A 115,343-nucleotide genomic window follows, 5' to 3' on the forward strand; every position below is an offset into this window, starting at 1 on the left:
GTTTTAAGCCTGCCGATTGTTGATGAGGGAAGCCTTTCTTATCAGCAGTTTTGGAACTCATCCGTTGGGCTCTATCTGGTGTTACTCTGGGGCGGAACTACCTGTGCGGTGATGTGGTTTGCCGGTGTGAAGAATAACTTTTGGGCAAGTCTGAGCCTTAGCTGTATGGCTTTTTTAGGGAGCACGATGCTGCTTAGCGGCAGCGAATATTTGACGTCTCTGGCATGGTATGGCGCTCATCTTTTTGAAGTGCTTGCCACGTTTGTTGTTATGCTGGCTTTCTTATTTGATATTTTTAAGCTTTATCAAAAAGCGCGTATTGATTATAAGATTTCCTATAATAATTCTATCCGTGATCCGATGACACGTTTATATAATCGCAGTTATTACTATGATTCTTTAGTTAATCGTATGAAGAGCACATCAAAAAATGCGCCGATTACACTGCTGGTGGCAGATATTGACCATTTCAAACGGATTAACGATATTTACGGACATATAACCGGTGACCGCGTCATTCAATACGTGGCAAAAACTTTGCAGGATTCAATACGTAAGACAGATATTGCGGCGCGGATTGGTGGCGAGGAGTTTTCGGTGATGCTCGATGGTGTTAGCCGAGATGATGCGTTAGAAATTGCAGAGAAAATACGTGTTAAAATTTGCCATCATCAGGACTCGCCGTTCGGACAGGATGTTCCCGAAAGAATCACTATCAGTATTGGTATTTATACCGTGATGGATAATGAACTTACCGCCGAGCAATGCGTTGCACGTGCTGACGAGGCAATGTATCAAGCCAAGCAAGAGGGGCGCGATCGTGTGGTTATCTATTCTGCGCGCACTACACAAATAATGAGACGTGAGAATTCAGTGCCATTAAGGGTAATATATACTTAGTTCATCGCATGAAGTAAAAACGGAGCCTCTGGGCTCCGTTTTTGATGACCAGAATTAGGCGAGAAGTTTTTGCTGCGCCCAACGTAGTCCACTGTGATATTCCGCCGATAGCTGAGGCGTAAGATCATTTAACGCAGCGGCGAGAAGTGAAGCGTTAACGTCATTCAAATTGAGATGGCCGACCTTGCGCCCTGGACGTACTTCTTTATCGTACCAATGAAGATGTACTAACGGTTGCGCCATCCACTCATAGTTCAAGTCGGTGCCAATCAAATTAACCATGACTGACGGTGTACTGACTACAGGTGTTGGGAGTGGCAAATCCAGAATAGCGCGTAGGTGCAATTCAAACTGGCTTATCGATGCACCATTCTGCGTCCAGTGGCCGCTGTTATGAACGCGCGGCGCAAGCTCGTTAATCAGTAAACCGTCATCCACCACGAAGCACTCCATCGCCATCACGCCGACGTAACCAAGTTCATTCATGATAGCGCTGAGCATCTGCTCTGCTTGCTGCTGGAGCTGGGTATTTGGTTGAGGAAGGGCGACACTAGTTCGCAGAATGCCATCTTCATGTAGGTTGTGTGCTAACGGATAGAATACACAACGGCCATCATAGGCTCGTGCGCCCACTAATGACACTTCGCCTGAAAAGTTGATGCCTTGTTCAACGATACATTCACCGTAAGCATCTGTCGGTAATTCAGACTCATCACCGGGGCGAATTCGCCATTGACCACGACCGTCGTAGCCGCCGGTACGGCGCTTCACTATCGCGAATTGGCCAATATTGGCAAATACTTCCGGCCATTCGCGTGCTGAGGCTAATAGCTGCCACGGTGCGGTGGCTAAGTTCAGCTCATCCAGCAGCTGCTTTTGCGTTAAACGATCGGCTAGACGTGGAAAAATATCGCGGTTAACAAAACCATTGTGGCGAGCTAATTCTCGGGTCAGCGGGGTTTCTGGCCAGCGTTCAATTTCGGCCGTTATAACACCCTGCTGCCAAGGAACGGCTTCAGGATCAACGTCGAGTCCGACAGGAAAAACGGTGATCCCCAGCGGTTCACCCGCCTGACGTAGCATGCGACCAAGTTGGCCATTTCCTAAAACACAAACGGGCTTCATGCTTCCTCCCGTGGATCGGGATGCGCCAGCACTTCATCTGTTTGCGCCTGACGCCATGCAGCCATGCGACGCGCGAGCATCGGATCATGTAGCGCTAAAATTTGTGCAGCCAATAATCCTGCGTTTGCAGCGCCGGCTTTGCCAATAGCCAATGTCCCAACAGGAATACCGCGGGGCATTTGCACGATGGAATAGAGGCTGTCTACGCCGCTAAGCGCTGCGCTTTGCACGGGTACGCCGAGTACAGGAACTAATGTCTTGGCCGCCAGCATGCCAGGCAGATGAGCTGCGCCACCGGCACCGGCGATAATAACGTCAAACCCCCGTTCGCTGGCCTGTTCGGCAAAGCTAAAGAGTTTGTCAGGAGTTCGATGAGCGGAAACCACTTCTACATGGAACTTAACATCAAGCTGGGTCAAAACTTCGGCGGCAAACTGCATGGTGGCCCAATCGCTTTTGGAACCCATCACGATGGCAATTTTTGCCTCGGATAGGTTAGCCGGAACAACATTGGCTGACATTGATGGCAAGCTCCTGTTTAACGAACTAACTTTGGTAACTCAGCACCGCTGAGCAAGTAAAGAGGCGCGAAGTATATCACGTGTTTATAGTGACGAAAACGGTTGCGTGGCGTCGTCGGCGGTGAGTTTTGGCATCGTTCATGGCATTAAGAGCATCAACATTAAGTACGTAATGCTGTCTTTTTTGTATTGATTATAATCCTGAGGTATATTGTTATAATGGCTTGATTGAGTTTTAGTGGATAATAATACGGAGATATTGAACAGATTGTTAATCTTGTTTTAATTGGCTAGCTAGCCAAACAACAGTGTTATTTATTAATTTTAAGATATATAAGAATTCGATCTATAATAATGATGCTATATGTTTCATTAATAATGTGGCTGTAATTTGTAACGATTAGTTTAATTCATTGAATGTCTGTTTGTATAATGATATATATATCAATAAGTAAATTAAATTAACATGACAAATATAACCTAAGCTTAATAGCGGTTAGAGAACAGGATGTTCGCTATGTTAGAAAGAGAGAAAATATCATTTCTGGGTAAGGGCCATTTTTTGAGCGTGGCTTCCTTTTTATTATTGTTTTGTTTATTCGCTTTTTTTATCCGTTTTGGCGCTCATCGGGTTGATGTTCTACGATCCTTTTTCCCCGTTTCTACTGCTATTGTCTTTGTTTTACATCTGTTTTTAACTATTATTATATTGATACGATTTCATTTTAAAAATACACATTTGCATCTACTTACGATAGCAAGCGCTTATGGATTATCGAGTTTATTTCTTGCTAATAGTCTTTTTATATATCCAGGTGTTTTAATATCAGAATCTAATATTAATGAAAGCGCAAATGCTTTAGCCGTTGATTTCGTTATTCGTAGTTTTTCAATGGCGGTATTGTTTTTACTCTCTGTGCTTTTCTATATAAAAGGGAGATGTAATTACGTTAATAAGAGTAATGTGATAACGAGCTGTGCTGCAGTTATATTGATAGCAATTGGCTTTGCTGTTGTTATTATAAACCATAACAACATCTTACAGTTGCCGATAATTGAAACAGATGAACTTAACTATCGCCGCCTGTGGAGTTCTCATATTGGTAGCGCCTTAATCATTATTTGGGTAATAACGACATTCACAGTAGTTTTCTTTACTAAATTAGTTAATGGGTTCTGGTTCAGCCTGAGTCTCAGTTGTTTGGCTTTCCTTGGTAGCATCTTGCTAATGTGGCGCAGCGAATACGTTACCTCATTGGCTTGGTATGGTTCTCATTTGTTTGAGGTACTGGCTACGCTGTTTGTTGTTCTGGCGTTCATTTATGACATCTACAAGCTTTATCAAAAAGGGTTGGAAGATTATCTTGAATCCTATGAGAATTCTATCCGTGACTCTCTTACTCATTTATATGATCGGCGTTATTTCGACAATAAATTAGCTAGCCGAATTAAAAGAGCGTCGAAAGAATCACCGATTTCACTGTTTTTTATTGATATTGACCACTTTAAAAGTATTAACGATGGCTATGGTCACCCCGTTGGCGATAAAGTAATTCGGCGTGTTGCTGATACGATGGTGGCATCGGTGCGTAAAACGGATGTGGTCGCGCGCTATGGTGGCGAGGAGTTTGCCATTATTCTCAAAGGGTTAAACTCAAAGTTAGCGTCAAAAATTGCTGAGAATATCCGCAATCGTGTGTCAAAAGAGGTCCACGTGCATGCGGGGCCGGAAAAAGTTACCGTTAGCGTTGGCGTGTACACCATAACCGATCATCACCTCAGCGTAGATGAGAGCATATCTCGAGCCGATTCAGCTATGTATCAAGCTAAAAAAAGCGGGCGAGATCGTGTGGTGGTTTACTCTCATCCTGCTTCTGAGTTTGAGCACACAACTGCTTAACCTCCCTGTTAAGCATCAGGTATTCCACGTTTTCTCATCCGCTGGTGGGTTCATTCCTTCTCTCGTTCGATATAAGACTGATTTATACTGTATGGACTGGTAATATATCGCCAGATTGCTCTGGGCTAAAAATGCCTAGGGTGCAGGGTATTTGGGCGGTATGCACCATTGTTAGCTTTATCAGTTCACACTTCATCAGAGTAAAAAGAAAACATGTCTGTCAAAATTTTGGCCTCCTCCATTACGAGCTTAGATTCATTTAGCCGCGATCCAGCGACGGCATTAAAATCCGGCGATCGCGGAGTAATGACTGTGCTCGATAACAACATGCCAATTTTTTACGCCGTGACGCCTGAGAGAATGGCTGAGCTGTTGGCCATTGAGGAAGCGGCTGGCCGCGCAAATTCAGATGTCACTCTTGAAGAATCTCTGTTTAATGATGATTTTAGCCATGACGTTGCCGCGCCTGTCGCACAGAATATTCCAACGCCGTTAGGCAAATTTGTGATGTACGCTGGATGGCAGCCCGACGCTGACTTTTTGCGCATGGCGGCAATGTGGGGGTGCATTTTGACCTCACCGGTGACTCCAACCGAATTGGCCTCCTTTGTTGCCTATTGGCAGGCGGAGGGGAAAGCCTTCCATCATGTGCAATGGCAGCAGAAACTCGCACGCAGCGTGCAGCAAAATCGCATGAGCAACGGTGGTCAGCCAAAACGCGATATCAATGACATAGGCGAACAAGATTATTCCATCCCTAAAGGTTTCAGAGGTTAATGATGAAAGACGCCGCTAGCATGAACCTGATGCAGAGATTGAAGAAAATGATGCCTGCTCACGTTGAGCCAAAGTTTACCAACGCTGAGGAATGGCGTGTTTGGCAGGAAGAAGAAGGGCGTAAACGCTCAGAAGCCATTTCGCGTGAGAATCAGGCAATGAAAATGCAGCGCGTTTTCAAGCGCTCTGGCATTCGCCCCCTGCATATGAACTGTTCTTTTGATAATTATCGTGTGGAGTGCGAAGGGCAGCGCATCGCGTTGGAGCGTGCTCGCCAATATGCTGCTGAATTTGACGGTAATATCGCAAGCTTTGTGTTTTCTGGTAAGCCCGGCACAGGAAAAAACCATCTGGCCGCGGCCATTGGCAACGATCTGATTTTACGCAATAAGTCAGTGCTAATTGTCACCGTGGCGGATTTGATGTCAAGCATGAAGGGGACGTTCAGTGGCAACAGTGATACCACCGAAGAACGCCTGTTAGAGGATCTTAGCGCGGTGGATTTGCTGGTTATTGATGAAATTGGCGTACAGACCGAATCTCGCTATGAAAAAGTGATCATCAATCAAATTGTCGACCGTCGCTCATCGTCTAAACGACCAACCGGTATGCTGTCTAACCTAAATGTGCAGAGCATGAATACGTTGCTCGGCGAACGCGTGATGGATCGCATGAGCTTAGGTAACAGTTTATGGGTTAATTTTGATTGGGAAAGCTATCGTAGCCGCGTCGTGGGCAACGAATACTAGCGTCAGTTTGAGGCGCTTTTAGAAAGGGAACTCAATCAGTTCAATACCTGCGGGCGTAACGCTTATCATCGATCCTTGATAGTGCCATGCGCCCAGTACGGCCCGTTTTGCAAGCTTACCGTCCGGCATGGAGATATCATGAATCGCTGGGCGGTGAGTATGCCCATGAATCAGCCACTCGGCCTGATTTCTCTCTAACGCTTCTATAACCGCATGTGGATTGACGTCCATGATGGCGTCAGATTTATCACCGTTGGTCATCTGGCTGCGATCGCGCATTTTGGCCGCGATATTTAAGCGTGTACGCAGAGGTAGCCATAAGAACAACGTTTGAATAAGCGGATTGTGCACTTTACGGCGGTAGCGCTGGTAGTCTTTATCGTCGATACACAGCGTATCACCGTGCATGATGAGAATGCGGTGTCCATAAAGTGTTAACAATGTTTCTTGAGGAAGTAACGTCATACCGCATTCCTGCGCGAAACGTTTACCTATCAAGAAATCACGGTTGCCGTGAATGAAATAGCACGGTACGCCAGAAGCCGTTAGATCGCGTAGTGCTTCGGCGATTTCACGGTGCAGCAGTTGTGGATCGTCGTCGCCAATCCAGTATTCAAAAAAGTCACCGAGAATATACAAAGCCTCAGCCTGATAGGCATCGCGCTGTAAAAAACGCAGAAAACCGGCGGTAATCGCCGGTTCCTGTTCGCTAAGATGCAAATCTGCAATAAATAGCGTACGCATCAAGAAAGCGATTATTCGCTTACGGTGACGCTTTTGATGATCACGTCTTCACGTGGAACATCTTGGTGCATGCCGCTACGGCCAGTAGAGACTGCTTTGATTTTGTCTACTACGTCTAAGCCTTCAACGACTTCGGCAAAGACGGCATAGCCCCAACCGTCTGGACGTTCTGAACGGAAGTTCAGGAAATCGTTATCAACCACGTTAATGAAGAACTGCGCAGTTGCTGAATGTGGGTCGTTGGTACGCGCCATTGCTAGCGTGCCACGGGTGTTTTTCAAACCGTTGTTCGCTTCGTTTTTGATCGGAGCTTTGGTTTCTTTTTGTTTCATGCCAGGTTCGAAGCCGCCGCCCTGAATCATGAAGCTGTTGATAACACGGTGGAAGATGGTGTTGTCGTAGAAACCTTCACGGCAATATTCCAGGAAGTTGGCAACGGTAGCCGGTGCTTTGTCGTCAAAAGTTTTGATGACGATGTCACCGTGGTTGGTGTGGAAAGTAACCATATCAATAATCCTGTTTTTTTGATGTAGAGGACGAAAGAATGCGATTGTAGCCGATGCGCAGGGCGCTGACACCCTTTTGTCGCAGTTAGCGTATCGCCTTTCTTAACGGTACATCACTACGATAACGGAAATACCCCTTGGGCTGCAAAACTCTGTGAAAATCGAAAACGTGAAAGAGCACAAAGAAGAACACAGGAAATCGGTACCCAAACGGGTGAAAATAGGGGTTATTCTTGCAAACGGCCTTTCTTCGCGGTTCAATACACCTAATATTATGTCAAACATCACGGATGCCCCGATGCTAAAGATTTTTAACACACTCAGTCGTCAAAAAGAGGAATTCAAACCTATTCACGCCGGTGAAGTCGGTATGTATGTGTGTGGGGTAACCATTTACGATCTGTGTCACATCGGTCATGGCCGTACATTCGTTTCTTTTGATGTGGTGGCGCGTTATCTACGCTATTTAGGCTACAACCTTAAATATGTGCGCAACGTGACGGACGTAGATGACAAAATCATCAAGCGTGCGGTGGAGAATGGCGAAACCTGCGAGCAGTTGACCGAGCGTATGCTGGCGGAAATGCACAAAGATTTCGACTCGCTGAATATCGCGCGTCCCGATCTTGAGCCACGTGCGACGCACCATATTCCTGAGATTATTGAAATCGTAGAATTGCTGATTGAGCGCGGCCACGCTTACGTTGCCAGCAACGGCGATGTGATGTTTGCTGTTGATACCGATCCGGACTATGGCTTGCTGTCTCGACAGGATCTGGATCAGCTGCAGGCAGGCGCTCGCGTTGAAATTGCCGACGTGAAACGCAATCCGATGGACTTCGTACTGTGGAAAATGTCGAAACCGGGTGAGCCAAACTGGGAGTCTCCTTGGGGCCCTGGTCGTCCTGGATGGCATATTGAATGTTCAGCCATGAACTGCAAACAGTTGGGTGCACATTTCGATATTCACGGTGGTGGTTCTGACCTGATGTTCCCGCACCACGAGAATGAAATTGCGCAATCAAGCTGTGCACACGACGGTCCCTATGTGAACTACTGGATGCACTCCGGTATGGTGATGATTGACCGCGAGAAGATGTCGAAATCGCTGGGCAACTTCTTCACTATTCGTGATGTGTTGCAGCACTATGATGCTGAAACCGTGCGTTACTTCCTGATGTCAGGGCACTATCGTAGCCAACTGAACTATAGCGAAGAGAACCTGAAGCAAGCACGTTCTGCTTTGGAACGTCTGTATACCGCGCTGCGTGGCACCGATCCTCACGCTGAGCCAGCCGGTGGCAAGGTCTTTGAAGCCCGTTTTCGTGAAGCGATGGATGACGATTTCAACACGCCAGAAGCGTATTCTGCGCTGTTTGATTTGGCGCGTGAAGTTAATCGCCTGAAATCAGAAGATATGGCGCTGGCTAATGCCATGGCGGCAGAGCTACGTAAGCTAGCGAAAATCCTTGGCCTGCTGGAGCAAGATCCTGAAGTATTCTTGCAAAGCGGTGCGCAAGGTGACGATGGTGATGTGGCCAAAATTGAAGCGTTGATCAAGCAGCGTAACGATGCTCGTGCGGCAAAAGATTGGGCGATGGCCGATTCGGCGCGCGATCAACTGAATGAGCTAGGCATTGTGCTCGAAGACGGCCCGCAGGGGACGACTTGGCGTCGTAAGTAAGGCGTTAGATTTACCCAATAAAAAAGCCGGCTTATCCGCCGGCTTTTTCATATCAAGCATAATAGAAGTTACGCTTTGACCTGCACGCTCTGACCGTTATAAGTCACCGTCTGGCCGTCAAGAATTTTGCAGCGTTTGCGGGTTTCGATCTTCCCATCAACTTTCACATAGCCGTCAGCAATGGCGTTTTTTGCCGCCGCGCCGCTGTCATTCCAGCCTTGTAGTTTCAGCAGATCGCACAGTTCAACGTGCGGATGGTTTTCCAGATGGAAGATTTCCATGGTGTTATCTCTTTATTCTTTGGGAGTGATTCGTTCGAGATGCCGTAGCCATCATACAGCCAATATATGACTATCAATATACGGCGGGCAATACGCTATTATGCCAGTTTGCGCGCGATGGCGCATAGCTAATCTACGAAGTGCGGGTGCGTTGCACACCCGCAGAGAACTAACCCCAAGAATAAGTTAAGCCACAACCACCAGTTTTTGGTTCGTGAACTCTTTAATCCCAAGATCGGCTAGCTCGTGACCATAGCCTGAACGTTTTACACCACCAAACGGCAGTTCTGGCGCAGTACCGCTCAAGGTATTGATAAATACCATGCCGGTCTCAATGCGTGAGGCCATTTTTTTGCCGCGTTCAATGTTGCCTGTGAAGATGGCACCACCCAGCCCGTAGTGTGAATCGTTCGCCAAGCTGATGGCTTCATCGTCACTCTTCACAACGAATACCATGGCGACTGGGCCAAAGAACTCTTCGAAATAGGCTGGGTTATCACGCTTAATATCGGTGAGGATTGTTGGTGGATAGAAATAGCCTTGTTTATCCACCGTCTTGCCGCCTAACGTGGCTTTTGCGCCGTTTTTGACTGCTTTATCAACCTGCTTAACCAAGTTCTGCAATGCGCTTTTAGACGACAACGGCCCCAATGTAGTGCTCGGATCGAGTGGATCGCCCATTTTTACAGATTCCAGCTCTTTGGTAAAACCAGCAAGAAACTTATCAGCAATCTTTTCATGAATAATAAAGCGTTTGGCAGCGGTACACACCTGACCCGCATTTTGCAGGCGAGCCTGAGCGCCTACTTTTATCGCCTTGTCGAGGTCGCAATCATCAAGAACCACAAATACGTCATTCCCACCAAGTTCCATGGTGGATTTTTTAAGGTTCTTGGCCGCCTGTGCAGCCACCACGCTACCCGCTTGTTCGGAACCGGTAAGCGCAACGCCGCTGACACGATCGTCATCGATAATGCTGGCAACTTGATCCTGAGAGATGAACAGATTGGTATAGGCACCTTTAGGGGCACCAGCCTGAGAGACCATCCGTTCGAAGGTTTCTGCGCAGTGGGGGACGATGCTAGCGTGTTTCACCATCACGCTGTTACCAACGGCCATATTCGGGGCTAATACACGCATAAGCTGGTAGAACGGGAAATTCCAAGGCTCAACGGCCATGATGATGCCAATGGGATGATGTTCAACCCATGCGTCACCGAGTGATGAAGGGTATTTGACCGGTTTGAGGAACGCTTTAGCGTTATCTGCATAATATTGGGCGATTGCGGCGCAAATCTTAACTTCCCCACGGCTCTGTTCAATCAGTTTACCCATTTCTTGGCTGATCGTTTTTGCCAGTTCTTCCTCGTGTTGGGTAAATAGCTCAGACAGCTTGCTAAGAACGTTAAGACGTTGAGATATATCGCCTTGTGCCCAGTCTGATTTATAGAGTTTGTGCGCGGTTGCTAAAGCGGATTCGACATATTTATCGTCGTGCTGCGGATATTCTTTGATGAGTTTGTCGGTATAAGGGTTGATTGTCTGGTATGGCATGATGGCTCCTTATCGGTATAGATCATGTTGACGAAGACGAGTTGGATATTCTCCGAGATAGGTGATTGAACGGCATGATGTTTATGAACGTTAATGGAACAACTGAGATTAACGAGTTCACGACTCAATCGCTGATGTGTAATAACTAACTATAGGCTGGAATCGTATATCTACAAGGAAATGAGGTGAGACTAAGAATTATCTTGCCGCGTGGTCAACCGCTATAAATGAATAAAGCCAGTCAATGACTGGCTTATATTGAGAGTGGTTTGCTGCTTAAATATCGTGAAACTCTTCGCAGGCTTGCAGGGTATTTTGAATCAGCGTTGCTACGGTCATTGGTCCAACGCCACCCGGTACCGGCGTGATCCAACCCGCGCGCTCAACGGCTACATCAAACTCAACGTCGCCAACGACTTTCCCACTGGCTAAACGATTGATCCCTACATCGATCACCACGGCGCCTGGTTTGATCCATGCACCGGGAATAAAGCCTGGTTTACCCACTGCAACCACGACCAAATCGGCATTTTCAACGTGCTTTTGCAAATCCTTGGTAAAGCGATGAGTAATGGTGGTGGTGCAACCGGCTAACAGCAGCTCAAGTCCCATAGGACGACCCACAATATTCGATGCACCAACGACCACTGCATTCAAGCCATAGGTGTTGATTTCGCAGCGTTCTAGCATAGTGATAATGCCGCGAGGAGTGCATGGGCGGAGCTTTGGTGAACGCTGGCATAAACGACCAACGTTATAAGGATGGAAGCCATCGACGTCTTTATCTGGGCTGATTCTTTCCAGCACTTTCACGTTGTCAATACCGGCAGGCAGCGGAAGCTGAACCAGAATACCGTCGATAGTGTTATCGGCGTTGAGGTCATCGATCAAACTTAATAGCTGCTCTTCGCTGGTGGAAATCGGCAGATCGTAAGATTTTGAGATGATACCGACTTCTTCACATGCGCGGCGTTTGCTGCCGACGTAAATCTGCGAGGCAGGGTTTTCGCCTACTAATATTACTGCCAGCCCAGGGGCGCGTTTCCCCTCAGCCAAACGTTGTTCTACGCGCACAGCCATCTCGCTTCTAACCTGCTGCGCAATCGTTTTACCATCAATAATCTTTGCTGCCATCAGTGACGAAATCCATCAATATTGTTCAAGCGGGGGAGGGCTTCTATTGTGTCAGATGCAAAGCGTGCTGTCAGGCAAAGAATAACCATAAAATAACCAAGTGGATGATCAAACGGACAAAAGACATTGACTCAAACCGTGCTGACCGTATAATCCAAATCCGCTGCACGACCCGACAGAGAGCAACAGCTCTACCGTCTCAGTGCGCCCTTAGCTCAGTTGGATAGAGCAACGGCCTTCTAAGCCGTAGGTCACAGGTTCGAATCCTGTAGGGCGTACCATTAAAATCAATAAGTTATAAGTAATCCTCGCATTTAATTCTCAATCACTAGTCAAACTGTAAGCTAAGTTAACAAAATTCCTATCGTCGTTTTTAGTCCTTTCATTTATCCATTCTGCATGGTGTGGCGGCGGGTGTCCCAAATTAGTGGTTTGTTCTAACGTTCACCTAAAAGCCCTAGCAAGTTTTTTCAAACCTGCGTAAGGCCAATGGGTTACTCGAATTCAGTTTAGGCCGTATCAGACTCTTTTCTCAATATGCTACTGATAAGCACGTGGCACGGCCTCGGTGTGCAGAAAATAGCTTAAGCAGGTAGCGGAGCGTTTTCGTTGCCAACAACCGATATATTTTCTTGTACTGGATGTTCAGTCGCCGTCAGATCTGCATGACCAAGCGTGTTGGGTAATGCCGCGGTGAGCGCAGCTAATGAACCACCCGAAAGGCCGACTTCTTTGAGCAAGGAGTCTACAATCGGCGCATGTGTACGGTAGGATAACGCGGCCGTCATGGCTTGTTCCGCGAGATTGCCGCTGCCGCCATTGCTGTTTGGTTCTGACGAACTACCGGCTGTAGCTGGACCATTACGGTTTAAACCGTCAACCTGGATTATTTTGATTCCGTCGATAGATTTCATTGGCTCAACGGATTTTTCAATGATGCTAGGCAAGGACTGTAATAGCGCCAGTTTGAATTTTAAGCTGGTCTGATTATCAGACAGTATATTAACCGCATCATTTAACGCCCTCTGAGCTTCAGCTTCAGCAAGTCCTTTTTTCAATGTTGCTTCAGCAAGTTTAATGATGGCGGATGCTTGCAGCTCTGCCGCTTCCTTCTCGGCTTGAGCTTTTAGCGTTAGCTGTACGGCTTCAGTTTCTGCTGATTGTTTAGCAACGATTAGCGCAACCTGCTTGGCACGATCTGCCTCGGCCGTTTCTCTAGTTGTCACCACATGCTCTTCGGCTCGTACTGCCTCGGCTAATGCATCGTTTGCTCTTGCCTGAGCTTGAGATTGCTGTTCTGATTTACTGGCAATAGCAATATCTTTGTCCTGTGCAGCAATTTCGGTAACTTGTTGTTGTTCAATTTCTTTTATTCTAATTTCACGTTCAGCTTCAACTTTGCGAGTGCGTACAGCCTGTTCTCGTGCGATTTCTGCTTCCTGAATCTGGCGTTCGGTACTAATACGGCTCTGCTCCGCTTCTCGACGACGTTCAGCCTCGAATACGGCAATATTAGCGCTTTGCTCAGCGCTACGGGTTTTAACCTGCTGCTCTTGGTCAAAGGTCATGAATGATTCTTGCTGCTCAATTTCTAGCTTACGTGACATGGCATCGCGGTTCTTTTCACGTACGGCAACTTCTATATCTTGTTCAACTTCATTACGTTCGCGGCGGCGGCGTTCGGTTTCCTGAGTGAGCTTGGTTAGGCCCTCAGCATCAAACGCATTGTTAGGATCGAAGAACTCCTTTGAGGTTTGGTTAAAGTTGGTTAATGAAACGCTTTCCAGCTCAAGGCCGTTCTTAGTTAAATCTTCAGCGACCGTATTTTGCACACCTTGAACGAAGTGTTCACGGGTGTCTTGGAGGTCATGCATGGTCATTTGTGATGCCGTTGCACGCAGCGCATCTACAAATTTGTCTTCAATAAGGATGCGCAGATCTTCCGGTGACAGCGTTCTTTGTCCTAACGTCTGTGCCGCGGTTGCGATGCCTTCAATGGTTGGTTTTACACGTACAAAGAATGCGACGACCACATCGACTCGCATACGATCTTTGGTGATCAGGCTGTCTTTCATAGAGCGACTGACTTCCAGCTTGAGGGTATTCATATTGATGTGAATAAGCTCATGAAATATAGGGAGTACGATAGCTCCTCCGCTCATGACAACTTTCAGCCCCCCTAAACCGGTTCTAACAAAAGATTGCTCTGCTGAAGCGCGCTCATAGAGCCGAGAAAAAATAATCCCGATAACCAACAATACGATTAATACACCAAATGAAACAAATCCCCAATAAGGGATGTTATCCATTTCAAACATAATATTTCCTTTTGATATCATTAAGTAATATAGGTTTACAGCAAATTAGGCCAAGGGTTTTTACTTGCTAAAAATCGCGCTGCCGATATTTGGGCAATAATGAGTACGCGTTCTCCTCGGGTAAAAATAACGTCTGAGTTTTCTGGTTCGATCAAAAAATAATGGGATTGTCCGTAGGCATCGATAAATTTGCATTCGGCTGACATCCCTGGCTGGCCTGCTGATTGAGTCACGAGAGCCATTGAACCAATAAAACTATCTTCTGACACAGCAAAGGATTCATCTTTTGGGAGATATGGGGCGAGCCATCGCCCTATGAAATGTAAAGTAGGCAACGATAGTACAAATGAAATCAGAGCCATTAACCCTGCTGATAGCGGTGTTTGAAGCAGGCTAATCATTAAATATTGCCCGCTGATGCCAATAATAGCAAAGCTACCCAGCAGTAAAACGAGCGTAACCAATAGCGGAAGTTTGCCAATGTGCAACCAGCTCAGCGCCTGCACTAACAGGTTATCCCCAGTGGCGAGATCAAGATGAGTTCCTATGGAGGAATCTATATGACTAAATGCGCTAGCGCCTATTAACAACGATAGAATTTCTAATACACCAAGTGAAATGATGAACGCGAGTGCAAAGAGAAAAGGGGCGTTATAGGCTGAGAGTAGTATCACTAGGGCATCCTTTCTGTGTATATCCGTAATATTTTCTATTCTAACGTTATTTTTTTATTTCGGATACGGAGGAGAAGAGATATAGGATAATGACGTGGAAAGATAAACTTTACGAATATTCTATGGTGAATCATCAAGGTTTAAAGTTGCTAGTGTCAACTTTCCAATCTTTGAGGTGCTAACCAATTATTATTTTAATGCAAACCAGACTGCCGAAATAAAATGGTGATAATAAACATCTTCGCGATATAATAATATTTAATTGGATGCTGTGGTAGTTGGGGAGCTTAGTTCTGGTTGTGAATAAATTACTCATATCCCCATTGTTATAAGAGTAATTCATTCTGCAAATGTTGGGAGCCTAAGTTGAAGGGGAAAGGAATTTTATCCATATAAAACATAACTATAATAAAAAACATATGAATTCCGAAGAAGCTATTTTTTGTTGCGAGACAGCAAATGCTCTAAATGATATTGCTTAATTTTATTGAGCACCGTGGTGTGTGATAGCCCCACTTGGCTTGCGACCTTCCTCGCAGAACCCAGCGAAACAAGATATTTCCTAATAATGTCGCGCTCTTGTTTTTCTATCATCGCCTTAATGCTGCCATTGTGTATATGTTCTTCTAGATGCTTATTTTCAGGCAGTGGGATATCAGTACCCGCGATTTCTTGTTTCTCTGCTAATAGCATGGTTCTAAGTAGGATATTCTTTAATTCACGTACGTTGCCTGGCCATGAGTACGCAGTTAGCGTGGCGAGAGCGCTGGGCAACAGCGTTAGTTTTTTATCCAGTTCTTGGCTGTATTTTTGGAAAAAATAACTGACGAGTGGAAGAATATCTTCTTTGCGATCTCTAAGTGGCGGGATGACGATAGGCAGAATATTGACACGATAATAGAGATCTTCGCGAAACAGCTTCTGTTCAATCAGGTGTTCTAGATTTTGGTTGGTGGCTACGATCACTCTCACATTCACATGCTGTGTCTTGAGTCCTCCCACGCGCTTAATCATTCCGTCTTGCAGCACTCGTAGTAGCTTGCTTTGAAGGGAAAGAGAAAGCTCACCAAATTCATCAAGAAAAACAGTGCCGTGATTGGCACTTTCAAACAAGCCCATCTTGCCGCCTTTAAGTGCACCGCTAAAAGCACCGTATTCGTAGCCGAACAGTTCGCTTTCAACTAAAGATTCAGGAATTGCTGCGCAGTTTATCGCTTCAAAAGCATTGTTCCGCCGTTCGCTGGAGTCGTGAATAGATCGTGCAATGAGCTCCTTGCCTGTACCTGTTTCGCCCCGAATCAGGACGGTGTATTTACTTTGCGCTATTTTGCGTGCTGCGGCTAAGCAGTCAGCCATGATAGGGCTTGCGTAGATGAGTTCATCGAAATCAGAGGATAGCTTTTTACTCTTGGGTGTATGTATTAGAGATGTATTCTTGGCCGTACCAAGAATAATATTGGCACCCGTAATTTTGTTATTGTGTAATACAGGGCGGATAGTGCAGCTAATTATCTCCCCGGTGATCTTGTTTTCTATTTCTTTAGTGCTGACTTTCCCACAGCGAAAATCTTTAACTTCTTCCCAATCAATCAGTGCAGATATATTTCTGCCAATCATTTCATGGCGTAATAAGCTGAACACTTTTTCTGCGCTAGAGTTAAAGTCATTAATAACGCCGTAGTTTGAAATAACAATGTGGGCAAAGTGCGAAGAGGGTGATGTAGCCGGTTCGCCATTAGCAGGATATATGCTTAAAATGTCATTATTTATCAGTAAATTACCTAGTAAGTATTGAAGTTTTTTTTCCGAGGGAATGCTAAAGCGAATGAAAATTTCACAAGATGATACGTGCATTGAATCAATATAAACATCCATGTTTCTGAATTCACTAATCACATCAGCAATCATAGCTGTGCGATCGATAGTTTTTATATTCCACCCAACGGTAAGCATGATAACCACCAGAGTCAAATGTATGGCGACTATGGTAACAATGTTTGGTCGTTGAGCAATTGCAGATTGTCCGGCGAGTGATTTGGTACCCGCCGGACATCACAATACTGAGATATTTTTGGAATGGACTAACCGCTATTCGAAAAATTTAAGGAAAGGTGATATGACCAGCAGTATGCCAAACGCTAACACACACCATGTTTGCACTCCTTTGAATTTATGTAGTTTTTTAACTTTATAGACAAGATAACACGGGATTAAACATGATACGATGCCGTAGAGTGGGCTGCCGATATGGAAGAAGATCACCACGGAGAAACCAAGAGAAACCCAAGCAAACAGTAGCAGAACAATAAAAATATAAACGCCTAGCCCAAGCGCTTTATGGTTGATTCTATCTTCTGGAATGAACCGTTGGATGATATTAACTAAAATACCTTTAACGGCTTCTTGAAAACCTAAATAGATACCCAAGAACGCTGTTAATACTGCGAAGATATTTAGCAGCGTTGTCATCACGTGGACAAGCGTTCCGGGGATAACCTTTGCTGCCATGGCGAGAGCAGAAATATTCAAGTTAAAGGCTTCTACGGCCTGCTCGTGGCTCATTGAGAAGGTAAAAGAGAATGAAAAGAATATTATTATACTAATAAGGATAATATAGGAAATGCGATGTACGCGGATGGCTTTATAAGTGGCAAGCTGCTTATCCTTCTCTCTTTTTCTATAGGCAATGTTCATTGGATTTAAGATTTGTACAAACACAGCAGAGAAGAAAGCAAAAGGAGCCGTTAACAACACGTCTCGACAAAAAACACCCATTTCAGGGAATGCGGTAATATTATTCAAATCCCAGTGAGGGATCATCACTAAGCCGAGTAGGATAATAATGCCCACTTTTATGACAACCATCGGCCCTGATATTTTAAATAACAAGCGTTCACCGCGAGAAGCAATAAACACTAGCACCATAAAAACGATGAGTTTATATACAGCAGAGTTAGACAGAATCTGATCCGTTACCCCAAACGTTTTTAAATATGAAGCACTATCGTAAATAACTGAAATAGAATAGATAAACATGCCGTGGACCAGCATGATGAAATAGATGATCCCCAGAGCTATGCCCCAGTTTTTGCCAAGGTACTGGGTGATAATGTTGGAGTAGTCTTCACAGATATCGCTCTCTGAGAGCGTTTTCATATAAAGATTCTGTAGCATGTAAGTAGCAGGGTAGGCGATTAAAAATGCGACAATAAATACCCAAATACCTTTCAAACCGATTTGTACTGGAACTAATACGGTTCCAGCCCCAATAGCCATGCCGATGCACAGTAATATCCAGCCAATGTCATAGGCCGTGAGAGGAACGCTTTTGTATTGCCGCTTTGTTTCACTTAGGGAAGCAATGGTCGACATGAGTTACTCCTGTCTGAATAATCGAGAGAGTCAAAATTGCAGCGGGTGCCTATCTGTTTTATATGTGCGCACTCGGCTGTTTCCCCTATGTGCAGCCACGGCATGATGAAAGTTTTCCCTATCGTGTGGGGCAGTGGCTGCTTAGAGGACAAATGAGTAAAGGTTAATAAATCGCCTTATTAAAGGCTTGTTCGAGGTCAGCGATGATATCTTCAGGATCTTCAAGTCCTACAGATATTCTTATTAGGCCATCGGTAATACCGGCTTTCATTCTTTCCTCTGGTAACATAGGTGAATGCGTCATAGAGGCTGGATGCTGAATCAAGGTTTCAGTATCGCCAAGGCTGACTGCAAGCAGGCATAGCTCAACGGAGTCCATCACTGTTTGCCCCGCTTCAACGCCCCCTTTGATTTCAAAGCTAATCACAGCGCCAAAATTCGACATCTGTTTTTTGCCCAATTCATAGTTTGGGTGTTCTGGCAGGCCGGGATAATAAACCTTTGTGACGGCAGAATGCGAGGATAAAAATTTTGCCACCTGCATGGCATTCTGACAATGGCGCTCCATGCGCACGGCCAATGTTTTTAATCCACGTAGCGTGAGCCACGCGTTGAAAGGACTGATGCAGCCACCTGTTATATCTTTAACGCCGACAAAGCGCGCCTGATTGATGAATTCTTGGTCGCCTACGATCACGCCACCAATTACATCGCCGTGCCCATTAATATATTTAGTCACGCTGTGAACTACGATATCTGCGCCAAATTTAAGTGGGTTTTGACAATAGGGTGACATAAACGTGTTATCGACGACTAATAATGCATCGTTTGCATGAGCGAGTTTGGCGCTTTGCTCGATATCGATAATGGATAAGGTAGGATTGGCAGGAGTTTCAATATAAATCACTTTGGTATTCGGTTTTATTGCTGCTTTGATGTTCTCTATATTGGCAGCATCGACAAAAGTAACTTCTATCCCGAATTTAGGCATGCTGTGCGATAACAACGCATGGGTACAACCATATATTGCCTCAGAAGCAACGATATGATCGCCTTGTCCGCATAGTGTTAGCAGCGTTGATGAAATAGCGGCCATCCCTGATGCGGTGGCAAGCGCAGCTTCGCCTCCCTCTAACATGGCAATTTTTTCCTCAAGAGCCGTTTGCGTTGGGTTTCCAAGGCGTGTGTAGATATATCCGGGTTCCTCAAGGGCAAACCTAGCGGCGCCTTGTTTAGCGTTTTCGAATACGAATGTAGAAGTCTGAAAAATAGGGGTGGCTAGCGCACCGGTTGTTGCATCGGGATGCTGTCCTGCATGGATGATTTTAGTGTTATAGCCTTTGTCGCGCAGTTCCATACTTCGTTGCCTCATTAGGTTAGGTAATGTCCTAATGGATATAGCAATGGCTGTGCCAGAATTTAATCTATTGAAGTATATGTATTTTATTATATATTAATTCTTTTATGTCAATTTTATCACCAGTGGTGGAAATGTTATTTACAGTATAGAAAATAGTTTTTAAAATTTAAAAATAACAATCAATCTATAAAATAAAATAGAATTTTAAATCAAGATTAATTAATGTGTTTTATGATTAGCGTGGTAGATGTTTAGATTAGAAGGAGGGGTTGGGGCTCCATTCATTATTAATACGCAGAAGCCCCAGATTATTTTTATTAAACTAATTTATTATAAACGTAGAATGCTTCGTCGCGGACATACCCGTTACTTTCGTAGAGTGCCTGTGCTTTTGTATTATCAGTGGCAGTACTAAGCATAATGAAAGCAGAGTTTGTTTCTTTTGCTAACTGATCAGCACGTTCAATGAGTTGTTTAGCAACACCGTGTTTTCTTGCCTCTGGCGCTACATACAAATCATAAAGTAACCAGATTCGTTTCATTTCTAGTGAGCAGAACAGCGGATAAAGCTGAGTAAAGCCTACGGCTTTTCCATTATCTTCTACATAGTAGATGACTGATTCACCGAGCGTAATACGGTTTGTCAGAAATTCTTCAGCAGCTTCTTTAGATTCGCTGACCTCATAAAATTTGCGGTATCCAAGATATAAAGGAAGGATTTTTTTAACATCTTCTGGCTGGGCTTTTAAAATTTTCATTGTGTATCCTTATCTTGATAAAGAAAATATTATAACACTCGCACAATGTTGTATTTAGTACGTATATTCAATACGAAATAAGTGTAGCGTAAAAAACTATCTGCTTGTGATAATTTTTATCTTTGTCACAGGATTGAATAAATACGTATCATCTAATACATCATTAAACCGATGAATTTATGATATTGCGTCGTACGCTTCTTTTATATTTATAAATAGAAAATGGATGTTTTTGGTGTAAATATCTAAAAAAATATATTTTATAGATTTTTATACTGATTAATCGATGAATATCACCTTTTTTTAGCTATTTTGAAGAAGGTAAGACCGTTAAGATTTATCAACGCACATAATAATAGGGCTGTACATATTGCCAATGCTATAAGTGTTACTGTTAGCGCGGCGCACAATATACACTAAATCAGCGTTCGGTTTCCCAGTGATGTTGTTTTCGATAAGCTGCGTTGGGGTGTTGTCACGTGCTGCTATATGTTGTGCGTTTAATTTTATTGAAAGTATATTGTTAGTGTCTTTAGGTTGGTATTGGAATCCAACTTCTCTAGCAACATAATAGGTAGTTCCATTGTATTCAGCATCGCCAGATAATCCGATATATCCAGTTGAATCTGGTTTAAAGCGAACTAAAACGGTGCCTGAAAAATGAAAGGGTACATTTTCATTATCTCGGTTGGTGCTAAGTTTAAGGGTAGATTCACAAAATATATCGAGTTTTTCCTTATGTGATGCGGTATGCGGTGCAAAATAAACCCACAATGCAAAAATAAGATTAATTGCCAAAACAACACCGAATATTTTTTTCATCGTATTCATCACTTAATTAGTATAGTTGCTATGGCAGCTGGAATACTTGTCATCATTTATCTGTTCACAGATAGTAACGAAGATCATTGCTTTTTTACCCTGAAGTGCAGAATCCCCAACTTTAAGATAAATATCGCTGCCTAAGCGACAGCTGAGATCTGAGTTTTTTAAGCTATCATTCGCTAGGGCGAGAAGCTTATCTCTATTCGTTCTATCGGTATGGTAAAAGCTGTAAACTGGACATGAATCTATTTTCCCGACCAGATAGCGGCTTTCGAAAGAAGGGGGCGGAGTGACTGAGAGAAAATAATAGATTCCGTTGGCGATAGTTAAGAAAACCAAGGCAATTATGATGAACTTCTGCCACTTATTTTTTACTACAGCCTTAGACTGTGGTGCTGCTGTGGATAGTGCTTCGCCTGTATCTGTAATAATCTCAGGCGCTGCTATTTCTGCTGTTGAAGGTTCAATGGGCAAAGAGCTCTCAATGGTGACATCGATATCCTTGCTGAACATAAAGCCAACCGTGGGAATCGTCACGATCACCACTTCTTCGATGCCAAGATCGGCAAAGTTGCGGCGAAGCATGCTGACATACTGGTTTAGGCTATTGTTAGACGCTTTTAAACCATGAGCGTCCCAAACCTGTTCAAGTAGCTCATCGCGTTGCAGGATGCTGCCATGATGTGCGATAAGTAGGCTAAGTAGGCGGTTAGCCGTTGGTGCTAGCGTGATCTCACCGGTTGAAAAATAGCTCGGATCGTCGCTGATGAGCTTTATGCTACCGTCATCTGGGGTATAGATAATAGAGTGACTGATTCGGTAGATCATAATCTCACCAGAACATTTATAGTTTAATAGAGTATAAGTGACAGATAACAATATTATCAAGATATGTATTGAGATCTTTTTTTTAATAAAAATCTGCAACGAGATAAACTTTCATACGTAATACACAGTAATTGAATGGTTATTCAATCATTATTTTCACTGTAAGAATAATCTACACAGGAAAAGTCTTATTAATGTAAATGGTGTTTATGTAGTGAGGTGTTAGCTGTTTTTATTTTGTTAAATATTGTATTTGCATTATAGGATATATCTTAATTGGATGTGGGTGTATATACATATAATTTTATTTTCATTATATGAGGTCGTGGTTATTATTTTTCTGATAATAAGATACAATGGCATTACGGTACTCTACACAGAGAAAAAATTAGTTATGAATAATGAATATAATCAGTTTAACCAACCAGTAGGACATAGCTTACCTCATTGGAATGGATGTGAGGTGCCAACCCAATCCGTGCTTAACGGGCAGTATTGCCGGTTAGAAAGGGTATCAGCTGTTCATGCTGACGATCTGTTCGAAGCTTATCAATTGCCCGGCTCAGAAAAGGATTGGACGTATCTTCCTGCTGGCCCATTTAAGGATCGACAGGCGTTTGATCTTCACTTCAACGCAATCTTAGCTTCGGTGGATCCACTGCACTATGCGGTTGTTGATTTAGCGACGGGTAAGGCGATTGGTACCGTTGCGCTTATGCGCATTGATGCGAAAAATGGCGTGATTGAAATGGGATGGGTGGTTTATTCCAGAGCATTAATGCGTACTCGTATGGCGACGGAAGCACAATTTCTGTTGATGTCATATGTTATGGATAATCTCCATTACCGTCGCTATGAATGGAAATGCGATTCCCTGAATGAAGGGTCGCGTAAAGCTGCGTTGCGATTAGGGTTCAAATTTGAAGGCCTATTCCGTAATGCCACGGTCTATAAAGGAAGAACCCGTGACACCGCATGGTTTTCGATTATCGATGAAGAATGGCCAGAAGTTCGAAATGCACTTGTCTCTTGGTTAAGCTCGGATAATTTTGATAATCAAGGCCAGCAACGCCACAGCCTAAATGATGTTAGAAATAACAGCGTGGCATGAGATTATTCTTTTCTGAATATAACTCTTATTTGCAATAAATCTATTGAGACGCTCTTGGGCGTCTTTATTTTCTTCAGAAGTATCCGGCGATAATTTGCTGAGACTTTATCTCGAACTACGACGCTCTGAAATCCAGTCCTGAATTTCGATAGCGAAAGTGTCTGGCGCTTTACGGAATGTACGTCGAGCCAAATCTAAAATCGTGTGACGAGCCAACTCTTCTTCCATGCGTTGCTGGGCGCCATCCATGACCGCACGAATGCTGCATGGACCTTCACATGCCCAAGCCGGAGGTGTTTCCTCAAAAACAGCGAGGCGTTGACGAATTTCTTTGCACTCAAACACCGTCTTGGTGCCATCAATGGCCTGTGCAACGTCAAGCGCGGTAATGAGCTCAGGCGCTCTCGCTAAGCGGAATCCTCCCCCTTTACCTTCGGTGCTGACCACTAGCCCAGCACGTGAAAGACGGGTAAAAATTTTGGCAAGGTAATCGAAGGGAACACCTTGTAGTTCAGCCATCTCACGTACATTCATTTCACGATCGTCGCCTTTGCTATCGACCATGCACAACAGGCTATGAAGGCCATATTCCACGCCTGAACTATAGAATGCCATATCAAACTCCGCTTAGTAAATTCTTAGTAAGAATACATGGAACCGCACGTTCTGCAAAGGCATGTGTGAGATATAGCCTTATTTGAAATTTTAATAACTTTAAAATCAGATAATTAGATAAAGTCGCTGACTAGGCGCCGCCGTTAACTCCGAAACATGTTGTCGGAGTTAACGGCGGCATGTATAGTCGTAGTTATTGAAATCGATGATCAAATAATCAAAAGGTAGCAAAGCATGAATAACCGTATTCTTATCGTTGGCGCTGGTTTTTCTGGCATGTGGGCCGCTATCAGCGCTGCGCGTTTAGCACATCTGAATAATCGTCGTGATATCGAAATAACCGTCTTAGCGCCGCAGCCAGAACTGCGCGTTCGTCCGCGATTTTATGAAGACAAAGTAGCCACGTTAGTTTCTCCTTTGCTGCCACTGTTTGGTGAGATTGGCGTTAACTTCCTGCAGGGAAGTGCAGAACAGATTGATTATAAAAATAAAACAGTTTCATACCGTGACGGTGCAGGAAATGCCGCTTCGGTATCGTATGACCGGTTAGTGCTAGCCAGTGGTAGTCGTGTGAAGAAGTCGTTGGTTGAAGGTGCGCAGAAATATGCCTTCGATATTGATCAGTTAGAATCAGCCCAGAAGTTTGAAAATCATCTGCAAAATTTATCGAATCAAGAGCCGAGTGAAGCGCGTAATACCGTTGTCGTATGCGGCGGCGGATTTACCGGTATTGAATTGGCAACGGAGCTTCCTTCACGTCTTAAAGCGTTATTCGGCGAGGATACAAAGACTAAAGTCATCGTAGTTGAACGAGGTGCCGAAATCGGCAGTCGGTTCAGCGCTGAATTACGCGATGTTATAGCTCAAGCTTCTGAAGAGTTAGGTATTGAGTGGAAGCTGAATGCGGAAGTTGAAGTCATTGATGCCAATGGCGTGACGCTGAAGGATGGAACACGCATTGATACTTCTACCGTGGTGTGGACCGTTGGCGTAGAGGCCAGCGCACTCACACAGCAGTTGAAGGCTGAACGTGATAGTCAAGGTCGCTTGCTGGTTGATGAAAACTTGCAGGTTCGTGGATTGCCGGGCGTTTATGCCACTGGAGATGTTGCCCATGCCGCAACCGATAATTTAGGGCATAAAGCGCTGATGACCTGTCAGCATGCGATTCAACTGGGGAAATTTGCCGGTAATAACGTTGCCGCCGATCTTATTGGTGTTTCTGGCGTTGCTTACCGCCAGGAAAACTATGTGACCTGCCTCGATTTAGGCGCGTGGGGCGCGGTGTTCACGCAGGGGTGGGAACAAAAAGTTGAGTCGATTCGCGATGAAGCAAAAAAGATCAAAATCTCAATCACTAATGAGCTGATCTACCCACCAAAAGCAGAGCGCGATGTTGCTTTTGCTGCGGCAGATCCGTTGGCGGCGTTTGTATAACCCCGTCGACGAGGGGCAGGCTTTGAGCTTGCCCTAGCTTTTCTGAGTCATGCGATGTTGTGTTGTCGAATGTTAGCGTGGCTCAAAGATTGTTTTTTATTAATAATAAAAACGTATACCAATAAGTAATTATTGTTTTCTACGTTATAACCCTGCCAGCGAAATTATTATCCCCCTCACGCTAATTCTCTCTTTTTACAATACCTTAGTTTAAGTAAGTTTTTTGCCATTCCTTTTTGTTATGTCATAAATCACCTTTGTCCCGTTTTAGCGACAACAGTAGGATACAAAAAATACTTTGCAGAATAAGTATCTATAAATCATTATTTGAAACGTGGTTTCACTCCAATTTTGTAGGCTAATCTTGAACTTACATGCAGTACTGCGTCAGCGCGTAGCCAATACGCGTTGGTATGCGAAAAGAAAAAGTTATCGGGTTCTATTCTGGCGAGAAATAACGCCGCTTGCTGTTCCTATCTTGGTCGAAAATGCCTGTGTGTTACTGATGGGCGTCCTCAGTACTTTTCTCGTTAGCTGGATTGGCAAAGAAGCGATGGCAGGCGTTGGGCTTGCCGATAGCTTTAATATGGTGATTATTTCTTTCATTGCCGCCGTTGACCTAGGGACGACCGTGGTGGTCGCCTTTAGTTTAGGAACACGCGATCGCCGTCGAGCGCGAGCCGCCGCAAGGCAATCACTGGTATTGATGACGGTTGTTGCTTTGCTGCTGGCTGCGGGTATTCATTTGGCGGGTGAACACATTATTGATGTTATCGCCGGTGATGCGACGCCAGAAGTCAAAACGTTAGCGCTGTCTTATCTGCAAACCACGGTGTGGAGTTATCCCGCGGCGGCCATTGCGCTCATCGGTAGCGGGGCGCTGCGCGGTGCCGGTAATACAAAAATTCCCCTGCTGGTTAACGGTGGGATGAATATCCTGAACATCATGATCAGTAGCGTACTAATTTACGGCATCTTTGGCTGGGGTGGGCTTGGTTTTATCGGTGCAGGGCTTGGACTAACGCTCTCTCGTTATATCGGCGCGGCCTGCATTATTTACGTGCTGTTAAAGGGCTTTAACCCTGCGCTGCGTATTTCGCTGAAAAGTTATTTTAAACCGCTGAAGCTGAATATTCTGTGGGAGGTTTTGGGCATTGGTATTCCTGCCAGTATTGAATCGGTGCTGTTTACCGGCGGTAAACTGCTCACCCAGATGTTTGTGGCGGGTATGGGCACCAACGTTATTGCAGGTAATTTTATTGCCTTTTCTGTAGCGGCATTAATCAACCTACCCGGCAATGCGTTGGGCTCCGCTTCAACGATTATCGTTGGACGACGCTTGGGCAAAGGGCAAATAGGCCAAGCTGAACGTCAGCTGCGTTATGTGTTCTGGTTATCAACTATTGTCTTAACCATTATTGCTTGGGGAACCGCACCTTTTGCCGGCTTGTTTGCGTCTTTCTATACGCAAGAGTCAGACGTTATCGACGTGGTTAAAATACTGCTGTGGCTCAATGCCGCATTTATGCCGATCTGGGCTGCATCGTGGGTGCTTCCGGCAGGGCTTAAGGGCGCACGTGATGTTCGCTTTGCCATGTGGATTTCGATGCTCGGGATGTGGGGTTGCCGCGTCGTGGCAGGCTATACGTTAGGCGTTGTGCTTGGCATGGGGGTCGTTGGCGTTTGGCTGGGGATGTTCTTTGACTGGGCGGTGCGCGGCGTATGCTTCTATTGGCGGATGGTCAGCGGTCGTTGGCTATGGAAATATCCTCGTATTCAGCCTGAAATCGTGGAAATTGATACCAATAAAACAGAATAAGTCAGTCGTTGACGATATTCCTCCCCCCGTAACCGGGGGGAGATTGACGAATCAATTAGCTCAATCCTTCCTGCACCAAAGAGTCGCGGCTAATTTCAGCGATCGATTTTGCTCCTGTGAGCGTCATCGCAACGCGCATCTCTTTTTCGATTAAGCTCAGCAGATTTTCTACACCCGCCTGTCCGGCGGTGGCTAGTGCATACAAATAGGCGCGGCCTAATAATACGGAATCGGCACCGAGTGCGATCATTCTCACTACGTCTAAACCGCTGCGAATACCGCTATCGGCAAGAATTTTAATCTCGCCTTTAACCGCATCAGCAATCGCGGGCAGGGCACGGGCAGACGACAATACGCCGTCTAATTGGCGACCGCCATGATTCGACACCACGATGCCATCTGCGCCAAAACGAACCGCATCGCGCGCATCTTCGGCATCCAAAATGCCTTTAATCACCATTGGGCCGTCCCAAAAATCGCGGATCCACTCTAAATCGCTCCAAGAGATCGATGGATCGAAGTTCGTCGCCAGCCAGCCGATGTAGTCTTCAAGTCCCGTCGGCTTGCCCAGATAGGCTGAAATATTGCCTAAATCGTGTGGTCGGCCATTAAGGCCAACGTCCCACGCCCAGGCTGGATGCGTCATCGATTGCAGATAGCGACGCATGGCGGCATTAGGGCCACTCATTCCTGAATGGGCGTCACGATAACGCGCGCCCGGCGTCGGCATATCGACAGTAAACACCAGCGTTGAACAGCCTGCGGCTTTGGCGCGCTCTAAAGCATTACGCATAAATCCGCGATCTTTCAGCACATACAGCTGAAACCACATGGGGCGATTAATCGCCGGTGTGACTTCTTCGATAGGGCAAACGGAAACCGTGGAAAGCGTAAACGGAATGCCTTTATTATCAGCGGCGCGAGCGGCTTGAACCTCACCGCGACGTGCGTACATCCCGCATAATCCAACGGGACCAAGCGCAACAGGCATGGCGAGTTTTTCATTGAATAATTGAGTCTCAAGGCTCAGCGCCGACATATTTTTCAGTACGCGCTGCCGTAACGCTACCTGCGACAGATCTTCTACGTTGCGTCGTAGGGTGTGTTCGGCGTAAGCGCCGCCGTCAATGTAGTGAAACAAAAACGGAGGCAGTTTGCGTTGCGCCGCGGCGCGGTAGTCGGTTGCAGCTGAAATAATCATGGATTTCCTTCCCTTGTTACATTTGTTTCTTCGTCGGGCAGGCGAGTGATACGGGCCTGTCGCGCTTCGTCTTCATGCAGATTTTTAATGGTGGAGTGAACGAAACCGAGGTGTGACTTTGCCGCTTTGCTGGCACGCTCGGGATCGCCGGCCAGAATGGCCTCAAGCAACTCGCCATGTTGCTCGGTGAGTTGAGAGAAAATGGTGGGTACGGTGTACATGCGCTGTCGGCTATGCATCACTGACGACTGCATTAAATCGAAAAAGCCGCGCATGGTTTGCAGTAACACCACGTTGTGTGAGGCTTCGGCGATGGCCAGATGGAAACGTACATCGGCCTGTGCCGCGAGATCGGGATTGTCGCTTTCTTTCAGTTTCAGCGTGGCATCAAAACAGTATTGGAGTTTTTCTTTGTCGGCGTCGGTGGCCCGCATTGCGGCATGCCATGCGGTGCTGGCTTCAATCGCGTGTCGGGCTTCGAGGATGTCGTAACGATAGTTGGGATCCTCGGCAACCAGCGTGCGCAGAGGTTCGACGATACGTTGTTCCGACCAAGGCTGTAGTTCAAAGCGCACGTAGGTGCCGCCGCCGCGGCGGCTGATCAGAATATTTTCACTGATCAGCTTCTGAATGGCTTCGCGCAGCGATGAGCGAGATACGCCAAGTTCGGCGGCAAGCTGCCTTTCGGCGGGCAAACGCATGCCCGCCTCCAGATTACGTTCGTTAATAATCGCCTTAACGCGCTCGACTAAATGGTCGGCAAGGCGAGGTTGTGGCAATGATGTCATGGAATCATCCAAGTCAGCAGATATGCCTGTAGCGTGGTAATTACGCCCACCATGCAGGTGAAAATCAGGCTATGTTTCACCGTGAAGCGGAACAGATCCGATTCTTTACCAACCAGCCCAACGGCGGCGCAGGCGATGGCGATAGACTGCGGTGAAATCATTTTCCCCGTTACGCCGCCGGTTGTGTTTGCTGCAACGAGCAGAACATCTGAAACACCGATTTGCTGCGCGGTTGTCGCCTGAAGGGCCGCGAACAGCGCGTTTGATGAGGTATCCGAACCGGTAAGGAATACGCCTAGCCAGCCAAGGAACGGTGAGAAGAAGGTGAAGGCATCGCCGGTGTGTGCCAAAGCCAGCGCCAGCGTGGCAGATAAACCTGAATAGTTAGAGATGAAAGCAAAAGCCAAAACCATCCCGATGGAGTAAATCGGCAGCGCCAGCTCTTTCATCGTGGAGAAGAATGTCGCTACTGCGGCCTGTGGTTTCATGCGCAGATAGATAACCGAGATAACCGCCGCCGCCATAATGGCCGTGCCGGTTGCCGAGAGCCAATCAAGTTTATACACCGCGGCATAAGGCATGCTTTCTGCTACCACCGGCGGCATTTTTGCTACCAGTTTATCCAGCAGAGGAACGGAGAAGTTAAACACCCAATCCTGTAATGCGCCACCTTTGGCAAACAATGCCTTGAACGGCGGAATGCTCCAAATAGTGACCGTGGCGGTCAGGAAAATGAAGGGCATCCACGCACGTACAACCTGTTTGGCCGTGTAGTTTTGGCGAGCGAGTGTTTGATCGGTGACGGATGCACCCACATCGTTAAATCGGAAAATACGCTTTGGCTGCCATACGCGCAGAAACATCGTGAGGCAAACGAGTGACACTAACGATGAAATGATATCTGGCAGCTCTGGCCCGATAAAATTAGAGCTCAGGTACTGGGCGACGGCAAACGAACCACCGGCAACCACAACCGCAGGCCAAGTCTCTTTGATACCGCGCCAGCCATCCATGATAGCCATAATCCAAAACAGTACGATGATGGTCAAGAAAGGCAGTTGGCGTCCGACCATCTGGCCAATCTCAAAGCTGTCTAGGCCAGTAACTTGTCCAGCCACAATAATGGGGATGCCCATTGCACCGAAGGCAACCGGCGCAGTGTTTACAATAAGGCAAAGGCCAGCAGCATAAAGCGGATTAAAGCCTAAACCCACCAGCAGCGCGGCGGTGATCGCTACGGGAGCACCAAAGCCTGCGGCACCTTCCAAAAATGCACCGAAGCAGAAACCAACAATCAGCATTTGCAGACGTTGATCCGGCGTGATGGAAAGAATGGAAGAACGGATGATGTCAAACTGCCCGGTTTTTACCGATATTTTGTATACAAATACGGCGGCGATGATGATCCAAGCGATAGGCCACAGACCATAAAAAAAGCCATAAATAACGGAAGCAAAGGCGCGGTCTGCGGGCATTTGGTAGAAAAACAGTGCCACCAAAAGTGCAATGCCGACCGTAATCGTGGCGGCAATATAGCCTTTGAGTTTGAGTTTTATCAACGCAAAGAAGAAGAACAAAATCGGTAACGACGCGATGAGGCTGGATAGCCAGATATTCCCGATGGGGTCGTAAACTTGTTGCCAAACTTGCATGCAGGTATCTCCAGAGAACAGACACTTTATTGTTCCGCTCCATTGGTCTGACCAAATTGGGCGGGTCACTGTTATAGTGTTCAATGGTTAATCTTTTGTTAATTTCTTGCAACGATAGCGTTTACTTTTTTTATTTTTCTGCCGCCAATGCTCACGTTTTTAGTTGGATTGGTACGACCAAAGAGAGGCTGAAGGGAAACTGCGGAGAATCGCCAGCGGACTTTGCCGCTGGCCAAATGTTAAATGTTAAGACTGGTAGCGCAGGGCATCGACGAATAAGGAAAATGCCGTAGTGTGCTGTTTGCGGCTTGGATAATAAAGATAGTAACCGGGGAATGTGTTGCACCATGCGTCAAGTACTTGAACTAACCGCCCATCGGCGAGCTCGTTTTGCACTGAATCCTCAGGCACATAGGCTAAGCCAAAGCCAACCACAGCCGCATCAATACGCTGGCGTAGGCTGTTAAACGTCAGTTGCCCATCGACACGAACCCTCAGCTCTTGCCCATCTTTCTCAAACTCCCATGCATACAGTCCACCTCGCGTGGGTAAGCGCATGTTGATACAGCGATGGTTTTGCAGTTCCTGTGGTGTCGAAGGGCTGTTGTGTTGCTGGAGATACTGAGGCGACCCCACCACGACCATTCGCATATCGGGGCCAATCCGCACGGCAACCATGTCTTTAGCCACTTGCTCGCCAAGGCGAACACCAGCATCAAAGCGCCCATTAACGATATCGGTCAGGGAATTATCCGCCACGATTTCAACGTTGATATCGGGATAGTTGGTGAGAAACGATTTCAAAAATGGCCACAGAACAGAATCTACGGCGTGCTCTCCGGCGGTAATGCGAATATTTCCCGCTGGGGTGTCGCGCATATCACGGAGGGCATCTAGCTCGCTTTCAATCTCACGAAACCGTGGTTCAAGACTGTTGGCGAGTTTCTCACCAGCTTCCGTTGGCGCTACGCTGCGCGTAGTGCGGGTCAGTAAACGAATATCAAGACGCTCTTCAAGCCCGCGAATGGAATGGCTGAGCGCCGACTGCGATACGCCTAATTTCGCTGCGGCTTTGGTAAAGCTGCGTTCTCTGGCGACGACGAGAAATGAGATCAGATCGTTAAAGTTTTCTTTAAGCATTTTGCAGGCCTTTTGGCTCAAGATAGCGCAAGTATATGCCTATTTATGAATTTTACTCATAGCTCCTTGCGCATTTAGCTACCTAGTTCCGTTGTTTGAATCGGGGTAACGTTTAGGCCAGATAGAGTACTAACGGCTTCAGCGCTTGATTGGCTTGGCTGTATAAGATCAAAGAAGAGGAAAATATGAAAATTATCCATAACGGTTCGCAGGCTTCACTGGTTGGTTCAGATGATTATTTTACCGGTCGTGTGCGTATCGATGGCCTATTTCAGGCTGAAGATCCTGCGCGCGTAGGCGGCGCTACAGTGACCTTTGAACCCGGTGCGCGCACCGCATGGCATACACATCCATTAGGGCAAACGCTGATCGTTACCCAAGGTCGCGGATGGGTACAGGAATTAGGTAAAGAGATTCAGGAAATTAACTCAGGCGATATGGTTTGGATCCCTGCTGGCGTTAAACACTGGCATGGCGCTACATCAGAAACCGCCATGACACACATTGCGATTGCCGAGTCATTGAATGGCAGCGTGGTGGAATGGATGGAGAAAGTGACGGACGAGCAGTATCGCAAATAGCGCTACATACGGCAGAACTGCGGTTTCATGCTGTTATCAGTCCATTGTTAAACTTTTTGTGATAAAGGCAGATCGCGTTTTTCGCGTGCTAGATTCAATGTTCAAGACAAAACAAAAAGGATTAACGGATGAAATTGTTGAAAATCGCGCTTCTGACCTCGCTTATCTCTTTGTCTACCACGGTATTTGCGGAACAGGCTAAAAATCCACTTAGCGTGCATATATTAAATCAGCAGACTGGGCTGCCTTCTGCTGGTCTTGCCGTCACGCTAGAACATAAAGAGGGCGATCGCTGGGTGAGTTTATCAAGTGGAGTTACTGACAATGATGGGCGTATTCCAGCATTGTACCCACAGGGGCAAAATATGGCGTTGGGGGATTATAAAGTGACGTTCAAAACGGGTGAGTATTTCTCAAAACTTAAACAAGAAACATTCTTCCCAGAAATCCCTGTTGTGTTTCACGTCATTAAAACTAACCAACATTTACATGTGCCTTTGCTGCTGAGTCAATATGGCTACTCAACATATCGTGGTAGCTAATATATTTTATATTTAACATTCACGTTTTAATTAGGTCGCATTTTCTGCGGCCTTTTTATTTTATTGCAGTTTTAGAAGGGTGATTAAATTATTCACTAACCCTGATGCGTTGCTGTCCAGATCGTAGTTTTCTGAAGACAATAGCCAATTCTCTATCAGTCCGCTCATATATGCGCGAATGATAATTATTGATTGAGGAATGTTTAATGTTGATGGCAATTGGTTTAATGTAACACAACGTTTTAGCGTGTTGGTTAAACGCGCCTCCTCAAAATAGACCATGCGACGTATTTCATGTCTGGGTGTCATTTCTTTAGTGAATTCACATTTATGGAACATTATTTCCATTAATGATTTCTGTTGGGGATCGCTCACCACTGCGCGTAAAAGATAGGTGAGTGTTTCTTGTAAGGCCTTTAAAGGATTGTCTTTGTTTTCACTATGTATTTTTTCTGATACGTGTAATGAGTAATGCGCAGATTGCTGCCATATCTCATTGAATAACTCTTCTTTGTTTTTAAAGTGCCAGTAAATTGCACCTCGAGTCACCCCCGCAGAGCAGGCGATATCACCTAATGTTGTGGATGAAAAGCCACGCGTTGAAAATTCACTGATTGCTACATTTATTATTCTTTGGCGAGTAATAAATGCATCCTCTTTAGTTTTACGTGCCATAGTGATACCAAACATCCAAGACGGTGATTTACAGGGAAGGATAGGATTTTGTAGGATGGGCATCATTCTATTCGCTACACATTCAGTTTGTCATTCTGATTTTATTATTTGGCTGTCTATTAATACTTGTGATTAAACTAGCCAACGTGTCTATTCAGAATCATATTAGTCATGAAAGTCTGGGTAATTAATGATAAATAATTTATATGTTTAAGGTGTGAAGTATTTATATGGGGATTGTTTGAATTCAAACGTCAAGATGAACGTAAAGATAAAGTGGCTTTGATAATTAAACTTACACAATTAGCTGGGTGTTCTTGTTTTTTATCTGGATGTTAATCTCTTTTTCCTAAAAAATAGCGGGCTGCAACTCTGTTTTTCGTATCGCTGGATAAGTTTTATTTTTATTTTTTTTGATGTTAATCATTTATGTGATTTATCAGTAGTGCGGCACCCACTATTTTCTATCAGAACACGTTGTTTATAACCATCAGAAGAACGATGTATGAATTATACCCGTACAACTTATTACCATTTATATGTACGCCTGGCGTCGTATCGAACTATTTAAGGAATAGTAATGAAGAAATACAGTGAGTTTATTCTCCTGCCATCAGTAATTCTCCTTTCCGCCTGCTTCGTGTTGTCTGGGTGTGATGATAAAGAGGTCAAAGCGCCTCTGCCGCAGCCCCATGTGGGGGTGGTGACGTTGAAAGCCGAACCTTTGCAAGTGACGACGGAATTACCAGGGCGTACAGATGCTTACCGTGTTGCTGAGGTTCGTCCGCAGGTAGGAGGAATTATCCTCAAACGTAATTTCGCTGAGGGGAGTGATATTCGTGGTGGCGAATCGTTGTATCAAATCGATCCTGCCCCCTACAAAGCCGCTTATGACAGCGCGCAAGGCGAGCTCGCCAAAGCTGTTGCCGCAGCAAAACTGGCTCATTTAACCGTCCAGCGAGATAAGCCGTTGGTTGGCGATCACTATGTTAGCCAACAAGAATTCGATACGGCGGTGGCCAATGCGCAGCAAGCCGATGCTGATGTCCAAGCGGCAAGAGCCAATGTTGAAACCGCTCGCATCAATTTGGCCTACACCAAGGTGACTTCTCCTATCGATGGGCGAATCGGACAGTCCAACGTCACCGAAGGTGCGCTTGTGACTACTGAACAAGCTAATGCACTGGCGACGGTGCAGCAGCTTGATCCTATTTATGTTGATGTCACCCAATCAAGCAACGACTTCATCCGTCTTAAACAGGCCGTCATCCAAGGAAGCCTAGAAAAAAGCGCGCTGCAAACTCAGGTCACGCTGGTGATGGAAAATGGCCAGCCTTACCCGCTCAAGGGCCAGTTGCAATTTTCAGATGTGAGCGTTGATGAAAGCACCGGTTCGATCACGATTCGCGCCTTGTTCCCAAATCCTCAACACGATCTCTTACCGGGGATGTTTGTGCGTGCGCGTATTGATGAAGGGATGCAAAAAGATGCGTTGCTAGTTCCGCAGCAAGGAGTAGCACGCAACCCGCGCGGAGAGGCTACGGTGATGCTGGTTAACGCTAAGAGTCAGGTTGAAGTGCGCAATGTGACCGCGGCGCAGGCAATCGGTGATAAATGGCTGGTGACGGATGGATTACACAGCGGTGACCGCGTGATCGTCAGTGGGCTACAGAAAATACGCCCTGAAATGACGGTAAAAGCCGAAGAGCAGAATCTGCAGGCGAATGCGTCTCAGGGTCAGTAATCGCTACGGCGATAATTCATACAAGGTAAAACGAGCGTATGTCTAAGTTTTTTATTGAGCGCCCGATCTTTGCTTGGGTACTTGCCATTATCCTCATGTTGGCAGGGGGATTGGCAATTTTGCAACTGCCGATTGCCCAGTATCCAACGATTGCACCTCCTGCGGTGGCGATAACGGCAACTTATCCAGGCGCTGATGCGCAGACCGTACAGGATACGGTGACGCAGATTATCGAACAGAACATGAACGGCATCGATAATCTTATGTACATGTCGTCCACCAGTGACTCTGCGGGAGGGGTAACGATTACTCTAACCTTCAACTCGGGGACTGACCCCGATATAGCACAGGTTCAGGTTCAGAATAAGCTCCAGTTGGCAACGCCGTTGCTGCCGCAGGAAGTGCAGCAGCAGGGGATTAGCGTTGAAAAGTCCAGCAGCAGTTTCTTGCTGGTAGCAGGGTTTATTTCAGACAACAAAAGTCTCACTCAGGATGATATTTCTGACTACGTTGCTTCAAACATCAAAGATCCGATCAGCCGTAGTAGCGGTGTGGGTGACGTGCAGCTCTTTGGTGCGCAGTATGCCATGCGTATTTGGCTGAATGCCGATCAACTGAACAAGTATCAACTGACCACGGTCGATGTTGTTAATCAGCTAAAAATCCAGAATGACCAAATTGCGGCAGGGCAGTTAGGTGGCACGCCTGCTGTGGGTAATCAGCAGCTTAACGCGTCCATCATTGCGCAGACGCGTTTAAAAGATCCTGAAGAATTTAGCAAGATCTTGCTGAAGGTGAATCAGGATGGCTCGCAGGTTCGTCTGAAAGATGTGGCTCACATTGAGCTTGGCGGTGAAAACTACAACATCGTGGCGAAAATTAACGGACAACCCGCGGCTGGCTTAGGGATTAAGTTAGCAACAGGTGCTAATGCGTTGGATACGGCCGCAGCGATCAAAACGAAGCTAGCAGAGCTACAGCCCTATTTCCCTCAGGGGATGAAGGTTGTCTATCCGTATGACACCACGCCGTTCGTTAAAATCTCGATTCACGAAGTGGTCAAAACCCTGTTTGAAGCCATTATCTTGGTCTTCTTGGTCATGTATCTGTTCTTGCAAAATATCCGCGCAACGCTGATCCCAACCATCGCAGTGCCCGTTGTTCTGTTGGGGACTTTTGCTGTGCTGTCCGCGTTTGGCTATTCGATAAACACCCTAACCATGTTTGGGATGGTGTTGGCGATAGGTTTGCTGGTTGACGATGCCATCGTCGTGGTAGAAAACGTTGAGCGTGTGATGGCGGAGGAGCATCTACCGCCAAAAGAAGCCACGATAAAATCGATGGATCAGATACAGGGCGCATTGGTTGGGATTGCCATGGTGCTGTCGGCGGTGTTTATTCCGATGGCATTTTTTGGCGGCTCAACCGGGGCGATCTATCGGCAGTTCTCCATCACCATTGTTTCCGCCATGGCGTTGTCTGTGCTGGTGGCGCTTATCTTGACGCCAGCGCTGTGCGCTACGTTGCTTAAACCCGTTTCAACTGAAGGTCATGGGGAGAAGCAAGGTTTCTTTGGATGGTTCAACCGCAAGTTTGAACAGAGTACACATCATTATACGGATAGCGTGGGTGGGATCCTGCGAAATACGGGACGTTACCTCGTTATCTACGTATTGATAGTTGTCGGTATGTGCGTGCTGTTCTTACGTCTGCCTACGTCATTTTTGCCCGAGGAAGATCAGGGCGTCTTTATGACGATGGTGCAGTTGCCTGCTGGAGCGACTCAAGCGCGCACCCAAAAGGTTTTAGATCAGGTGACGAATTATTACCTGACTAAAGAGCATGCCAACGTTGAGTCTGTCTTTACGGTGAACGGTTTTAGCTTTAGCGGATCGGGACAAAACTCCGGTTTAGCATTCATTAGTTTGAAACCATGGGACGAGCGTTCGGGGAAAGAAAATAACGTGACGTCTATCATCGGTCGTGCGATGAAATCTTTCACGCAGATCAAGGATGGTCTGGTGTTCCCATTCAACTTACCGGCCATTATTGAACTTGGTACCGCGACCGGTTTTGACTTCGAACTGATCGATCAGGCAAACCTGGGCCACCAACAGCTCACTCAGGCGCGTAATCAGCTGTTAGGTATGGTCGCTGAGCATCCAGAAGTGATGGTGCGTGTACGTCCTAACGGGCTGGAGGATACGTCTCAGTACAAACTGAATGTGGATCAGGAAAAGGCGCAGGCGTTGGGCGTGTCGCTCTCGGACATTAACCAAACCATTTCAACTGCCTTAGGGGGAACCTACGTTAACGACTTTATCGATCGCGGGCGTGTGAAGAAAGTTTATGCTCAGGCCGATGCGCGTTTCCGTATGCTGCCAGACGACATCAATAATTGGTATGTACGTGGTAACAGCGGAAAAATGGTGCCTTTCTCCGCGTTCTCGACCGCCAGTTGGATTAAGGGTTCACCGCGTTTAGAGCGCTATAACGGCTTGCCGTCGATGGAAATTCTCGGCGAAGCGGCACCGGGTAAAAGTACCGGTGATGCCATGCAAATGATGGAACAACTTGTGACTAAGTTACCTTCAGGCATTGGCTATGACTGGACGGGCATGTCCTATCAGGAACGCTTGTCGGGAAATCAGGCACCAGCCCTGTATGCCATCTCGCTGGTGGTTGTATTTCTATGCTTAGCGGCGCTGTATGAAAGCTGGTCTATACCGTTCTCGGTAATGCTAGTTGTTCCGCTTGGCGTGGTCGGTGCCTTATTGGCCGCGGCATTACGCGGTATGAACAACGACGTTTATTTCCAAGTTGGGCTATTAACCACCATCGGCCTCTCCGCTAAAAACGCCATTTTAATCGTCGAATTTGCTAAAGATCTGATGGATAAAGAAGGCAAAGGTCTGATCGATGCCACCTTAGAAGCGGTGCGAATGCGTTTGCGCCCAATCTTGATGACTTCGCTGGCGTTTATTCTGGGGGTTATGCCGCTGGTTATCAGTTCTGGTGCAGGTTCAGGTGCGCAAAACGCCGTGGGTACAGGGGTGATGGGAGGAATGCTGACGGCAACGCTGCTGGCGATTTTCTTTGTTCCGGTATTCTTTGTGGTTGTGCGCCGTCGCTTTAGCAAAGCACAAGACTAAAAATAAAGGCTGTTAAATCAAAAGATAAAGGCCTGTGATGATGAGTCACAGGCCTTTACATCAAAGTTTTCCATACCCCTTTGCATATATCTTCTGTGTACCGAGATCTATCTCGCAAAACTTACAAAAGCCATGTTACCCAGCGTCTCAGATTCCGTGACGTAAAAAGTGCATATAAGGCCTGAATAAGTGTAATCGCTTTCATTGTTGTGAATGCAACTCCCCGCTCTCATTAGATTTCTCTATCTCTACCGTGGTGTGATGAAGTTAAACCGTCCATAACCTCAAGAAAAAGTTAGATAAAGCTAAGATGTATTCACTTTGTTAATTTTTTAATACTGTGATGTAACCCAAATCTCACTTCAACGCATTGACTATAGTGATCCCTGTTTGGTTGCTTTTTATCCAATCATTGCTCAATGAGGATCTCAGTATGTGGAAGCGTTTACTTTTGGTTACTGCCGTCTCTGCTGCACTCTCTTCAGCTGCGTTTGCTCAGTCGATGACCGTTGGTTTTTCTCAGGTCGGTTCTGAATCAGGCTGGCGCGCCGCTGAAACCAGCGTGGCAAAAAGCGAAGCACAAAAGCGCGGTATTACGTTGAAAATTGCGGATGGTCAGCAAAAGCAGGAAAACCAAATCAAAGCCGTTCGTTCCTTTATTGCCCAAGGCGTTGATGCCATTTTTATTGCTCCGGTGGTTCAGACTGGATGGGAACCCGTCCTGCAGGAAGCCAAAGAGGCGAATATCCCCGTTTTCTTACTTGATCGCGCCATCACCGTGAAAGACAAATCGCTGTATATGACCGTTGTTACCGCAGACAACGTGCTGGAAGGAAAATTAATCGGCGACTGGTTGGTGAAACAGGTCGCAGGAAAGCCGTGTAACGTGGTGGAACTACAGGGAACGGTCGGTGCAAGCGTAGCGATCGATCGTAAAAAAGGCTTTGCTGAAGCGATTGCCAATTCGCCAAACATCAAAATTGTCCGTTCTCAGTCTGGAGATTTTACCCGCAGCAAGGGTAAAGAGGTCATGGAGAGCTTTATTAAAGCCGAAAACAACGGCAAAGATATCTGCATGGTTTACGCACACAACGATGATATGGCGATAGGTGCCATTCAGGCGATCAAAGAAGCGGGGCTTAAACCGGGTAAAGATATCCTGACTGGCTCTATCGACGGCGTACCTGATATCTATAAAGCTATGTTGGCAGGAGAAGCCAATGCCAACGTTGAACTCACGCCAAACATGGCGGGGCCTGCGTTTGATGCGTTAGAGAAGTATAAAAAAGATGGCACCTTGCCACCGAAAATTACCAAAACTGAATCCAAATTGTTCCTACCTGACAGCGCGCAAGCTGAGTTAGATAAGAAAAAAGATATGGGATATTAATTTCATCTTATCTCTCGTTTTCAATCCTATTAGTGACTTCACCGGCAGAGGCTTCCGCCTCTGCCCATGATTTTCAGCGAAGCTAGGAGCGATGGTATGCGCGGCGATGGCGATAATGAGGTGTTACTCCGCACTGAAGGTTTGAGTAAATATTTTCCCGGCGTTAAGGCACTCAATAACGTTTCTTTCAGCCTACGTCGCGGCGAAATTATGGCGCTGCTTGGCGAGAATGGTGCGGGAAAATCGACGCTGATTAAGGCGCTAACCGGCGTTTACCAACGGGATAGCGGTACTGTTTGGCTAGACGGTGCCGAGGTCTTTCCAAAAAATACGGCTCATGCGCAAATCTTGGGTATTGGTACCGTATATCAAGAAGTGAACCTGCTGCCTAATATGTCGGTGGCAGACAACCTGTTTATTGGCCGAGAGCCGCGTCGTTTTGGTTTTATTCATCGTGGTGAAATGATCCGCCGTGCCACTGAGCTGATGCAACGTTACGGTTTTTCGCTGGATGTCACGGAGCCGCTTGGGCGGTTTTCTGTCGCTATGCAGCAAATCGTGGCGATCTGTCGCGCTATCGATCTTTCTGCCAAGGTGCTCATCCTTGATGAACCTACTGCCAGCCTCGATACCAGTGAAGTAGAAATGCTCTTTACCCTGATGCGTCATTTACGCGATCAAGGTATAAGCCTGATTTTTGTGACCCACTTTCTCGAACAGGTCTATGCCGTCACCGACCGCATCACGGTGCTGCGCAACGGCGAGTTTGTGGGAACTCGAAACACCAAAGAGTTGCCTTATATTGAATTAGTCAAAATGATGCTGGGTCGTGAGTTGGACAACAATGCTTTGCAGCGTGCGGGCCGTACTTTACTAAGTGAAAATCCAACGGTCGAATTTGAAAGCTATGGCAAAAAGGGCGTGATCGCCCCCTTTAATCTCAAGGTTCGTCCCGGTGAAATTGTGGGGTTAGCTGGGTTACTTGGCTCTGGTCGTACGGAAATGGCTGAGGTCATTTTTGGTATTAAACCAGCGGACAGCGGCATCGCACAGGTCAAAGGCAAACCAAGATCGTTACGTTCACCGCATCAATCATCGCGCTACGGATTGGGATTCTGCCCTGAAGATCGCAAAACCGATGGCATCATCGCGGCGGCGTCCGTGCGTGAGAATATTATTCTGGCGCTTCAGGCACAGCGTGGATGGCTGCGCCCGATTGCACGCAAAGAGCAACAGCACATCGCGGAACGCTTCATTCGCCAACTGGGGATTCGTACCCCAAGCACTGAACAGCCCATTGAGTTTCTTTCCGGCGGCAACCAGCAAAAAGTTTTACTTTCGCGCTGGCTGCTCACCAAACCCCAGTTTCTTATTTTAGACGAGCCGACACGCGGGATTGACGTGGGCGCTCACGCCGAGATTATTCGCCTGATAGAAACCTTGTGCGCCGATGGTTTAGCGCTGCTGGTGATCTCATCGGAGCTTGAAGAGCTGGTGGGGTATGCCGATCGGGTGGTGATCCTGCGCGATCGCCAGCAAATCGCCGAAATCCCACTTGAGCAGCTTTCGGTTGCCGCCATTATGAATGCCATTGCGGCATAAGGAGATGAACGCCATGTCTGGTTCTTTGCCCGATGCCAATCCCTCCAAAACCTCACGGCTACGATGGCCAACGGGTATGCCGCAAATTGTGGCGTTGGTTGTGGTGTTACTGGTTGATAGCGTTGTCGCCAATAATTTCTTTTCTATTCATATTCAAGATGGGCGCTTGTTTGGCAGCTTAATCGATATCCTCAACCGCTGTGCGCCAGTGGCGCTTTTGGCGATAGGTATGACGCTGGTGATTGCGACTGGCGGTATCGATCTTTCCGTGGGCGCGGTGATGGCAATCTCAGGGGCGACCGCCGCTTCGTTAACGGTTCAGGGTTATGGTTTGCCAATCGTGATTTTATCCGCGCTTGGCGTCGGCCTTTTATCTGGGCTGTGGAATGGCATTTTAGTGGCACTCCTAAAAATTCAGCCGTTTGTCGCCACGCTGATTCTGATGGTTGCAGGACGAGGCGTAGCCCAATTGATTACGGCAGGGCAGATTGTCACTTTCAACTCCCCCTCACTATCGTGGCTGGGCAGCGGTTCACTCTTTTTGCTCCCCACGCCGGTGATTATCACGTTACTGACCTTGTTATCCTTCTGGCTACTGACGCGTAAAACCGCGCTCGGGCTTTTTATTGAAGCGGTAGGGATTAACATCCGAGCGGCGAAAAATGCAGGGGTGAATACGCGGCTGATCGTCATGGGAACCTACATGCTGAGCGGCCTATGCGCTGCGATTGCAGGGATTATTGTGACGGCGGATATACGCGGCGCCGACGCGAATAATGCTGGGTTATGGCTAGAGTTGGATGCCATTTTGGCCGTGGTTATCGGCGGTGCATCGCTGATGGGAGGCCGATTTAATCTCCTGCTATCGATACTTGGGGCGTTAATTATCCAAGGAATGAACACCGGCATTTTGCTTTCAGGATTCCAACCGGAATTGAATCAGGTGGTTAAAGCCGTGGTGGTATTGGTTGTTTTAGTGTTCCAGTCACCGCGTTTTCTCGCCGCAATCAGCAGGAAGCCGCGCCATGCTTAAACGTAATTTGCCGTTGATGATTACGCTGGCGGTTTTTGTACTGGGATATCTGTTTTGTTTGAGCCAGTTTCCCGGTTTTGCTACCACGCGTGTGATTTGTAATATCCTCACAGACAATGCTTTTCTCGGTATTGTCGCCGTTGGGATGACGTTTGTGATCTTGTCGGGTGGTATCGATCTTTCTGTTGGTTCGGTGATCGCTTTTACCGGCGTATTTCTGGCGCGCATGATAGGTGATTATCATATGTCGCCGCTGGTGGCTTTTCCGTTGGTGCTCGTGATGGGATGCGGCTTCGGGGCCTTCATGGGATGGTTGATTGATGCGCTAAAAATTCCGGCGTTTATCATCACGCTAGCAGGCATGTTTTTTCTGCGCGGTGCCAGCTATTTGGTTTCAGAAGAGTCGTTGCCTATCGATCATCCGATATACACCACGCTCTCCTCACTGGCTTGGAAAATTCCAGGAGGAGGGCGCTTGAGCGCCATGGCGCTATTGATGTTGGCAGTGGTCGTGCTGGGGATCTTTTTGGCCAATCGTACACGCTTTGGTAATCAGGTTTATGCGATTGGCGGTAATGCCACATCGGCCAATCTGATGGGGATTTCAACCCGCAGCACCACCATCCGTATTTATATGCTTTCAACTGGATTGGCGACGTTAGCGGGCATCGTATTTTCCATTTATACCTCTGCGGGCTATGCGCTAGCAGGAATGGGTGTTGAGCTGGATGCCATCGCCTCCGTGGTGATTGGTGGCACGTTGCTGAGCGGCGGAGTGGGAACCGTTTTGGGCACGCTGTTTGGGGTTGCGATTCAGGGATTGATTCAAACCTATATCAACTTTGACGGCACGCTTAGCTCATGGTGGACCAAAATCGCAATAGGGATTTTGTTGTTCGCATTTATCGGGCTGCAACGCTTACTCACGGTGATGTGGGAGAACCGGCAAACGGCAGAGGTGAAGAGGATTGATGTTATTAAAGCCGATCGTGCTGTATGACCCCACCCTAACCCTCCCCTTGGCAGGGGAGAGAACCGATTCGGCGTTGGATGCGAGAACTCGATCAGTCCCTCCCCCCTGCCAAGGGGGAGGTTGGGAGGGGGGATTACTCCAACTCTTATAAACTATTGTAAACCTGCTCGACCTTCGCCATATAACGCGGAGCCTGTGCCGCAGGATGATATTGCCGCACGTGCCAGTGGAACGCTTCCGGTGAAAGCTGATTAATCATCTGAATCGCGGTTTTGCGATTGCTCGAAAAAGTACGCAGCAGCGCGCCTGCGCCGTTAGCGTAAGCCACCTCGGTTGCATAGCGACGAGTTACAGGATCGTCAATCCAATTCAGCTGTTGATGCTGGATCGCGCTGATGTAAGCGGCACCTAAATCGATATTGGTTTCGGGATCGAGTAAATCATCGTCGTCAGGGCAGCCGCGTTTACCTTTATAACGATAGGCATCACACCCGCCGGTTGAGGCTTTGAGCTGCATGAGACCGATGGCGTTCGAAGGGCTGACGGCTTCTGGGTTGAAGCTGGATTCTACCTGAATAATCGCGGCGATAAGTTTGGGATCGACCTTATAGTCATCGGCAGCATCTTCGATAACATCGTCGTAGGCATGGGTGTCGTACTTTTTATAATGATGTTTGCTTGAACAGCCAGCCAAGAAAAGCAATAGCAGCATAATGCCAAATCGCGAAGGATGTTTGAGTATTGAAATCATTGGTGAGCACGCCAGCCATATCCATTAAAATAGAATAGGACTCATTAGTGAGACGACCATGTCGAAGGGAATGCCTGATTTAAATAGACGGATCCCTACGCCCGAAACAGACGCAGGGATCATATAGTCATCCAGCAAGTAGGTCACCTGCTGTTTTGCGCATTTTTAGTAAAAAAATAAGATCCTTCAGCGAAGATAAAACACCTCGTTAAGCTCATCGGTAACTGGGCTGTTGTCCGCGTTGCTCGGCATTACATCGGCCATATGTTTCCACCAGCGCTGGCAGGTTTCGGTCTGTGCAATCGCATTCCAACGCGCTTCGGATTCAATTTCAACGAAGCCAAACAGCAGATGGCGTTTCTCATCCAAAAAGATCGAATAATTGTGTGCGCCATGCGCTTTTAATTCGGCTTCCAGCTCTGGCCAAATCGGCGAGTGGCGGCGCTGATACTCTGCGTGAGCATCTGGATTAACCTGCATGACAAAGGCTTTACGGATCATATTTCCTCCTTACATCGCCTGAAGGTAGAGCGCCCGAACCTGCTCACGATCTGCGCTACGCGGATTACACGGCGCACAGGGATCGGCCAGCGCTTTATCTAACCAGCCGTCGATATCGCTTTCTTTGATACCCAGCGCGTGGAATCCAGATGGAATATCAACGCGTGCCGAGAGCTCACGAATGGCCGCGATAGCGCTGTGGCTGGCCTGCTCTTCATCCATTTCCTGAGTATTAACTCCCATTGCCTGCGCGATTCGAGCGAAGCGGGAAACCGCATTAGGGCGATTAAAGGCTTCAACCACCGGCAACAAAATGGCGTTACATACGCCGTGTGGCAGATTATGAGTCGCCCCCGGCTGATGCGCTAATGCATGAACTAAACCCAGTCCGGCGCTGTTAAAAGCCATCCCTGCCAGATATTGCCCATAGGCCATCATTTCACGTGCCTGAAGGTTCTGCCCATTGTCCACCGCCAGCGGTAACCATTCGGCGATCATGCGAATAGACTCCAGCGCCGAGTGATCGGTCAGTGGATGCGCGCCTACGGAAACATAGGCTTCAATTGCATGGGTTAGCGCGTCCATACCGGTTGCGGCGGTTACCGAAGCGGGAATATTTAGCATCACCGCCGGATCGTCCACGGCAATATCAGGAATAATATTGCTGTCGATAATCACCTCTTTCACCTGACGTCGGCTATCAATGATCACCGCGTTGCTGGTGAGCTCAGCGGCAGTTCCCGCCGTGGTATTAATGGCGACCAGCGGCACACCGGCATTTTTCACCTTGTCCACGCCAGAATAGGCGGTGGAAGGGCCGGGATTGGCGGTCAGAATTTTAATGGCTTTGGTGGTATCAATTGGGCTACCACCGCCGAAGGCAATCAGGTAATCACACTGGTTTTGCTGATAGGCTTGAAAACCTGCCTGAACTAATTCTTCGGTTGGATTTGGAAACACATCTTTAAACAGTGCGTATGGCAGGTTTTGCTGCTGCATCGCACTAAACAGGCTGTCTAACAACCCCATTTCCACTAACTGACCATCGGTAACAATCAGCGCTTTTCCCCACTTTTTGTCGCCAAGCAGTTTTACCATATCGACGATAGCGCCGTTGCCGTGCAGGCTGATTTTCGGTAATGCCAGCATGAAACTCATGATATTGCTCCTGAAAATGAAAAACCGTTGTAATGCGCTTCCTAAGGAGAAGCGCATGCGATCGGTCTTTCTCAGCGATTAATCTTCAAGTGCCGCAGCCATTGGCGTAACACCAAAGCGTGCGGCGAGCGCAATCAGCTCCTGCGTGGAGATCGTCTGTTTTTTCCCTCCCATCGACAGCACTTTCACCATAATCTCCGCGGATTTTTCAGCGGTATCGATCAGGCCAAAAGCATCGTCTAGCGTTGGGCCACTGCCGAAAATTCCGTGGAAAGGCCATAGTACTAAACCGTGCTGGCGCATTTGCTCTGCGGTTTGCGTGCCGATGCCGTCGGTGCCCGGTACCATCCAAGGTACGATGCCAATGCCGTCAGGAAACACGACTAAACACTCGGTGCTACCTTCCCATAACAGACGGGTAAATTTGGCATTGTCCAAATCATGCACGTAGCTAAGCGCAATCAAATTGGTGGCGTGACAATGCATGATGACGCGGTTATCGCCGCCGGTAACCTGCATACGTACGATATGCGATTGGAAATGCGCGGCCAGTTCAGAGGTTGGCAGGCCGCCTTTGGTTAATCCCCAATGGATGTGGTAGGCCATGCCATCGGCGCTAACCTGTAGCAGCACCAGATTTTCCTGCGGCGCAATTTGTACGTTGCGGAAAAATTTGCCTGAGCCGGTCACTAAGAACCAGCTATTGGCGAGTTCGGTGGCAGGCTGTGTCAGCTCAACGCAGCGCGGCTGTGAGTTAAAATCGGCGCGAAACGGTGCGACTTCTTCCTCTAATAAACGCAGGCTAACGTTGCCTCCGTTACGTTCATCCCAGCCTTTGAGCCACATATCGCTGGTGGCTTTAATCATGCCCTGAACGAACCAGGAATCGATGATAGATTGCATAGTTTTTATTCCTTTTATTTATCACTTAACGCTGAGACAAAATGTGTTCTTCATATTCGCGCACTGCTTTTAGCCAACTGGCATCAACGGGAACGTCGTTGCGCTGGCAGTACATTTCCCATACCGCCTGCCAAGGCAGCGATTTTTGTTCTTCCAGCAGAGCCAGACGTGCCGTGTAGTCACCGCTTTCTTCCAAATTACGCAGATGGTTAGTCGGTTCTAGCAGTGCGCGCAGCAGGGCTTTTTTCATATTGCGCGTACCAATTACCCAGGCCGCAATGCGATTGATGGAAGCATCGAAGAAGTCCAAGCCGATATGCACGCGGTTAAACAGGTTGTGGCGGACGATTTCGCTGGCAATGGCCTGAGTTTCATCGTCGAGCAAGACCACGTGGTCGCTGTCCCAGCGTACTGGGCGGCTAACGTGCAGCAGCAAACGAGGCACATAAAGCATGGCGCTGGAAATTTTGTCGGAGATTACTTCTGTTGGATGGAAGTGACCGGCATCCAGACACAGAGCAGTCTGGCGACTGGCAGCGTAGCCGAGGTAAAACTCGTTTGAGCCCACGGTATAGCTCTCAGCGCCGATGCCGAAAAGTTTGCTTTCAACCGCGTCGATGTGATGTGCCGGGTTTAGTTTTTCAGCGATAACCTCATCCAGCGCCGAAGCCAAGCGTTGACGCGGAGCCAAGCGGTCAATCGGCGTGTCTTTCATGCCGTCTGGGATCCAGATATTCATGACGGACGGCGTACCCAACTGTTCGCCAAAATAGGCTGAAATACGGCGGCTGGCTTGGCAATGTTCAATCCAGAACTGGCGTGTTTCGGGGTTGGCGGATGAGAGAGTAAAACCATCGGCGCTCAGCGGGTGAGAGAAACAGGAAGGGTTAAAATCTAAGCCTAAATGGTGTTTTTTAGCCCATTCAACCCAGTTAGCAAAATGGCACGGCTCGATTTTATTACGTGCGACCGGCGTATCAGATTCTAAATAAATCGCGTGCAGATTCAGGCGTTTTGGCCCTGGGATCAGCGTTAATGCCATTTCTAAATCGGCACGCAGCTCTGCGGCGTTGCGCGCTTTGCCCGGATAGTTACCGGTGGCCTGAATACCGCCGGTCAGTGAACCTTCAGGATTTTCAAAACCGGCAACGTCATCGCCCTGCCAGCAGTGCATCGAAACTGGCAGTTTCTCCATGGTTTTCAGCGCATTTTCGACGTCTACGCCAACAGCGTTAAAACGTTGTTTAGCCAGTTCCCAAGCCTGATCGATTGAAGTGGTCATACACATGTTCCTTTGAATTGGGCAGAGGTTTGCGCACCGCCGTTGCTGAGCGATGCGGATAAAGAGTGGTGAGATGGGTTGGGTAAAAAATGTTCCAGCGGGAAGTTATTTGCCACCACGCGGCGGAAAGCATGCACATCGGCGATATCGCCCAGCGCGATTAACTGGCAGCCGATATTGCCTAAGGTTGAAGCTTCAACGGGGCCCGCGCTGACTTCGATGTTGCAGAGATCGGCGCACAGCTGATTGAGGAAACGGTTTTGGCTGCCCCCGCCGACGATATGTAAATGGCTGATCGGCTTACCGCGCAGTTCAGCAAGCTCTTCGGCCACCTGCTGATAGAGTTTCGCCAAGCTGTCAAAAATACAGCGCGCCAGTTCTGCCGGTGTTTCGGGCACCGGAACGCCACGCTCGCGGCAGTCGTTTTGAATTTCCAAACACATATTGGCTGGGTTGATGAAGCGCTCGTCGTTCGGGTTAATCAGAAAATGGTGTGCAGACTGCTGAGCGGCCTCTGCAATCAGATCGGGCAGATACTGAACGCCCAGCTCTTGGGTTGCGCGCTGTAGCAACCATAAGCCCATAATATTTTTCAGTACCCGATAGCGGCCTTCTGCCCCCCCTTCATTGGTGATATTGGCCTGCAACGCATGGCTATCGGTGAACGGCGTACGGCTTTCAATGCCCATTAATGACCATGTACCTGAGCTGAGATAGGCCGAATCGCTATCCTGCATTGGGGTGGCAATCACCGCGCTGGCAGTGTCATGGGTGGCAACGGCAACGACTGGAACCTGTTGTCCTTTCGGGCTTTGCCAGCAACCGATACGCTGACCCGGCTGGGTCGGTTTGCCAAACCAACGAGCCGGAACACCGGCATAGTTCAGCAAATCGGTATCCCAATCGCCGCTGTGGATATTCAACAGCTGTGTTGTACTGGCGTTGGTGTATTCCCAGTTCATTTGCCCTGTTAAACGGTAATGAAGGTAATCGGGAATAAGCAGCAAATGCTCAACCCGATCCAGCAACTCAGGCTGCTGTTCGCTGAGCGCACGCAGCTGATAAAGGGTATTGAAGGGCAAAAACTGAATGCCGGTACGTTGATAGATAAACGGTTTACCTAAGTGCTCTTGCGCCTGTGCCATCAGGCCGTGGGTACGATCGTCTCGATAAGCGACGGGATGGCCGACTCGTTCGCCGCTGGCATCCAACAACACAAAATCTACGCCCCAGGTATCAATGCCAATGCTGTCTAATGGGATATTTTCAGCATCAATTTGCTCAAGCCCGGTACGAATTTCCTGCTCAAGGGCATCAAGATCCCAAGTATCAAAACCGTCACGAGGTACCAGCCGATTGGTAAAGCGGCGGATCTCTTTTAGCGTAAGGTGTTGCGTGCCGACGTGGTAACTCGCCAGCATCACTCGCCCGCTGGAGGCACCAAGATCGATTGCGGCAATATGGCGTGTCGTCATGTTGAACCGTCCGTCGTTGAACATTCTTATTTATCAATGACGGTCAGTGTAGAAACTTGCTTGGTGGGGCACCTTCTCATGAATGCCAGTGAAATTATGGCGATGGCAATACGGCAAAGGTGAAAGTGAAGTAAGTCACAGTTCTTAGATGCGCTGGCCTGTGATGTTCGCCGCATTTCTTAATATTGGTCGTGCATTCTTAAATTAACGAACGCGAAAAGCCGTTTTGACGTCAAAAGTTTAAGGTTCATTTTTCAGCCTTCTTCTACTATCGAGCCATAGCATACCGCTGGAGAAATCACCCGCGTTGATACCCCGATAAGATAAGGAGTCTGACGATGACGGTTTTGCACAGTATTGATTTTTTCTCTTCTGGCTATGCGCCTGTCGCCATTGAACCTCGCGCTCCGCAGCCGGAATTTCCTGAACATCACCATGATTTCTATGAAATTGTGATTGTAGAACAGGGCGCTGGCGTGCACGTTTTCAACGGCAATCCCTATACGCTCAACAGCGGCTGTGTATGTTTCGTTCGCGATCACGATCGTCATTTGTTTGAGCATACAGACGGCCTTTTTCTCACCAATGTGCTCTTCCGTGCACCGGATGCGTTTAAGTTTTTATCGGGCGTTGAGCAATTTTTACCGCGAGAATCCGAAGGGGTTTATCCCTCACATTGGCGTATCAGCCAGCAGGTGTTAGCGCAGGTAAAAATGCTGATGGCGAAACTCGAACAAACACCGGCCAGCGAGCGAGCCGAGGATATTGCGTTACATGAAAGCGTCTTTATGCAGCTTATTGTGCAGCTTTGGCAGGGGTGTTCTGCTCAGGTCGGGGACGATCAGGAAGGGCGTTTGCGTCAGCTATTAGATTGGTTACAGCATCACTACGCCGAATCTGTGGAGTGGACGGAATTAGCGGATCGCTTCTCGTTGCCGCTTCGCACCTTACACCGTCAGCTTAAGAACCACACGGGCATGACGCCGCAGCGCTATCTGACTCGCCTGCGACTTTTGCAAGCTCGTCACCAACTTTGCCACAGCGATAGCAGCGTGACGGATATTGCCTATCAGTGCGGTTTTGGCGACAGCAATCATTTTTCTACGCTTTTTAAACGCGAATTTGACCAATCTCCTCGAGCCTTGCGTTATCAGGGATAGTGGCTCAGTCACGCTAAGCCAAGTGACATTTTGTTACTTAACGGCGGAATGCAATGTGCGGAATCGAGAAAGCCGTCAACGTAAAACCATGATGATTCTGTGATACTTTCTGGCTAAATAAGCGTGGGAGGCGGGGAATGCGAAAGCCGTTAGTGCTGGAGAATCGGGATTATTTTCCTTCAGAACAGATGCCGGTCGCGGTTGCGGATCGTTATCCACAGCAGGTTTTTGCCGAACATTCCCACCAGTTTTGCGAGATCGTGATCGTTTGGCGTGGCAACGGTTTGCACGTTCTCAACGATCGACCGTATCGGATAACCTGCGGCGATATTTTCTATATCAACGCCGAGGACTGTCATAGCTACGAATCGGTTAACGATCTGGTTCTGGACAATATCATCTATTGTCCCGAGCGTTTACGTTTAAACGCCCAATGGAATCTATTATTGCCACCGTTTGATGAGTCGACTCGACAGAATCATTGGCGTTTAAGCACCGGTGGTTTAGCGCAGGCGAGGCCGATTATTGCTCAGCTGGCGCAAGAGAGCCGTAAAACCGACGCACTTTCGATTCAGTTGACTGAAGCTCTGCTACTGCAGTTAGCGATTGTGCTAAAACGTTATCGTTACACGGCGGAGAGTGTCTATTTGCTACCGGCTGGCGAACAGCTTGATTTGCTGATGGCATCACTGCAAGGTGGACTCGACAGCCATTTCGATTTATCGGCTTTTTGCGCAGAGCATCAGTTGGTCGAGCGCTCGCTGAAACAGCTATTTCGCCAGCAAACAGGGATGTCGATCAGCCATTATCTGCGTCAGCTACGTCTGTGTCAGGCTAAGCGATTATTGAGACGCAGCGACTATCGTATCAGTGAAATTGCGACGCGCTGCGGTTTTGAAGACAGCAACTATTTTTCCGTGGTGTTTACCCGTGATGCCGGGCTAACTCCACGAGAGTATCGCCAGCGCTTTGTGACTGAACCAGAGCGAGCGATTTAACCCCTTTATACTTGAAGCCAGTCCAATTATTAGGGGGATAAGCTAGAGTATGACATGGCATTTTTTGCGGCGATTTTCGTCATCATCAATAGCGGTGGCCGTGATTCGGCACCGCTAACCAGATAGGGCAGTTTGATGAAACAAATTAAATTAGGTGGTTCTACCCTGCATGTTCCGGCCATTGTGGTGGGCTGCATGCGTATGGATGAGTTGAAAGCCGCAGAGGCCGAAACTTTTGTGCAAACCGCGCTGGATTTGGGCGCAAACTTCTTCGACCACGCAGATATCTATGGCGGCGGCGAATGTGAGCGTATTTTTGCTCGCGCAGCCAAGCTCAATGATGACCGTCGTGAGAAGGTCTTCCTACAGTCTAAATGCGGGATTCGTAAAGGCCTGTTCGATTTCTCTAAAGAGCACATTTTAAAATCAGTAGACGGCATCTTAGAGCGTTTAGATACCGACTATCTCGATATGCTGCTGGTGCATCGCCCTGATGCGCTAATGGAACCGGAAGAAGTGGCCGAGGCGTTTGATCACTTACTGAATACCGGCAAAGTGCGCCGTTTTGGTGTTTCAAACCAAAGCCCAATGCAGATGGCTTTACTGCAAAAGTTTATGAGCCAAAAGATCTTGGCGAATCAGCTTCAATTGAGTATTACCAATAGCGGTATGATCCGCAGTGGTATTAACGTCAATATGGAAAATGCGTCGAGTGTTGATCACGACGGTGAAGTATTGAACTATTGCCGTTTAAATGACGTGACGATTCAGGCATGGTCCCCGTTCCAATACGGTATGTTTGAAGGCGTATTCCTCGGCAATCCTAAGTTCCCAGAACTGAATCAGAAAATTGATGAGATTGCGGCGCGTTATGGCGTATCAAATACCACTATTACGACGGCGTGGATTTTACGTCATCCAGCCAATATGCAGATGATTTCAGGCACGATGAGCACTTCGCGCCTCAAGCAAATATGTCAGGCCTGCGATATCACGTTAACGCGTGAAGAATGGTATGAAATTTATCGCGCAGCCGGTAACGAGCTGCCATAAGCCCTGATGCTATTATAGTTCTAGAACAGCCAGTTTTCTGGCTGTTCTCTAGAGACAACAAACTTCCTCCTATTTTATTGCCACGTCTTATTGCCACTCCTTAATGTAACTTCGTTTAACGTTTCTCACTCTCTATTAATTATTAATACACGTATGTGGTGTGCTGGCGTGTATTAACTGTATAGGAAAAACTATATCTAAGTATTTTCCGATATTAAAAAATGGCGCGACTAAGATGATTCCAAATACTTCGCGAGATTAAAATAGCGTATATAGCATTGTTGCGAGTTTTAAATACGTACTTAAACCTCTTTGGCTGTAAGGCTTTTAACGATTAATGGGATTTGATAGCATTTTGTTCGTCCGATGGAGCAGGATAATAATTATGATAAACACATGGCGTCTTTAATTATTTAAAAGGATTTATACCAATAACACAGAGAGCTTCTATTGTCGCTTGGATTGCGTCCTGTGGCTTAAATGCTCTTTATCTTTTTTTAGGATATTTATATTACGCAGGAAATTTTTATGAAATTGAATAAAGTTGCTTTAGCCGTAGCATTTACCGCTGCTGTAAGTTCTATGTCTGTTCTGGCTGATACGACCAATGGCCAAATCCAATTCCAAGGTGAATTGGTGAATACTGCCTGCGGTTTATCACCTAATTCTAGCCCAGTATCTGTCGATTTTGGTCAGATCCCTGTTTCAGCGCTGGCTAACGGTGCTCATGCAGGTAACGTGCAGAAAAACATCGAATTGCAGGATTGCGATACTACCGTTGCGACCAGCGCCGTTGTTTCTTACACCCCAACTAGTGTAAGCCCAGCTGATGCAACTCTGGCAGCGTTCACTTCAGGTACCGCGTCTAATGCGGGTATCGGTCTGAAAGATAGCGCCAGCCAGGATGTGGTTTGGGGTCAGGGCACCACGGCTGTACAGCTGGTTAACGGTACTAACACCATTCCATTTGTTGCCTATGTGAAAGCAGACAGCGCGGATCAGACTGCAAACCCTGTAACCGCAGGTTCTTTCCAGTCAACCATCAACTTCCAGATCGCTTACCAGTAATCTCCTAGAAGTGGTGCACACGGGGGGCGTATATCCCCCGTTTTCTACCTGTGAAATATTCAGTAGGGATAGCGAGCATGATGTCAGGAATAAAGAAAAAAATATCAGTGATGCTTTTTTTATATGCGCTGTTTTTTTCCGCTGACACGCTGGCATCCAGTATTACACCAGGGAAAGTCGAAATGTCTGGTGAGCTGATTGAAACTGCCTGTGGCATTGATCCTCTTTCACGTGAGATCTGGGTTGATTTTGGCGATGTATCTGCTCGTGATATTAATATGGATAGCGAAAGTCACCTAACGAAAGATTTTAATGTTCATCTTACCGGGTGCAGAGTTATTAAAAATAAAACGGCTGCTGATGACAGCTTTCCTTATGCCACGATCACTTTTATTGGAAATTCATCTCCTCATGATCCGTCAGCGTTATTAGTTACCGGAGAAGGAGAGGGATTTGGTATTCATTTACGTAATCAGCATGGAAGTATGCTGACAATAGGGCAACCTTCTCCCGGATATGATTTAAGTAACGGGAGTAATATTCTGAGATTTACCGCCTCGCTGGTTCCGGTTAATAAACATATTAAAGCCGGTGAGTTTTATGCTATTGCTCGTTTTTTTATTGATTATAACTAAAAAATTAACCAATGCCATTTGGGGTATTCGGCGTATTCCGTCGATTAATTCGGGATAAATTGTCATGTCGGTAACACTAAAAACAAAATTAAAAATAGTGGCCTTAAAGGTGATTATTTTCTGCTATGCCAATACGGTATATGCAGACGATCTCGTTGAATTTAATACCGACGTATTGGATGCGTCCGATCGCACCCATGTTGATTTATCCCGTTTTGCTTCAGACAACTATGTTGCCGCAGGTGATTACCTGTTGGATATCAAAATTAACGGCCAGCCGATAGGCCAAGACAAGGTGCATTACGCGCTATTACCCGATGGTAAAAGCACGCAAGCCTGCATCAGTCAGGCCGTGCTGGATAAGCTGGCATTGAAGGAAGAAGCCAGACTCAAAGTTGAGCAGGTTTCAGAAAACTGTTTTGTTTTGCAGAGCCTGCCAGGGGCTAAGCTCAGCAACTATGCCGGAACGCTGGATATTACGGTGCCGCAGGCGTGGATGAAATATAACGATCCCAATTGGACGCCACCGGAGCGCTGGGATAACGGTATTGCTGGCGTCATTTTTGACTACAGTCTGACGGGCCAACTCACTCATCAACTCGATCACAGTGAAGATTACAATTCTTTGTCAGGCTATGGTCAGGCAGGGTTCAATGTGGCTGGCTGGCGTTTTCGCAGTGAATATCAGACCAGCTACTACAACTCAACTCGCCAATTTGATTTTGATTGGAACCAGATTTATGCCTATCGTCCGCTGCCCATGATGGCGGCCAAACTGACGCTGGGCGAAATCTATCTTAACTCGCAGGTCTTCGATACGTTGCGTTTCACCGGCGTCAATCTGTCGAGTGACGAGCGTATGCTGCCGCCAAATCTACAAGGCTATGCGCCCGAAGTACACGGCGTAGCGCGCACCAGCGCTAAAGTGACGGTGAGCCAGAGCGGCCGAATAATCTATCAAACTACTGTGCCAGCTGGTCCATTCAATATTCAGGATCTAAGCAGTTCGGTGCGTGGAACGCTGGACGTCAAAGTTGAAGAGCAGGATGGTTCGGTGTCTACCTTTCAGGTGAATACCGCCAATATTCCGTATCTCACGCGCCCGGGCTACGTACGTTACAACATCGCCGCGGGGCAGCCTTCGCGCTATACCCACCAAACTCAAGGGCCGGGCTTTGTCTCGGGGGATTTCTCGTGGGGGATTTCCAACGCGTGGTCTCTGTACGGTGGTTTGCAAACGGCGGGTGAAGAGTACAACGCCATGTCGATGGGGATTGGGCGCGATCTCAGCATGTTTGGGGCTATTTCCGTGGATGCTACCGAATCATGGAGCCAAAACCGTGATGGCGAGCGCCTGAAAGGAACGTCATACAAGCTCAGCTACGCCAAAACCTTTGACGAATACAATAGCTCTATCACGTTTGCGGGCTATCGATTCTCGCAACAAGACTTCCGCTCGATGGCGCAATACATGGATGAACGCTATCAGGATTACGACCATGTTGGGCGTGAGAAAGAGCTATACACCATCACCGGTAACAAAACGTTCTGGGCTGATGAGCCGAGCAAAACGTTGACCACATTCTTGACCTATACCCACCAAAACTATTGGGATCGAAATAGCCAAGATCGTTATGGCGTGTCACTGGGACGCACTTTCCGCGTCGGTGAAATTAACGGTATTACGGCCAATCTCTCTGCGTATCGCACCGACTATAAAGATCGGCGTGATGATTCGATTGCAATTTCAATCTCTGTGCCGGTTGGCGATAGCCGCTGGGCCGGTTTGGATATGCAAACCAATAACGGCAAAAGCAGCCCGATGATGTCGTACACCGACAATAGCGACAATAACAACCTATGGCGAGTGCGCGCAGGGGCCAGCCAAAGCGGCAACGCCAATATGGATGGTTATTACCAGCACCGTTCGCAGATGGCAGAAATCAACAGCAACCTCAGCTATCAGCAAAGCCATTATGTGGCGCTGAGTAGCACGCTGCGCGGTGGTTTCACGGCGACACGACACGGCGCCGCGCTGCATAACAGCGGAGCTACGCTCAACACGGCTCGCATGATGGTCGACACCAACGGTATTGCAGGCGTTCCGCTAAACGGAAGCAAATCGCGAACCAACCGATTTGGCATCGCGGTGGTGCCCGATGTTGTCAGCTACAACAGTTTTGATACTCGCGTTGATGTGGATGCGATGGACAGTGATATCGAGCCGTCAAAAGCCATTAGCACGACCACGCTAACCGAAGGCGCTATCGGCTACCAGTCCTTTGGGATGGCAAAAGGGATGAAGATGATGGCAAACATTCGCCGCTCTGATAGCAGCACACCGCCTTTCGGCGCTGAAGTCTTTAATGGCGACGGTGTCAGCGTGGCGATGGTGCTTGATGACGGTCAGGCGTGGCTTGCCGGTGTTAATCCTGATGAGACGCTCAAGGTGGTCTGGAACGGAAAAACACAGTGCAAGATCACTATTCCGGCAAAAGCGTCGAATTATTCGAATTCTGTTTTGCTGCCTTGCCATTAAGCGATGCGGCTAAACCGAAGCAACAAATCTATGACGAAGCAACAAATCCATTACTGTCATAAAAGGCTAAAAATGAGCATGAAGAAAAATAGCGGATGCGGCTGGATAGCGGCGATGGCTCTGACGGTTCTGACCGGCTACGCGCAGGCGGGCGTTTCACTGGATCGCACGCGGATCATTATTACCGAAAAAGAGAGCTCATCGAGCGCCAACCTGTCCAACACGAGTCCAGATATTCCTTTTTTGGCTCAGTCATGGGTAGAGGACGCGGAAGGTCACAAGATCACCTCGCCGTTAATGGTCTTGCCGCCGCTACAGCGAATCAACGGTGGGCAGAAAGGGATTGCCCGTGTGACCAAAACCGGTGCGATAAACACGCTGCCGCAGGATCGCGAAAGCCTATTTTATCTCAACGTGCGTGAAATCCCGCCTAAGCCGAATAAGCCCAACATGCTGCAACTCGCTATGCAGTCACGTATCAAGCTTTTCTATCGTCCGGCGGCAATTATCCCCACCAGCAAAAATGAGATCTGGCAAAACCAAGTGGTGTTCCAGAAAAACGGCAGCACGATGACGGCGCAAAACCCAACGCCGTATTACGTCACGATTATTGGTTTAACGAATAGCGCGGGCAGCAAAATTACTCGCTTCCCAGGAATTATGGTCGCCCCGAAATCGAGCCTTGATTTTGCGGTTACTGATGGGGCGGTGAGCGCGTTCTCCATGATGTATGTCAATGACTATGGCGGCCACCCAGAACTGAAGTTCAGCTGTTCAGGCAGCACCTGTAAAGCGTTGCCTAGCGCGCAGCAGGAATAACCATAAGGACCCGACAATGCAAAATCGATTCGCGTTATGCGCATTTCTGGCACTGGGCGTTGTGTTTCAGGCTCAGTCTACGGTGCCGCAGTTGCCACAACATCAAGATCGGGATCATGCCGGTGAAGATGGCGGCATTGTTCGGTTCCATGGTTCTGTGTATGCCTCTCCGTGCGTAATGGCGGGGGAGAGCCGGATGCAAGATATCGATATGGGCGAAATGACGGCGCGTAGCTTTCATCGTGCTGGCGATCACAGCCAGCCGGTGCTGATCAAAATCTATCTACGCGATTGCCTAAAAGGGGCATCAATAGCGCGCAGTAGCTTGGCTTCGAAGACGACGGGAAGCGATTGGCGCGCCTATACCACCGGTGAGCAAGCGGTGCAGATGACCTTTATCGGTGAGTCCGATGTAGCCGACCCTGCGCTATTACACACTACCGGTATGGTGCAAGGAGCAGGTATTCGTTTGATGGATATGTCAGGCAATAAGCTGGCAATTAATCAGACCCAGACGCCTTCCTTAGTGAAATACGGCGATAGCGTATTGACCTTTATGGCCGCATTGGAATCGACGGGAGACTCGGTCACCGCCGGTGAATTCCAAGGATTGCTGCGTGTGAAAATGGAGTATTTGTAATGAAACTGTCTGGCCTATTCTCACGCCAAACGTGCGTTATGTGTGCACTCGCTCTATCGCTACTTCCCGCTGGCGTGCAGGCCTATATCGATGGCGAAATTATCCCGGTCGGTGGTCCGCATCAATACAACATCGATGTGGGAAATCAGGATATTACCTCTAACGTAGCGGGCTCTCTGATTAGCTCTGAGTTTGCATTAGGTGGGCTTTATGCCGGGACAGCCTACTGCAATACGCCGATGACGAATCAGCCAGTATTTTTCACCTCGCGTGCGACGCTGGCTGAATCAGGCAATAACCCCGGCTATCTGCGTTTGAACGACTATATGGATGTCAAAATTGAAATCTACATCCGTGGTAACCGTCTCGAATACCTGCCGGTTCCGTTCAACAATGAAAGCAACCGCGCGTATCAGAACACCTGTGCGCCGCCATCGGTGCAGTACACCGATTTTGAATCTGGGTCGAAGGGGCGTGTCACTTTTATGATCACGAAACCCATTATCAACGGTGTCAATCTGGTCGGGACGCAAATTGCTGAGTTATATGGCCGCATTGGTTCAACGGCCTCCGGTATCGGCTCAGTGCCGATGTCGGTGATTTATATCAACTCGGGTGTGCTTACCGTGCCCGATAAATGCGTGGTGAATCAGGGAACGCCTATCGTGGTGGATTTCGGCACCATCCCTGGTACGGGCAGCAAGCTCAATGGCAATAACTACAGCCATAACGTGCCAATTCACGTGAAGTGTGAAGGCGGAAGTTTTACCACGGGCAGCCTGAATATCAAACTGGCTATTCAGCAGGCCAGCCCAGCCAGTTTTAACAGTGATTATCTGGGAACCACCGGCTCCGGCGATCGTTCAAATTTGGGCATCAAGCTGACAGATCAAAGCGGTTCGACCATCACGCCGAATAGATTTTATAACGTCCCTGGTTTTAACAATAACGAGGGGGATTGGAATCTCATCGCAGCGCCGATTGCAAACGCCGGAACCAACATTGAGGAAGGTGATTTTCAGGCTTCTGCAACCGTTGTTGCAGAGTTCCAGTAAGGAGAGGGTATGCGTCTGATGGAACTGGCTGTGCTAGCGACGCTGATGTTCAGTAATGCGGTTGAAGCGGCGGGAGAGTTGGTGGGTGGTGCAATGACGTTTAAAGGCGTGGTTGTCGCTCTGCCTTGCAGCATTGCTCCGGGATCGGAAAAAGTGCCGGTAGACTTTGGTGAGATTTCAACCAAGTCACTTTATGCGACGGGGAAAACCACACCCATTGCGTTTTCGATTGTGTTGGAAGACTGCAACCCCAGCGTATTTGACTCGGTAACGGTCACCTTTGATGGCGACCGGAACTCGAACATGAGCGATCGTTTGGCCATTAAGTCCGTGGCGCCAAGCGGCGCGAGCGGCGTAGGTATTGGCTTAGAAGAAAGCGATGGTTCACCGATTCGACTCAATATGCCAACCAACGCAACGGCTATTACCGATACCGTGATGCAGTTGAACTTCCAAGCCTTCGTGGAGGGAGAGCCGCAGGCGTTAGCGAACGGAACGTTAACGACCGGTGCTTTCACTGCAACAGCTAACTACACGTTAAATTATCAGTGATTTGCTGAGAAGGTATTTATAAATGAATTATCAGTGCTTTTTCTTTGATAAAAATATCTTTTTCTCTCAAGGCTTGAAGTCCGTTATTCAGGATGCTTGTGATGACTCAATGCGAGTCCAATTTAGCAGCTCTAATAATATACATCAGCTCGTTGAGGTGCTTAAACAGCAAAGGAACGAACGAGAACAGCGCTGGGTGATTTGTGATTTTGAAAGTTTTCCTCAGGGGCGGTTTAATGTACTCAATATGATCAAGATGTACTACCGTCATCATCGACAGAAACTCGTTATCTTATTGAGTGAAAATAATATCCCGCTTTTTTTTGCGCTGCACTCGCTATTACCTGGTGCACATTGGCTATTAAAAAGTGAATCTAAACAGAATGTGAATCTATTTTTTAATGAGCTGAAGTGTAGCGAAATAGGACAAACAGTTTTTAGTCCCTCATTGGTGAGTTACACCCGAATGAAATGGTTAACCGCCGATGCGGGGTGTTATATCTCAAGCGATGAGTGGTGGCTTATGGAAGAGATATTTAAGGGTAAATCACTTTCCCAGATTGCGAACGAAGTCAATATTAACGTTCGAAGGTTAAGTTATTACAAACGACGTTTAATGAAGCGGCTTAATGTCACCAGCAATGTCGCTTTGTTTAATGTTTTTAAATGTATTGTGGCAACGCCTCGTAACGACTGAGTTATCAACGATTTTTAAAGATTACTGGTGCCATGTTCATCGGTAGGTACATGCAATTCATTGCATATTTTTAATAAACTAAGGTAAGGATTATATATGAAACACATTAATGCAGCGGAAGCCTCACAGATCGTTGGTGGCAACTGCAAAACGTGTAGCAGCTCTTATGAAACCGTGGTAATTGGCGGCGTAGCATCTTGTAAGTTAGTGACAGTTTGCACTGACAAACATGGTTCAACGACCACCATGAAAGATGCCGATATGAACCTGTGCCGCGTGCCAAATCGTTAATCTCTCTAGTTTGCTAAATAAATAGTCACCAATACATGGAGAGTTGCTCTCCATGTATTTATTCGACGATCAATTTTGGGGCATTAAAGTTATGCAGTTTAAACGCACAACGGTTATTAGTTATTCATTGCTGCTTGTCATTGTCTCATCGTTGATGACCGTGTTGTTTTACCATGTGTTTGTGTTCAAGTCGTTTTCAAGTGAAAGCGATAATCAAACCTCGCCGCAGAAAGAATTAACTATTGCGCAGGCAGAGAAAAGCCCAATAAGAGAAAATAACAGTATTATCGAAGTGATGTCCTATGGCTGCCATTACTGCGCCGCGAATGAGGATAATGTGAGGGAGTTTGTTAAAAAACTGCCCGCAGGCGTAGTATTTGAATCAATACATATCAATACAGAAAAGAGTGGTTTATCTGCCTTTGCCCCTATCTTTGCCACGCTACAAGAAATGGGCGTAGAACCTGCCGTGCGTGATAGTGCGTATAACGCTATTATTGCTCGAGGTATTAATCTGACGGATGCGGCAGAGTTAAATAAATGGCTGCTTAAAAATAGCATTGATGTTGCTGAATATAAAAAAACGCGAGCCAGTGAAGCCGTTAAAAATCGATTAGATGAAATGTCAGCTATTACAGATTTTTATGATATTACGGCAACGCCGATTTTTATTATTAATAAGCGTTTTGTGGTTGCACAAGATAGTTCTTTCCCTGAATTCTCAAAACGTATGCTGAAATTGCTCGGAAAGGATAAGTAATGGCGATTACCCGGTTTCTGCTGGTGTGGATCGTTTTCAGCACCAAAAATATTGGCGGATATTTGCATCAAGTGGTTCATCGCTTATTTTCCGCGCTGAAAACATTTTTATGCTGGGTGCTACGTTTTTGTAACGTGCGTCTTGTGCTGGCTATCGCTCGCGGGCTCCGTTTTTTGGGCGTGCTTGGGCGAGAGTTTCGCCATCAGAATCCGGTTGCGACTCAGAATTTTCACTGCTTAACAGGGCAAAAAGGGCGCATCGATGCGTCATGGATTGCGGTACGGCGCAAAATTCTTGAGGCCAGCGCAACGTGGGCACAAAACCCAAAAGTGCTACAGCAGCTTGCCGCCTGTACTCAACAGCTCGATGAGGCCGTAGCGCCACTTCGCCTGCGGAAAAATGCGGTCATATTGGCGCCGCTGCACAGTATTTCTGATGTGCTCGCTGCGATGGTAGCCGCTGGCGTAACACCGGGGCGCGCTAGCGTTATCGTTTCTTCAAGCGCTGAACAGTACAACGCCCGCGCGCGTGCCTTAGGGGGCGTGAATCTTTCCTACTGCTCTATTCATCAAGATAGCAAACAGCTGGCTTCCAGCCTGACTTCGTTGTTAAGCGATGTCGCGATGGGACAGCAGAACCTCATCATTTTTCCCGATATTACGCCGGACTATACCGTGCAAACCGAGGAAGCCGCATCGGGAAAACTACGCTGCCGGCTGTTTGGACGCGTCGCGGGGCTGCATAGCGGTATTGTGCGTTTGGCGCGGGCCGTTTCTGCACAGGTGGTTTTCTACCATCTCTACTACCAAGACGGGCTGCGTATCCATATTCATGCGCCGGTAAAAGCGCGCGATGTGGCGGAGAAACTGCCAGAAATCATCGAGCAGGCGCTACAGGAATATCCACATGATTGGCTGCTTTGGCATAGCCACTCTCTGTATTTTATCAATCAATAACCGATGATGATGAAACCAATAATACCCGATCTGATTTTTCAGGAAGAGACCAACGAATGCGGGCTAGCGTGCATTGCCATGCTGGCGCAAACGCAGGGACGAAAAACCGATCTGGACACGCTGAGAGCGCGTTTCCCCGCGTCGGATCATGGAACTTCACTGAACGATTTATCCTCCATTCTGGCGAGCCTTGGCATAGCTTCGGCTCCCGTACTTTTCGAACACCATGAGCTCAGTGAATTGCCCCTACCGGCCATTTTGCACTATGGCGCAAGCCACTATGTGGTGTTGGCCTATCGCAAAGGCCAGCAGGTGTGTGTAATGAATCCCGCGATTGGCCAACAATGGTTGCCCTTTGCCTCGCTGAAAACTGAAATCAGTGGCTATGCGCTCATTCTCGATCCACAAACGCGGGTTACCGCTGAACAGAGCGCCGAAACTGGCACGACGAAAAGCACGTTGCCTCATGCGATGAGTTTGAAAGAAACGGCAGCGGTGCCCGGTATGTATGGGCTGATGTTGATAACGTTTTTGGTTTCTCTCACGTTATTTCTCATGCCTTCGATGGTCAGTAACGCCATCAATCAGGCGTTTGCTGAGGTGGGTAACAGCCGCTTCCCTTACGGTTGGTTTATTGCCGCGTTTATTGCCTCAACGCTGCTGGCGCTGGGTGTGCGCGTGATCAGCGAGCGCTTTATCAAACGTTTTGTCCTGCTCAACAGCAGCGTGGGTTTTTCGCGACTGCTCGCCAATCCGCTGCGGTTTTTTGAAAAACGCGCACCGGGCGACATCTTTAGCCGATTTATCGCTTGGCAAGGCGGGCTGTTGCAGAAAATCGAGCTGGATAACGGTTTGCGAAGTGACTGGGTTATCTGCCTTATCGCGTTGGGCATTATGTTTTGGATTGCTCCCGTGCTGGCGCTGATTTCAGGCGTTGGGGTGATAGCCATGGGGATGATCAGTATCTGGGCGGTTCTGCGCGATCGTTGGTATACCCAGCAGCTGCAGCTCAAAAGCGCAGTGCTCAATGACTTTTTCATGGAAACGTTGCAAGGCGTTTTAACCATCAAAACGGCCGGACTTGAGAGCCAGCGCAAGGCACAGTTTGCATGGTTCAGCCGCGATTTGTTTGGCTGCTTGCAGCGGCAGAAGGTCTATCAGCAGGTCAAAGAGGGGCTGTATCAACTGGTGGGCAGCCTTGAGATGGTGGTTTTCATGCTGGTGGTTCTGCCCATGGTGAATAACAAGCAGATCTCTCTGGGCGATTTTTTTGCCTATAGCTTCCTACGCCAGATTTTTAGCTCTTATGTGACGCGCATTTTCTTTTCGATTATTCAAAAATCACAGTTGCATGTGATTGATACCCGCGCCCACAGCCTGTTTTTGGCCGATGAAGATCAACATGCGATACCGCAAAGCACCGAGCTAAGTACCGTTGCGCCGCATGTGCGCTTCGAGCGGGTACGTTTCTATTACGATCCAGCGAAAACGATTTTCGCGGGTATTTCTCTCGATCTGCCTGCGGGATCGCAAATCGCGATTGTCGGCGAGTCAGGGGCAGGGAAGAGTACTTTATTGCGGCTGATTGCTGGGCTGTTCTCACCTCAAGAGGGCGGCGTGCTGGTTGATGGAAACGCCGTTCTCGCTCAGCAACTGGCATCGTTAGTGTGTCTGCAAAGCCAAGAAGACATTCTGTTTAATGCGTCCGTTTTGGAAAATATCACCCTATTCGATCCTCATTATCGAGACAGCGATCGCGGGCGTATTGAGGAGTTACTCACCTCACTGGCGCTGTATCCGGTGATCCATCAGCTGCCCGGCGGTATCAATGCGCTAATCCGTGAAAGCCATGCCGCGCTTTCGCTTGGCCAGCGTCAGCGCTTGCTGCTGGCGCGTTCGCTGTATAGCTCGCGTCCCATTTTGCTGTTGGATGAACCCACGGCCAATTTGGATAACGAAACGGCACGTACCGTGATGGCAGCGGTTCAACAACATTGCCGTAAAACCGGCAAAACCTTGATTGTGGTCACTCACAGCCAGCACATTCTGCCGCAGTTTTCGCAGGTTTATCATCTACTTGACGGCGAGCTTAGGCCTGTCACTCCGGCTGAGGCCAAACCGATGGTTAACGTGGAGCTTTTGGCATGAAGCAATGGCGCTCTTTTGTCACCTCGCGCTGGCTGCTCGCGCTGCTTGCCGGAGCGATTATATTGCTGGCGGCGATCGGTCTTTCGCGGGGTTTTTCTGCGCCAGAACCGGTGATCACCGAGCAGGTTGATCGAGGTGACATTGAAAAAGTGGTTTTGGCGACCGGTACGCTTAAGCCATCGATGCAGGTCAACGTCGGGGCGCAGGTTAATGGGCAGCTACGAAAGCTGTATGTCCGTCAGGGTGACAAAGTGGAGAAAGGGCAGTTGCTGGCGGAGATCGACCCCACGCTGCAAGAGTCCGATCTGAGCAATGCAACGGCGCAGCTAGCCAGCGCCAAAGCGCAAAAACTGGCCTCGCAGGCCATGCTGGTGCGCTATCGCCAAGAACTGAACCGCCAACAAGCCATGATGCGTGATGGTTCGGGTGTGCGAAGCGATGTGGAGCAAGCACAGGCGCAATATGACGCTCAGCGCCAGCAGGTCGAGATGAATGATGCGCAAATTGTGCAGGCCGAAATGGTTGTCAAAACCGCCAACGCGAACCTGAGCTATACCCGCATTATTGCGCCAATCAGCGGCGAAGTGCTGGGCATTGTGACCAATGAAGGGCAAACCATCGTGTCATCACAAACGGCTCCCACCATTCTGGTATTAGCCGTCCTCGACAAAATGCTGGTTCAAACGCGGATCTCAGAGGCAGATATTCAGAAAATACAGCCCGGTCAACCGCTGTGGTTTTATGTGATTGCCAACCCTGAGAAAAGATACACCAGCCGGATGGGCTTTGTTCAGCCGGCTCCTCAAGAAGCTTTGGAAGAGCAGGCAAACGGGAATAGTGCGGCAAGCCAGCAGGCCAACGCGGTGTATTACAACGGCACGTTTGCTGTTGATAACGCACAGCGAGAACTGAAAACCTCCATGACGGCTCAGGTCTTTGTGCGCGTCGCCGAGGCGAAGAATGTGTTGCGTGTGCCGGTTTCGACGCTGGGACGGGCACTGAGCACCGACAGCTACCTGATCACCGTGCTTGAAAACGGCAAGCCACAGCAGCGCAAGATCCGTATTGGTATCAACGATCGTCAGTTTGCTCAGGTACTAGAGGGATTACAGCTGGGCGACCGCGTAGTGATGCCAGCGGATGGGGCTCAGGGATGAGTGCGATAGCGAAGATGAATCCCATTATTGAGCTGCGTCACGTGTACCGCGAGTTTGTTGCCGGTAACCAAACTCACGTGGTGCTCAATGATATTACGCTGACGATTGCGCAAGGCGAGATGGTTGCCATTATTGGTGCCTCGGGCTCAGGAAAATCGACGTTGATGAACATCATTGGCTGTCTGGATAAATCCACGCGGGGCGAGGTTCTGATCAACGGGATTAGCGTTAACGAAACGGATAGCGATCGGCTTGCTGAGCTACGCAGCTGCTATCTCGGGTTTATATTCCAGCGCTATCACCTAATGCCCTATCTGACCGCAGAAGAAAACATCGCTATCCCCGCGTTGTATACCGCCATGCCCGAAAGTGAACGCAAAGCGCGTATTGAAATGCTGGGGCAAAAATTGGGTCTGAAAAGTCGCTTAGGCTATCGCCCAGCGCAGCTTTCTGGCGGGCAGCAGCAGCGCGTAAGCATTTGCCGCGCGTTAATCAATGGCGCGCAGGTGATCCTCGCGGATGAGCCTACCGGCGCTTTGGATAGCGTTAGCGGTAAGGCTTTAATGGGGGTTCTTCACCAGCTGCATGCGGATGGGCATACGGTCATTATTGTCACGCACGATCACGGCGTCGCTAAACAGGCGCAGCGCATCGTTGAAATCAGCGACGGTCGCATTATCGCGGATGAAATCAATCAGTCCTGCCCCGAAGATCGTTTAGCGCAGCACATTCCCGTGGTTCGAGATAACGGGCGAGCTTCGCTGTGGCGCAGCATTCATGAATCGATGCGGATGGCTTGGCGTTCTCTATTGGGGCATCGCATGCGCACTTTTTTATCCATGCTCGGCATCATCATTGGCATTTCATCGGTGGTGTCTTCAATGGCCGTGGGGGAAGGGGCGCGCCAGACCATCATGAATGAAATTGGCAAGTTAGGTAACACCACGCTAGAAATTCGACCGGGTACTGGCTGGGGCAGCAAGCGGCCTGATATGGAACGCGCGCTGTCGCTTAATGACGTGGCGAGTCTGCAAAAGCAGCCGTGGGCAGAGGGGGTATCCCCACAGGTGAGCAGCATGGCTACCGCAGTGCGCAAAGGCTACGACTCGTCGATGATGTTATCCGGCGTATCACAGGATTTCTTTGCGCTACAGGGCATTCGTTTTATTCAAGGCAATGGGTTTACCGCTCGTGATGTCGCCGAAGGGGAGCCGGTTCTGGTGCTGGATGAAACCAGCCGCGACACCCTGTTTCAAGATGGCGAAGATCCTCTCGGCCAAATTGTGCAGATTGCTGGCGCATCATGGCGCGTGGTGGGGGTGGCGGTGAAACCTGGGCCAAAGGTAGTGGGCGGGTTTATGGCGGGATGGCTGCCTTATACTTCGCTGCAACAGCGTATTTCCGGTGATAAACCTTTAGAAGCCATCGTTCTACGCTTTCAAGAGTCCTTAACGCCTCAGGATGCGATGCAGACCGTTGAGCATCTGCTGACACGTGAGCACGGGAAGAAAGACTTTTTCTCTCAAACCGACGACCAGCTCACCAAGGCGATGCAGAAAACCTCCGATTCAATGTCGCTGCTGATCACCGCGATTGCCGCTATTTCACTGCTGGTGGGCGGCGTTGGGGTGATGAATATCATGTTGGTTTCGGTAACGGAAAGAACCCATGAAATCGGGATCCGGCTTTCGGTGGGCGCGCGTCCCTCCGACATCATGCACCAGTTTTTAATCGAAGCCGTGATGATTTGCACCTTGGGCGGCCTTGTTGGGGTTGGGGGCTCGTGGATTGCGGCTCAGATTTTTGCTCTGATCACCGATGAATTTTCGATGGCGTTCACGTGGCTTCCCGTGGCGATCGCGTGCGCGTTCTCTGCGCTTATCGGTTTGACCTTCGGTTATTTTCCAGCGCGCAGTGCGGCGAAACTCAATCCGACTGAGGCACTGGCACGCGAATGAAACTTCATTACGTTATCTCCATCATTTTGCTGTTATCGGGCTGTGGCAACCTGACGCGCAGTGACTATCAGCGCCCACAGATCTCTTATCCGACGCAGTGGCAGAAACAAATGGCGCAAGATCCCAATGTGTTGGCATCGGAGTCTGAAAACTGGTGGCAAGGGTTTAACGATCCGCGTTTGACGCGGGTGGTTAATCAAGTTCTTGCGAGCAATAACGATTTAGCCGCCGCGGCGATTACGCTTCAGCAGGCACGGATTGCCGCTGGACTCACCAATACCAATTTAACCCCAGACGTTTCGCTCGGGGGATCGGCCAGTAATAGTCAATCGGTGCGTCACCATTCGGCGGCGCAGGAGAGCTACGCGGCGTCTTTGTCGATCAATTATGAGCTGGATTTGTGGGGGAAATTAGCTCGGGTGCGTGAGCAAGGCGAGTGGCAGGCCACCGCGAGCGAGCAAGATTATCGGGCGACGGTGCTATCAACCATTGGCACAACCGCGCAAATTTACTGGACCATCGCGTTGCTCAATCAGCAGATCGGCAATTTGCGCGATAGTTTGGATATTGCTGAACAAACGCTGGCGCAGATTGAGTCTTGGCATTCGGTGGGTAAAGTCGGTTTGCTCGACGTATTGCAGGCGCGCCAAACGCGCCTAAGTCGCCAGAATTCATTGCGGGCGCTGTTGCAGCAGCGCGAAGCCTCTCGTAATGCGTTGGCACTGCTTCTTAACCGTCCCGCAGAGCAGCATACCGATGAACTCGCCACGCTTAATACCGATCAGCGGGTAGCCATAGCCGCGGTCACGCCGCTGGCGGTCATTAGCCAGCGTCCTGATATTCAGGCGGCCGAGTCTCGGCTGCGTGCGGCGCTGGCGGGCTACGACGCTGCGCGTCTGAGCTTTTATCCTTCGCTCTCGTTGAACGCGACCATGAACGCCGGAAGTCAGGTTTTCAGGCAGTGGTTTAACAACCCGACCCGCACCGTGGGTAGCGCTGTCGCCTTGCCGTTTATTCAGTGGAACACCGTGCAGCTCACCATCGAACAGTCGAATTTGCAGATCAAGCAGGCGGCGGTGAAGTTTCGCCAGACGGCTTATACCGCGCTTTCTGAAGTGGATAACGCCATGGAGCAGCGGCTGAGTGCGGATGAACAACGTGGCCGTTTACAGCAATCGATCGCGCTAGGCAAACAGCGTTTAGCGTTGACTGAAAGCCGTTATCGAGCAGGTGCAGTGGACTACCAAACGTTGCTCGATGCGCAGGATGTACAGCTCACATTGGAAAACAGCCTGACGCAGGCGCAGTACGACTACCTCTATGCCACGCTACAGCTATGGCTGGCACAGGGCGGTGGAAATTCGCAACCAAGGACAATCAAAAATGCAGCGTAATAATGAGATGAGACGCGTTGTGGTGACCGGTTATGGCGCAATCACGCCTTTGGGCTCAAATGCACAGGCCAGCTGGCAGGCCATCATGGATTATCAGTTGGGCTATGGCTACGTGGATAAAACCGAGCTGGGTATCAAGGCGCATTTTCTGGGGCTTATCGCGGAAGAGCCGAGTTTAAAAGGCGTACCGGCCGCGATCCGTCGGCGCTTACCGCGTTTTGCTCGGCTGACGCTAGGCGCCGCGCGTGAGGCGATGAGAATGGCGTTTGGTGAAAGCTCGCCGCTCGATTTTTACTCTCCCTTGATGTGTGGCGCCATTATGGGAACCGGCTGGGGTGGACTCGACGAAAGCTATTACGCTGCCAGAGAGTTTGCTTTACAGGGCGTTTCCTCTCCGTTCAACTGCTTTTACACCATGCCGAACGTGACGTCGGCTGCGTGCAGTCAATATTGGAATTTGCGCGGCTACCAAAATACCGTTGTGGCCGCGTGCGCAACGGGAACGGTCGCTATTGGCGATGCTGTTGAGGTTATCCGTAGCGGCCGCGCCAATATGATGTTGGCCGGTGCCGGTGAATCTCTAACAGGCGACGGTGCCGTGTGGAACATCGACGTGCTCGGCGCGCTGTGTCACGAGCCGAGCGATCCTCTGCGTGCAAGCTGTCCTTTTAGCGCCCAGCGTAACGGTTTTGTACTTTCAGAAGGTGCCAGCGTGCTGTGCTTGGAAGAACGGGAAAGCGCGTTAGCGCGAGGAGCCACCATTTTAGGCGAAGTCACCGGATACGGTAATTTCTCCGATGCCTTTGATTTTACCTCCCCGGCGGAAGACTGCGTTGCCCGTGTGGCCACGATCAAGCATGCGCTAAAGCAAGCGGGGCTGGCACCGGAAGATCTGGACTATATCAATGCCCATGGCACTTCTACGCCGCTTAACGATCTCAATGAAACCCAAGCGCTGAAGCTGGCTTTAGGCCAAACGGCGTATGCGATCCCAACGTCGAGCACTAAATCATATTCAGGCCACCTGATTGCTGCCGCAGGCGCTTTTGAGGCGATTATCTGTTTACAGGCGATGCAACACCAGATTATGCCCGCAACCGCGCATCTGACGGAGCCTGATCCTTTGTGCGATCTCGATTATATCGCTGAAGGGCATCGCGCTGGGCGAGTGACGCGTGCGCTGAACCTGAGTTTTGGCTTCGGCGGCGCGAATGCAGCATTGATTCTGGAGCAGCATCCGTGAATTCCGTTCAATACACTTTGGCTGATGCCAACCGCTGGGCTGAATTCTCCGGTGACTATAACCCGATTCATTTTGATCTTGAGCAGGCACGACTGCGTGGTGAAGGTCTTAGGGTTCATGGGATGCGCGCACTGCTGGATATCAAACAGGAGATTGCACGTGCGGCGTTGGGCTTGGATGAGTCGGCGGCTTATCTGCGCTGCGTCGCGCGATTACGCCAGCCGGTGTGGTGCGATACGCCCTATCAACTGATCCGTGCGGGACGAAAGGCCTCCATTGTTCACTCAGATTCAGGGATAGCGAGCATGTCATGTCAGGTGAGCGCCGTGCAGTCTTTGGTCGATGGTGATAAGGGGGAAAGCGGAACGCTTGAGGCTGTGGATATCATCCGTCATGGGCAGACGTTTTCTGCCTTACAGCCGCATACCCAACAGTGGCAATTTTTGGACGCGCTGCTGTTTCGCTACCTGATCCATGATAGCGGGCTGCTGCGCCAGCAGGTACTTTGCCACTATTTCCCCGAGAATGCGCAGGCATCATTTGAGGCGATTTTTACCCAGTTTCCTGTGGTTCAGACCCATCAGGAACTGGTGTTCGATCGTCGCTTGCTTGCTTCATGGGAACCCTCGATTTCACCTGAGGCGCTGGTTATCCACATTGAGCCAGCGCTACTCATCAACGATGCACCGGGCAGCGCGCTGGTGCGAATTGCCGCACATACACACTATCAGCATGCATTTATCAGCAATGCGATTACGTTAAAAATTGGCTAATTAGCCGCTGAATAATAAGGGAAAAAACATGAGCCAGTATGATGTTATCTATGAAAAAGTGAGTGAGATGATTGCCGATGCCAAAGATTTAGAGTGTGAAGATATTCAGGCCGATGCGCCTCTAGCGCTCCTTTCGCTGGATAGTTTGGACTACGTGGAGTTGATCATCTTAGCCAAGCGAGAATTTGGTGTGACCTTAACCGCCGAACTCTTTATTCAGCATCCGAATATTACGCTGCGCGAAGTGTGTGAGTTTATCGATAAGGAGTCAGTGGCCTAACATGACGCAGAAATGGGTATTGATCACCGGCGGAAGTCGCGGAATCGGGCAGACGCTGGTCATTGAATTATTGCCGCGGTGGAATGTGGTGTTTACGGGGCGCAGCGCTGAAAGTCTAGTGGGGACGCAGAGACGAGCCGAAAATCTTCAAACGGACACCTGGGTACAAGGCTATGCCTGCGATGGGAAAAATGAGCAACAGGTTGCGCAGTTGGCTCAACGATTAATCGATAAATTTGGCGCGCCGAGCGCCGTTATTCACAATGCTGGGGTGACGCGAGACGCACTGCATATACATCAAGACGCTGAAATTTGGCGAGATGTGCTGGAGACGAATCTGGTGGCAATTATCAATTGGAACCGCGTGTTGCTTCCGGCGATGATGCTGCAAGGGCAGGGGGCGATAGTATTGATGTCCTCGGTGAGTGCGATTAAGGGAAACCGTGGGCAGACGGCCTATGCGGCGAGTAAAGCGGCGATGATGGGACTGGCGCGTTCGCTGGCGTGCGAAGTGGGGCGTTTTGGCATTCGAGTCAACTGCTTGGCACCGGGCCTTATCGATAGCGGTATGACCCAAGCAATTCCTGAATCTAAGCTAAAAGCAATGCGTCAGGAGATCCCGCTGCGCCGCTTGGGGCACCCGCACGAAGTCGCTAAAGCGGCAGAGTTTTTAATCGGTGAAAATAGCCATTATTTAACGGGACAAACGCTTATTCTCGATGGCGGGCTGTCCGCTTAATGGCCTGAGTATTCGATCGATTAAGTCTGTTTTTATTCATGCTTTTCGCGATTTAACGCGTGATTGAGTTTATCGATATGTTGCACCAATGCGCGTCTTTCACGCGTCGTTACCTGATAGATTTGTACCAACATAGCGGCGTGATCGCTGGTTAGACGAAAAAGGGTTGGCGAAATTTCATTCTGCCGTACGGCCAGTTTTAAATCAGCGATAAGCCCATGAGTGGACAGTTTTTTTTCTAGCACCAAAGCGGTTCGATGACTGACGTAGAGAATCTCTTGCTCGACAGGGCCGCTCGCTCTTTCTTCTTTAGAGGATGACTGCATCATGCACCATTCAGCGATATCACTCATTCCTTCAATGGGCTGAAGTATTTCCCAAATATGCTGAGGGGAGTGCGGTGAAGTTCGATCGAGACTGCCAATGTTGTGCAAAAATCCAGCGATTTCTGTTTTTAGGCACTGTGTAGGGGGAATGCCCGCTTCTTTCGCCAGATAGCCGGCGAGGCGTCCTACAACCAGTGAATGGCAATCATCATCTTCGCTGAACTGATCGATGATAAATGCCAGTAAATTCATGATATCGCGAAAGTTATGCAGCGAGATTGTATTGTTATGAATCCGAGGGATTTCTCTAATGTAATCAAGATAGTTAGAGGATTGAATGACAGACCAAAAAACATCACGCGCAGCGATTTTTGTAAAGGCCTGAATAAATTCAGGTTTATACAATACATTGATACCTTCCTGAATTTTCTTTGTCAGCACATCCCGCAGAGCAAACAGATCTTGGTGGCGATATTGTGCCAGAAGCACATCAATACGATCGGCCAAGTAGATAATATGGCTTTCTTCGGGAACCTGCTCGCCGTCAATAATGCTGCCGGTACCGTAATCCCAGCAGGTGTGATGATAGCGGACAAAATCGCTAAGCGGTTTGAATAGCGGAATATGGGCTAATAACAGACCACCAATAAGTGCATGATTGTTATGATCATTATCATAATAGCTGAGCGGCGCTAGCCTAGATTGCTCATTCAGGCCGCCGATATCATGTAATAGCGCAGCCAGCAGCGTTTGACGACAGCTTGCGGGTGAGAACGAAGCTTCTTTGGCTAAATGCCATGCGATGAATGCCGTTCGAACATGATGCATGTTCAGTTTTGGGTTTATCATATCAATGGTTTTAGATATGCAGGCTAATGTTTGTATTAGGTTTATATCCATGATTATTTTTATTTGAGGTGAGTGATTTTTAAAATATTACATTAAATAATAGTAACTTATCTTACATGGCAACCATACTGCGGAAAAATTGAGTTACCGAATAGCATGACGCCATCATAAGATTTGTTAATGTATATGATGCGGTTTTTGTCACTGTTACTAAAAAAAAGGTCAGAGGCGGTATTATCATCAAGGTTATCGGAGTCGTACCGAGAGGTGTTTATTGCAGTAACTTTATAGAGGTGAAAGGCTTTATTGTAGGCTTTGTAGGTGATCTGGATGCTTCGCGAAATAATGTATCGATCATTATTGCGGGTTAATAAACCATCAATATTGATAAAGAGATAGTTTTGTGATGCCTCTATCGAGAGCATACCCGTTGAGACGGTATGCACATCGTTAATGTTTTGCTCAATAGAGAAGTCCGCATCGCAGATAAAACTATCGGGTGCATGATATTTTAATACGGCCCATAAAGTCACCACTGTAGAGCAGAGAAATATGATAGATATATAAATTTTCTTATGCATTTTTCTTTTCTCTATAATAGTGGCTTGTACACCTTTTCTTTTCTTCATCACATTCTGTAATGAAAATCTGGATGTTGGTTCCTAGAACACTATTTCGCTGTTTTTTATAAATGTAGAGCTTTTTCTTGCTAGAACAGTCAAGTTTATCTAAGGACAAATGTCCCAACCGCTCATTATTCATCACATCATTAAACGGAAGGTTTGAAGGTATAAATATAATACAGCTTTCTTTGGTGAACTTTTTAATTTCTACCTCTTTATTGTTATCAGCGACTTTAATAATAACCGTGAGTAACAAAAAAAGAAGGGTGATTATTGTTGCTGATATTGGTATAGGGCGCAACCAAGAATTCGTTTTTTCAGTTTTTTCTTGCTTTATCGGTGTAGGTGTAAAAAAAGAATTGTATTCTTGATCGCACGTAATGATCGCATCTTCAGCAATTTTAAAACCAATTCTTGGTACGGTAATGATGATGTTTTTTTGAATGCCGAGATGGCTCATATTTTTTCTTAACGTAGAGATATACTGGTTGAGATTGCTGTTAGATGCTCTTGCACCATATTTATCAAATACGGACTGAAATATTTCCCCACGAGAGAGAATATCACTACGGTGATGCAGTAACTCAGTAAGTAGACGATTAGAGGTTTGTGATAGTTCGATACAATCTCCGGTAATAATATTGACCAGTGACGCATCTTCAGTATCAAAGGTGACAAATCCCTCTATATCGAACCTCATGTTAATCTCCATACTAAATCAAGTTTTTTTAGCTTGGTTAGGTTTTTTATATAAAAAACACATAAATAGTGGATAAAAATATCGTTATTATTGATTTTTTTGACTAATCTTGCTGCCTGTGCGGGCGAGAAGCATACTGGGGTTCATTTGATAACAAGGAGCTCGGCAAATGAAACTTGAATCTTATTCTTCTCATCCTTCTTTATTGTTCCAAGGACAACGTGTTCCACAGGATAATCTTAGAGTGTTGGCGGCAGCAATGAATTTAAGTAACCACATGATGGTTAGCGTGCCGGAACAGGGATTGATTCTCCGTTTATTAGAAAGAGATAGAACAGGGGGGCTATCTACAAGGCAATTAGCCGAACTATGTGAAGTCTCGATTTATAGAGTCAGGCATTTGCTTCTTCCTTTGGAAAAAGAGGGGAGAATTGCTAGGGATAAAATGCAAAAACACCATCGGTGGTTTTTATCTGAAGAGTCTGTAGAAATTGCAAACGATTCTAACAAGGCGGTTTTTTGTTTGCAACAATGAAGGTTAACTCGGAATCATCACCTTAATATAAAAAAATTAAATAATGAAGATCTCGCAGATTTACAAGAATGTTCTTATTTTATGATTTTTGCCATGTGGCGCAATGTCGCTAGCGTTTTTTAATCATGTTTAATATTGTCATTATGTGTTTTTTCTGAAATGTAAATATTAAAAGATGCCATTTTTATTTTTTCATCAGTCGAGATGAGAATGAAAACTAGAATTTCCAATCTGCATTGATGGTTTACAGATTTCATTTGATGATTTTGATAAAAAGCTAATATAGCTTTAATGTTAAAATTGCCAATTGAGAGTTCGTTTAACTTTTATAACATTGGGCTAGTGAGAGGGATACTTTTCTAACAAAAGATGAAATGTGCCCTTTTTTTTGGGCAGCGTGTGCCGTGAATATGACTACCGCGCACGTTGTTATGAATTTGCTCACGCCGAGTGGTTAATGTGCTGCCATAAGTTTGAGGGCAGAATTGTGTATGCACCCGTCACTGACTAACCTTCTAGGCTGTTTTGTATTTCACTTTCAAGCAATGCGGCGTAGTATCTCCACCTTGATTGTTTTCTAACCACCATTTTATATGATCCAAATATTGCCGCTGTCTGAAGTTCCAGAACACTGTGAGTTGATAACTAATTGGTTATTCACGTCTTTTGGCAGTAAAAATAGCCGAGATTTTTTTGCCAGCATTGTGCGTAGCAGCCTGCGCGCTGAAGGTTTGCCGATAACCTTTGTGGCTTTGCAAGACGAGAAGCCAGTGGGCACCGTGGGATTGTGGCGCTGTGATTTGATTAGCCGCCAAGACCTATTTCCATGGCTGGCCGCACTTTACATTGATGAAGGTCAGCGTGGTCAAGGATTAAGCGTTCAGCTACAGCGTTATGTGGAGGACTTTAGCCGCCAAGCCGGATTTAAAGAACTTTATCTCTACGCGGCCTTTGCAGATTATTACGAACGTTTTGGTTGGCAGTATATTGGCGACGGACTGGACTATCCTGACCAGCCCGTGCGTTTGTATCGGAAGGAGATCTAACTCAAACGGTTTCCTGATCGTTTTTCTAAGCCGCCATGCCAAGGCCGACAATATTGGCTGCTAATATGATGATTAGGCAGCCAATACACAGCACGCTGACTGGCTTTTTGCTCTGGCACTTCCACTCTTTTAGCAATAATCCTACAATGCCGCCGCACAATACGTAGAAGCTCATGTGCAGCATCCAGCTCATATAGTCGTATTGGGCCGGAATTTTGGCGTGTCCCCACGCATAGAAGAAGAATTGCAGATACCACATGGTACCGCCCAGCACGGAAAACAACACGTTAACCACGATAAGCCTTTTCGCCAAAGAGAAGTCTGCTTTAATTGAGATGTTTTTCATGGTGGCTAAACGAATAAAGCAGTAACCGAGGTTGATGACGGCCCCGCCCCCCATAATGATCACATAGCTCGGCAATGCGACATAAAGAGAATCGATGCCTAATGCAGCTGCGGCTTCATGCATTGGCTTCGCGGCATCCATGGCAAACGACATTCCCGCAGAAAAAATCCCGCACATGACGGCGAGAATCAGGCCCTTTTTCAGGTTGAACTCTTCGGCACGGATCCCTAGGGCGCGTTCCTTGAGTAAGCCAGCATAGCTGACCGTTGCCACCCCAATCAGCGCGACTAACACACCCAGCAACGTCATGCGTCCGCCGGGCGTTCCGAATAGCACGTCGACACGGCCTTGAATAATCGGGGTCATCAAGGTGCCAATGATGAGCGTAATACCGATGGCAATGCCGATCCCCATCGACATGCCGAGGTAGCGCATCGTTAGGCCGTAGTTGATGTTGCCGATGCCCCACATGGCGCCAAATAAAAAGACGGGAAGCAGCACCGAGAAACTAAATGAGCCGTAATAAGCCCAAAAGTTAGGCAGCAGGATGTAGCTCACTAACCAAGGCAAGACCAGCCACGAGACAAATCCGCCGATAGACCACATGGTTTCCCATGACCAATGTTTTACCTGTTTAAATGGCGCATAAAAGCATGCAGCACTGGCCGCGCCAACCAGATGCCAGATGATTCCCAAAACAATAGAGTCGTTCATTCGTCCTATCCTTTTTGTTATAGGTGAGAAGCGGCAATGGAATGCATCAATGTGTAGGGCGCCACTTCTCTGACGATAGGAGTCTAAATAGTGTGCAGATTTCACACCTTCGGATAGCTGCCGCGCAAGGCTTAGGGATGGCAGAATTTAGCAGGTTGGACCGATGGCGATCACAAAAGCATTTAAAAGCAGAGGGTTATTACGGTGCGCGTGGCAGCCAATGGGAATCGATGCACATTGAAGGAATGCTATGAAATATAAGAACTTTCTTATGAATATAAATTTCTTTAACCAAAATTAGCTTTTAGGGAATAAGCTATTTATGATTGCCAACGTATACCTGCCGTACTTCAAACTGCATTTTTGTTGGCTGTGTTCACACTCTCGAACCGCTGATGTGCCGCTTCAATGCAATTCGAATTATGTTGGGTACAATCTATTTTTTGGTGCGTCGGAGGCCATTAGGTATACTCTATGGCTAACCTGTCGAGGGATGAGAAACGCGATGTCTGATTTGGAAGTGCAACTGCGTAATTCGCTAGCGGCTTTAGATGATCTTAAAGAAAGCTTTGAGCAACAGCGTCTCGTATGGCAACAAGAATGCGAAGGAATACGCATGCAGCTCGAACAGGCGCGTCAGCGCGAAGCTGCTCTCCTGCTTAAGAATGAACAGCTGACACGCAAGCTGGTTGAAATGGGCTCTTTGCCAGAAAATAATCCGTTGTTAAAGCAGTTCAAGATGGTTGGAGCGCATATTGAGGCTTTAGCTCAGGAGGCGACTGCATTTAATAATTATATTTCTTCGGTGTCGGCGCCAGAAACCCACTAAGGGAAATCTTGACTGACGTGATACCCAAGCCGCTCATTATGAGCGGCTTTTTAGTATTAGCAGCCGCACTGTGCGGTTTTTGACTTTTGTCCGGCAAACGAGAAGCCTTCATCCTGCCATCCCATTACTCCTCCGATCATCTCCTTCACGGGATAACCTAATTGGCTGAGTTTTAATGCGGCCTTTTGTGCACCGTTACAGTGTGGCCCCGCGCAATACACCACAAATAGAGTCTCGCGAGCGAAGCGCTGATATAGGCGCTGATCCATCTCTTTATGAGGAATATTGATGGCTTGCGGAAGGTGGGATTGCTGGTACAACGCTGGCGAGCGCACGTCGAGTAATACAAAATCCACCTGTGGCTGCTGTAAACACGCATGAACATCAGAACAGTCGGTCTCAAACTGAAAGCGGCGCGCAAAATAGCGTTCGGCTTCAATAGAATCTGCGGCCGGAATACGGCTAACTAAGCTGGTCATCGTTGAAACTCCCTCATTTGAATGAATTTCTACTGTATTGTGCATTTCATCTTGCCTACAGTGGCAGATGTGCCATCTTTCCTAGTAAATCTGCCAATGAATGCATTGTATGAATGAATATCCCGGACTAGTGGCAACGTTAGCCTACGATGGTCTATGTAGCTTTGAGTTTGGTATTGCGCTTGAAGTTTTTGCCTTGCCCCGCTCAGAATTCGACTTCCCGTGGTATCGACACGTCGTGGTGGGCGTTGATCAGGGCCCGATGCGTGCGGCCAACGGCGTTACCCTACTGGCCGAATATGGTCTAGAGCAGTTGGCGCAGGCCGATACGATTATTATCCCCGGCTGGCGTGGCAATGATGTCATGCCGCCACAGCCGCTTATCGATGCATTGCGTAGCGCTTATGCCAGAGGCGCACGATTTATTACCATTTGCTCAGGGGTTTTCGTTTTGGCTGCTGCGGGAATCCTCGCTGGAACGCGTGTCACAACCCACTGGCGTTACTGTGAACAACTCGCCAAGCGCTATCCTGATATTCAGGTGGATGCCGATGTGTTGTATGTCGACAGTGGACAGGTGATCACCTCAGCGGGCAGCGCAGCAGGTATTGATGCCTGTTTACATTTAGTTAGCCGTGATTATGGTGTGCAGGTGGCGAATCGTGTGGCGCGGCGTTTGGTGATGGCTCCACAGCGTAGTGGGGGGCAAAAGCAGTTTATTCCGCAAACACCGGTGAAAAAGACAACCGATGCCCTTCAGCGTTTGATGACGCAGATACTGACCAATCTGCATTTAACCTGGAGTGTGCGCATTATGGCTCAAGAAGTGAATATGAGTGAGCGTACTTTGGTTAGGCGCTTTGTGGCGGTTCTCGGTGTACCGCCAGCGACTTGGCTGCAGCAGGCAAGAATGTCCTTAGCCTGTGAGCTATTAGAGCTGGGGGAGATTCAGATTGAGCGCGTAGCTGAGCGCTGTGGTTTTAATACCAGTGAAGGTTTTCGTCAGGCATTTCGTCAACAGTTTGGCGTAACGCCGTCGATCTATCGCCGCCGTTTTTCAGAGTCAAATCCACAAAGAAGCGTCTAACTCTGTTACATATTCACATTGCTAATAGGGGCAAATTGGATATTAATAGACACATTATTACGAACGTTTTTTAGTCAGTCGGTCCTGCCGTCTGATGTATTCATTAAGAAGGTGTTTATGGAAGGTATCAGTATTACCAAATTGTTGGTGATTGCGGTTCTGGTTATTCTGCTGTTCGGTACAAACAAACTGCGCACTCTGGGCGGTGACCTCGGTGCTGCCCTGAAAGGCTTTAAGAAAGCCATGAATGACGACACAGCTAAACCAAGTGCGGATGCCGATAGCGCCGCACCTCGCGTTGACCATAAAGACTAATTCGGTTTTTCAGCCCTCGCTGAGTGACCAATAAAAAAACCGTAGAGAGTGAGCCCTCTACGGTTTTTTCTGTTCTGTTTGCCAAGTATTGAGGTTGCAGTGAGTTTCACCGAGACCTCATGATTTTGGCTGTCAGTCTGTTCTCTTGTAAAAAAATATTTCTACGGAAACAGACTTATCTTTACTTAACTTCCACGCCCTTGGCCTGCAAATCAGCATGGTAAGAAGAGCGCACGAACGGACCACAGGCGGCATGGGTAAAGCCCATCGCCATCGCTTCAGCTTTCATCTCTTCAAATTCGTCAGGGCTGACATAACGCTGTACCGGAAGATGATGGCGGCTAGGCTGTAAATACTGTCCCAGCGTTAACATCGTTACGCCGTGCGCACGCAGGTCGCGCATCACTTCAATGATTTCGGCATTGGTTTCACCTAAACCAACCATTAGACCCGATTTGGTTGGGATCTCTGGATGCGCAGCCTTAAAGTTTTCCAGCAGTTTCAGCGACCAGTTATAGTCGGCACCCGGACGTACTTGGCGATAGATACGCGGTACGTTTTCAAGGTTATGGTTGAATACGTCCGGCGGTGTTTCCGTCAGAATATCTAATGCGCGTTCCATACGACCACGGAAATCAGGCACCAGCGTTTCAATGCGGATGGTTGGGTTTTTGGCGCGAATGGCACGAATACAATCGGCAAAATGCTGCGCACCGCCGTCGCGCAGATCGTCGCGGTCAACGGAGGTAATCACCACGTAACGCAGGCCCATATCGGCGATGGTTTGTGCCAGCTTTTCGGGCTCGTTGGCGTCTGGCGCTACTGGGCGTCCATGTGCCACGTCGCAGAATGGGCAACGACGGGTACAAATTGCACCGAGGATCATAAAGGTTGCCGTACCGTGGTTAAAACATTCCGCCAAGTTAGGACAGGAGGCTTCTTCACAGACCGAGTGCAGGCCATTTTTACGCATGGCCGCTTTAATGCCTTGAATACGACTGGAATCCGCAGGGAGCTTGATTTTCATCCACTCAGGTTTGCGCAGCAGCTGTTCTCTTTCGACGGCCACGGTTTTTACCGGGATCAGGGCCATTTTGTCTGCGTCACGGTATTTGACGCCGCGTTCCATCAGAATTGGTTTACTCATAATCTTGCGGGTTCCAGTTGCTTGACTCGACTGATTGATAGCCAAGTATTTGAATAAATTGCTCGACCAGTACCGGCTGTACATCTTCAAGCGTAACGCCGGGGTTGAGTGCGCTGATCTGTGTCATTTGCATGCCAGCATAACCACAGGGGTTAATTCGGCTAAACGGGTCGAGATCCATGGTGGTGTTCAGTGCAAGCCCGTGGAACGAACAGCCTTTACGGATGCGTAGTCCCAGCGAGCAAATTTTTTGTTCTCCAACGTAAACGCCGGGGGCGTCAGCTCTGGCATGAGCATCAATATCGAATTTGCCCAAGGTGTTAACCACGGTTTGTTCAATGGCCGTTACCAGTTGGCGTACGCCGAATTTATTACGTTTTAAATCGACAAGGACATACATCACCTGCTGACCGGGGCCGTGATAGGTCACCTGTCCTCCGCGATCGCTTTGGATCACGGGAATATCACCAGCGGCTAATACGTGTTCGGCTTTGCCAGCCTGACCTTGGGTAAACACCGGATGATGCTGAACCAACCAAAGCTCGTCGGGCGTGCTCTCCGTACGCTGGTCGGTGAAGGTGTGCATAGCTTGTGATACGGGAACATAGGGTTGCAACCCCAGTTGACGCAGTATGATCTTGTCTTGTTGCAAACGAGTCATCATCCGGTTACAGAATTGGTAAAGCCATTATACCGAGATGAACCCCCAGCGACCAGTGCTGATCATCCAAAAAAGAGCGGCCCGATAGGGCATTTGTGCCATATCGGGCCGTTTCTCCTTCATACTTGAAAGGAGGTAATCGTTAAAGAACTGTAATTACAATACCATACGGACGATTTCGATTTTGCCCAGTTCTTCGTACAGCGTTTCTACCTGCTCAATATGGGTCGCATTGATGGTGATGGCGACAGAGTGGTAGTTGCCTTTGCTGCTTGGTTTAACCTGCGGCTGATAGTCGCCGGGTGCATGGCGCTGCACCACTTCGACCACCTGATCGACCAGCTCAGGCTGCGCTAAACCCATGACTCTATAGGTAAAAGAGCATGGAAAATCGAGCAGTTCATTCAGTTTAGTTTTCATGTTGCGCTCCAGCGTGTTACTTCAATCTATAAATTATAACTCCCGCCGAAGCGGGAGTTATTGTTATTCATTATATGGGGATGGATTTTCCCCATTTCAAGAGGCCGGATTAGCCGAACCAGCGATGGAACATCAGTTTGATGTGATCGACCATACGGCTGAAGAAACCACCCTCTTGAACTTCATTCAGAACCACTAATGGGCGTTGCTCGATGGTTTTACCATCAAGTTGGAAGTTAATGGTGCCTACTACCTGATTTTTAGCTAAAGGCGCATCAAGTTCGGTTGAGTTCAGCGTGTAGCTGGCTTTTAGATCTTTCATGCGACCACGAGGGATAGTCAGATAAACATCTTTATCAACGCCCAACTGCGCACGATCGGTATCGCCGAACCATACTGGCTCAGAGGCGAACTCGCGGCCTGCTTTCAGCGGAGAAACTGTTTCAAAGAAACGGAAGCCCCAGGTCAGCAGTTTTTTGCTTTCGCTTTCACGGCCTTTGCTGGTGTGTCCACCTAATACCGCCGAGATCAGACGCATCTGACCTTCGGTGGCGGAAGCCACTAAGTTAAAGCCCGCAGATTCAGTGTGACCGGTTTTGATGCCGTCAACGTTCATGCTGGTATCCCACAGCAGGCCGTTACGGTTCATCTGGCGAATGTTGTTAAAGGTGAATTCTTTCTCTTTGTAGATAGAGTATTCATTTGGTACATCGCGGATCAGCGCCTGACCAATCAGTGCCATATCGCGCGCGGAGCTGTACTGGCCATCGGCATCCAAACCGTGAACGGTCTGGAAGTGGGTGTTCTGAAGACCTAACGCTTTCACGTAGTTGTTCATCAGGCCCACAAAGGCGTCTTGACTACCGGCAACATAATCGGCCATCGCCACACAGGCGTCGTTACCCGATTGCAGGTTGATACCACGGATCAGCAAGGAAACCGGTACGCGATCGCCGGGTTTCAAGAACATCAGCGATGAACCTTTGAAAACAGGGTTACCGGTTGCCCACGCATCTTGGCCTACGGTTACAACGTCCTGCTCGGTAAATTTACCGGCTTTCATTGCCTGACCGATAACATAGCTGGTCATCATTTTTGTCAGGCTGGCAGGGTTACGGCGTGCATCGGCGTTAGATTCAGCCAGAACTTTGCCTGAGTTGTAGTCAATCAGAATATAGGCTTCCGCATCGATCTGCGGCACGCCTGGGATCATAGTCTTAAGGTTGACGTCATCAGCATGGGCAACATTGATCATACCAATGGCGAGAAGGCTGCTGAGCGCAATGCGTTTCATCGAACGGGAAGTGAGAGTGTATTTCATGATAAGGACTACAACATCCGTGAATTAAGTGAAAAAAACGAGCCACACTATAACAGAAGCCGATTTATGGTTCATGCCTGAACGGGCACCAATCGGGCCTCTTTACATAAGCAATGTGTGACTAATTATTGCATAGCCCGCCGTTTTGGCGGGCATTTGAGCTTACTGAGCGCTAGCAATGAATGATTGTTGCTGTGCTTCGCTGGCTAAACGTTGCTGAAGTGCCGCAGCTTCTTGGCGGCTTGCGAACGGCCCCAATTGCACACGGAACATTGCGCCGTTGGGTGATACTTTACCCGGCACACCAAATTGCTGGCTTAATTTCTGCTGCCATTGCTGGGCACGAGCACCGTCGCTTACCGCACCGACCTGCACCACAAATTTTCCATTAGCGGATGCCGCAGGCACCGAAGATGCGACGGGGGCAGCAACGGCCGCAGGGGCTGAAACAGGTGCCGGTGCAGCTACGGGTTCGCTACCTTCTAATACGCCGGTACGCAATGGCTGTGGAGCACCAAGGAAGCCGCTGGCGTTGCTGGTTGGCGCAGAAACCGGCATATCACCGTCTGACTCCAGCGCTGCTGGCGTTGGGTTCGCCACAGGACGCACCGCAACCGGTGTATCCGAAGGTGATGGGCTCATCGATACCTGGGTGGTTTCCTGTCCGATAGTTGGACGAGAAGGCAGCGCATAGCTCTGTTTGGCAATCGTGGTACCAATCGTACCCGGGCCAGACATCGTACCGTCTGGCGCAACGTTGATGAAATCGATGCGAACTTTGGTGTTATTTGAGATGTTTAAGCGATCGGCGGCGGCGCGTGAAAGGTCAATCACCTTGCCGGAAGTATAAGGGCCACGGTCGTTCAAACGCACCACGAGGCGACGTCCGTTAGCGAGGTTGGTGACGCGGACATAGCTTGGCAGAGGCAGCGTGGCGTGGGCCGCGGTCATCGCGTTAGGATCAAACTGTTCGCCGATAGCGGTCATATTACCGCCGTTTTCTTCACCGTAGGACGTTGCATAGCCCACCTGTGAAAAGTTTGATGGATCCTGAACCACTTTGTATTTTGTGCCGTTAACGCTGTAATCCTGACTGGTTGCAGGATTAAAGGGTTCATAGCGGGGCTCTGCACCGCTAATTTCTTCTACCGGGCCGTTATACGCAGGCTGCTGAGGAGCCGGGGTCTCGGTGGTTGTGGTGTTGGTACAGCCCGCCAAAAACAGACTGAGTAAACCAGCACTAAGCCATGATTTATGCGCCATTCGCATCGCGACCTCTATAGGTTCTTAGATAACATTTTTCTGTGAGTGTGGATCGACATAACGATACCAAACCCGGCCATGAGAACGATCAGGGCGGAACCGCCGTAGCTGACCAGTGGCAAAGGTACGCCAACCACGGGCAAAATTCCACTGACCATACCGATATTCACAAAAACATAAACGAATAAAATCAACATTAAACCGCCAACCATCACGCGGCCAAAGGTGGTCTGCGCTTTGGCTGCAATCATCAGCCCGCGCATGATGGTGAGCAGATACAGCCCCAACAGCACCAACACCCCCACTAAGCCCAGCTCTTCCGCCAGTACGGCAAATATAAAGTCGGTGTGGCGCTCAGGCAGGAATTCGAGCTGTGACTGGGTGCCGTGCAGCCAGCCTTTACCGCCAAAACCGCCGGAGCCAATCGCAATCTTAGACTGAATAATATGGTATCCCGCACCCAGCGGATCGCTCTCAGGATCCAGCAGCATCATAACGCGAGCCTGCTGATAATCGTGCATCAGGAAGAACCACAGGATAGGGATAAATGCGGCAACCAGCACGACGGCGACCAAAATTAACCGCCAGCTTAGCCCTGCAAGGAACAGAATAAACAGCCCCGAAGCGGCAACCAGAATTGAGGTACCGAGGTCAGGCTGCGCGGCGACCAGCAGCGTTGGCATGAAGATTAAGATTAAGGCGATGCCAGTATTCTTTAGCGACGGTGGACAGACGTCACGGTTGATAAAGCGTGCCACCATCAACGGCACCGCAATTTTGGCAATCTCAGAAGGCTGAAAACGAACAAATCCCAAGTCTAACCAGCGCTGCGCGCCTTTACTGATCTGACCGAAGGCATCAACCAGAATCAGCAAGATGACACAGAACACGTAAAGGTAAGGCGCCCAGCTTTCATAGACGCGCGGGGGAATCTGGGCCATAACCAGCATGACGCACAGCCCCATGAAGATCTGACCGATTTTACGTTCCATCATGCCAACGTCTTGGCCGCTGGCGCTCCACATAACGAAGGCGCTATAGGCTAAGATTGAAAGAATGCAGAGCAAAAAGGGCAGGTCGATATGCATCTTTGCCCAGATAGAACGTTTCTGTTGGTTGTCTGTCATGATTAACCTGTATGCCTCATCAGTCGCCTTCAACGCCCGGAGGCGGTGCGTTTTCACTTGGGAGCGTCGTATTGTTATCGCCTAACATGATGTGGTCGAGGATCTGACGCACGATAGTCCCGACGGCCGGTCCTGCGCCACCATTCTCAAGAATGATGGCAACTGAAACCTGCGGGTTGTCGTACGGCGCAAACGCCGTCATCAGTTTATGGTCGCGCAAGTGCTCGGCTAAGGTGTGGGCGTTATAGGTCTCATATCCAAAGACCTGCGCGGTACCTGATTTAGCGGCTATCTTGTACGGTGCATTGGCGAAATACTTATGTGCCGTTCCGTTGGCGCGATTAGCGACGCCATACATTCCATCTTTGGCTATTTCCCAATAACCGGAATGTATATCGCCAATCTGTACTGCATCCTGCTGCTTGTACGGTACCAACTGTCCGTTGATACGCGTGCTGTTCAGCAGGTGAGGAACTTTCATATTCCCGTCGTTGATCAGCGTGTTTAACGCCTTGGACATTTGGATTGGCGTTGCCGTCCAATAGCCCTGACCGATTCCGACTGGAATGGTATCACCCTGATACCACGGTTTTTTATAACGTTTTTGTTTCCATTCGCGCGTCGGCATCAGGCCGGAACGCTCTTCTGACAGATCGATACCCGTGTATTGTCCATAGCCGAATTTACTCAGCCACTCAGACAGACGGTCGATGCCCATATCGTAGGCGACCTGATAGAAGAAGGTATCCGCAGATTCCTCTAGCGCTTTGGTGACATTCAGACGGCCATGGCCCCATTTTTTCCAGTCACGGAAGCGTTTCTCTGAGCCAGGTAACTGCCACCAGCCGGGGTCGAACAGGCTGTAGCTTTTGGTAATGACGCCCGCGCTAAGCGCCGAAACGGCGATATACGGTTTAACGGTAGAGGCTGGCGGGTAGAGGCCTTGCGTGGCACGGTTTATCAGCGGGCGATTTGGGTCATTCAGTAAACGCTGATATTCCTTACTAGAAATTCCGTCCACGAACAGGTTTGGGTCATAGCTTGGGTTTGACACCATCGCTAAAATCCCACCGGTACGCGGGTCGCTCACCACCACGGCGGCACGGCTTCCCACGAGGAGTTGCTCAAGATAACGCTGGAGATTCAGATCCAGCGTTAGATAAATATCTTTACCCGCCTGCGGTGGCTGCTCATGCAATTGGCGGATCACGCGCCCACGGTTGTTCACTTCAACTTCTTCATAGCCCGTTTTGCCGTGCAGAACGTCTTCATAATAGCGTTCAATGCCCAGCTTTCCGATGTCATGGGTCGCAGCGTAGTTGGCTAGCTTGCCGTCTTTATCTAAGCGGTCAGCGTCTTTTTCATTAATTTTAGAGACATAGCCAATGACGTGGGTAAGTGCCGAACCATAAGGATAGAAGCGGCGTTGGTAGCCTTTAACTTCAAATCCAGGGAAGCGGAATTGGTTGACGGCAAAGCGTGCGACCTGAACTTCGTTGAGCGCAGTTTTCACCGGAATAGAGGTAAATCGACGCGAGCGTTTGCGTTCTTTCTGGAAGTTATCGAGATCTTCGTCGGTGAGATCGACGATAGAACGTAAAGCATCAAGTTCTGCCTTCAAGTCATCGACTTTCTCTGGCATCACTTCAAGCTGATAAATTGTGCGGTTAAACGCAAGAGGAGTGCCGTTTCGGTCATAGATCATGCCGCGGCTAGGTGCAATGGGCACCAGTTTGATACGGTTCTCGTTGGAGCGGGTTTTGTAATCCTCAAAGCGCAGGATCTGAAGATGGTACAGATTAAAGACCAAGACGCCAGACAGAATCAATATGCCGAGAAATGCAACGAGAGCACGGCGTATAAACAGGGCGGACTCTGCTGAATAATCACGAAAAGGGTTACGGTCTATTTTCATTCCATTCCGTCGTGTTCTGGGTGATTGCTTGGATAAATAAGAGAGCTCAACGGCGAAGCTTGTGGCTAGCGCCGTTGATACTGGCTATTCACGATGATACGGATGGTTCGTCGTGATGCTCCATGCGCGATACAGGCTTTCTGCAACCAGAACGCGCACCAGTGGATGCGGCATCGTCAGCGTGGATAGCGACCAGCTTTGCTCGGCGGCAGCCTTACACGCCGGCGCTAATCCCTCAGGACCGCCGATGAGAAGGCTAACATCACGGCCATCTTGCTTCCAGCGTTCTAGCTGCGAAGCAAGCTCTGGCGTATCCCACGGTTTTCCTGGGATATCGAGCGTGACGATACGGTTACCTTTACCCACGGCGGCTAACATCATCTCGCCTTCTTTTTCCAGAATGCGTTTGATATCGGCATTTTTACCGCGTTTCCCTGCCGGAACTTCAATCAGTTCGAACGGCATATCCTTAGGAAACCGTTTGAGGTAATCGGTAAATCCCGTTTGTACCCAGTCTGGCATTTTGGTACCCACGGCGACCAGTTGCAGCTTCACCGATTAACTCCAGAGCTTTTCCAGTTCGTACAGGCGACGACTTTCTTCCTGTAAAACGTGAACAATCACGTCGCCCAGATCGACCACGATCCACTCAGCGCCGTTTTCGCCTTCGATACGCGGAGGCAACAGGCCAGCCATACGTGCTTCTTGTACTACGTGAGTAGCAATAGAGTGAACATGACGGCTAGAGGTACCGGTACATACGATCATGCAATCGGTGATGCTTGATTTGCCAGCGACATCAATAGCGACGATATCCTGAGCTTTCAAATCATCAATTTTATCAATAATAAATTCTTGGAGCGCTTTACCTTGCAAAGGTTCCCCCTCGGGTTGGAGCTAGTATTGCGCGGAATAACGTTTTCAAATAAAACCGTTTATTCGGGCAATCAAATCTTTAAAGTTAGAACCATGGCATATCACATAACGAAATGGATTCGGCTGCGATATCGGTTCTGCGAAAATAGGCCGCGGAGTATAACACGCGACCAGAGCTAACGGTACAGCCCCTGTAATTCGATATAGCGTTGAACCGCACGTGGGAGTAAATCATCACAGCTGATGCCTTGATGGCGGCGCTGACGAATATCCGTTGCTGAAATAGCAAGTAGAGGCGTATCAGCAAGATAAATACAGCCATGGGGCCGCTGGCTGAGGTGCGTCGCATCATAAACGCGATGTTGCTCGAGCCAGTTTTGTAGCTCAGGTGTATCCAGACGATCGGAATATCCCGGACGCGCGCATACCAGCAAGTGACAGTAATGCAGGATTTCTTCCCAACGATGCCATTTATGCAGGGTCAACAAAGAGTCTTGGCCGATGATAAAGGCTAACGGTGCGGCAGCACCTCGCTCTTGGCGAACTTCAATCAACGTATCAATGGTATAGGAGGGCGTTGTGCGGTGCAGCTCTCGTTCATCAACCGAAAACAGCGGATTGCCGGCGATAGCCAACTCAACCATCGTTAAGCGTTGCTGCGCATTGGCCTCTGGCTGAGGGCGATGCGGAGGAACATGATTGGGCAACAAGGTGACATTTTGCAGGCCAACTTCCTGTGCCATCGCGGTGACCGGCTTAAGGTGCCCATAATGAATGGGATCAAAAGTACCGCCAAAGAGCGCGGTTAAGCGATGTTTAGCGGCAGCCTGCAGATGTTCATTCGGCATTGAGCATACTCTCCGGCAACGATTTTCCGCAAAGTAGCAGCGTTAGCGACTCCAGTTCACTCCATACGGATTGGCCGTAGTCTTGTTTGAGAATGACTTCAATGTGTGACAGCAGTGCGATGGACTGATGAAGCTGCTGAAGACTAAGAAGTTGTAACGCCTGAGTCATCGCCGGTCTACGATTCTGCCAAACCTTGTGCTGATCAAACAGATTGCGCAGTGGTGTATGGCTCATCTGGCTTTTTAGCGTCATCAACAACAAAACTTCCCGTTGCACGGTACGCAGTAAGATCACGGGCTCCATGTCTTCTTGGCGTAGCTGCTGCAAAATATGCCATGCACGTTTGCTTTTACCAGCAAGAATAGCGTCCACCCAGTGGAACGGCGAAAAATGAGCCGCATCACTAACGGCTTCTTCAACGCGAGGCAGCGTTAATTTTCCGTCTGGATAGAGCAATGAAAGACGCTCTAAAGCCTGAGATAGCGCTAATAAATTGCCCTCATAGCAGTAGCAAATGAGCTGGTTGGCTGCTTCGTCTAACTGCAAATTCATCTGTTTGGCGCGGGTGGCAACCCAACGTGGGAGCTGTGCTTGCTCTGGCGTTTGGCAACTGATCATAACCGCATTTTGGCTAAGCGTTTTAAACCATCCGGCATTTTCTTGTGCTTTGGTTGGCTTATTACCACGGATAATCAGCAATAGATCGGGGTGCAGCAAGGTAGACAGCTTGGTCAGCTGTTCGCCGATTGCGGCATTTGCACCGTTTTCTGGCAACGTCAGAGAGATAATTTGGCGGCTGGCAAACAGGCTCATCGCCTGAGAAAGGCTAAAGATGCTTTCCCAATCGGTATGAGCATCAAGCGCAAAGGTGAAATATTCAGTAAAGCCATGCTCTTGCGCCTGTTGGCGGATAAGATCAAGGCTTTCCTGTAAGAGCAACGGCTCGTTGCCCATAACTAAATAACAAGCGCGCAGCCCCTCACGGAGCTGCGCGGCAAGTTGCTCAGGATAAACGCGAGTCATTGTGCGCTAATACTGCCTGTAGATTTAATCGCGGTGGTTGGCACAGTGGCACCGGTGTTGACTGAGTTAAAGTCATTGGCGCTTTGCACTTTTGGCGCAGCCACTTCTGCATTCATGCGGTTGTCGTTGTTTTGCAACTCAGCAGCATGAACAGAGAGTAGTTTACGAACCAGTTGTTGTGCCGCCTGATCGCGCATCTCCTGACGGATCATCTCCTGCTCGGCATCTTTCGCCAGCGCAGTTAATGGGTTGTCGAAGAACGAGCGATAAACGCGCACGGTCAATGGATAGAGATCGTGTCCACGCACTAATACCTGCGCATTCACATTTAACACCATTTGGTATTCAGCCGTTTTACCATCTTTGAAGATCGACACGGTTTCTTTGGATTCGCTGCTGCCAACAATACGCAGTGATGGCAGTTTATCTGAACCATCAGCCGGTTTTGCTGCTGTCGCAGAGTTATCCACGATGCTAGCGCTGCTGGTTGTGGTCGCGTCCGTCGTTTTCGAGTCGTCAACTTTAGGATCGACGATAGTAATACCGCTTAGGCGCAGCTGTTCACGAATAGAACGTGACAGTGGGCCATACGGGTCGCTCGTGTCAAACGTGATTTTCTGGAATTCGGTTGGCACCGACGTGTTACCACGCAGATGGAAACCACAACCGGCGGTAAGTACCGCCAGCCCCAGAACAGCAACTTTTAACAACGACGTCATAGTACGATGTCGCACAATTCCTCCTCGGCTCAACCTACAACTAGGTTCAGCAGTTTACCCGGAACGTAAATCACTTTACGAATGGTCACGCCGTCGAGATATTTAGCGACCTGAGCTTCTTGACCTGCAAGTTCGCGAACCTGCTGTTCAGTGGCATCAGCCGCAACGGTTACCTTGCCACGGACTTTACCATTAACCTGAACCACGATCAGCTTAGAATCTTCTACCATCGCTTTTTCGTCGGCTTGTGGCCACGGAGCAACGTCGATATCGCCTTCGCCGCCCAACGCTGTCCACATTTCGAAGCTAGCGTGCGGGGTGAACGGATACAGCATACGAACCACGGCCAGCAGAGCTTCCTGCATCAACGCACGGTCTTGCTCGCTCTCTTGTGGAGCACGAGCCAGCTTGTTCATCAGTTCCATAATCGCCGCGATAGCGGTGTTAAAGGTCTGACGACGGCCAATATCATCGCTGACTTTAGCAATAGTTTTATGCAGATCGCGACGCAGCGCTTTCTGATCTTCGTTCAGGTTTGCAGCGTTCAGCTCTGCGCATGCGCCTTTCTGTGAATGTTCGTAAACCAGTTTCCAAACGCGTTTCAGGAAGCGGTTAGCACCCTCAACGCCTGATTCCTGCCATTCCAGCGTCATTTCAGCCGGAGAAGCAAACATCATAAACAGGCGAACGGTATCTGCGCCGTAACGCTCAACCATGACCTGAGGGTCGATGCCGTTGTTTTTAGACTTGGACATCTTGCTCATGCCAGCATAAATAACTTCGCGGCCTTCGTTATCAACGGCTTTGGTGATGCGACCTTTTTCATCGCGCTCAACGGTAACGTCAACAGGGGAAACCCAGTTACGCTCGCCGTTTACGCCGGTGTAATAGAAGGCATCAGCCAGAACCATACCCTGACACAGCAGACGTTTAGCGGGCTCATCAGAGTTGACCAAACCAGCATCGCGCATCAGTTTATGGAAGAAGCGGAAGTACATCAGATGCATGATGGCATGTTCGATACCACCAACATACTGATCAACCGGCAGCCAGTAGTTAGCGGCTTCTGGATTCAGCATGCCTTCATTGTACTGAGGGCAGGTGTAGCGTGCGTAATACCATGAAGATTCCATGAAGGTATCAAAGGTATCCGTTTCGCGCAGCGCTGGCTGGCCGTTAACGGTGGTTTTTGCCCAGTTTGGATCGGCTTTGATTGGGCTTGTGATCCCATCCATCACCACATCTTCAGGCAGAATAACCGGCAGTTGATCTTCTGGCGTTGGAATGACGCTGCCGTCTTCCAGAGTGACCATTGGGATTGGCGCACCCCAGTAACGCTGACGAGAAACACCCCAGTCGCGCAGACGATAGTTCACTTTACGCTCACCAACGCCTTTCTCTACCAGCTTGTCTGCGATGGCGTTAAAGCCAGCTTCATGGCTCAAACCGTCAAATTCACCGGAATTGAACAGCGCGCCTTTATCGGTCATGGCTTCTGCATGAACGTCAGGCTCGCTACCGTCCAAATTCAGGATCACAGGCTTAATCTGCAAACCGTATTTAGTGGCAAACTCCCAGTCACGCTGATCGTGAGCAGGAACGGCCATTACGGCACCGGTGCCGTATTCCATCAAAACGAAGTTTGCTACCCAAACTGGCAGTTTTTCGCCCGTCAGTGGGTGAATCGCAAACAGGCCGGTGGCCATGCCTTTTTTCTCCATGGTTGCCATTTCTGCTTCGGCAACTTTGGTATTACGGCATTCGTCGATGAATTGAACCAGTTCAGGATTGTTAACAGCACCAAGCTGAGCCAGAGGATGGCCCGCCGCGACGGCAACGTAAGTTGCGCCCATGAAGGTATCTGGACGCGTAGTATAAACGGTCACTTTCTCATCGCTGTCTGCGACGTCGAAAGTAATTTCGACGCCTTCAGAACGGCCGATCCAGTTACGCTGCATGGTTTTGACCTGTTCAGGCCAGTTTTCCAGCGTATCAAGATCGTTTAGCAGTTGGTCTGCATAAGCGGTGATTTTAATGAACCACTGAGGGATTTCTTTACGTTCGACTTTGGTGTCGCAGCGCCAGCAGCATCCGTCAATAACCTGTTCGTTAGCCAGTACGGTCTGGTCATTCGGGCACCAGTTAACGGCGGAGGTTTTCTTATAAACCATGCCTTTTTCGTACAGCTTAGTGAAGAACCACTGTTCCCAACGATAGTAATCAGGATCGCAGGTCGCGATTTCGCGGCTCCAATCGTAGCCGAAGCCCAGCAGTTTAAGCTGGTTCTTCATGTATTCGATGTTGTCGTAAGTCCACGGAGCCGGTGCTGTTTTATTCTTAACCGCAGCGCCTTCTGCTGGCAGACCGAATGCATCCCAACCGATTGGTTGGAGAACGTTTTTACCCAGCATGCGTTGGTAACGGGAAATCACATCACCGATGGTGTAGTTACGCACGTGACCCATGTGGAGTCGGCCGGATGGATACGGGAGCATAGAGAGGCAGTAATATTTCTCTTTACTTGCATCTTCGGTAACCTGGAAGGTTTTCTTTTCATCCCAATGGCGCTGGACGTGTGATTCTATGTCCTCTGGACGATATTGCTCTTGCATGGCAGCTGGGGGTCCTGTTGGTTAAAAACAGCAATACCTTTTCTCTTTCGGGGTCAGCGATGTTGGCTGTTATCGAAAGACGTTAGGTATACGACTGTGATCTTTTTAAAAAACGTTTTTTTATGAAGTTTGGCTTTAGTACCGATCGCCATAGAATAGCCGATAAGCGCGGCGTGCAACAACCAAGAAGCGTCAACAAGAGGGCAATTCTTTGTGATTAAGGACAAAAGCGTTACGTTGAGATGCCGATCACAGCCTAAAGATCGTAGAGACTCAGGTATTTACGTCTAAAATGATTGTAGGTTAGGTTAAGGGTACGAATCAGATTACATTCACGTCACGCGGAGGTTTGGTATGAACAAGGTTGCTCAGTATTACCGTCAATGGGTCGCGGCATTAACCGAACGATTGAAAAACGGCGAGCGTGACATTGATGCACTGATTGAGAGCGCGGAAAAGCACTTAAACAAAGCGGAAGATCTCACGCATGATGAAGTAGAACAGATTAAGCTTGCCGTGCGACGCGATCTGGAAGAGTTCGCCCGCAGCTACCAAGAAAGCAAAGATGAGCTGACCGATAGCGTATTTATGCGCGTCATCAAAGAGAGTTTATGGCAGGAACTCGCCGATATTACCGACAAAACTCAGCTCGAATGGCGCGAGGTTTTCAAAGACGTCAGCCATCACGGCGTTTATCACAGTGGGGAAGTGGTTGGGCTTGGGCATCTCGTCTGCGAAAAATGCCACTACACGCTTGATTTCTATACCCCTGAAGTTTTGCCGCTGTGCCCAAAATGCGGCCATGACCAGTTCCACCGTAAGCCGTTCCAGCCTTAGGTTTTGGGAAACGTCATCCCCATTTTTCAGGGGATGACGAATAGTCAAACATCAATACAGCGAAACTCGCTCCATCAAGAGTTTCACAAACCCTTCTCGATCGACGTTGAGCAACACTTCGGTATTTGGCGTATTCCCAGTTAGGTTATAGACGTCTGCCACAGTCATGCCCGTGGTGTATTTCCCCTGTGTTTCTACGCCAACCCAGTAGTGTGCCGAGGTAAATAATTCAGGTTTAAGCAACCATGCCACGACGCAGGGATCGTGCATCGCTGCGCCCGGCAGTTTACGCGGCCCGCTAAGATAGAGCGGCAGATAGAAATCAAGCATTTCGGCTACGGCCTTTGCTACTGGATTATTTATAGCGCGAATTTGTTCGACTTCATCTGCCATCACCAAGGCTTGATGGGTCATATTTAGTCCAGCCATCACTAGTGGCACGCCCGATTGCAACACAATTTCAGCGGCTTCAGGGTCCACGATGATATTGAACTCAGCTGCCGGCGTGGCGTTACCGCCGTCGATGCCGCCGCCCATGAAGACGATGCGTGAAATCTTGGTTTTCAGCTCTGAGTATTGTGATAGCAATAGCGCGGCGTTGGTCATTGGCCCTGTTACGACTAGCGTTATCGGCGTATCTGATTCGCGAAGAATTTTTGCCATCAGTTCAACGGCATTGAGCGGATGAGGCTGAATGGTGGCGGCTGGCAGCTTGGTGGTTCCCATTCCGGTTTCGCCATGCACGTGGTCAGCAATCATTAATTTGCGCATTAGCGGTTGGTGCGCGCCGCCTGCAACAGGAATATCGGTACGCTGCATGAGCGTGAGTAACCCTAGCGCGTTGTGCAGCGTTTTCTCTGGGGTCTGGTTGCCCGCTGAGGTGGTGACGGCCTTGATATCCAACTCAGGGGAATGTAAGGCCATCGCCAGTGCAATTGCATCGTCAAGGCCCGGATCGCAGTCAAAAATGATAGGGGTTGGCATCGGTTTTCCTCCGTTAGCGCAGATTGGCGTAGGCGGTGCCGACGCGTTCAACCAGTAAATCGACGAATGCCTGACGATCGATATCCATCATTACGGTGGTATTTGGAGCGTTGTTGGTCAGGCTGTAGTAATCCACCACGGTCATTCCTTGTGTGTATTTACCTTGTGTTTCAACACCGACCCAGCGTTCAACGCAGGTAAACATTGATGGCTTAATCAGCCATGCGATGGTGCAAGGATCGTGTAGCGGAGCGCCTTGGAATCCCCATTTTTCCTGTTTGTGATATTCCATGAAGAAATCCAGCAGGTCAGCGACCACCGCGGCGACGGGATTATCCAACTGGCGGAAACGTTCAATATCTTCACTCATGATTTGGGCCCGATGGGTGACATCAAGTCCGGCCATAACTATCGGTAGCCCTGATTGGAATACGATTTCGGCCGCTTCAGGATCGACATAAATATTAAACTCGGCGGCAGGTGTCCAGTTGCCGAGCCCAGCGGCACCACCCATGATCACGATGCGCGCAATTTTGGGCTTTAATTCGGCATGTGAGGTGAGGAGTAATGCAATATTAGTGAGTGGCCCGGTCGCAACAATGGTCACCGGCTCTGCGCTCTCACGCAGGGTTTTGGCGATAAGCTCAACGGCATTGCATTGTTGTGGTGCGAAGTTGGGTTCTGGAAGCTCTGGGCCATCTAAACCGCTTTCGCCATGCACGTTGTCGGCGATGATTAGCTCGCGCATCAGGGGTTTCACTGCGCCACCCGCTACCGGAATATCGCTTCTTTGCAGCAACGTTAAAATGCGCAGAGCATTGCGTAGCGTTTTCTCTGGCGTTTGGTTGCCCGCGGAGGTGGTAACGGCTTTGAGGTCGAGCTCTGGTGAGGCAAGGGCAAGGATGAGCGCAATAGCGTCATCGTGGCCAGGATCGCAATCAAGGATAATAGGTAAAGACATTCGAGAAGACTCCTGTCATTAGCGGGTTTTATTGTTTGAGCATATTTATTTGAAGAAGATTGTTTAATAATGATTGTTTGAAAATTAATGTGTGACCAGCTTAACGCGCAGAAGAAATTTGGAATAGAAAAGCGAGTGGAAAGCGTGAGGTAATGCGCAATCCCACACGATTGTGGAAATTGCGCACGAAAACATTAATGAATGATTTTAGCGAGGAAATCCTTGGCGCGATCGGATTCTGGATTATTGAAGAAGTCGTCTTTGTTGCGATCTTCCACAATTTTGCCTTCATCCATAAAGATTACGCGGTTGGCTACTTTACGCGCAAAGCCCATTTCATGCGTCACCACCATCATGGTCATGCCTTCTTTTGCCAGTTCGACCATAACATCCAGCACTTCGTTGATCATTTCAGGATCGAGCGCCGAGGTGGGTTCATCAAACAGCATGGCGACAGGATCCATACACAACGCACGTGCAATAGCCACGCGCTGTTGCTGTCCACCGGAAAGCTGGCTAGGGAATTTGTCAGCATGAGAGCTAAGCCCTACGCGTTCCAGCAATTTTAGCCCTTTGCTTTTTGCCGCGGCTTTTTCGCGGCCTAGTACTTTCACCTGTGCCAACGTGAGGTTTTCGATAATCGACAAATGTGGAAACAGTTCAAAATGCTGAAAAACCATGCCCACTTTCGAGCGTAGCTTGGCTAAATCCGTACGTTTATCGTTAACCTGAATTCCGTTCACCGTGATCTCGCCTTTTTGAATCGGCTCCAGCCCATTAACGGTTTTTATCAACGTTGATTTACCTGAACCAGAAGGGCCGCATACCACCACCACTTCGCCTTTTTTCACTTCCGTGGAGCAGTCTGCCAGCACCTGAAAGTGACCATACCACTTAGAAACATTTTTCAGGGAAATCATCAAACAGTCCTTTTTTTCAAGTAATTAACCAGCGCCGAAGCGGCTAGGCTGATAATAAAATAGACAAAACCGGCAAACAGAATCATTTCTACCTGCGTTCCATCACGTTCCCCGATAGTTGACGCGGTGCGGAAGAAATCGGCCAAGCTGAGTACGTACACCAGTGAAGTATCTTGAAAGAGCACAATTCCCTGAGTGAGCAGCAGCGGCACCATGGCGCGGAACGCCTGAGGCAGGATCACCAAACGCATCGATTGCCAGTGGGTCATGCCTAACGCTAGCGAAGCGCCGGACTGCCCCTTGGACACGCTTTGGATGCCCGCACGAATGATTTCTGAGTAGTAGGCGGCTTCGAATAGAGAAAACGCTACCATGGCTGAGATAAGCCGAATATCGTTTTTTGGTGATAGGCCTAGAACTTGTTGTAATAAGCTTGGAACAACAAGATAGAACCAAAGTAAAACCATCACCAACGGTACGGAGCGGAACAGGTTGACGTAGAGCGTGGCAAACCAGCTAATCGGTTTGAACGACGATAAACGCATGACGGCTAAAACCGTACCCCAGATAATGCCAAAGACCACGGCGATAACCGTAATTTTTAGCGTAATCACCATCCCATTCATCAGATAGGGCAGGCTAGGAACAATAGAACTCCAATCAAACTCGTACATTATTTGCTCCCCATATTCCCTGGTAGCTGAATCTTGCGCTCGACGAAGTGCATGATCAGCATGATCACCGCGTTGATGGCAATATAGGCCAGCGTGATGGCGGTAAAGGATTCGTAGGCATGAGCAGAATAATCGAGCAGCTTGCCTGCCTGAGCCGCCATGTCGACCAGCCCAATAGTTGATGCGATAGCCGAGTTTTTCACCAAGTTAAGCATTTCGGACGTCATTGGCGGAACGATCACGCGATAGGCATTAGGCAACAAGACATAACGGTAGGTCTGTGGAAGCGTGAGCCCCATGGCTAAACCGGCGCTTTTTTGCCCGCGTGGCAGCGATTGAATGCCTGAGCGAACCTGTTCACACACGCGTGCAGCGGTAAATAATCCCAGACATAGCATCGAGGAAACGAAGAACTGGATGTTGGGGTCGAGCTCGCTCTTAAACCACATGCCGATATCAGCGGGCAATAATTCGGGGATCACTAGATACCACGTAAAGAATTGCACAATCAGCGGAACGTTGCGGAAAAGCTCGACGTAACACATGCCGAGGCTTGAGAGAAAGCGGTTAGGAACGGTGCGTAGGATACCGAAAATAGAACCGACGAAAAACGCGATGATCCACGCACAGATAGACAGGGCTACCGTGACCTGAAAACCAGACCAGATCCACCCCAGATACGTTGTGTTGCCGAAAGGTGCCTGTTGCAAAAAGATGCCCCAGTTCCAGTCAATAGACATAGATAGCTCCCTAAAGTGAGATACGGCAATAACCTATTCAGACGTCAGGCTGGGTAGATAACCGCACACACGAAAATTGATGACAGTCACTTTTAATTGGAGACAAGACAACTGCGGCGAGAAAAAGGGGGAGGGAACGATCTCCCCCAATCCCGTCTGCCTAAAGTTTTGTCAGCAATCTAGCGCCATTGCGTAACTCGAACGACAATGGCGATTGTCTCCGTCTCCTTAATTTTTACATCGTGCGGAGACTAGGATTTATTTAGCGATTTGGTCGTTAGGGGCTTTGAACAATGCTTTCATGTCATCAGAAAGCGCAAAGTTCATATTCATATTTTTTGGTGGAATTGGTTGATTGAACCAACGTTCAAACCATTTAGCGGCTTCGCCAGAGGTTTGCGCTTTGGCAATGGTTTCATCCATCAGCTTTTTAAAGGCTGGATCGTTCTTACGTAGCATACAGCCGTAGGCTTCATGCGACTGAGGAGTGCCGACGATTTCCCACTGATCGGGTTTCTTCGCTTTAGCACGCTCACCGGCCAATAAGGCGTCATCCATCATAAAGGCCACGGCGCGACCGCTTTCCAGAGTACGGAATGAGTCACCGTGATCTTTGGCGCTGATGATGCGCATTTTCATATTGTCTTTTTCGTTCAGCTTATTGAGCAGGATCTCAGAGGTGGTACCTGATGTGACCACGACCGGTTTGCCCGCCAGATCTTTGAAATCTTTAATATCGCCGCCTTTTTTCACCAGCAGACGAGTACCAACGACGAAGATCGAGTTAGAGAAAGCCGCTTGTTGCTGGCGCTCTGCGTTGTTGGTGGTGGAACCACATTCAAAATCAAAGGTCCCGTTTTGCAGCAGTGGGATTCGGTTCTGCGAGGTGATTGGCAACATTTTTACCTGTAAATTAGGCATGTTCAGCTGCTTTTTAACCGCATCAACGATTTGATTAGAATAGTCTTGGGAATAGCCCACCACTTTCTGTGCGTTATCGTAATAAGAGAAAGGTACAGAAGATTCGCGATGACCAACGACGATAACGCCGCTGCTTTTAATCTTTTGTAATGTGTCTGCAGAGGCTTCAGCTTTCTGGGCGTCTGCTGCTTTTGCTTCATCTGCGGCGTGAGCCACGGTGCCAGACATACCGATTAGCAGCATTGATAACGCCAGTTTGCGCATTTGCATTCGCGTACTCCTTTGATTGTTGTGTTACAAGTTTCACATTTAATTGTTATATATAGCTTTTGTTACTGCTTTTTATCTGTTCGTACGTGGGGGCCGGAACGATGGCACCGCTGTACGTTTACCCATTGTCGAAATTGGTTGTCTCTTATTTGGCGTGCAAAATACGTCTGCACTTGATAGCAAAATAGCCTAATGTAACCAAATTGATATCTTTATGTTTATATTTTGAGACATAAACCGCACCATTTAGTGGCATAAAATTCCCGATGCACAAAAATAAAGCACTCAATGCATCAATTTTGTGCAGCGTTTTTATGGATTAACGCCAACGCATGGTTTTCGGTCGTTATGCGGAAAATACTGCAAGAGGTATGCCAGAAATTGAGCTCCGCGCGGGAGCTCATGGCGATGTTAGGCTTGAGAGGCTGCTTGAGATAGTGCGATGTGGGCGCGGACAATTTCCATGATAGAAGGCAGTGACTTAGGATCAAGCTGGCGTTCAGCGTCCCATAAGCCCCCAAAGGTCACGGCTCTGCCACAGTGGATAAAGGCTTCTTCAACGTTAATCACCAGCACGCTACGAGCGGCATTTTCTTGCACATTGAAGCGTTGGCATAGCTCAGGATCGACGCTGATTTGTGCGCTGCCGTTCACACGAAAGGCTTCACTCCAACCAGGAATTAAAAACAGCAGCCCGATCGTTGGATTATTCAGCAGATTACGAATGCCGTCTAAGCGATTGTTGCCCGGTAAGTCGGGCAGCAACAGCGTTTTTTCATCTTCCACTACGACAAAGCCCGCATCTCCGCCTTTGGGAGAGCAGTCCATTCCGTTTTCACCAACCGTTGAAATCACGACAAATGTAGACGACGCGATCAGCTGACGGGCGTAGCTATCAATGTGATCAATTTGCTTCTGCAGCACCATCTTATTGGGCTGAGCATAGTGTTCACGCAATTTTTGCTCATCGGCAATGATAAATTCAGGATTTAGCTGCATCACTTTCTCATTAATGACTAGGGAAATTGCGGGCACATTAACAGCAGTGAGTATGATTCGCAATCGCGAAAATAACCCTACTTGATTGAGGGGACGGTGTTCTGGGGAGTTGAGAAGTACCTCCCCCGAGAAGGGGGAGGTAGTGCGGGTTTAACGGCGTTTACGTCCGGCAATCAGCGCAAGAGCGGCCATCACAAAGGTAATAATCCATAGTGGGATAGAACCAAAGCGGGCGTAAGGCGTGATGCCCGTTGTCGGTGCAACGTTAACTTCCAGCACCTTGCGTTCAAACTGTGGAATTTCCGCAATCACATTGCCTGAAGCATCAACCGCAGCGGTAACGCCGTTGTTGGTGCTGCGCAGCAGTGGACGACCCAGTTCTAACGCACGCATCCGTGCCATTTGGAAATGCTGCCATGGGCCAATGGAGTGGCCGAACCACGCATCGTTAGACACGGTGAGCAAGAAGTTAGTGTCTGGGCGGAAGTTAGCGCGTACCTGCTCGCCAAGCACGATTTCATAGCAAATAGCTGCGGTTAGGTTATATCCCTGCACGCTGAGCTGTGGTTGGATATAGTCTCCACGGCTAAAGGCTGACATCGGCAGGTTAAAGAACGGCGCTAGAGGACGCAGCAAATCTTCCATCGGCACAAATTCACCAAAAGGAACCAGATGGTGCTTGTTGTAGCGGTTTTTGCTCGGATAAACGTACGGTTCTTTCTCACCCAAGACGATCACGGTGTTGTAATAACGTGGGCCATATTCGCCCATGCGGTCATCAACAATACCGGTAATCAGGCTGCTGTGGTGTGAGCGGAACAGGCTGTCGAGCATGGTTAAGAACTGGTTCTGATTCTTTTCAGTATCTGGGATTGCGGATTCCGGCCAAATAATAATCGGCGCTTTCCCCAGATAAGGACGTGATTCATCCAGATAGGTTTGCAGCGTGGTGATCAGCGCGTTCGGATCCCATTTCATGGATTGCTCAATGTTACCCTGAACCATTGCCACGTTAACCGCTTTGTCTGTTTGGTTCTGATACCACTGAATACCGCGCAGCGGCCAAGGTAATAACAACAGCGCGAGAGCAACAATCGCGGGGACAATTTTGCGCAGGCAGACTGAAAGTACAACCAATCCACTGATAATCATCAGTAAATAGGTGATGGTGTCCATACCCGCAATGGGAGCAATGCCTTTCAGCGGGCCGTTGATCTGGCTATAGCCAAACTGAAGCCACGGGAAGCCGGTTAATACCCAGCCGCGCAGGAATTCAGTCAATTGCCAAAGCGCCGGAGCCGCGATAACTAAACGCCAAACGTTCGCCTTAGGCCAAAAACGATTGAGCACACCGGCAAAAAGCATCGGATACAGCGCAAGATAGGCGGCCAGCAGCACGACCAGTGACATACTCACCGGCGTTGGCATGCCGCCAAACTGTTCAATACTGACGTAAACCCAGTTGATTCCCGTTCCGAATAACCCCATTCCCCACAGAAAACCTAAACCGATGGCTTGTTTCGTGGTGCGGTTAAGCGTAACGGCAAGCAGGCCAATCAGTGAAATGAGAGCCGCAGGCCAGAAATCATAGGGAGAGAACGAGAGGGTGCCAGCGGCACCCAAGATAAGCGCCAGCAGGGCGCGAACCCACTGGCGTTGAAGTAATGAACACATGTTGTTATTAATCTTCCAGATCCAATTTCGGTTGAGGGGACTCATCCGGGATTTTGACATGAACCTGTATAATGCGTCGACTATCGGCCATGGCTACTTTGAATTGGTAACCATCAATGTCAATGGTTTCGCCGCGTGCCGGTAGGTGGCCAAAGGCTTGCATTACCAAGCCACCCACGGTATCAACTTCTTCGTCGCTGAAGTGAGTACCGAAGGCTTCGTTAAAGTCTTCAATTTGAGTCAACGCACGCACGGTATACATGTGGCGGCTGATTTGACGCACATCGCGATCTTCAACTTCGTCATATTCATCGTCGATTTCACCCACAATAAGCTCGAGGATATCTTCGATGGTAACTAAGCCAGAAACGCCACCGAATTCATCGATAACGATCGCCATGTGATAACGCTGTGAACGGAACTCTTTGAGCATACGGTCAACACGTTTGCTCTCTGGAACAACCACGGCCGAGCGCAGCACTCTGTCGATGCTGAACGGCTCAGAATCGCTGCGCATAAACGGCAGCAAGTCTTTCGCCATCAGGATCCCTTCGATGTGATCTTTATCTTCGCTAATCACCGGGAAACGAGAGTGGGCAGAATCAACAATCACGTCTAGACACTCTTCCAGCGTCTGATTACGTTTCAAGGTGACCATTTGGCTACGTGGGATCATGATGTCGCGAACGCGCTGCTCCGCAATATCCATCACGCCTTCCAGCATGTCACGGGTATCGGGATCGATCAGATCGTTTTGTTCGGAATCACGGATCAGTTCAACTAAATCTCCACGGTTTTTAGGTTCTCCGTGGAACAGCTGATTGAGAATCAGAGAGAAAAAACCCTTTTTGGGACTGGGGCTATCGTTGTTTTGTGAATGGTCGTCGCTCATGGCGTTAGTGTGTGGTTACTCATATAAGTGGTCAATAATTCACGTCATACGGCGCGATTAGGGGCCGCATGACGCAATAGTTAATCGGATTCTTTTTCCGCCGCGTAGGGATCGGGATACCCGAGTTCCTGCATGATTTCGGCTTCTAAAGCTTCCATTTCTTCTGCTTCTTCATCGATGATGTGGTCATACCCTAGCAGATGTAGACTGCCATGAACAACCATATGCGCCCAATGCGAAAGCAGGGAGATCTCTTGTTCTTTTGCTTCTGCTTCAACTACCTGCCGACAGATAATCATATCACCCAGCAGCGGAAGCTCAATGCCCGGAGGCGCTTCGAACGGGAAGGATAACACGTTGGTCGGTTTATCCTTACCACGATAGGTCATATTGAGCTCGTGACTCTCTGCTTCATCAACCAAACGAATGGTGACTTCCGCCTCTTCTTGAAACTTAGGTAGCACCGCTTCAAGCCATTGACGGAAATCGGCCTCGGCGGGTAATCCCTCCGTGTTTTCGCAGGCGATTTGCAGATCTAATATTACATTGCTCATAGTGTGTTGCTCATAATACTTCCAGCTTAGTGTGATTCTTGCCCTGAGGCTGAGGTTTGGGCTTCGCGCTTACGCTGTTCCGCCAGCTCATCTTTACGCTTTTGCTCCGCCAGTTCCCACGCTTCATAGGCCATGACGACCTGCGCAACGACCGGATGACGTACCACGTCTTCACTGGTCAGGAAGTTGAAGCTTATCTCTTCAACGGAAGAAAGCACTTCAATGGCATGGCGTAATCCCGACTTCTGCGCGCGCGGTAAGTCGATCTGGGTGACGTCACCGGTAATGACCGCTTTCGAGTTAAAACCGATACGCGTCAGGAACATCTTCATCTGTTCGATGGTGGTGTTTTGGCTTTCATCGAGAATGATAAACGCGTCATTCAGCGTGCGTCCGCGCATGTAGGCAAGCGGGGCAACCTCGATGACGTTGCGCTCCATCAGCTTTTCAACGCGTTCAAAGCCGAGCATTTCGAACAGCGCATCATACAAGGGACGCAGGTAAGGATCGACTTTTTGGCTTAAGTCACCGGGTAAGAAGCCCAACTTTTCACCGGCTTCTACCGCAGGACGGGTGAGCAAAATACGGCGAATTTCTTGGCGCTCTAAGGCATCAACCGCGGCAGCAACGGCAAGATAGGTTTTACCGGTACCCGCAGGGCCAACGCCAAAGGTAATATCGTGATCCAACACGTTGGCGATGTACTGCGCCTGATTGGGCGTACGCGGCTTGATTACGCCGCGCTTAGTTTTGATATTAACGGCTTTGCCGTATTCAGGCACATGGTCAGACACCTGTTCCAAAATGCCACTTTCTTTGATGGCTAGATGGATTTGTTCAGGAATAATATCCGGGATATGACCGCGCATTGGCGCCGTATCAACATACAGATGGCGCAGGATATCTTTGGCGGCATTGACGCAGGCCGCTTTACCCACCAGTTTGAACTGGTTATCGCGATGGCTGATTTCGATACCTAAACGGCGCTGTAGTTGCTTAATATTGTCATCAAACGGGCCACACAGGCTGTTTAGTCGCTGATTATCCGCCGGTTCTAATGCAAGTTCTTCAGTGATAATGTTCAAACTATTCCTCTGAGCTTATACCCATAACTAATAGCGTAAATGATACATGGCATTACGCCATTATTCTTCATCTGCGGGCTATTGTGACCAGAATTGCCAATACGCTTCGCAATTTCTCATTATTCAATGGGGGAGGAAGTGCATAATTTCAACCCATTTTGTTTTTCATGTTAACTGAAATGCATTATAGAGCCGCCAGCAGGGATGCTGGTGGCAGGTTGAAGGCACACAGGATGTGTGCTCTGAAACCGGTCGGCCAAGCGACTCGGTAAAAGCGCGCGGGTATTGGGTGCGCGCGCTGGCGCACCCAATTCGGTCGCCGATACCCGTGTCTGCATAGGAGTACGTTGGCTTAATAGGCGAACGAAATGTTACACCGCTCGCTCATTAACCTTAGAAATGTAAGAGCATCAAGCACTAAGGCTGATAGCTCCCCACCCCCAACGCATCCTCTTTACGCGTGCGTGCAATAACCGACTCCGGTGACTCATGAACGCGCAAATCCATCTGATCTTCGGTACGTACTAACACGCCACGCAGAGAGTTGGTTCTGACTTCGGTAATTTCTACATCCACGAAGGTGCCTACCAGCTCTGGTGAACCTTCGAAATTCACCACGCGGTTATTTTCAGTGCGGCCTGAGATTTCCATAACATTTTTGCGTGATACCCCTTCCACCAAAATACGCTGCACGGTGCCAACCATTTTGCGGCTGTAGCTCTGTGCCTGCTGATTGATGCGGTCTTGCAAAATATACAGGCGCTGTTTTTTCTCTTCTTCAGAAACATCGTCAACCATGTCGGCGGCTGGCGTACCTGGGCGCGGTGAGAAAACAAAGCTGTAGCTCACGTCGAAGTTGATTTCAGCTATCAGCTTCATGGTTTGCTCAAAATCTTCCTGCGTTTCACCGGGGAAGCCGACGATAAAGTCTGAACTGATGAGAATATCGGGTCGCGCTTTACGCAGTTTGCGAATGATGGATTTGTATTCAAGTACCGTATGGGTACGTTTCATCATATTCAGAACTCGGTCTGAGCCGCTTTGTACCGGCAGATGCAGGAAGCTAACAAGCTCAGGCGTGTCTTCATAAACGGCGATGATATCGTCGGTAAATTCAATCGGATGGCTGGTGGTAAAGCGAATGCGGTCGATTCCATCAATGGCGGCAACCAAGCGCAGCAGCTCGGCGAAAGTACAAATATCGCCGTCGAACGAAGGGCCGCGATAGGCATTCACATTTTGCCCAAGCAGATTGACTTCGCGCACGCCTTGGGCGGCAAGCTGAGCAATTTCAAACAGCACGTCGTCGCATGGGCGGCTGACTTCTTCACCGCGGGTATAAGGCACCACGCAGTATGTGCAGTATTTATTACAGCCTTCCATGATGGAGACAAAGGCGCTTGGGCCGTCGGCACGCGGCTCGGGAAGCCGGTCGAATTTTTCGATTTCAGGAAAGCTCACGTCCACGATAGGGCTTTTGCTACCGCGAACCTTATTAATCATTTCTGGCAAACGATGCAGCGTTTGTGGGCCAAAAACGATGTCGACATAGTGGGCGCGCTGGCGCAGCAGTTTGCCTTCCTGCGAGGCCACGCAGCCCCCAACGCCAATAATCACGTTTGGATTCGCTTCTTTGAGTAACTTCCAGCGGCCGAGTTGGTGGAAGACTTTCTCTTGGGCTTTCTCGCGAATCGAGCAGGTATTTAGCAGCAAGACATCTGCCTCTTCGGCATTTTCGGTCAGTTCGAAACCGTGCGTGCTGCCCAGTAAATCTGCCATTTTAGATGAGTCATACTCATTCATCTGGCAGCCCCAGGTTTTAATATGCAGTTTTTGTGTCATCGATTTGCCATTGCTTTATGCAGGTGGATTTCGGACAGACCGGCACTGTTATCTAAAGCGGATAAAGCATCGGGTGAAAATCGCCATAGATATTAAAAGGTAGAGGTGTCGGAACAAGCCCATACGCAGGTCGGCTATTGTAATCTTTGCCTTAGGTCATGACTACCCTATAACCTCACGCTTTGTGCACGGAATCAAAGGTAAAATCCGGTACAATGGCGAAATATATCAGCGGGAGGATTTATGGCCGAGCATAAAAGTGATGTTGTCGTTATCGGAGGCGGCATGGTGGGTGCGGCAGCCGCGTTGGGGTTGGCCCAGGCCGGTTTTACTGTCACGGTTGTTGAAAACCGTACGCCTCGTCCATTCGATGCGTCACAGCCACCTGATTTACGAATATCGGCTATTAGTGCTTCATCGGTGGCGTTGTTAGAGAGTTTAGGCGTATGGAAAACCGTACGTCACATGCGCAGTGCGGCCTATCGTGGTTTAGAAACCTGGGAGTGGGAAGCATCTCGCGTCAGTTTCAGCGCCCAAGAGCTGGGTATTCCAGAGCTCGGCTATATGCTAGAAAACGAAGTGTTGCAGCTTGCGCTTTGGCAGCATTTAGAGCAGATGCCTAATATTTCGCTGATGGTTCCTGCTGAATTAAAAACCATCGTGCCAGGCCAAGACGTATGGAACGTGGAATTGAGCGACGGCCGTGAAATTGAAACCAAGCTGGTTTTAGGTGCCGATGGCGCAAACTCTCTGGTGCGCGCTCAGGCGGGCATAGGCGTGCGTGGTTGGCAATATCGTCAATCATGCATGCTGATAACCGTTCAAACGCTGGAAGACCCCTTAGACGTCACGTGGCAGCAGTTTACGCCGCAGGGGCCGCGCGCTTTTCTGCCGCTGTGGGATAATTGGGCTTCGCTGGTCTGGTATGACAGTCCCGCTAGGATCCGTCAGCTTATGGCATTGCCAATGTCGCAGCTTACGCAAGAAATCAAACAAACCTTCCCCGCTCGTTTGGGCGATGTAACGGCAATAGCCGCTGGATCGTTTCCTCTGGTGCGTCGTCATGCGAACCGTTACGTGCAAAGTGGTTTAGCTTTGCTTGGCGATGCGGCGCACACCATTAATCCATTGGCAGGGCAGGGCGTTAATCTGGGATATCGCGACGTAGATGCGTTGTTGGACGTGGTGATCAATGCACGTCAGCAGGGTGAAATCTGGCACAGCGAGGAAATCCTGAAACGCTATCAGCACCGCCGTCGCCCAGATAATTTACTCATGCAGGCCGGTATGGATCTGTTTTATAGCGCTTTCAGCAACGAGCTTAAGCCGTTACAGCTGGTGCGAAATTTAGGATTAATGGCAGCGCAGCGCTCTGGAGAGTTAAAAAAACGTGCGTTGAAGTACGCGTTGGGGTTGTAGACCCTAACAATGTGCTGACTGCCTACGAGATCGAGATACACGGGGGCGACCGTAGGGTGGGGCGCTCCGGCAGCTAAAGCTGCTACGACCCCATCCCTACGATTCCCCCTAAAATCAGGCTTAATTATTGATAACGACTATTCACCGCTGAAGAAAATCAAGACGAAAAAAAGCTCGCTAAAAGCGAGCTTTTTTTATTGGCTGGGGTACGAGGATTCGAACCTCGGAATGCTGGTATCAGAAACCAGAGCCTTACCGCTTGGCGATACCCCAATTGTTTGGGTGTTACTCATTGCGTTTTTTAACGCGTAAACCTGTTTAAAACAGATTTAAGAAATTTGGCTGGGGTACGAGGATTCGAACCTCGGAATGCTGGTATCAGAAACCAGAGCCTTACCGCTTGGCGATACCCCAAATGGTGGCTACGACGGGATTCGAACCTGTGACCCCATCATTATGAGTGATGTGCTCTAACCAACTGAGCTACGTAGCCAACTCAAGGAAACTCTATATTACGTAATTCTATTAGCCAATTCTATGGCTGGGGTACCAGGATTCGAACCTGGGAATGCTGGGATCAAAACCCAGTGCCTTACCGCTTGGCGATACCCCAATCGGGAATAGAATTCACTAGACCTTTTCGAGGAAAAGGATGGCTGGGGTACCAGGATTCGAACCTGGGAATGCTGGGATCAAAACCCAGTGCCTTACCGCTTGGCGATACCCCATCCGCTGCAAAACCGAGTCGTTTAAATGGTGCGGGAGACGAGACTTGAACTCGTACACCTTGCGGCGCTAGAACCTAAATCTAGTGCGTCTACCAATTTCGCCACTCCCGCTCATTTAATCGAAGGTGTTGAAAATAGATGGTGGCTACGACGGGATTCGAACCTGTGACCCCATCATTATGAGTGATGTGCTCTAACCAACTGAGCTACGTAGCCATCTATTTTTCGCCAACCTTCATCGGCGTTGCGGGGCGCATTATGCGTATATGAGAAAGTTGCGTCAACCCCTTTTTTATCGGAAAAGGGCATCTTAGGCACGTTTGCGCGGGGATTATACAGCTCGGTGAGAAAATCAACAAAATTCAGGCTTATTAATAGGGTAAAACGGCGTTATCGATAAAAAAACGGCGAACCTAAAAAGTTCGCCGTTTAGTGGATAGATGAATTTTTAAATCACTACTTTTGATAAGCCGACTGATGTACGCCTACAGCACGGCCTGACGGGTCATCCATTTTTTTGAAAGATTCATCCCATTCAATCGCTTTTGCCGAAGAACAGGCAACGGAAGGGCCGCCCGGAACGCACTCTGCAGCGCTAGGCACGGGGAATAACTCTTCAAAAATTTCACGATACAAATAGCCTTCTTTCGAGTTTGGCGTGTTGTATGGGAAACGGAAGTGCGCATTTGCCAACATTTGATCGCTAATCTGCTGATTCGCGGTTTCTTTTAAGGTATCGATCCAGCTATAGCCGACGCCGTCGGAGAACTGTTCTTTCTGACGCCATGCGACGCTGGCTGGCAGATAGGATTCAAAACATTCACGTAAGATGTATTTCTCCATTTTGCCGTTGCCGCACATTTTATCTTGTGGGTTTAGGCGCATAGCGACGTCGAGGAATTTTTTATCCAAGAAAGGAACACGTGCCTCAACGCCCCACGCTGACATCGCCTTGTTAGCACGGGCGCAGTCATACATATGCAGAGCCAGCAGCTTACGCACGGTTTCTTCGTGGAACTCTTTGGCGTTTGGAGCTTTATGGAAGTAGAGGTATCCGCCAAAGACCTCATCGGCTCCTTCGCCGGAAAGCACCATCTTGATGCCCATGGCTTTTATCTTACGTGCCATCAGATACATCGGCGTTGAGGCGCGGATGGTGGTCACGTCATAGGTTTCGATGTGATAAATCACGTCGCGAATTGCGTCTAATCCTTCTTGCACCGTGAAATGAATTTCGTGATGCACCGTGCCAAGATGGTTAGCGACTTCCTGCGCGGCTTTTAAATCCGGAGATCCTTCCAAACCCACGGCGAAAGAGTGCAGCTGTGGCCACCATGCTTCGCTGCGTTCACCGTCTTCAACGCGGCGAGCGGCAAATTTTTTGGTAATGGCGGAGATCACCGAGGAGTCGAGCCCGCCAGACAGCAACACGCCGTAAGGAACGTCAGACATCAGATGGCTTTTGACCGATTCTTCCAGAGCTTCTTTCAATTGTGCTGCGTCAGTGTGGTTCTCTTTGACGTTATCGAACTCAAACCAGTCGCGTTGGTAGTAGCTATGAATTTCGCCATCGTCGCTCGACATGTAGCTGCCTGCCGGGAATTCTTTGATGGTGCGGCAAACCGGAACCAGCGCTTTCATCTCTGACGCGACGTAGAAGTTGCCGTGTTCGTCATAACCCATGTACAGCGGAATGATTCCGAGATGATCTCGGCCAATCAAATAGCTGTTTTTTTCTGCGTCATATAAAACAAAGGCAAACATGCCCTGCAGTTCGTCTAAGAACGCAGAACCTTGCTCTTCGTATAGCGCCAAAATAACTTCACAGTCAGAGGCCGTTTGGAATTCATAACGACCTTCGAAACGCTGGCGCAGAGCCTGATGGTTATAAATTTCACCGTTCACGGCAAGAATATGGGTGTGCGCGGCATTGTACAAAGGCTGGGCGCCGTTGTTGACGTCAACGATAGACAGGCGCTCATGCGCCAGAATCGCGTTGTCAGAAGCGTAAATGCCGGACCAATCTGGGCCACGATGACGCATCAGGCGTGATAGCTCGAGCGCTTTTTTGCGCAGCTCAACAGGATCGGTTTTTAAATCAAGCACACCAAAGATAGAACACATAGATTTCTCCCATACTGCATTGTCTAGTTGTGACGTTGTGGGTCAGTTTAAGGCGGTAAAAGATTATTGATTTACGACTCAGAGAGGCGTTTACCGCTGCTATAAATAATAAATTGCGTCAAAACCTGAATAGAATGCAAGCGCTTTAGCGTAATGGTGAGAAATAGTCAGTTGGCGTACTTAAAAACTTAATGATTGTTCATTTTTTTAAGTGAATTATTGATGAATCGATAATTTTTTAGCGTTCATTGTAGAAACGATAAAAAGCAGCGCAGAAAAAAGTGAAGAAAAAAAAGAGGAGAATCGCGTCTGGCCAAGCAGACCAGACGCAAAGGGGTAACGTTAGATTATGTCAATATCGGCAACGGAGGGATAAATGTAGTTAGGGCGGAACGGCATGTTATCGACGTCGTTTAACGTAGAAACGCCGGATAGCACTAATATCGTTTCTAGCCCCGCTTGGAAGCCTGCCAGAATATCGGTATTCAGATTATCACCGATGATTACGGTGCTTTCTGAATGGGCCTGCATCTTGTTAAGCGCGGCACGAATAATCCACGGGCTCGGTTTACCAACGTAGAATGGCTTGCGGCCTGAAATGAGTTCAATTGGCGCACACAGGGCACCACAGGCGGGGTAAAAGCCACGACCGTGTGTATCTGGATTCGTCGCGATAAACCGTGCGCCGTTAACTACGAAGTAAGAGGCCTTATGGATCATCTCCCAGTTATACGAACGGGTTTCACCAACGATAACAAAATCAGGGTTGATATCGGTAATGGTAAAGCCTGCTTTATATAATTCGTGAATTAACGCACCTTCACCAATCACATAGGCTTTTTTCCCTTCCTGACGCTTGAGAAAATCGGCGGTGGCCATGGCTGAGGTGTAAAACACGCTTTCAGGAACATCAAGCCCGGCGGCTGCGAAGCGGTTCGCCAGATCCTGCGCGGTTTGAGAAGGGTAGTTGGTCAGAATGACGAGAGGAATGTCTTTTTCTTGAATACGTGCCAGAAATTTATCTGCACCCGGAACCGGAGTGTTGTCGTGCATCAAAACGCCGTCGATGTCACAAATAATACTTTTGATTGTCATGGATTTATTACTCGTTAAGTTGACAAGCACAAATCATATCATGCTTGTCAGCTAACGCAGCAGCTTCAAATAAGCAAAGAACTAGTGCGGATGTTGCCCTTCCAGCAGGCGCTGTAGCAATACACCGTTGAGCATGGCTCGCTTCACCAGCGCAAATGCCCCAATGGCTGAGCGATGATCTAATTCAGAGGTGACCACCGGTAAATTAATGCGGAAATTCTTCAAAGCTTGCGTATTGATACAGCTTTGAATGGCAGGCAGCAGCGTTTTTTCTGCTTCAATAATTTCGCCCGCGATAACCACTTTCTGCGGGTTAAACATGTTAATCGCAATCGCAATAGCGCGGCCAAGATAACGGCCAACCAATTCAATGACTTCTGTTGCTAGTGCGTCGCCTTTATTTGCTGCTTTACAGATTGCGGTGATACTACAATCGTCCAACGAGAGTTTGCTTGGATAGCCTTGTTCGAGCAGATGACGAACGCGTTGTTCAATGGCGGCGTTGGCGGCCACGGTTTCCAAGCAGCCGAAATTCCCGCAGTGGCAACGTTCGCCTAATGGATCGATTTGGATGTGACCAATCTCACCGACGTTGCCTTTACTGCCGAGAAATATTTTCTCATTCACGATGATGCCAGCACCGGTTCCTCGGTGTAGGCGTACCAGCATTGAATCTTCACAGTCGCGGGTGGCGCCGAAATAGTGTTCAGCTAAAGCAAGGCTACGAATATCGTGCCCCACAAAGCTGGTGACGTTAAATCGATCTTCCAGCGCATTAACCAACGGCCAATCGTTAACGGTAATATGTGGCATGTAGCGCACAATCCCATGCTGTGGATCGACTAATCCGGGCAGGATCACCGCAATGGCAATCAGCTCGCGGATTTTACGCTGGTAGGTGAGCATGAACTGCTCAATGTTATTCAGCAGTGCATTTTCCACTGTTTCCTGAGTACGTTCAGGCAACGGGTAGTGCTCTTCGGCCAGCGACTTTCCACTCATATCGTACAGCGTGATGGTGGCGTCGTGACGCCCTAAGCGGATGGCAATGGTATTGAAGAGGCGGGTTTCTGTCACAATGGAAATGGCACGGCGGCCACCGGTAGACGCTTGCTGATCGACTTCTTTGATCAGCCCGCGCTCCAGTAGCTGGCGGGTAATTTTGGTGACGCTAGCGGGGGCAAGCTGGCTTAGTTCGGCAATTTGAATGCGCGAAATAGGGCCTTGTAGATCGATCAAACGGTAAACAGCGGCGCTGTTAAGTTGTTTAACCAGATCTACGTTACCAATTTGTCCTTGTCCGCCTGTGGTCATCAATTTATTACCCGCTTATAAAAATAGAGCTCAAGTTAATAAAGAAAGCACGCAGACTGATGTACGTTCTCTCTTATTTATTTTCGTAAACCGTTTCGCCGTTCACGATGGTTTTGATTACGCGATAGTCTGAAGTGAAAGCGGTCAGGTTCGCCACTTTACCCGCTTCGATGCTTCCCAGACGGCTATCAACGCCCACCGCGCGCGATGGATAGAGCGTTGCCATGCGCAATGCTTCATCCAGAGCAATACCGACGTGCTCAACGCTATTTTTGACGGCGTCGATCATGGTCAGTGCAGAACCGCTCAGCGTACCGTTTTCATCAACGACTAAACCGTTGCGGTAATATACTGTTTTTCCGGCGAAAATGAAGTGATCTATGTTAGCGCCTGCCGGAGCAGTTGCATCGGTGACCAGCACCAGATGTTCGCCTTTCAAACGTTTAGCCAGACGAATACTCGGCCAAGCAACGTGGTGACCATCGGCGATGATGCCGGTATACACTTCAGGAGTGTCGAAAATAGCGCCCATCAGACCTGGTGCACGACCAGAAATGACTGGCATTGCGTTATAAAGGTGAGTCGCAAAGCTCATGCCTGCGGCGAAGCCTTTACGCGCTTCTTCATAGGTGGCATTAGAGTGACCCGCGGAAACCACAATACCGGCGGCTTTCAGCTGTTGGATAGATGCCTGAGTCGCGACTTCTGGAGCCATCGTCACTTTGGTGATGGCGTCCGCGTGCTCGCACATGAAATCGATCATTTCATGATCCGGTTTACGGATGTATTTCGGATTGTGCGTGCCTTTCTTTTCTAAGCTGATGTATGGGCCTTCAATATGCAGACCTAGCGCCTGATTCTGGTGCTTGGTCAGATAGCTGCGCATAACATCAATACCGTGCTTCATTAAATCGTCAGCACAGGTGATAAGCGTAGGTAAATAGCTGGTACAGCCTGATTTCTCGTTGGCGTGCTGCATGATTTCAAGCGTTTCTTCAGAAACCGCTTCGGTTGAATCATTAAACTGAACGCCGCCACAGCCATTAAGTTGCAGATCGATGAAACCAGGAGCAAGGAT

The 115,343-nt window shown here is 48.5% G+C and carries 106 protein-coding genes and 8 tRNA genes (2 of these 114 running past the window's edge); 46 read left to right on the forward strand and 68 right to left on the reverse strand.

The window, feature by feature from the left end:
- Positions 1-900 carry the 3' portion of a GGDEF domain-containing protein gene (locus tag CPY98_RS05075; protein ID WP_096386605.1) on the forward strand. 519 nt of this gene lie to the left of the window's left edge, so 900 of the gene's 1,419 nt are visible here — the last part of the coding sequence; its start codon lies beyond the left edge, outside the window; the stop codon is at positions 898-900.
- 54 nt (positions 901-954) lie between these two features.
- On the opposite strand, the gene purK is transcribed toward CPY98_RS05075, so the two are convergent.
- The gene (gene purK / locus CPY98_RS05080) at positions 955-2,025 is read right to left on the reverse strand and encodes a 5-(carboxyamino)imidazole ribonucleotide synthase (protein ID WP_043491546.1); all 1,071 of its coding nucleotides are present in this window, start codon (positions 2,023-2,025) and stop codon (positions 955-957) included.
- Positions 2,022-2,546 (reverse strand): 5-(carboxyamino)imidazole ribonucleotide mutase, encoded by a 525-nt coding sequence (gene purE, locus CPY98_RS05085; RefSeq protein ID WP_096386608.1) that lies wholly within the window; start codon positions 2,544-2,546, stop codon positions 2,022-2,024. Before purE ends, purK begins: the two co-directional genes overlap by 4 nt.
- 517 nt (positions 2,547-3,063) lie before the next feature.
- On the opposite strand from purE, the gene CPY98_RS05090 reads away from it, so the two are divergent.
- The 3 genes from CPY98_RS05090 to dnaC all read left to right on the forward strand — a co-directional run bounded on the left by CPY98_RS05090 (position 3,064) and on the right by dnaC (position 5,972).
- Complete coding sequence (locus tag CPY98_RS05090) at positions 3,064-4,446, forward strand: GGDEF domain-containing protein (protein ID WP_051874087.1); 1,383 nt, start codon at positions 3,064-3,066, stop codon at positions 4,444-4,446.
- Between the two features lie 213 nt (positions 4,447-4,659).
- On the forward strand, positions 4,660-5,223 hold the full coding sequence (gene dnaT / locus CPY98_RS05095) for a primosomal protein DnaT (RefSeq protein WP_043491554.1): 564 nt from the start codon (positions 4,660-4,662) through the stop codon (positions 5,221-5,223).
- A gap of 20 nt (positions 5,224-5,243) precedes the next feature.
- Complete coding sequence (gene dnaC, locus CPY98_RS05100; protein WP_369828314.1) at positions 5,244-5,972, forward strand: DNA replication protein DnaC; 729 nt, start codon at positions 5,244-5,246, stop codon at positions 5,970-5,972.
- Positions 5,973-5,990: 18 nt separating this feature from the next.
- On the opposite strand, the gene CPY98_RS05105 is transcribed toward dnaC, so the two are convergent.
- Both CPY98_RS05105 and ppiB read right to left on the reverse strand, forming a co-directional pair.
- The gene (locus CPY98_RS05105; protein ID WP_096386611.1) at positions 5,991-6,716 is read right to left on the reverse strand and encodes a UDP-2,3-diacylglucosamine diphosphatase; all 726 of its coding nucleotides are present in this window, start codon (positions 6,714-6,716) and stop codon (positions 5,991-5,993) included.
- Positions 6,717-6,727: 11 nt separating this feature from the next.
- On the reverse strand, positions 6,728-7,222 hold the full coding sequence (ppiB, locus tag CPY98_RS05110) for a peptidylprolyl isomerase B (RefSeq protein ID WP_004847094.1): 495 nt from the start codon (positions 7,220-7,222) through the stop codon (positions 6,728-6,730).
- A 298-nt stretch (positions 7,223-7,520) separates the two neighbouring features.
- On the opposite strand from ppiB, the gene cysS reads away from it, so the two are divergent.
- A complete protein-coding gene (gene cysS / locus CPY98_RS05115; protein ID WP_096386614.1) occupies positions 7,521-8,906 on the forward strand; it encodes a cysteine--tRNA ligase in 1,386 nt (461 codons plus the stop codon).
- 68 nt (positions 8,907-8,974) lie between these two features.
- Here cysS and ybcJ read toward each other — a convergent pair whose 3' ends face one another.
- The 3 genes from ybcJ to folD form a co-directional block, all read right to left on the reverse strand.
- Complete coding sequence (gene ybcJ / locus CPY98_RS05120; protein WP_025800580.1) at positions 8,975-9,187, reverse strand: ribosome-associated protein YbcJ; 213 nt, start codon at positions 9,185-9,187, stop codon at positions 8,975-8,977.
- 186 nt (positions 9,188-9,373) lie between these two features.
- Positions 9,374-10,741 carry an NAD-dependent succinate-semialdehyde dehydrogenase gene (locus CPY98_RS05125; RefSeq protein WP_043491561.1) on the reverse strand — a complete coding sequence of 456 codons (1,368 nt, stop codon included), beginning with the start codon at positions 10,739-10,741 and terminating at the stop codon, positions 9,374-9,376.
- A gap of 276 nt (positions 10,742-11,017) precedes the next feature.
- Complete coding sequence (gene folD / locus CPY98_RS05130; RefSeq protein WP_025800582.1) at positions 11,018-11,875, reverse strand: bifunctional methylenetetrahydrofolate dehydrogenase/methenyltetrahydrofolate cyclohydrolase FolD; 858 nt, start codon at positions 11,873-11,875, stop codon at positions 11,018-11,020.
- Positions 11,876-12,079: 204 nt separating this feature from the next.
- Here folD and CPY98_RS05135 point away from each other — a divergent pair.
- Positions 12,080-12,156 (forward strand) — tRNA-Arg (locus tag CPY98_RS05135).
- A gap of 303 nt (positions 12,157-12,459) precedes the next feature.
- On the opposite strand, the gene CPY98_RS05140 is transcribed toward CPY98_RS05135, so the two are convergent.
- The 8 genes from CPY98_RS05140 to CPY98_RS05175 all read right to left on the reverse strand — a co-directional run bounded on the left by CPY98_RS05140 (position 12,460) and on the right by CPY98_RS05175 (position 22,010).
- Positions 12,460-14,193, reverse strand: a complete 1,734-nt coding sequence (locus CPY98_RS05140; RefSeq protein WP_096386618.1) for a flotillin family protein — start codon at positions 14,191-14,193, stop codon at positions 12,460-12,462.
- A gap of 35 nt (positions 14,194-14,228) precedes the next feature.
- Entirely contained in the window at positions 14,229-14,867 is a 639-nt protein-coding gene (locus CPY98_RS05145; RefSeq protein WP_096386620.1) for an OB-fold-containig protein, read from the reverse strand.
- A gap of 435 nt (positions 14,868-15,302) precedes the next feature.
- The gene (locus CPY98_RS05150; RefSeq protein ID WP_226930114.1) at positions 15,303-16,820 is read right to left on the reverse strand and encodes a sigma-54-dependent Fis family transcriptional regulator; all 1,518 of its coding nucleotides are present in this window, start codon (positions 16,818-16,820) and stop codon (positions 15,303-15,305) included.
- 135 nt (positions 16,821-16,955) lie between these two features.
- Positions 16,956-18,239: an amino acid permease gene (locus CPY98_RS05155; protein ID WP_096386623.1), complete on the reverse strand. Its 1,284-nt coding sequence runs from the start codon at positions 18,237-18,239 to the stop codon at positions 16,956-16,958.
- 163 nt (positions 18,240-18,402) lie between these two features.
- Positions 18,403-19,596 carry a methionine gamma-lyase gene (gene megL / locus CPY98_RS05160; protein WP_025800585.1) on the reverse strand — a complete coding sequence of 398 codons (1,194 nt, stop codon included), beginning with the start codon at positions 19,594-19,596 and terminating at the stop codon, positions 18,403-18,405.
- Between the two features lie 320 nt (positions 19,597-19,916).
- Positions 19,917-20,357 (reverse strand): N-acetyltransferase, encoded by a 441-nt coding sequence (locus CPY98_RS05165; RefSeq protein WP_046359258.1) that lies wholly within the window; start codon positions 20,355-20,357, stop codon positions 19,917-19,919.
- Positions 20,358-20,687: 330 nt separating this feature from the next.
- Positions 20,688-21,179 (reverse strand): FidL-like protein, encoded by a 492-nt coding sequence (locus tag CPY98_RS05170; protein WP_025800587.1) that lies wholly within the window; start codon positions 21,177-21,179, stop codon positions 20,688-20,690.
- 12 nt (positions 21,180-21,191) lie between these two features.
- Positions 21,192-22,010: a winged helix-turn-helix domain-containing protein gene (locus tag CPY98_RS05175; RefSeq protein WP_051874092.1), complete on the reverse strand. Its 819-nt coding sequence runs from the start codon at positions 22,008-22,010 to the stop codon at positions 21,192-21,194.
- A 394-nt stretch (positions 22,011-22,404) separates the two neighbouring features.
- Here CPY98_RS05175 and CPY98_RS05180 point away from each other — a divergent pair, with 394 nt between their 5' ends.
- A complete protein-coding gene (locus CPY98_RS05180; protein ID WP_046449503.1) occupies positions 22,405-23,121 on the forward strand; it encodes a GNAT family N-acetyltransferase in 717 nt (238 codons plus the stop codon).
- A 105-nt stretch (positions 23,122-23,226) separates the two neighbouring features.
- On the opposite strand, the gene CPY98_RS05185 is transcribed toward CPY98_RS05180, so the two are convergent.
- Complete coding sequence (locus CPY98_RS05185) at positions 23,227-23,736, reverse strand: Rrf2 family transcriptional regulator (protein ID WP_043491689.1); 510 nt, start codon at positions 23,734-23,736, stop codon at positions 23,227-23,229.
- A 234-nt stretch (positions 23,737-23,970) separates the two neighbouring features.
- Here CPY98_RS05185 and CPY98_RS05190 point away from each other — a divergent pair, with 234 nt between their 5' ends.
- Complete coding sequence (locus CPY98_RS05190; RefSeq protein ID WP_096386626.1) at positions 23,971-25,173, forward strand: NAD(P)/FAD-dependent oxidoreductase; 1,203 nt, start codon at positions 23,971-23,973, stop codon at positions 25,171-25,173.
- 364 nt (positions 25,174-25,537) lie between these two features.
- Positions 25,538-26,992, forward strand: coding sequence for an EmmdR/YeeO family multidrug/toxin efflux MATE transporter (locus CPY98_RS05195; RefSeq protein ID WP_043491694.1), 1,455 nt, complete (start codon positions 25,538-25,540; stop codon positions 26,990-26,992).
- A gap of 55 nt (positions 26,993-27,047) precedes the next feature.
- Here CPY98_RS05195 and lldD read toward each other — a convergent pair whose 3' ends face one another.
- From lldD to CPY98_RS05215, 4 genes are all read right to left on the reverse strand, one after another.
- Positions 27,048-28,193 carry an FMN-dependent L-lactate dehydrogenase LldD gene (lldD, locus tag CPY98_RS05200; RefSeq protein ID WP_096386628.1) on the reverse strand — a complete coding sequence of 382 codons (1,146 nt, stop codon included), beginning with the start codon at positions 28,191-28,193 and terminating at the stop codon, positions 27,048-27,050.
- Positions 28,190-28,981, reverse strand: a complete 792-nt coding sequence (gene lldR, locus CPY98_RS05205; protein WP_096386631.1) for a transcriptional regulator LldR — start codon at positions 28,979-28,981, stop codon at positions 28,190-28,192. Before lldR ends, lldD begins: the two co-directional genes overlap by 4 nt.
- Positions 28,978-30,633, reverse strand: coding sequence for an L-lactate permease (lldP, locus tag CPY98_RS05210; protein ID WP_096386634.1), 1,656 nt, complete (start codon positions 30,631-30,633; stop codon positions 28,978-28,980). The genes lldR and lldP overlap by 4 nt, the downstream gene beginning before the upstream one ends.
- Before the next feature lie 246 nt (positions 30,634-30,879).
- Positions 30,880-31,773: a LysR family transcriptional regulator gene (locus tag CPY98_RS05215; protein WP_025800596.1), complete on the reverse strand. Its 894-nt coding sequence runs from the start codon at positions 31,771-31,773 to the stop codon at positions 30,880-30,882.
- 185 nt (positions 31,774-31,958) lie between these two features.
- Between CPY98_RS05215 and CPY98_RS05220 the strand changes: the two genes are divergently transcribed.
- Complete coding sequence (locus CPY98_RS05220) at positions 31,959-32,354, forward strand: cupin domain-containing protein (protein WP_046449499.1); 396 nt, start codon at positions 31,959-31,961, stop codon at positions 32,352-32,354.
- A gap of 128 nt (positions 32,355-32,482) precedes the next feature.
- A complete protein-coding gene (gene uraH / locus CPY98_RS05225; protein ID WP_096386636.1) occupies positions 32,483-32,896 on the forward strand; it encodes a hydroxyisourate hydrolase in 414 nt (137 codons plus the stop codon).
- 60 nt (positions 32,897-32,956) lie between these two features.
- On the opposite strand, the gene CPY98_RS05230 is transcribed toward uraH, so the two are convergent.
- Positions 32,957-33,571 carry a TetR family transcriptional regulator gene (locus CPY98_RS05230; protein WP_043491708.1) on the reverse strand — a complete coding sequence of 205 codons (615 nt, stop codon included), beginning with the start codon at positions 33,569-33,571 and terminating at the stop codon, positions 32,957-32,959.
- A gap of 580 nt (positions 33,572-34,151) precedes the next feature.
- Between CPY98_RS05230 and CPY98_RS05235 the strand changes: the two genes are divergently transcribed.
- From CPY98_RS05235 to yjfF, 6 genes are all read left to right on the forward strand, one after another.
- Complete coding sequence (locus CPY98_RS05235) at positions 34,152-35,315, forward strand: efflux RND transporter periplasmic adaptor subunit (protein WP_043491711.1); 1,164 nt, start codon at positions 34,152-34,154, stop codon at positions 35,313-35,315.
- A 38-nt stretch (positions 35,316-35,353) separates the two neighbouring features.
- Complete coding sequence (locus tag CPY98_RS05240) at positions 35,354-38,467, forward strand: efflux RND transporter permease subunit (protein ID WP_096386639.1); 3,114 nt, start codon at positions 35,354-35,356, stop codon at positions 38,465-38,467.
- Between the two features lie 433 nt (positions 38,468-38,900).
- The gene (ytfQ, locus tag CPY98_RS05245) at positions 38,901-39,857 is read left to right on the forward strand and encodes a galactofuranose ABC transporter, galactofuranose-binding protein YtfQ (protein WP_046359263.1); all 957 of its coding nucleotides are present in this window, start codon (positions 38,901-38,903) and stop codon (positions 39,855-39,857) included.
- 96 nt (positions 39,858-39,953) lie between these two features.
- Complete coding sequence (locus CPY98_RS05250) at positions 39,954-41,459, forward strand: sugar ABC transporter ATP-binding protein (protein ID WP_096386640.1); 1,506 nt, start codon at positions 39,954-39,956, stop codon at positions 41,457-41,459.
- 13 nt (positions 41,460-41,472) lie between these two features.
- On the forward strand, positions 41,473-42,492 hold the full coding sequence (ytfT, locus tag CPY98_RS05255; RefSeq protein WP_096386643.1) for a galactofuranose ABC transporter, ATP-binding protein YtfT: 1,020 nt from the start codon (positions 41,473-41,475) through the stop codon (positions 42,490-42,492).
- Complete coding sequence (gene yjfF, locus CPY98_RS05260; protein ID WP_025800605.1) at positions 42,485-43,492, forward strand: galactofuranose ABC transporter, permease protein YjfF; 1,008 nt, start codon at positions 42,485-42,487, stop codon at positions 43,490-43,492. Before ytfT ends, yjfF begins: the two co-directional genes overlap by 8 nt.
- A gap of 118 nt (positions 43,493-43,610) precedes the next feature.
- Here yjfF and CPY98_RS05265 read toward each other — a convergent pair whose 3' ends face one another.
- The 6 genes from CPY98_RS05265 to rhaB all read right to left on the reverse strand — a co-directional run bounded on the left by CPY98_RS05265 (position 43,611) and on the right by rhaB (position 49,535).
- Entirely contained in the window at positions 43,611-44,216 is a 606-nt protein-coding gene (locus CPY98_RS05265; protein WP_025800606.1) for a transglycosylase SLT domain-containing protein, read from the reverse strand.
- Between the two features lie 186 nt (positions 44,217-44,402).
- On the reverse strand, positions 44,403-44,717 hold the full coding sequence (gene rhaM, locus CPY98_RS05270) for an L-rhamnose mutarotase (RefSeq protein ID WP_043491725.1): 315 nt from the start codon (positions 44,715-44,717) through the stop codon (positions 44,403-44,405).
- A gap of 9 nt (positions 44,718-44,726) precedes the next feature.
- Positions 44,727-45,875 carry a lactaldehyde reductase gene (gene fucO, locus CPY98_RS05275; protein WP_096386645.1) on the reverse strand — a complete coding sequence of 383 codons (1,149 nt, stop codon included), beginning with the start codon at positions 45,873-45,875 and terminating at the stop codon, positions 44,727-44,729.
- A 78-nt stretch (positions 45,876-45,953) separates the two neighbouring features.
- Positions 45,954-46,778 carry a rhamnulose-1-phosphate aldolase gene (gene rhaD / locus CPY98_RS05280; RefSeq protein WP_025800609.1) on the reverse strand — a complete coding sequence of 275 codons (825 nt, stop codon included), beginning with the start codon at positions 46,776-46,778 and terminating at the stop codon, positions 45,954-45,956.
- Between the two features lie 25 nt (positions 46,779-46,803).
- Positions 46,804-48,060, reverse strand: a complete 1,257-nt coding sequence (locus CPY98_RS05285) for an L-rhamnose isomerase (protein ID WP_043491729.1) — start codon at positions 48,058-48,060, stop codon at positions 46,804-46,806.
- Positions 48,057-49,535, reverse strand: a complete 1,479-nt coding sequence (gene rhaB / locus CPY98_RS05290) for a rhamnulokinase (protein WP_096386648.1) — start codon at positions 49,533-49,535, stop codon at positions 48,057-48,059. Before rhaB ends, CPY98_RS05285 begins: the two co-directional genes overlap by 4 nt.
- A 338-nt stretch (positions 49,536-49,873) precedes the next feature.
- Here rhaB and rhaS point away from each other — a divergent pair, with 338 nt between their 5' ends.
- The 22 genes from rhaS (at position 49,874) to CPY98_RS05400 (ending at position 72,450) form a co-directional block, all read left to right on the forward strand.
- Positions 49,874-50,695, forward strand: a complete 822-nt coding sequence (gene rhaS / locus CPY98_RS05295) for an HTH-type transcriptional activator RhaS (RefSeq protein WP_025800612.1) — start codon at positions 49,874-49,876, stop codon at positions 50,693-50,695.
- Between the two features lie 137 nt (positions 50,696-50,832).
- Complete coding sequence (gene rhaR, locus CPY98_RS05300) at positions 50,833-51,693, forward strand: HTH-type transcriptional activator RhaR (protein WP_043491734.1); 861 nt, start codon at positions 50,833-50,835, stop codon at positions 51,691-51,693.
- 135 nt (positions 51,694-51,828) lie between these two features.
- Positions 51,829-52,746 carry an aldo/keto reductase family oxidoreductase gene (locus tag CPY98_RS05305; RefSeq protein WP_046458592.1) on the forward strand — a complete coding sequence of 306 codons (918 nt, stop codon included), beginning with the start codon at positions 51,829-51,831 and terminating at the stop codon, positions 52,744-52,746.
- A 528-nt stretch (positions 52,747-53,274) separates the two neighbouring features.
- On the forward strand, positions 53,275-53,814 hold the full coding sequence (locus CPY98_RS05310) for a fimbrial protein (protein ID WP_025800615.1): 540 nt from the start codon (positions 53,275-53,277) through the stop codon (positions 53,812-53,814).
- Between the two features lie 77 nt (positions 53,815-53,891).
- Entirely contained in the window at positions 53,892-54,449 is a 558-nt protein-coding gene (locus tag CPY98_RS05315) for a fimbrial protein (RefSeq protein ID WP_043491739.1), read from the forward strand.
- A gap of 64 nt (positions 54,450-54,513) precedes the next feature.
- Positions 54,514-56,988, forward strand: coding sequence for a fimbria/pilus outer membrane usher protein (locus tag CPY98_RS05320; protein ID WP_096386650.1), 2,475 nt, complete (start codon positions 54,514-54,516; stop codon positions 56,986-56,988).
- 78 nt (positions 56,989-57,066) lie between these two features.
- Positions 57,067-57,807, forward strand: coding sequence for a molecular chaperone (locus CPY98_RS05325; RefSeq protein WP_369828315.1), 741 nt, complete (start codon positions 57,067-57,069; stop codon positions 57,805-57,807).
- 16 nt (positions 57,808-57,823) lie between these two features.
- Positions 57,824-58,447, forward strand: a complete 624-nt coding sequence (locus CPY98_RS05330) for a fimbrial protein (RefSeq protein ID WP_096386655.1) — start codon at positions 57,824-57,826, stop codon at positions 58,445-58,447.
- On the forward strand, positions 58,447-59,502 hold the full coding sequence (locus tag CPY98_RS05335; protein ID WP_043491746.1) for a fimbrial protein: 1,056 nt from the start codon (positions 58,447-58,449) through the stop codon (positions 59,500-59,502). Before CPY98_RS05330 ends, CPY98_RS05335 begins: the two co-directional genes overlap by 1 nt.
- A gap of 9 nt (positions 59,503-59,511) precedes the next feature.
- On the forward strand, positions 59,512-60,054 hold the full coding sequence (locus CPY98_RS05340) for a fimbrial protein (protein ID WP_096386658.1): 543 nt from the start codon (positions 59,512-59,514) through the stop codon (positions 60,052-60,054).
- A 22-nt stretch (positions 60,055-60,076) separates the two neighbouring features.
- Positions 60,077-60,751, forward strand: coding sequence for a LuxR C-terminal-related transcriptional regulator (locus tag CPY98_RS05345; RefSeq protein ID WP_096386660.1), 675 nt, complete (start codon positions 60,077-60,079; stop codon positions 60,749-60,751).
- Between the two features lie 96 nt (positions 60,752-60,847).
- Positions 60,848-61,042, forward strand: coding sequence for a DUF4762 domain-containing protein (locus tag CPY98_RS05350; protein ID WP_043491757.1), 195 nt, complete (start codon positions 60,848-60,850; stop codon positions 61,040-61,042).
- 91 nt (positions 61,043-61,133) lie between these two features.
- Complete coding sequence (locus tag CPY98_RS05355) at positions 61,134-61,802, forward strand: DsbA family protein (protein ID WP_096388717.1); 669 nt, start codon at positions 61,134-61,136, stop codon at positions 61,800-61,802.
- Between the two features lie 5 nt (positions 61,803-61,807).
- A complete protein-coding gene (locus CPY98_RS05360; RefSeq protein ID WP_096388718.1) occupies positions 61,808-62,758 on the forward strand; it encodes an ABC transporter in 951 nt (316 codons plus the stop codon).
- A 9-nt stretch (positions 62,759-62,767) separates the two neighbouring features.
- A complete protein-coding gene (locus CPY98_RS05365) occupies positions 62,768-64,906 on the forward strand; it encodes a peptidase domain-containing ABC transporter (RefSeq protein WP_096388719.1) in 2,139 nt (712 codons plus the stop codon).
- On the forward strand, positions 64,903-66,063 hold the full coding sequence (locus CPY98_RS05370) for an efflux RND transporter periplasmic adaptor subunit (protein WP_096386663.1): 1,161 nt from the start codon (positions 64,903-64,905) through the stop codon (positions 66,061-66,063). The genes CPY98_RS05365 and CPY98_RS05370 overlap by 4 nt, the downstream gene beginning before the upstream one ends.
- 14 nt (positions 66,064-66,077) lie before the next feature.
- Positions 66,078-68,021: an ABC transporter permease gene (locus CPY98_RS05375; RefSeq protein WP_096388720.1), complete on the forward strand. Its 1,944-nt coding sequence runs from the start codon at positions 66,078-66,080 to the stop codon at positions 68,019-68,021.
- Positions 68,018-69,415, forward strand: a complete 1,398-nt coding sequence (locus tag CPY98_RS05380) for a TolC family protein (RefSeq protein ID WP_096386666.1) — start codon at positions 68,018-68,020, stop codon at positions 69,413-69,415. The genes CPY98_RS05375 and CPY98_RS05380 overlap by 4 nt, the downstream gene beginning before the upstream one ends.
- Positions 69,405-70,658 carry a beta-ketoacyl synthase gene (locus CPY98_RS05385; protein WP_096386669.1) on the forward strand — a complete coding sequence of 418 codons (1,254 nt, stop codon included), beginning with the start codon at positions 69,405-69,407 and terminating at the stop codon, positions 70,656-70,658. Before CPY98_RS05380 ends, CPY98_RS05385 begins: the two co-directional genes overlap by 11 nt.
- Positions 70,655-71,431, forward strand: a complete 777-nt coding sequence (locus tag CPY98_RS05390; protein WP_157743837.1) for a MaoC/PaaZ C-terminal domain-containing protein — start codon at positions 70,655-70,657, stop codon at positions 71,429-71,431. Before CPY98_RS05385 ends, CPY98_RS05390 begins: the two co-directional genes overlap by 4 nt.
- Positions 71,432-71,459: 28 nt before the next feature.
- Positions 71,460-71,711, forward strand: coding sequence for a phosphopantetheine-binding protein (locus tag CPY98_RS05395; protein ID WP_025800631.1), 252 nt, complete (start codon positions 71,460-71,462; stop codon positions 71,709-71,711).
- A 1-nt stretch (position 71,712) separates the two neighbouring features.
- Complete coding sequence (locus CPY98_RS05400; protein ID WP_096386674.1) at positions 71,713-72,450, forward strand: SDR family oxidoreductase; 738 nt, start codon at positions 71,713-71,715, stop codon at positions 72,448-72,450.
- A gap of 32 nt (positions 72,451-72,482) precedes the next feature.
- Here CPY98_RS05400 and CPY98_RS05405 read toward each other — a convergent pair whose 3' ends face one another.
- The 3 genes from CPY98_RS05405 to CPY98_RS05415 all read right to left on the reverse strand — a co-directional run bounded on the left by CPY98_RS05405 (position 72,483) and on the right by CPY98_RS05415 (position 74,948).
- Entirely contained in the window at positions 72,483-73,625 is a 1,143-nt protein-coding gene (locus CPY98_RS05405; RefSeq protein ID WP_231899436.1) for an HD domain-containing protein, read from the reverse strand.
- A gap of 107 nt (positions 73,626-73,732) precedes the next feature.
- A complete protein-coding gene (locus tag CPY98_RS05410; protein WP_043491775.1) occupies positions 73,733-74,206 on the reverse strand; it encodes a hypothetical protein in 474 nt (157 codons plus the stop codon).
- The gene (locus tag CPY98_RS05415; protein ID WP_043491777.1) at positions 74,199-74,948 is read right to left on the reverse strand and encodes a helix-turn-helix domain-containing protein; all 750 of its coding nucleotides are present in this window, start codon (positions 74,946-74,948) and stop codon (positions 74,199-74,201) included. Before CPY98_RS05415 ends, CPY98_RS05410 begins: the two co-directional genes overlap by 8 nt.
- A 169-nt stretch (positions 74,949-75,117) precedes the next feature.
- Here CPY98_RS05415 and CPY98_RS05420 point away from each other — a divergent pair, with 169 nt between their 5' ends.
- Both CPY98_RS05420 and CPY98_RS05425 read left to right on the forward strand, forming a co-directional pair.
- Positions 75,118-75,483, forward strand: a complete 366-nt coding sequence (locus CPY98_RS05420) for a FaeA/PapI family transcriptional regulator (RefSeq protein WP_025800636.1) — start codon at positions 75,118-75,120, stop codon at positions 75,481-75,483.
- A gap of 593 nt (positions 75,484-76,076) precedes the next feature.
- Positions 76,077-76,529 (forward strand): GNAT family N-acetyltransferase, encoded by a 453-nt coding sequence (locus tag CPY98_RS05425; protein ID WP_096386679.1) that lies wholly within the window; start codon positions 76,077-76,079, stop codon positions 76,527-76,529.
- A 25-nt stretch (positions 76,530-76,554) separates the two neighbouring features.
- Here the strand turns inward: CPY98_RS05425 and rhaT are convergent, their stop codons facing one another.
- Positions 76,555-77,589, reverse strand: a complete 1,035-nt coding sequence (gene rhaT, locus CPY98_RS05430) for an L-rhamnose/proton symporter RhaT (RefSeq protein ID WP_096386681.1) — start codon at positions 77,587-77,589, stop codon at positions 76,555-76,557.
- A gap of 505 nt (positions 77,590-78,094) precedes the next feature.
- Here rhaT and CPY98_RS05435 point away from each other — a divergent pair.
- Entirely contained in the window at positions 78,095-78,418 is a 324-nt protein-coding gene (locus CPY98_RS05435) for a hypothetical protein (protein WP_025800639.1), read from the forward strand.
- Between the two features lie 56 nt (positions 78,419-78,474).
- Here the strand turns inward: CPY98_RS05435 and CPY98_RS05440 are convergent, their stop codons facing one another.
- Positions 78,475-78,897, reverse strand: a complete 423-nt coding sequence (locus CPY98_RS05440) for a rhodanese-like domain-containing protein (protein WP_096386684.1) — start codon at positions 78,895-78,897, stop codon at positions 78,475-78,477.
- A gap of 109 nt (positions 78,898-79,006) precedes the next feature.
- Here CPY98_RS05440 and ftrA point away from each other — a divergent pair, with 109 nt between their 5' ends.
- Together ftrA and tatE are read left to right on the forward strand one after the other, a co-directional pair.
- Positions 79,007-79,984, forward strand: coding sequence for a transcriptional regulator FtrA (gene ftrA / locus CPY98_RS05445; RefSeq protein WP_043491800.1), 978 nt, complete (start codon positions 79,007-79,009; stop codon positions 79,982-79,984).
- Positions 79,985-80,101: 117 nt separating this feature from the next.
- Complete coding sequence (gene tatE, locus CPY98_RS05450; RefSeq protein ID WP_025800642.1) at positions 80,102-80,299, forward strand: twin-arginine translocase subunit TatE; 198 nt, start codon at positions 80,102-80,104, stop codon at positions 80,297-80,299.
- A 181-nt stretch (positions 80,300-80,480) separates the two neighbouring features.
- Here tatE and lipA read toward each other — a convergent pair whose 3' ends face one another.
- The 13 genes from lipA to leuS form a co-directional block, all read right to left on the reverse strand.
- Complete coding sequence (lipA, locus tag CPY98_RS05455; RefSeq protein ID WP_025800643.1) at positions 80,481-81,446, reverse strand: lipoyl synthase; 966 nt, start codon at positions 81,444-81,446, stop codon at positions 80,481-80,483.
- Positions 81,439-82,110 (reverse strand): lipoyl(octanoyl) transferase LipB, encoded by a 672-nt coding sequence (lipB, locus tag CPY98_RS05460; protein WP_040045661.1) that lies wholly within the window; start codon positions 82,108-82,110, stop codon positions 81,439-81,441. The genes lipA and lipB overlap by 8 nt, the downstream gene beginning before the upstream one ends.
- A gap of 153 nt (positions 82,111-82,263) precedes the next feature.
- Complete coding sequence (gene ybeD, locus CPY98_RS05465; protein ID WP_025800645.1) at positions 82,264-82,527, reverse strand: DUF493 family protein YbeD; 264 nt, start codon at positions 82,525-82,527, stop codon at positions 82,264-82,266.
- Positions 82,528-82,636: 109 nt separating this feature from the next.
- A complete protein-coding gene (gene dacA, locus CPY98_RS05470; protein ID WP_025800646.1) occupies positions 82,637-83,848 on the reverse strand; it encodes a D-alanyl-D-alanine carboxypeptidase DacA in 1,212 nt (403 codons plus the stop codon).
- Positions 83,849-84,010: 162 nt separating this feature from the next.
- Positions 84,011-85,117 (reverse strand): endolytic peptidoglycan transglycosylase RlpA, encoded by a 1,107-nt coding sequence (gene rlpA, locus CPY98_RS05475; protein ID WP_096386686.1) that lies wholly within the window; start codon positions 85,115-85,117, stop codon positions 84,011-84,013.
- 8 nt (positions 85,118-85,125) lie between these two features.
- Positions 85,126-86,238 carry a peptidoglycan glycosyltransferase MrdB gene (mrdB, locus tag CPY98_RS05480; protein ID WP_025800648.1) on the reverse strand — a complete coding sequence of 371 codons (1,113 nt, stop codon included), beginning with the start codon at positions 86,236-86,238 and terminating at the stop codon, positions 85,126-85,128.
- A 19-nt stretch (positions 86,239-86,257) separates the two neighbouring features.
- Complete coding sequence (mrdA, locus tag CPY98_RS05485) at positions 86,258-88,153, reverse strand: peptidoglycan DD-transpeptidase MrdA (RefSeq protein WP_096386689.1); 1,896 nt, start codon at positions 88,151-88,153, stop codon at positions 86,258-86,260.
- Positions 88,154-88,237: 84 nt separating this feature from the next.
- Complete coding sequence (gene rlmH / locus CPY98_RS05490; RefSeq protein WP_004096425.1) at positions 88,238-88,708, reverse strand: 23S rRNA (pseudouridine(1915)-N(3))-methyltransferase RlmH; 471 nt, start codon at positions 88,706-88,708, stop codon at positions 88,238-88,240.
- A gap of 3 nt (positions 88,709-88,711) precedes the next feature.
- Positions 88,712-89,029, reverse strand: a complete 318-nt coding sequence (gene rsfS, locus CPY98_RS05495; protein WP_025800650.1) for a ribosome silencing factor — start codon at positions 89,027-89,029, stop codon at positions 88,712-88,714.
- Between the two features lie 176 nt (positions 89,030-89,205).
- Entirely contained in the window at positions 89,206-89,877 is a 672-nt protein-coding gene (gene nadD, locus CPY98_RS05500; protein ID WP_046449476.1) for a nicotinate-nucleotide adenylyltransferase, read from the reverse strand.
- Positions 89,867-90,901 carry a DNA polymerase III subunit delta gene (holA, locus tag CPY98_RS05505; RefSeq protein WP_096386691.1) on the reverse strand — a complete coding sequence of 345 codons (1,035 nt, stop codon included), beginning with the start codon at positions 90,899-90,901 and terminating at the stop codon, positions 89,867-89,869. Before holA ends, nadD begins: the two co-directional genes overlap by 11 nt.
- Positions 90,898-91,635, reverse strand: coding sequence for an LPS assembly lipoprotein LptE (lptE, locus tag CPY98_RS05510; protein WP_025800653.1), 738 nt, complete (start codon positions 91,633-91,635; stop codon positions 90,898-90,900). Before lptE ends, holA begins: the two co-directional genes overlap by 4 nt.
- A 14-nt stretch (positions 91,636-91,649) precedes the next feature.
- Positions 91,650-94,232, reverse strand: a complete 2,583-nt coding sequence (leuS, locus tag CPY98_RS05515; RefSeq protein ID WP_096386694.1) for a leucine--tRNA ligase — start codon at positions 94,230-94,232, stop codon at positions 91,650-91,652.
- 354 nt (positions 94,233-94,586) lie between these two features.
- Between leuS and CPY98_RS05520 the strand changes: the two genes are divergently transcribed.
- Positions 94,587-95,069, forward strand: coding sequence for a zinc ribbon-containing protein (locus CPY98_RS05520; RefSeq protein ID WP_025800655.1), 483 nt, complete (start codon positions 94,587-94,589; stop codon positions 95,067-95,069).
- Between the two features lie 51 nt (positions 95,070-95,120).
- Here the strand turns inward: CPY98_RS05520 and rihA (CPY98_RS05525) are convergent, their stop codons facing one another.
- The 12 genes from rihA (CPY98_RS05525) to miaB form a co-directional block, all read right to left on the reverse strand.
- Positions 95,121-96,053: a pyrimidine-specific ribonucleoside hydrolase RihA gene (rihA, locus tag CPY98_RS05525; RefSeq protein WP_096386697.1), complete on the reverse strand. Its 933-nt coding sequence runs from the start codon at positions 96,051-96,053 to the stop codon at positions 95,121-95,123.
- A gap of 13 nt (positions 96,054-96,066) precedes the next feature.
- Positions 96,067-97,014 (reverse strand): pyrimidine-specific ribonucleoside hydrolase RihA, encoded by a 948-nt coding sequence (rihA, locus tag CPY98_RS05530; protein ID WP_096386699.1) that lies wholly within the window; start codon positions 97,012-97,014, stop codon positions 96,067-96,069.
- Positions 97,015-97,208: 194 nt separating this feature from the next.
- A complete protein-coding gene (locus tag CPY98_RS05535) occupies positions 97,209-97,934 on the reverse strand; it encodes an amino acid ABC transporter ATP-binding protein (protein ID WP_025800658.1) in 726 nt (241 codons plus the stop codon).
- Positions 97,934-98,608 carry a glutamate/aspartate ABC transporter permease GltK gene (gene gltK, locus CPY98_RS05540; RefSeq protein ID WP_025800659.1) on the reverse strand — a complete coding sequence of 225 codons (675 nt, stop codon included), beginning with the start codon at positions 98,606-98,608 and terminating at the stop codon, positions 97,934-97,936. Before gltK ends, CPY98_RS05535 begins: the two co-directional genes overlap by 1 nt.
- On the reverse strand, positions 98,608-99,348 hold the full coding sequence (locus CPY98_RS05545; protein ID WP_025800660.1) for an amino acid ABC transporter permease: 741 nt from the start codon (positions 99,346-99,348) through the stop codon (positions 98,608-98,610). The genes gltK and CPY98_RS05545 overlap by 1 nt, the downstream gene beginning before the upstream one ends.
- Before the next feature lie 258 nt (positions 99,349-99,606).
- Positions 99,607-100,539, reverse strand: a complete 933-nt coding sequence (locus CPY98_RS05550; RefSeq protein ID WP_046458562.1) for an amino acid ABC transporter substrate-binding protein — start codon at positions 100,537-100,539, stop codon at positions 99,607-99,609.
- 411 nt (positions 100,540-100,950) lie between these two features.
- Positions 100,951-101,538 (reverse strand): MSMEG_1061 family FMN-dependent PPOX-type flavoprotein, encoded by a 588-nt coding sequence (locus tag CPY98_RS05555; protein ID WP_025800662.1) that lies wholly within the window; start codon positions 101,536-101,538, stop codon positions 100,951-100,953.
- Between the two features lie 150 nt (positions 101,539-101,688).
- A complete protein-coding gene (gene lnt, locus CPY98_RS05560) occupies positions 101,689-103,212 on the reverse strand; it encodes an apolipoprotein N-acyltransferase (protein WP_043491823.1) in 1,524 nt (507 codons plus the stop codon).
- Positions 103,213-103,219: 7 nt separating this feature from the next.
- The gene (corC, locus tag CPY98_RS05565) at positions 103,220-104,104 is read right to left on the reverse strand and encodes a CNNM family magnesium/cobalt transport protein CorC (protein WP_096386702.1); all 885 of its coding nucleotides are present in this window, start codon (positions 104,102-104,104) and stop codon (positions 103,220-103,222) included.
- 80 nt (positions 104,105-104,184) lie between these two features.
- Entirely contained in the window at positions 104,185-104,658 is a 474-nt protein-coding gene (gene ybeY / locus CPY98_RS05570; protein WP_040045675.1) for an rRNA maturation RNase YbeY, read from the reverse strand.
- 26 nt (positions 104,659-104,684) lie between these two features.
- A complete protein-coding gene (locus CPY98_RS05575) occupies positions 104,685-105,743 on the reverse strand; it encodes a PhoH family protein (protein ID WP_025800665.1) in 1,059 nt (352 codons plus the stop codon).
- A gap of 417 nt (positions 105,744-106,160) precedes the next feature.
- Positions 106,161-107,585, reverse strand: coding sequence for a tRNA (N6-isopentenyl adenosine(37)-C2)-methylthiotransferase MiaB (gene miaB / locus CPY98_RS05580; RefSeq protein WP_025800666.1), 1,425 nt, complete (start codon positions 107,583-107,585; stop codon positions 106,161-106,163).
- A gap of 243 nt (positions 107,586-107,828) precedes the next feature.
- On the opposite strand from miaB, the gene ubiF reads away from it, so the two are divergent.
- Positions 107,829-109,004 (forward strand): 3-demethoxyubiquinol 3-hydroxylase, encoded by a 1,176-nt coding sequence (ubiF, locus tag CPY98_RS05585; protein WP_096386705.1) that lies wholly within the window; start codon positions 107,829-107,831, stop codon positions 109,002-109,004.
- A gap of 198 nt (positions 109,005-109,202) precedes the next feature.
- On the opposite strand, the gene CPY98_RS05590 is transcribed toward ubiF, so the two are convergent.
- The 11 genes from CPY98_RS05590 to nagA form a co-directional block, all read right to left on the reverse strand.
- Positions 109,203-109,277: transfer RNA gene (locus tag CPY98_RS05590), tRNA-Gln, on the reverse strand.
- A 66-nt stretch (positions 109,278-109,343) separates the two neighbouring features.
- Positions 109,344-109,418 (reverse strand) — tRNA-Gln (locus CPY98_RS05595).
- A 2-nt stretch (positions 109,419-109,420) separates the two neighbouring features.
- A tRNA-Met gene (locus CPY98_RS05600) sits at positions 109,421-109,497 on the reverse strand.
- A gap of 45 nt (positions 109,498-109,542) precedes the next feature.
- Positions 109,543-109,617, reverse strand: a tRNA-Gln gene (locus CPY98_RS05605).
- A 40-nt stretch (positions 109,618-109,657) separates the two neighbouring features.
- Positions 109,658-109,732, reverse strand: a tRNA-Gln gene (locus tag CPY98_RS05610).
- A 26-nt stretch (positions 109,733-109,758) separates the two neighbouring features.
- Positions 109,759-109,843: transfer RNA gene (locus CPY98_RS05615), tRNA-Leu, on the reverse strand.
- A gap of 28 nt (positions 109,844-109,871) precedes the next feature.
- Positions 109,872-109,948, reverse strand: a tRNA-Met gene (locus CPY98_RS05620).
- 240 nt (positions 109,949-110,188) lie between these two features.
- A complete protein-coding gene (asnB, locus tag CPY98_RS05625) occupies positions 110,189-111,856 on the reverse strand; it encodes an asparagine synthase B (RefSeq protein ID WP_096386708.1) in 1,668 nt (555 codons plus the stop codon).
- A 342-nt stretch (positions 111,857-112,198) separates the two neighbouring features.
- Positions 112,199-112,951 carry an HAD-IIA family hydrolase gene (locus CPY98_RS05630; RefSeq protein ID WP_025800669.1) on the reverse strand — a complete coding sequence of 251 codons (753 nt, stop codon included), beginning with the start codon at positions 112,949-112,951 and terminating at the stop codon, positions 112,199-112,201.
- Between the two features lie 81 nt (positions 112,952-113,032).
- On the reverse strand, positions 113,033-114,265 hold the full coding sequence (locus CPY98_RS05635) for an N-acetylglucosamine repressor (RefSeq protein ID WP_043491831.1): 1,233 nt from the start codon (positions 114,263-114,265) through the stop codon (positions 113,033-113,035).
- A 73-nt stretch (positions 114,266-114,338) separates the two neighbouring features.
- Positions 114,339-115,343 carry the 3' portion of an N-acetylglucosamine-6-phosphate deacetylase gene (nagA, locus tag CPY98_RS05640; RefSeq protein WP_043491834.1) on the reverse strand. Its footprint extends 147 nt past the window's final position, so 1,005 of the gene's 1,152 nt are visible here — the last part of the coding sequence; the start codon falls outside the window, past its right edge — the gene reads right to left on this strand; the stop codon is at positions 114,339-114,341.

Source organism: Hafnia sp. CBA7124 (assembly GCF_002355555.1).
Classification (GTDB): Bacteria; Pseudomonadota; Gammaproteobacteria; order Enterobacterales; family Enterobacteriaceae; genus Hafnia; species Hafnia alvei.

Coding starts and splice junctions, on each gene's coding strand:
- purK (WP_043491546.1), bottom strand. CDS start 2,025: ATGAAGCCCGTTTGTGTTTTAGGAAATGGCCAACTTGGTCGCATGCTA.
- purE (WP_096386608.1), bottom strand. CDS start 2,546: ATGTCAGCCAATGTTGTTCCGGCTAACCTATCCGAGGCAAAAATTGCC.
- CPY98_RS05090 (WP_051874087.1), top strand. CDS start 3,064: ATGTTAGAAAGAGAGAAAATATCATTTCTGGGTAAGGGCCATTTTTTG.
- dnaT (WP_043491554.1), top strand. CDS start 4,660: ATGTCTGTCAAAATTTTGGCCTCCTCCATTACGAGCTTAGATTCATTT.
- dnaC (WP_369828314.1), top strand. CDS start 5,244: ATGAACCTGATGCAGAGATTGAAGAAAATGATGCCTGCTCACGTTGAG.
- CPY98_RS05105 (WP_096386611.1), bottom strand. CDS start 6,716: ATGCGTACGCTATTTATTGCAGATTTGCATCTTAGCGAACAGGAACCG.
- ppiB (WP_004847094.1), bottom strand. CDS start 7,222: ATGGTTACTTTCCACACCAACCACGGTGACATCGTCATCAAAACTTTT.
- cysS (WP_096386614.1), top strand. CDS start 7,521: ATGCTAAAGATTTTTAACACACTCAGTCGTCAAAAAGAGGAATTCAAA.
- ybcJ (WP_025800580.1), bottom strand. CDS start 9,187: ATGGAAATCTTCCATCTGGAAAACCATCCGCACGTTGAACTGTGCGAT.
- CPY98_RS05125 (WP_043491561.1), bottom strand. CDS start 10,741: ATGCCATACCAGACAATCAACCCTTATACCGACAAACTCATCAAAGAA.
- folD (WP_025800582.1), bottom strand. CDS start 11,875: ATGGCAGCAAAGATTATTGATGGTAAAACGATTGCGCAGCAGGTTAGA.
- CPY98_RS05140 (WP_096386618.1), bottom strand. CDS start 14,193: ATGTTTGAAATGGATAACATCCCTTATTGGGGATTTGTTTCATTTGGT.
- CPY98_RS05150 (WP_226930114.1), bottom strand. CDS start 16,820: ATGCTTACCGTTGGGTGGAATATAAAAACTATCGATCGCACAGCTATG.
- CPY98_RS05155 (WP_096386623.1), bottom strand. CDS start 18,239: ATGTCGACCATTGCTTCCCTAAGTGAAACAAAGCGGCAATACAAAAGC.
- megL (WP_025800585.1), bottom strand. CDS start 19,596: ATGGAACTGCGCGACAAAGGCTATAACACTAAAATCATCCATGCAGGA.
- CPY98_RS05165 (WP_046359258.1), bottom strand. CDS start 20,357: ATGAAAATTTTAAAAGCCCAGCCAGAAGATGTTAAAAAAATCCTTCCT.
- CPY98_RS05170 (WP_025800587.1), bottom strand. CDS start 21,179: ATGAAAAAAATATTCGGTGTTGTTTTGGCAATTAATCTTATTTTTGCA.
- CPY98_RS05175 (WP_051874092.1), bottom strand. CDS start 22,010: ATGATCTACCGAATCAGTCACTCTATTATCTATACCCCAGATGACGGT.
- CPY98_RS05180 (WP_046449503.1), top strand. CDS start 22,405: ATGAATAATGAATATAATCAGTTTAACCAACCAGTAGGACATAGCTTA.
- CPY98_RS05185 (WP_043491689.1), bottom strand. CDS start 23,736: ATGGCATTCTATAGTTCAGGCGTGGAATATGGCCTTCATAGCCTGTTG.
- CPY98_RS05190 (WP_096386626.1), top strand. CDS start 23,971: ATGAATAACCGTATTCTTATCGTTGGCGCTGGTTTTTCTGGCATGTGG.
- lldD (WP_096386628.1), bottom strand. CDS start 28,193: ATGATTATTTCAGCTGCAACCGACTACCGCGCCGCGGCGCAACGCAAA.
- lldR (WP_096386631.1), bottom strand. CDS start 28,981: ATGACATCATTGCCACAACCTCGCCTTGCCGACCATTTAGTCGAGCGC.
- lldP (WP_096386634.1), bottom strand. CDS start 30,633: ATGCAAGTTTGGCAACAAGTTTACGACCCCATCGGGAATATCTGGCTA.
- CPY98_RS05215 (WP_025800596.1), bottom strand. CDS start 31,773: ATGCTTAAAGAAAACTTTAACGATCTGATCTCATTTCTCGTCGTCGCC.
- CPY98_RS05220 (WP_046449499.1), top strand. CDS start 31,959: ATGAAAATTATCCATAACGGTTCGCAGGCTTCACTGGTTGGTTCAGAT.
- uraH (WP_096386636.1), top strand. CDS start 32,483: ATGAAATTGTTGAAAATCGCGCTTCTGACCTCGCTTATCTCTTTGTCT.
- CPY98_RS05230 (WP_043491708.1), bottom strand. CDS start 33,571: ATGGCACGTAAAACTAAAGAGGATGCATTTATTACTCGCCAAAGAATA.
- CPY98_RS05235 (WP_043491711.1), top strand. CDS start 34,152: ATGAAGAAATACAGTGAGTTTATTCTCCTGCCATCAGTAATTCTCCTT.
- CPY98_RS05240 (WP_096386639.1), top strand. CDS start 35,354: ATGTCTAAGTTTTTTATTGAGCGCCCGATCTTTGCTTGGGTACTTGCC.
- ytfQ (WP_046359263.1), top strand. CDS start 38,901: ATGTGGAAGCGTTTACTTTTGGTTACTGCCGTCTCTGCTGCACTCTCT.
- CPY98_RS05250 (WP_096386640.1), top strand. CDS start 39,954: ATGCGCGGCGATGGCGATAATGAGGTGTTACTCCGCACTGAAGGTTTG.
- ytfT (WP_096386643.1), top strand. CDS start 41,473: ATGTCTGGTTCTTTGCCCGATGCCAATCCCTCCAAAACCTCACGGCTA.
- yjfF (WP_025800605.1), top strand. CDS start 42,485: ATGCTTAAACGTAATTTGCCGTTGATGATTACGCTGGCGGTTTTTGTA.
- CPY98_RS05265 (WP_025800606.1), bottom strand. CDS start 44,216: ATGATTTCAATACTCAAACATCCTTCGCGATTTGGCATTATGCTGCTA.
- rhaM (WP_043491725.1), bottom strand. CDS start 44,717: ATGATCCGTAAAGCCTTTGTCATGCAGGTTAATCCAGATGCTCACGCA.
- fucO (WP_096386645.1), bottom strand. CDS start 45,875: ATGAGTTTCATGCTGGCATTACCGAAAATCAGCCTGCACGGCAACGGC.
- rhaD (WP_025800609.1), bottom strand. CDS start 46,778: ATGCAATCTATCATCGATTCCTGGTTCGTTCAGGGCATGATTAAAGCC.
- CPY98_RS05285 (WP_043491729.1), bottom strand. CDS start 48,060: ATGACCACTTCAATCGATCAGGCTTGGGAACTGGCTAAACAACGTTTT.
- rhaB (WP_096386648.1), bottom strand. CDS start 49,535: ATGACGACACGCCATATTGCCGCAATCGATCTTGGTGCCTCCAGCGGG.
- rhaS (WP_025800612.1), top strand. CDS start 49,874: ATGACGGTTTTGCACAGTATTGATTTTTTCTCTTCTGGCTATGCGCCT.
- rhaR (WP_043491734.1), top strand. CDS start 50,833: ATGCGAAAGCCGTTAGTGCTGGAGAATCGGGATTATTTTCCTTCAGAA.
- CPY98_RS05305 (WP_046458592.1), top strand. CDS start 51,829: ATGAAACAAATTAAATTAGGTGGTTCTACCCTGCATGTTCCGGCCATT.
- CPY98_RS05310 (WP_025800615.1), top strand. CDS start 53,275: ATGAAATTGAATAAAGTTGCTTTAGCCGTAGCATTTACCGCTGCTGTA.
- CPY98_RS05315 (WP_043491739.1), top strand. CDS start 53,892: ATGATGTCAGGAATAAAGAAAAAAATATCAGTGATGCTTTTTTTATAT.
- CPY98_RS05320 (WP_096386650.1), top strand. CDS start 54,514: ATGTCGGTAACACTAAAAACAAAATTAAAAATAGTGGCCTTAAAGGTG.
- CPY98_RS05325 (WP_369828315.1), top strand. CDS start 57,067: ATGAAGAAAAATAGCGGATGCGGCTGGATAGCGGCGATGGCTCTGACG.
- CPY98_RS05330 (WP_096386655.1), top strand. CDS start 57,824: ATGCAAAATCGATTCGCGTTATGCGCATTTCTGGCACTGGGCGTTGTG.
- CPY98_RS05335 (WP_043491746.1), top strand. CDS start 58,447: ATGAAACTGTCTGGCCTATTCTCACGCCAAACGTGCGTTATGTGTGCA.
- CPY98_RS05340 (WP_096386658.1), top strand. CDS start 59,512: ATGCGTCTGATGGAACTGGCTGTGCTAGCGACGCTGATGTTCAGTAAT.
- CPY98_RS05345 (WP_096386660.1), top strand. CDS start 60,077: ATGAATTATCAGTGCTTTTTCTTTGATAAAAATATCTTTTTCTCTCAA.
- CPY98_RS05350 (WP_043491757.1), top strand. CDS start 60,848: ATGAAACACATTAATGCAGCGGAAGCCTCACAGATCGTTGGTGGCAAC.
- CPY98_RS05355 (WP_096388717.1), top strand. CDS start 61,134: ATGCAGTTTAAACGCACAACGGTTATTAGTTATTCATTGCTGCTTGTC.
- CPY98_RS05365 (WP_096388719.1), top strand. CDS start 62,768: ATGAAACCAATAATACCCGATCTGATTTTTCAGGAAGAGACCAACGAA.
- CPY98_RS05370 (WP_096386663.1), top strand. CDS start 64,903: ATGAAGCAATGGCGCTCTTTTGTCACCTCGCGCTGGCTGCTCGCGCTG.
- CPY98_RS05375 (WP_096388720.1), top strand. CDS start 66,078: ATGAATCCCATTATTGAGCTGCGTCACGTGTACCGCGAGTTTGTTGCC.
- CPY98_RS05380 (WP_096386666.1), top strand. CDS start 68,018: ATGAAACTTCATTACGTTATCTCCATCATTTTGCTGTTATCGGGCTGT.
- CPY98_RS05385 (WP_096386669.1), top strand. CDS start 69,405: ATGCAGCGTAATAATGAGATGAGACGCGTTGTGGTGACCGGTTATGGC.
- CPY98_RS05395 (WP_025800631.1), top strand. CDS start 71,460: ATGAGCCAGTATGATGTTATCTATGAAAAAGTGAGTGAGATGATTGCC.
- CPY98_RS05400 (WP_096386674.1), top strand. CDS start 71,713: ATGACGCAGAAATGGGTATTGATCACCGGCGGAAGTCGCGGAATCGGG.
- CPY98_RS05405 (WP_231899436.1), bottom strand. CDS start 73,625: ATGATAAACCCAAAACTGAACATGCATCATGTTCGAACGGCATTCATC.
- CPY98_RS05410 (WP_043491775.1), bottom strand. CDS start 74,206: ATGCATAAGAAAATTTATATATCTATCATATTTCTCTGCTCTACAGTG.
- CPY98_RS05415 (WP_043491777.1), bottom strand. CDS start 74,948: ATGAGGTTCGATATAGAGGGATTTGTCACCTTTGATACTGAAGATGCG.
- CPY98_RS05420 (WP_025800636.1), top strand. CDS start 75,118: ATGAAACTTGAATCTTATTCTTCTCATCCTTCTTTATTGTTCCAAGGA.
- CPY98_RS05425 (WP_096386679.1), top strand. CDS start 76,077: ATGATCCAAATATTGCCGCTGTCTGAAGTTCCAGAACACTGTGAGTTG.
- rhaT (WP_096386681.1), bottom strand. CDS start 77,589: ATGAACGACTCTATTGTTTTGGGAATCATCTGGCATCTGGTTGGCGCG.
- CPY98_RS05435 (WP_025800639.1), top strand. CDS start 78,095: ATGTCTGATTTGGAAGTGCAACTGCGTAATTCGCTAGCGGCTTTAGAT.
- CPY98_RS05440 (WP_096386684.1), bottom strand. CDS start 78,897: ATGACCAGCTTAGTTAGCCGTATTCCGGCCGCAGATTCTATTGAAGCC.
- ftrA (WP_043491800.1), top strand. CDS start 79,007: ATGAATGAATATCCCGGACTAGTGGCAACGTTAGCCTACGATGGTCTA.
- tatE (WP_025800642.1), top strand. CDS start 80,102: ATGGAAGGTATCAGTATTACCAAATTGTTGGTGATTGCGGTTCTGGTT.
- lipA (WP_025800643.1), bottom strand. CDS start 81,446: ATGAGTAAACCAATTCTGATGGAACGCGGCGTCAAATACCGTGACGCA.
- lipB (WP_040045661.1), bottom strand. CDS start 82,110: ATGATGACTCGTTTGCAACAAGACAAGATCATACTGCGTCAACTGGGG.
- ybeD (WP_025800645.1), bottom strand. CDS start 82,527: ATGAAAACTAAACTGAATGAACTGCTCGATTTTCCATGCTCTTTTACC.
- dacA (WP_025800646.1), bottom strand. CDS start 83,848: ATGAAATACACTCTCACTTCCCGTTCGATGAAACGCATTGCGCTCAGC.
- rlpA (WP_096386686.1), bottom strand. CDS start 85,117: ATGCGAATGGCGCATAAATCATGGCTTAGTGCTGGTTTACTCAGTCTG.
- mrdB (WP_025800648.1), bottom strand. CDS start 86,238: ATGACAGACAACCAACAGAAACGTTCTATCTGGGCAAAGATGCATATC.
- mrdA (WP_096386689.1), bottom strand. CDS start 88,153: ATGAAAATAGACCGTAACCCTTTTCGTGATTATTCAGCAGAGTCCGCC.
- nadD (WP_046449476.1), bottom strand. CDS start 89,877: ATGCCGAATGAACATCTGCAGGCTGCCGCTAAACATCGCTTAACCGCG.
- holA (WP_096386691.1), bottom strand. CDS start 90,901: ATGACTCGCGTTTATCCTGAGCAACTTGCCGCGCAGCTCCGTGAGGGG.
- leuS (WP_096386694.1), bottom strand. CDS start 94,232: ATGCAAGAGCAATATCGTCCAGAGGACATAGAATCACACGTCCAGCGC.
- CPY98_RS05520 (WP_025800655.1), top strand. CDS start 94,587: ATGAACAAGGTTGCTCAGTATTACCGTCAATGGGTCGCGGCATTAACC.
- rihA (WP_096386697.1), bottom strand. CDS start 96,053: ATGCCAACCCCTATCATTTTTGACTGCGATCCGGGCCTTGACGATGCA.
- rihA (WP_096386699.1), bottom strand. CDS start 97,014: ATGTCTTTACCTATTATCCTTGATTGCGATCCTGGCCACGATGACGCT.
- CPY98_RS05535 (WP_025800658.1), bottom strand. CDS start 97,934: ATGATTTCCCTGAAAAATGTTTCTAAGTGGTATGGTCACTTTCAGGTG.
- gltK (WP_025800659.1), bottom strand. CDS start 98,608: ATGTACGAGTTTGATTGGAGTTCTATTGTTCCTAGCCTGCCCTATCTG.
- CPY98_RS05545 (WP_025800660.1), bottom strand. CDS start 99,348: ATGTCTATTGACTGGAACTGGGGCATCTTTTTGCAACAGGCACCTTTC.
- CPY98_RS05550 (WP_046458562.1), bottom strand. CDS start 100,539: ATGCAAATGCGCAAACTGGCGTTATCAATGCTGCTAATCGGTATGTCT.
- CPY98_RS05555 (WP_025800662.1), bottom strand. CDS start 101,538: ATGCAGCTAAATCCTGAATTTATCATTGCCGATGAGCAAAAATTGCGT.
- lnt (WP_043491823.1), bottom strand. CDS start 103,212: ATGTGTTCATTACTTCAACGCCAGTGGGTTCGCGCCCTGCTGGCGCTT.
- corC (WP_096386702.1), bottom strand. CDS start 104,104: ATGAGCGACGACCATTCACAAAACAACGATAGCCCCAGTCCCAAAAAG.
- ybeY (WP_040045675.1), bottom strand. CDS start 104,658: ATGAGCAATGTAATATTAGATCTGCAAATCGCCTGCGAAAACACGGAG.
- miaB (WP_025800666.1), bottom strand. CDS start 107,585: ATGACACAAAAACTGCATATTAAAACCTGGGGCTGCCAGATGAATGAG.
- ubiF (WP_096386705.1), top strand. CDS start 107,829: ATGGCCGAGCATAAAAGTGATGTTGTCGTTATCGGAGGCGGCATGGTG.
- asnB (WP_096386708.1), bottom strand. CDS start 111,856: ATGTGTTCTATCTTTGGTGTGCTTGATTTAAAAACCGATCCTGTTGAG.
- CPY98_RS05630 (WP_025800669.1), bottom strand. CDS start 112,951: ATGACAATCAAAAGTATTATTTGTGACATCGACGGCGTTTTGATGCAC.
- CPY98_RS05635 (WP_043491831.1), bottom strand. CDS start 114,265: ATGACCACAGGCGGACAAGGACAAATTGGTAACGTAGATCTGGTTAAA.